This window comes from Mycobacterium heidelbergense, assembly GCF_010730745.1.
GTDB lineage: Bacteria > Actinomycetota > Actinomycetes > Mycobacteriales > Mycobacteriaceae > Mycobacterium > Mycobacterium heidelbergense.
Window position 1 is genome coordinate 4859135 of sequence record NZ_AP022615.1, and the last position, 115343, is coordinate 4974477.

The 115343-nt window shown below is 68.6% G+C and carries 91 protein-coding genes, 1 tRNA gene, 3 pseudogenes and 1 riboswitch (2 of these 96 running past the window's edge); of the genes and pseudogenes, 42 read left to right on the top strand and 53 right to left on the bottom strand.

Going from position 1 to position 115343, the window contains the following annotated elements; genetic code table 11:
• Positions 1–263, bottom strand: partial view of a DNA polymerase I gene (polA, locus tag G6N25_RS22605; protein ID WP_142272744.1) — the 5' portion only. The gene continues 2413 nt to the left of window position 1, outside the view; the window shows 263 of its 2676 coding nt (coding positions 1–263); it begins with the start codon at positions 261–263; the stop codon falls past the left edge of the window.
• A gap of 145 nt (positions 264–408) precedes the next feature.
• Here polA and G6N25_RS22610 point away from each other — a divergent pair, with 145 nt between their 5' ends.
• Positions 409–894 carry a Zn-ribbon domain-containing OB-fold protein gene (locus tag G6N25_RS22610; protein WP_083075277.1) on the top strand — a complete coding sequence of 162 codons (486 nt, stop codon included), beginning with the start codon at positions 409–411 and terminating at the stop codon, positions 892–894.
• A complete protein-coding gene (locus G6N25_RS22615; RefSeq protein WP_083075275.1) occupies positions 894–2102 on the top strand; it encodes a lipid-transfer protein in 1209 nt (402 codons plus the stop codon). The genes G6N25_RS22610 and G6N25_RS22615 overlap by 1 nt, the downstream gene beginning before the upstream one ends.
• A 115-nt stretch (positions 2103–2217) precedes the next feature.
• Here G6N25_RS22615 and G6N25_RS22620 read toward each other — a convergent pair whose 3' ends face one another.
• Entirely contained in the window at positions 2218–2835 is a 618-nt protein-coding gene (locus tag G6N25_RS22620) for an ANTAR domain-containing response regulator (protein ID WP_372506734.1), read from the bottom strand.
• Positions 2836–2928: 93 nt separating this feature from the next.
• On the opposite strand from G6N25_RS22620, the gene G6N25_RS22625 reads away from it, so the two are divergent.
• The 7 genes from G6N25_RS22625 (at position 2929) to cydC (ending at position 10965) form a co-directional block, all read left to right on the top strand.
• A tRNA-Leu gene (locus G6N25_RS22625) sits at positions 2929–3005 on the top strand.
• 26 nt (positions 3006–3031) lie between these two features.
• Complete coding sequence (locus tag G6N25_RS22630; RefSeq protein ID WP_083075271.1) at positions 3032–4360, top strand: adenylate/guanylate cyclase domain-containing protein; 1329 nt, start codon at positions 3032–3034, stop codon at positions 4358–4360.
• Between the two features lie 30 nt (positions 4361–4390).
• On the top strand, positions 4391–4993 hold the full coding sequence (locus tag G6N25_RS22635; RefSeq protein ID WP_142272740.1) for an HdeD family acid-resistance protein: 603 nt from the start codon (positions 4391–4393) through the stop codon (positions 4991–4993).
• Positions 4994–5071: 78 nt separating this feature from the next.
• Complete coding sequence (locus G6N25_RS22640) at positions 5072–6544, top strand: cytochrome ubiquinol oxidase subunit I (RefSeq protein WP_083075267.1); 1473 nt, start codon at positions 5072–5074, stop codon at positions 6542–6544.
• A 32-nt stretch (positions 6545–6576) separates the two neighbouring features.
• Positions 6577–7617, top strand: coding sequence for a cytochrome d ubiquinol oxidase subunit II (cydB, locus tag G6N25_RS22645; protein WP_083075265.1), 1041 nt, complete (start codon positions 6577–6579; stop codon positions 7615–7617).
• A gap of 80 nt (positions 7618–7697) precedes the next feature.
• Entirely contained in the window at positions 7698–9284 is a 1587-nt protein-coding gene (gene cydD / locus G6N25_RS22650) for a thiol reductant ABC exporter subunit CydD (RefSeq protein WP_232065987.1), read from the top strand.
• Entirely contained in the window at positions 9271–10965 is a 1695-nt protein-coding gene (cydC, locus tag G6N25_RS22655) for a thiol reductant ABC exporter subunit CydC (protein WP_083075263.1), read from the top strand. The genes cydD and cydC overlap by 14 nt, the downstream gene beginning before the upstream one ends.
• Positions 10966–10973: 8 nt before the next feature.
• Here the strand turns inward: cydC and G6N25_RS22660 are convergent, their stop codons facing one another.
• From G6N25_RS22660 to G6N25_RS22710, 11 genes are all read right to left on the bottom strand, one after another.
• The gene (locus tag G6N25_RS22660; protein WP_083075261.1) at positions 10974–12371 is read right to left on the bottom strand and encodes a bifunctional lysylphosphatidylglycerol flippase/synthetase MprF; all 1398 of its coding nucleotides are present in this window, start codon (positions 12369–12371) and stop codon (positions 10974–10976) included.
• 133 nt (positions 12372–12504) lie between these two features.
• Positions 12505–13404: an acyl-CoA thioesterase II gene (locus G6N25_RS22665; RefSeq protein ID WP_083075259.1), complete on the bottom strand. Its 900-nt coding sequence runs from the start codon at positions 13402–13404 to the stop codon at positions 12505–12507.
• A gap of 72 nt (positions 13405–13476) precedes the next feature.
• Entirely contained in the window at positions 13477–14895 is a 1419-nt protein-coding gene (pyk, locus tag G6N25_RS22670) for a pyruvate kinase (RefSeq protein ID WP_083075257.1), read from the bottom strand.
• A gap of 63 nt (positions 14896–14958) precedes the next feature.
• On the bottom strand, positions 14959–15387 hold the full coding sequence (locus G6N25_RS22675; RefSeq protein ID WP_083075255.1) for a DUF2752 domain-containing protein: 429 nt from the start codon (positions 15385–15387) through the stop codon (positions 14959–14961).
• A gap of 49 nt (positions 15388–15436) precedes the next feature.
• Complete coding sequence (locus tag G6N25_RS22680; protein ID WP_163672545.1) at positions 15437–16795, bottom strand: HNH endonuclease signature motif containing protein; 1359 nt, start codon at positions 16793–16795, stop codon at positions 15437–15439.
• A gap of 153 nt (positions 16796–16948) precedes the next feature.
• Positions 16949–18370 carry a prolipoprotein diacylglyceryl transferase gene (locus tag G6N25_RS22685; protein ID WP_083074750.1) on the bottom strand — a complete coding sequence of 474 codons (1422 nt, stop codon included), beginning with the start codon at positions 18368–18370 and terminating at the stop codon, positions 16949–16951.
• The gene (trpA, locus tag G6N25_RS22690) at positions 18367–19170 is read right to left on the bottom strand and encodes a tryptophan synthase subunit alpha (RefSeq protein ID WP_083074751.1); all 804 of its coding nucleotides are present in this window, start codon (positions 19168–19170) and stop codon (positions 18367–18369) included. Before trpA ends, G6N25_RS22685 begins: the two co-directional genes overlap by 4 nt.
• Positions 19167–20432: a tryptophan synthase subunit beta gene (gene trpB, locus G6N25_RS22695; protein ID WP_179961691.1), complete on the bottom strand. Its 1266-nt coding sequence runs from the start codon at positions 20430–20432 to the stop codon at positions 19167–19169. Before trpB ends, trpA begins: the two co-directional genes overlap by 4 nt.
• A gap of 32 nt (positions 20433–20464) precedes the next feature.
• Positions 20465–21283, bottom strand: coding sequence for an indole-3-glycerol phosphate synthase TrpC (trpC, locus tag G6N25_RS22700; RefSeq protein ID WP_083074754.1), 819 nt, complete (start codon positions 21281–21283; stop codon positions 20465–20467).
• Between the two features lie 97 nt (positions 21284–21380).
• Positions 21381–22049 carry a TIGR02234 family membrane protein gene (locus G6N25_RS22705; protein WP_083074756.1) on the bottom strand — a complete coding sequence of 223 codons (669 nt, stop codon included), beginning with the start codon at positions 22047–22049 and terminating at the stop codon, positions 21381–21383.
• Positions 22042–23580 (bottom strand): anthranilate synthase component I, encoded by a 1539-nt coding sequence (locus G6N25_RS22710; RefSeq protein ID WP_083074758.1) that lies wholly within the window; start codon positions 23578–23580, stop codon positions 22042–22044. Before G6N25_RS22710 ends, G6N25_RS22705 begins: the two co-directional genes overlap by 8 nt.
• 132 nt (positions 23581–23712) lie before the next feature.
• Between G6N25_RS22710 and G6N25_RS22715 the strand changes: the two genes are divergently transcribed.
• Positions 23713–24177: a peroxiredoxin gene (locus tag G6N25_RS22715; RefSeq protein WP_083074759.1), complete on the top strand. Its 465-nt coding sequence runs from the start codon at positions 23713–23715 to the stop codon at positions 24175–24177.
• A gap of 102 nt (positions 24178–24279) precedes the next feature.
• On the opposite strand, the gene G6N25_RS22720 is transcribed toward G6N25_RS22715, so the two are convergent.
• On the bottom strand, positions 24280–25374 hold the full coding sequence (locus G6N25_RS22720; RefSeq protein ID WP_083074761.1) for a calcium:proton antiporter: 1095 nt from the start codon (positions 25372–25374) through the stop codon (positions 24280–24282).
• A gap of 87 nt (positions 25375–25461) precedes the next feature.
• Between G6N25_RS22720 and G6N25_RS22725 the strand changes: the two genes are divergently transcribed.
• Complete coding sequence (locus G6N25_RS22725; protein WP_083074763.1) at positions 25462–27000, top strand: serine/threonine-protein kinase; 1539 nt, start codon at positions 25462–25464, stop codon at positions 26998–27000.
• On the opposite strand, the gene hisI is transcribed toward G6N25_RS22725, so the two are convergent.
• The 8 genes from hisI to hisD all read right to left on the bottom strand — a co-directional run bounded on the left by hisI (position 26997) and on the right by hisD (position 33528).
• On the bottom strand, positions 26997–27344 hold the full coding sequence (hisI, locus tag G6N25_RS22730) for a phosphoribosyl-AMP cyclohydrolase (protein WP_083074764.1): 348 nt from the start codon (positions 27342–27344) through the stop codon (positions 26997–26999). The two genes, G6N25_RS22725 and hisI, sit on opposite strands and share 4 nt — an antisense overlap.
• Positions 27341–28135, bottom strand: a complete 795-nt coding sequence (gene hisF, locus G6N25_RS22735) for an imidazole glycerol phosphate synthase subunit HisF (RefSeq protein WP_083074766.1) — start codon at positions 28133–28135, stop codon at positions 27341–27343. Before hisF ends, hisI begins: the two co-directional genes overlap by 4 nt.
• Position 28136: 1 nt before the next feature.
• Positions 28137–28949 (bottom strand): inositol monophosphatase family protein, encoded by an 813-nt coding sequence (locus tag G6N25_RS22740; protein WP_083074768.1) that lies wholly within the window; start codon positions 28947–28949, stop codon positions 28137–28139.
• Positions 28950–28955: 6 nt separating this feature from the next.
• Positions 28956–29708, bottom strand: coding sequence for a bifunctional 1-(5-phosphoribosyl)-5-((5-phosphoribosylamino)methylideneamino)imidazole-4-carboxamide isomerase/phosphoribosylanthranilate isomerase PriA (gene priA, locus G6N25_RS22745; RefSeq protein WP_083074769.1), 753 nt, complete (start codon positions 29706–29708; stop codon positions 28956–28958).
• Between the two features lie 82 nt (positions 29709–29790).
• The gene (gene hisH, locus G6N25_RS22750) at positions 29791–30417 is read right to left on the bottom strand and encodes an imidazole glycerol phosphate synthase subunit HisH (protein WP_083074771.1); all 627 of its coding nucleotides are present in this window, start codon (positions 30415–30417) and stop codon (positions 29791–29793) included.
• Positions 30414–31028, bottom strand: a complete 615-nt coding sequence (gene hisB / locus G6N25_RS22755) for an imidazoleglycerol-phosphate dehydratase HisB (protein ID WP_083074772.1) — start codon at positions 31026–31028, stop codon at positions 30414–30416. Before hisB ends, hisH begins: the two co-directional genes overlap by 4 nt.
• Positions 31025–32158, bottom strand: a complete 1134-nt coding sequence (locus tag G6N25_RS22760; RefSeq protein ID WP_083074774.1) for a histidinol-phosphate transaminase — start codon at positions 32156–32158, stop codon at positions 31025–31027. The genes hisB and G6N25_RS22760 overlap by 4 nt, the downstream gene beginning before the upstream one ends.
• Positions 32155–33528 carry a histidinol dehydrogenase gene (gene hisD / locus G6N25_RS22765; RefSeq protein WP_163672642.1) on the bottom strand — a complete coding sequence of 458 codons (1374 nt, stop codon included), beginning with the start codon at positions 33526–33528 and terminating at the stop codon, positions 32155–32157. The genes G6N25_RS22760 and hisD overlap by 4 nt, the downstream gene beginning before the upstream one ends.
• Positions 33529–33604: 76 nt before the next feature.
• Here hisD and G6N25_RS22770 point away from each other — a divergent pair, with 76 nt between their 5' ends.
• On the top strand, positions 33605–34015 hold the full coding sequence (locus G6N25_RS22770) for a nitroreductase family deazaflavin-dependent oxidoreductase (RefSeq protein ID WP_083074845.1): 411 nt from the start codon (positions 33605–33607) through the stop codon (positions 34013–34015).
• A gap of 119 nt (positions 34016–34134) precedes the next feature.
• Here the strand turns inward: G6N25_RS22770 and nadC are convergent, their stop codons facing one another.
• The 3 genes from nadC to nadA are packed head-to-tail and all read right to left on the bottom strand — an operon-like array spanning position 34135 to position 37624.
• Positions 34135–34989, bottom strand: a complete 855-nt coding sequence (nadC, locus tag G6N25_RS22775; protein WP_142272704.1) for a carboxylating nicotinate-nucleotide diphosphorylase — start codon at positions 34987–34989, stop codon at positions 34135–34137.
• A 2-nt stretch (positions 34990–34991) separates the two neighbouring features.
• Complete coding sequence (locus G6N25_RS22780) at positions 34992–36575, bottom strand: L-aspartate oxidase (protein ID WP_408632425.1); 1584 nt, start codon at positions 36573–36575, stop codon at positions 34992–34994.
• On the bottom strand, positions 36575–37624 hold the full coding sequence (gene nadA, locus G6N25_RS22785) for a quinolinate synthase NadA (RefSeq protein ID WP_083074847.1): 1050 nt from the start codon (positions 37622–37624) through the stop codon (positions 36575–36577). Before nadA ends, G6N25_RS22780 begins: the two co-directional genes overlap by 1 nt.
• Positions 37625–37672: 48 nt before the next feature.
• On the opposite strand from nadA, the gene G6N25_RS22790 reads away from it, so the two are divergent.
• Positions 37673–38395, top strand: a complete 723-nt coding sequence (locus tag G6N25_RS22790) for an NUDIX hydrolase (protein WP_083074780.1) — start codon at positions 37673–37675, stop codon at positions 38393–38395.
• Between the two features lie 160 nt (positions 38396–38555).
• On the top strand, positions 38556–39908 hold the full coding sequence (locus G6N25_RS22795; protein WP_083074848.1) for a lipase family protein: 1353 nt from the start codon (positions 38556–38558) through the stop codon (positions 39906–39908).
• A gap of 5 nt (positions 39909–39913) precedes the next feature.
• Here G6N25_RS22795 and G6N25_RS22800 read toward each other — a convergent pair whose 3' ends face one another.
• The 7 genes from G6N25_RS22800 to G6N25_RS22830 form a co-directional block, all read right to left on the bottom strand.
• Positions 39914–40558, bottom strand: a complete 645-nt coding sequence (locus tag G6N25_RS22800) for a DUF2567 domain-containing protein (protein WP_372506913.1) — start codon at positions 40556–40558, stop codon at positions 39914–39916.
• Complete coding sequence (bsaP, locus tag G6N25_RS22805; protein WP_142272705.1) at positions 40555–40821, bottom strand: biotin synthase auxiliary protein BsaP; 267 nt, start codon at positions 40819–40821, stop codon at positions 40555–40557. The genes G6N25_RS22800 and bsaP overlap by 4 nt, the downstream gene beginning before the upstream one ends.
• Positions 40808–41848, bottom strand: a complete 1041-nt coding sequence (bioB, locus tag G6N25_RS22810) for a biotin synthase BioB (RefSeq protein WP_083074784.1) — start codon at positions 41846–41848, stop codon at positions 40808–40810. Before bioB ends, bsaP begins: the two co-directional genes overlap by 14 nt.
• A gap of 133 nt (positions 41849–41981) precedes the next feature.
• Positions 41982–42503 carry a 2'-5' RNA ligase family protein gene (locus G6N25_RS22815; RefSeq protein WP_083074786.1) on the bottom strand — a complete coding sequence of 174 codons (522 nt, stop codon included), beginning with the start codon at positions 42501–42503 and terminating at the stop codon, positions 41982–41984.
• Positions 42503–43183: a dethiobiotin synthase gene (gene bioD, locus G6N25_RS22820; protein WP_083074788.1), complete on the bottom strand. Its 681-nt coding sequence runs from the start codon at positions 43181–43183 to the stop codon at positions 42503–42505. The genes G6N25_RS22815 and bioD overlap by 1 nt, the downstream gene beginning before the upstream one ends.
• Positions 43180–44328, bottom strand: a complete 1149-nt coding sequence (locus G6N25_RS22825) for an 8-amino-7-oxononanoate synthase (protein ID WP_083074790.1) — start codon at positions 44326–44328, stop codon at positions 43180–43182. The genes bioD and G6N25_RS22825 overlap by 4 nt, the downstream gene beginning before the upstream one ends.
• A gap of 6 nt (positions 44329–44334) precedes the next feature.
• Complete coding sequence (locus G6N25_RS22830) at positions 44335–45639, bottom strand: adenosylmethionine--8-amino-7-oxononanoate transaminase (protein WP_083074791.1); 1305 nt, start codon at positions 45637–45639, stop codon at positions 44335–44337.
• Between the two features lie 62 nt (positions 45640–45701).
• On the opposite strand from G6N25_RS22830, the gene G6N25_RS22835 reads away from it, so the two are divergent.
• The 9 genes and pseudogenes from G6N25_RS22835 to G6N25_RS22875 all read left to right on the top strand — a co-directional run bounded on the left by G6N25_RS22835 (position 45702) and on the right by G6N25_RS22875 (position 59357).
• Positions 45702–46112, top strand: coding sequence for a hypothetical protein (locus G6N25_RS22835; RefSeq protein WP_083074793.1), 411 nt, complete (start codon positions 45702–45704; stop codon positions 46110–46112).
• A gap of 298 nt (positions 46113–46410) precedes the next feature.
• On the top strand, positions 46411–47187 hold the full coding sequence (ripD, locus tag G6N25_RS22840; protein WP_083074794.1) for an NlpC/P60 family peptidoglycan-binding protein RipD: 777 nt from the start codon (positions 46411–46413) through the stop codon (positions 47185–47187).
• A 115-nt stretch (positions 47188–47302) separates the two neighbouring features.
• Complete coding sequence (locus tag G6N25_RS22845) at positions 47303–49450, top strand: acyltransferase family protein (RefSeq protein ID WP_083074796.1); 2148 nt, start codon at positions 47303–47305, stop codon at positions 49448–49450.
• A 70-nt stretch (positions 49451–49520) separates the two neighbouring features.
• Positions 49521–51737: a glycogen debranching protein GlgX gene (gene glgX, locus G6N25_RS22850; protein WP_083074797.1), complete on the top strand. Its 2217-nt coding sequence runs from the start codon at positions 49521–49523 to the stop codon at positions 51735–51737.
• Between the two features lie 3 nt (positions 51738–51740).
• Entirely contained in the window at positions 51741–54032 is a 2292-nt protein-coding gene (gene treY, locus G6N25_RS22855) for a malto-oligosyltrehalose synthase (protein WP_083074799.1), read from the top strand.
• The gene (treZ, locus tag G6N25_RS22860) at positions 54025–55761 is read left to right on the top strand and encodes a malto-oligosyltrehalose trehalohydrolase (RefSeq protein WP_083074800.1); all 1737 of its coding nucleotides are present in this window, start codon (positions 54025–54027) and stop codon (positions 55759–55761) included. Before treY ends, treZ begins: the two co-directional genes overlap by 8 nt.
• 1484 nt (positions 55762–57245) lie before the next feature.
• Positions 57246–58457: a hypothetical protein gene (locus tag G6N25_RS22865; protein WP_142272706.1), complete on the top strand. Its 1212-nt coding sequence runs from the start codon at positions 57246–57248 to the stop codon at positions 58455–58457.
• A 156-nt stretch (positions 58458–58613) separates the two neighbouring features.
• Positions 58614–58754, top strand: a pseudogene (locus tag G6N25_RS24055) (EstA family serine hydrolase); the annotation flags it as partial.
• Between the two features lie 33 nt (positions 58755–58787).
• A complete protein-coding gene (locus G6N25_RS22875) occupies positions 58788–59357 on the top strand; it encodes a mismatch-specific DNA-glycosylase (RefSeq protein ID WP_083074850.1) in 570 nt (189 codons plus the stop codon).
• Here G6N25_RS22875 and G6N25_RS22880 read toward each other — a convergent pair.
• Positions 59347–60666, bottom strand: coding sequence for an aminotransferase class I/II-fold pyridoxal phosphate-dependent enzyme (locus tag G6N25_RS22880; protein WP_083074805.1), 1320 nt, complete (start codon positions 60664–60666; stop codon positions 59347–59349). The genes G6N25_RS22875 and G6N25_RS22880 overlap by 11 nt on opposite strands.
• A 44-nt stretch (positions 60667–60710) precedes the next feature.
• Between G6N25_RS22880 and G6N25_RS22885 the strand changes: the two genes are divergently transcribed.
• The gene (locus G6N25_RS22885; protein ID WP_163672547.1) at positions 60711–61370 is read left to right on the top strand and encodes a pyridoxamine 5'-phosphate oxidase family protein; all 660 of its coding nucleotides are present in this window, start codon (positions 60711–60713) and stop codon (positions 61368–61370) included.
• Positions 61371–61442: 72 nt separating this feature from the next.
• On the opposite strand, the gene ilvA is transcribed toward G6N25_RS22885, so the two are convergent.
• The 4 genes and pseudogenes from ilvA to fadD11 form a co-directional block, all read right to left on the bottom strand.
• Positions 61443–62732 carry a threonine ammonia-lyase gene (gene ilvA / locus G6N25_RS22890; RefSeq protein ID WP_083074808.1) on the bottom strand — a complete coding sequence of 430 codons (1290 nt, stop codon included), beginning with the start codon at positions 62730–62732 and terminating at the stop codon, positions 61443–61445.
• 33 nt (positions 62733–62765) lie between these two features.
• Positions 62766–63203, bottom strand: a complete 438-nt coding sequence (locus G6N25_RS22895; RefSeq protein ID WP_083074810.1) for a nitroreductase family deazaflavin-dependent oxidoreductase — start codon at positions 63201–63203, stop codon at positions 62766–62768.
• A gap of 187 nt (positions 63204–63390) precedes the next feature.
• A pseudogene (locus tag G6N25_RS22900) lies at positions 63391–65300 on the bottom strand (lysophospholipid acyltransferase).
• Entirely contained in the window at positions 65297–67123 is a 1827-nt protein-coding gene (fadD11, locus tag G6N25_RS22905; RefSeq protein ID WP_083074811.1) for a fatty acid--CoA ligase FadD11, read from the bottom strand. Before fadD11 ends, G6N25_RS22900 begins: the two are co-directional and overlap by 4 nt.
• Positions 67124–67293: 170 nt before the next feature.
• Between fadD11 and G6N25_RS22910 the strand changes: the two genes are divergently transcribed.
• A complete protein-coding gene (locus tag G6N25_RS22910) occupies positions 67294–68544 on the top strand; it encodes a metal-dependent hydrolase family protein (RefSeq protein WP_083074813.1) in 1251 nt (416 codons plus the stop codon).
• Between the two features lie 10 nt (positions 68545–68554).
• On the opposite strand, the gene dnaE is transcribed toward G6N25_RS22910, so the two are convergent.
• On the bottom strand, positions 68555–72133 hold the full coding sequence (gene dnaE, locus G6N25_RS22915) for a DNA polymerase III subunit alpha (RefSeq protein ID WP_083074814.1): 3579 nt from the start codon (positions 72131–72133) through the stop codon (positions 68555–68557).
• Positions 72134–72234: 101 nt separating this feature from the next.
• Between dnaE and G6N25_RS22920 the strand changes: the two genes are divergently transcribed.
• The 4 genes from G6N25_RS22920 to G6N25_RS23595 all read left to right on the top strand — a co-directional run bounded on the left by G6N25_RS22920 (position 72235) and on the right by G6N25_RS23595 (position 76774).
• Positions 72235–72843, top strand: a complete 609-nt coding sequence (locus G6N25_RS22920) for a TetR/AcrR family transcriptional regulator (protein ID WP_083074816.1) — start codon at positions 72235–72237, stop codon at positions 72841–72843.
• Positions 72844–72985: 142 nt separating this feature from the next.
• Complete coding sequence (locus tag G6N25_RS22925) at positions 72986–73417, top strand: MmpS family transport accessory protein (RefSeq protein ID WP_179961692.1); 432 nt, start codon at positions 72986–72988, stop codon at positions 73415–73417.
• Positions 73414–76323: an MMPL/RND family transporter gene (locus tag G6N25_RS22930; RefSeq protein WP_083074819.1), complete on the top strand. Its 2910-nt coding sequence runs from the start codon at positions 73414–73416 to the stop codon at positions 76321–76323. Before G6N25_RS22925 ends, G6N25_RS22930 begins: the two co-directional genes overlap by 4 nt.
• 37 nt (positions 76324–76360) lie before the next feature.
• A complete protein-coding gene (locus tag G6N25_RS23595; protein ID WP_083074820.1) occupies positions 76361–76774 on the top strand; it encodes a hypothetical protein in 414 nt (137 codons plus the stop codon).
• Between the two features lie 171 nt (positions 76775–76945).
• Here G6N25_RS23595 and G6N25_RS22935 read toward each other — a convergent pair whose 3' ends face one another.
• Both G6N25_RS22935 and G6N25_RS22940 read right to left on the bottom strand, forming a co-directional pair.
• Positions 76946–77749 (bottom strand): SDR family NAD(P)-dependent oxidoreductase, encoded by an 804-nt coding sequence (locus G6N25_RS22935; RefSeq protein WP_083074822.1) that lies wholly within the window; start codon positions 77747–77749, stop codon positions 76946–76948.
• A 4-nt stretch (positions 77750–77753) separates the two neighbouring features.
• Positions 77754–78770 carry an SDR family NAD(P)-dependent oxidoreductase gene (locus tag G6N25_RS22940; RefSeq protein ID WP_083074851.1) on the bottom strand — a complete coding sequence of 339 codons (1017 nt, stop codon included), beginning with the start codon at positions 78768–78770 and terminating at the stop codon, positions 77754–77756.
• Positions 78771–78946: 176 nt separating this feature from the next.
• On the opposite strand from G6N25_RS22940, the pseudogene G6N25_RS24535 reads away from it, so the two are divergent.
• Positions 78947–79033 (top strand): annotated as a pseudogene (locus tag G6N25_RS24535) (group 1 truncated hemoglobin); the annotation flags it as partial.
• A 55-nt stretch (positions 79034–79088) separates the two neighbouring features.
• Positions 79089–79847, top strand: coding sequence for a methyltransferase domain-containing protein (locus G6N25_RS22950; protein WP_083074853.1), 759 nt, complete (start codon positions 79089–79091; stop codon positions 79845–79847).
• Here the strand turns inward: G6N25_RS22950 and G6N25_RS22955 are convergent, their stop codons facing one another.
• Together G6N25_RS22955 and lspA are read right to left on the bottom strand one after the other, a co-directional pair.
• Positions 79848–80774: an RluA family pseudouridine synthase gene (locus tag G6N25_RS22955; RefSeq protein WP_083074823.1), complete on the bottom strand. Its 927-nt coding sequence runs from the start codon at positions 80772–80774 to the stop codon at positions 79848–79850.
• Positions 80771–81379, bottom strand: coding sequence for a signal peptidase II (gene lspA / locus G6N25_RS22960; RefSeq protein WP_083074825.1), 609 nt, complete (start codon positions 81377–81379; stop codon positions 80771–80773). Before lspA ends, G6N25_RS22955 begins: the two co-directional genes overlap by 4 nt.
• A 39-nt stretch (positions 81380–81418) precedes the next feature.
• On the opposite strand from lspA, the gene G6N25_RS22965 reads away from it, so the two are divergent.
• Complete coding sequence (locus G6N25_RS22965) at positions 81419–82357, top strand: asparaginase (protein ID WP_083074826.1); 939 nt, start codon at positions 81419–81421, stop codon at positions 82355–82357.
• On the opposite strand, the gene G6N25_RS22970 is transcribed toward G6N25_RS22965, so the two are convergent.
• Positions 82322–83710, bottom strand: a complete 1389-nt coding sequence (locus G6N25_RS22970; protein ID WP_083074828.1) for a DNA polymerase IV — start codon at positions 83708–83710, stop codon at positions 82322–82324. The two genes, G6N25_RS22965 and G6N25_RS22970, sit on opposite strands and share 36 nt — an antisense overlap.
• Before the next feature lie 34 nt (positions 83711–83744).
• Between G6N25_RS22970 and G6N25_RS22975 the strand changes: the two genes are divergently transcribed.
• A complete protein-coding gene (locus G6N25_RS22975; protein WP_083074829.1) occupies positions 83745–84311 on the top strand; it encodes a class I SAM-dependent methyltransferase in 567 nt (188 codons plus the stop codon).
• A gap of 63 nt (positions 84312–84374) precedes the next feature.
• Here G6N25_RS22975 and G6N25_RS22980 read toward each other — a convergent pair whose 3' ends face one another.
• The 6 genes from G6N25_RS22980 to G6N25_RS23005 form a co-directional block, all read right to left on the bottom strand.
• Positions 84375–85238, bottom strand: coding sequence for a DUF559 domain-containing protein (locus tag G6N25_RS22980; protein ID WP_083074831.1), 864 nt, complete (start codon positions 85236–85238; stop codon positions 84375–84377).
• A 100-nt stretch (positions 85239–85338) separates the two neighbouring features.
• Positions 85339–88479: an isoleucine--tRNA ligase gene (gene ileS / locus G6N25_RS22985; RefSeq protein WP_083074832.1), complete on the bottom strand. Its 3141-nt coding sequence runs from the start codon at positions 88477–88479 to the stop codon at positions 85339–85341.
• 264 nt (positions 88480–88743) lie between these two features.
• Positions 88744–89001, bottom strand: a complete 258-nt coding sequence (locus G6N25_RS22990) for an Rv1535 family protein (RefSeq protein WP_083074834.1) — start codon at positions 88999–89001, stop codon at positions 88744–88746.
• A gap of 290 nt (positions 89002–89291) precedes the next feature.
• Positions 89292–89460, bottom strand: a riboswitch (M-box (ykoK) riboswitch).
• 93 nt (positions 89461–89553) lie between these two features.
• Positions 89554–90210: a TetR/AcrR family transcriptional regulator gene (locus tag G6N25_RS22995; protein ID WP_232065889.1), complete on the bottom strand. Its 657-nt coding sequence runs from the start codon at positions 90208–90210 to the stop codon at positions 89554–89556.
• Entirely contained in the window at positions 90207–91331 is a 1125-nt protein-coding gene (locus tag G6N25_RS23000) for an NAD(P)H-dependent flavin oxidoreductase (RefSeq protein ID WP_083074836.1), read from the bottom strand. The genes G6N25_RS22995 and G6N25_RS23000 overlap by 4 nt, the downstream gene beginning before the upstream one ends.
• A gap of 49 nt (positions 91332–91380) precedes the next feature.
• Positions 91381–91956 carry a carboxymuconolactone decarboxylase family protein gene (locus tag G6N25_RS23005; protein ID WP_083074837.1) on the bottom strand — a complete coding sequence of 192 codons (576 nt, stop codon included), beginning with the start codon at positions 91954–91956 and terminating at the stop codon, positions 91381–91383.
• 710 nt (positions 91957–92666) lie between these two features.
• Here G6N25_RS23005 and pks2 point away from each other — a divergent pair.
• The 5 genes from pks2 (at position 92667) to G6N25_RS23030 (ending at position 106602) form a co-directional block, all read left to right on the top strand.
• Positions 92667–98942: a sulfolipid-1 biosynthesis phthioceranic/hydroxyphthioceranic acid synthase gene (gene pks2, locus G6N25_RS23010; RefSeq protein ID WP_083074839.1), complete on the top strand. Its 6276-nt coding sequence runs from the start codon at positions 92667–92669 to the stop codon at positions 98940–98942.
• Between the two features lie 61 nt (positions 98943–99003).
• A complete protein-coding gene (locus tag G6N25_RS23015) occupies positions 99004–100449 on the top strand; it encodes a condensation domain-containing protein (protein WP_142272707.1) in 1446 nt (481 codons plus the stop codon).
• Between the two features lie 46 nt (positions 100450–100495).
• Positions 100496–101746 carry a glycosyltransferase gene (locus tag G6N25_RS23020; protein WP_083074842.1) on the top strand — a complete coding sequence of 417 codons (1251 nt, stop codon included), beginning with the start codon at positions 100496–100498 and terminating at the stop codon, positions 101744–101746.
• A 129-nt stretch (positions 101747–101875) separates the two neighbouring features.
• Positions 101876–105568: an MMPL/RND family transporter gene (locus tag G6N25_RS23025; protein WP_142272708.1), complete on the top strand. Its 3693-nt coding sequence runs from the start codon at positions 101876–101878 to the stop codon at positions 105566–105568.
• A 119-nt stretch (positions 105569–105687) separates the two neighbouring features.
• Positions 105688–106602, top strand: a complete 915-nt coding sequence (locus G6N25_RS23030; RefSeq protein ID WP_083077667.1) for an IS982 family transposase — start codon at positions 105688–105690, stop codon at positions 106600–106602.
• A gap of 35 nt (positions 106603–106637) precedes the next feature.
• On the opposite strand, the gene G6N25_RS23035 is transcribed toward G6N25_RS23030, so the two are convergent.
• From G6N25_RS23035 to G6N25_RS23045, 3 genes are all read right to left on the bottom strand, one after another.
• Entirely contained in the window at positions 106638–108395 is a 1758-nt protein-coding gene (locus G6N25_RS23035) for an AMP-binding protein (protein ID WP_083075236.1), read from the bottom strand.
• Positions 108396–108461: 66 nt separating this feature from the next.
• Positions 108462–109331, bottom strand: coding sequence for a MurR/RpiR family transcriptional regulator (locus tag G6N25_RS23040; RefSeq protein WP_083075129.1), 870 nt, complete (start codon positions 109329–109331; stop codon positions 108462–108464).
• Between the two features lie 8 nt (positions 109332–109339).
• The gene (locus G6N25_RS23045) at positions 109340–110773 is read right to left on the bottom strand and encodes an MFS transporter (protein WP_158084900.1); all 1434 of its coding nucleotides are present in this window, start codon (positions 110771–110773) and stop codon (positions 109340–109342) included.
• Between the two features lie 139 nt (positions 110774–110912).
• Between G6N25_RS23045 and G6N25_RS23050 the strand changes: the two genes are divergently transcribed.
• From G6N25_RS23050 to G6N25_RS23060, 3 genes are read left to right on the top strand one after another with little or no spacing between them, the layout of a single operon-like run.
• Positions 110913–111734: a phytanoyl-CoA dioxygenase family protein gene (locus G6N25_RS23050; protein ID WP_083075133.1), complete on the top strand. Its 822-nt coding sequence runs from the start codon at positions 110913–110915 to the stop codon at positions 111732–111734.
• Positions 111731–112363 (top strand): HD domain-containing protein, encoded by a 633-nt coding sequence (locus G6N25_RS23055; RefSeq protein WP_232065890.1) that lies wholly within the window; start codon positions 111731–111733, stop codon positions 112361–112363. Before G6N25_RS23050 ends, G6N25_RS23055 begins: the two co-directional genes overlap by 4 nt.
• A 15-nt stretch (positions 112364–112378) precedes the next feature.
• Positions 112379–113713, top strand: coding sequence for a hypothetical protein (locus G6N25_RS23060; protein WP_232065891.1), 1335 nt, complete (start codon positions 112379–112381; stop codon positions 113711–113713).
• Between the two features lie 45 nt (positions 113714–113758).
• Here G6N25_RS23060 and G6N25_RS23065 read toward each other — a convergent pair whose 3' ends face one another.
• Positions 113759–114523: a GAP family protein gene (locus tag G6N25_RS23065; protein ID WP_083075135.1), complete on the bottom strand. Its 765-nt coding sequence runs from the start codon at positions 114521–114523 to the stop codon at positions 113759–113761.
• A gap of 221 nt (positions 114524–114744) precedes the next feature.
• On the opposite strand from G6N25_RS23065, the gene G6N25_RS23070 reads away from it, so the two are divergent.
• A protein-coding gene (locus G6N25_RS23070) for a glycosyltransferase family 2 protein (RefSeq protein ID WP_083075137.1) crosses the window boundary here: on the top strand, positions 114745–115343 show its 5' portion. 352 nt of this gene lie beyond the right edge of the window; the window shows 599 of its 951 coding nt (coding positions 1–599); the start codon lies at positions 114745–114747; its stop codon lies beyond the right edge, outside the window.

Genomic DNA, 115343 nt, shown 5'->3' on the forward strand with positions numbered 1-115343 from the left:
GTGATGTCGATCTGGCCGTGGAACTCGTCGGGGGTCGCCGAGCGGTTGGCCTTGTATTCCGGGTAGCGCTCGGAGCGGAAGGTTTGCCGCGACACGTCGAATGCGGCGGCGATGTGCGTCGGGGCCTCGTCGCGCAGCAGGTTGATCAGCATGGCGGTGAAGCCGTACACCGCGTTGGTGGTCAGGCCGCCGCGGGTCTTGAAGTTCTCCGCGGGCAGCGCGTAGAACGCCCGGAACGCCAGCGAATTGCCGTCCAGCAGCATCAGCGTCGGCTTGGTTTGTTCCTCTGTCTTTTGAGGGGTAGCGACGGGCACGGCTTTCACTCTAGGCACCGCGTCCGACGCGTTCCGAGCCCGGCGGAACTGCAACACGTTTCAGTTTTGTCTACGGGCTGGGTACGCTGGCCCGGTGCCAGAAGTGACCAGCCAAGAGCCGGCCGTCGACGGATGGTTCGCCACCGACGAGGCCGGCAACCCGCACCTGATCGGCAGCAAGTGCCCCCAGTGCGGCACCTATGTCTTTCCGCCCCGCGACAACAACTGCCCCAATCCGGCCTGCTCCAGCGACACGCTGGAGTCGGTCGCGCTGTCGACGCGGGGAACGCTGTGGAGCTACACGGAAAACCGTTACGCGCCGCCGCCGCCCTACCCCGCCCCGGACCCCTTTGAGCCGTTCGCCGTCGCCGCGGTGGAGCTGGCCCAAGAGGGGCTGATCGTGCTGGGCAAGGTGGTCGAGGGCACGCTGGCCGCCGACCTGAAGGTGGGCATGCAGATGGAGCTGACCACCATGCCGCTGTTCACCGACGACGACGGCGTCGAGCGCGTGGTGCACGCGTGGAGGATCGCATCCGCCGGCGACGATGCAGAGCGAAGCGATGAGGAGGAGCGGCGCTGATGACGACGAACGCACCGGAGCCGCTGTACATCCTCGGCGCCGGCATGCACCCCTGGGGCAAGTGGGGCCGCGACTTCACCGAATACGGTGTGGTGGCCGCGCGCGCCGCGCTGGCCGAGGCCGGCCTGGACTGGCGACAGATCCAGCTGGTCGCCGGCGCGGACACCATCCGCAACGGCTACCCCGGCTTCATCGCCGGGTCGACGTTCGCGCAGAAACTCGGCTGGAACGGCGTGCCGGTCAGTTCCAGCTACGCCGCGTGTGCCAGCGGTTCGCAGGCGTTGCAGAGCGCGCGCGCCCACATCCTGGCCGGGTTCTGCGACGTCGCGCTGGTGATCGGTGCCGACACCACCCCGAAGGGGGCGTTCGCCCCCGTCGGCGGAGAGCGCAAGAACGACCCCGACTGGCAGCGGTTCCACCTGATCGGTGCCAGCAACCCGGTCTACTTCGCGCTGCTGGCGCGGCGCCGGATGGACCTGTACGGCGCCACCCTCGAGGATTTCGCCCAGGTGAAGGTCAAGAACTCCCGGCACGGTTTGCAGAACCCGAATGCCCGCTACCGCAAGGAGGCGTCCGTCGAGGACGTGCTGGCCAGCGCGGTGGTGGCCGATCCGCTGCGTCTGCTGGACATCTGCGCCACGTCCGACGGCGCGGCGGCGCTGGTCGTCGCCAGCGCCGACTTCGCCCGCAAGCACCTGGGCTCACTCGACGGCGTACCGTCGGTGCGCGCGGTCAGCACCGTGACCCCGCGCTATCCCCAGCACCTGCCCGAATTGCCCGACATCGCAACGGATTCCACCGCCGTGGTGCCCGCGCCGGACCGGGTGTTCAAGGACCAGATCCTGGACGCGGCCTACGCCGAAGCGGGCATCGGGCCCTCAGACGTGAGCCTGGCCGAGGTCTACGACCTGTCCACCGCGCTGGAACTCGACTGGTACGAGCACCTGGGGTTGTGCCCCAAGGGTGAGGCCGAGGCGCTGCTGCGCAGCGGAGCCACCACCATCGGCGGCAAGGTTCCGGTCAACCCGTCGGGCGGGCTGGCGTGTTTCGGCGAGGCGATTCCCGCCCAGGCGATCGCCCAGGTCTGCGAGCTGACCTGGCAGCTGCGGGGCCAGGCCACCGGCCGGCAGGTGGAGGGGGCGACCGTCGGCGTCACCGCCAATCAGGGCCTCTTCGGCCACGGCTCGTCGGTGATCGTCGCGCGCTAGGCTGGCCGGCTGCCGGCTGGCGCGAGCGTGCGCAGTTGTACGGGTTTAGCGGCGTGTCGCCGTACAGACACGCACGCTCACGACAGGGCGGCCGCACGCTCACGGCAAGACAGGCTCATTCGGCTGGGGTGTCGAGGGTTTCCAGGACGACCTCGGCCACCCGCTTCATGGTGGTCCGCCGGTCCATGGCGGCGCGCTGGATCCACTTGAACGCTTCGGGCTCGGTCATGCCCTGCTTGGTCTGCAGCAGGCCCTTGGCGCGTTCGACCAGCTTGCGGGTCTCCAACCGGTCGGACAACGTCGCCACCTCGCGCTCCAGCGCGGTGACCTCGCTGAACCGGCTGACGGCCAACTCGATGGCCGGGATCAGGTCGCTGATGGTGAAGGGTTTCACCAGGTAGGCCATGGCCCCGGCATCGCGGGCGCGTTCGACCAGGTCGCGCTGGCTGAACGCGGTCAGCACCACGATGGGCGCGATGCGCTTGCTGGCGATCTCCGACGCCGCGTCGATCCCGTCGCGGCGCGGCATCTTCACGTCCATGATCACCAGGTCGGGCTTATGCCGCTCGGCGAGTTCGACGGCCTCCTGGCCGTCGCCGGCCTCGCCGACGATCTCGTAACCCTCCTCGCGCAGCATCTCGGCCAGGTCCAGCCGGATGAGGGCTTCGTCTTCTGCGATCAGGACCCGGCGCCGCGCGGCGGCGGCTCCGGTGTCGGTCATGGGGCCTGCCATGACCGACATTGTCTCGTGCGCCGCCGCGACCAGCGACGTCGGGGGCGGTGAGAATCGACGACCACACCGATCCTCTATGGTGGGAGGCTCGAAGCCCTCGTATCCCAACTGGCAGAGGAAACGGATTCAAAACCCGTCCAGTGTGAGTTCGAATCTCACCGAGGGCACCACAGCGATCAGCGGTTACGCTCTTGGTGTGGCGGCTAAGAAATGCGGCGCCCCACCCAGGTCGGCCGGCTCGTCGAGGTCCCCGGACTGCGTAGCGGCGGTGCGGGCGCAAACCCGTGACCGCAATCAGCACTACGCCGACAGCGCCGCGCGCCGGGCCCGTATCCTCGCGATCACCGCGTGGCTGGCCGTGGTGGTGAGCGCGAGCTTCGTACTCGTGCAGATCGTCAGCGGATCGTGGCTGTGGCAGGTCAGCTCGATCAACGTCGTCGGCGCGATGGTCTTCGCGATGGTTCCGTGGCTGCAGCGATTCGGGGAATTGGTTGCGCCGCTTACCTTTCTCGGCGCGGCGTATGTCTCGGTCTTCGCCAGCTGCCTGGACGTGGGCACCGGCGCGGGGGCCCAGTTCTTCTTCCTGGTGGGCGCCTGCATAGTCGTGCTGTTGTTGGGCGTCGAACACATCGTGTTGGCGTCCGCGCTGGCGGCGGTCGCCGCCGGCCTGATCGTCGCCGTCGAGTTTCTGGTCCCCCGCGACACCGGGCTCCAGCCGCCCTGGGTCCAGTCGGTGGGCTTCGTCGTCACCGCCATCTCCGCGGTCGTGATGGTGGTGGTCACGGTGTGGTTCGCCCTGCGCGACACCGCGCGCGCCGAGGCCGTGATGGAGGCGCAGTACGAGCGCTCGGAAACCCTGTTGGCCAACATGTTGCCGGCCAGCATCGCCGAGCGGCTCAAGGAGCCCGAGCGAGGCGTCATCGCCGACAAGTACGACGACGCCTCGGTGTTGTTCGCCGACATCGTGGGGTTCACCGAACGCGCCAGCAGCGCCGCGCCGGCGGACCTGGTTCGCTTCCTCGACCGCTTGTACAGCGCGTTCGACGCGCTCGTGGACAAGCACGGACTGGAGAAAATCAAAGTCAGCGGCGACTCCTACATGGTGGTCAGCGGGGTGCCGCGCCCGCGGCCCGACCACGCCCAGGCGCTCGCGGATTTCGCGCTCGACATGGCCAATGTCGCAGCGGCGCTGAAGGATCCGCAGGGTCACCCGGTCCGGCTGCGGGTGGGCATGGCCTGCGGACCGGTGGTCGGGGGCGTCGTGGGTTCTCGCCGGTTCTTCTACGACGTGTGGGGGGACGCGGTCAATGTCGCGTCCCGGATGGAATCCACCGATTCGGTGGGACGCATCCAGGTGCCCGAGGCGATGCACGCGCGCCTCAAAGACGATTTCGTGCTGCAGGAGCGGGGCCGCATCGACGTCAAGGGCAAGGGCCCCATGCGCACCTGGTATCTGATCGCCCGCAAGGCGGCCGAGGAATCCGGCGACCTGCTTGCCGGGGAGGCGCGCACCGCACGCGTCTGAGCCGAAAAGCCCCTATACCGGGGCCGGGGTTTGTGTCAGACTGCGGCCATGCAAACCACTCCTGGAACCGCTCCAGTCCCAAGCTTGTTGCCGCACTTGTGGAAATCCGCGCTGGTATCGGGAATTCTGTCGCTGATCGTCGGCGTCCTGGTGCTGGCGTGGCCGGGAATATCCGTCCTGGCCGCCGCCGTCGCGTTCGGCGTCTATCTGCTGATCACCGGTGTCGCACAGGTGATCTTCGCCTTCGCGCTGCACGTTTCGGCGGGCAGCCGGGTCCTGTTGTTCATCAGCGGCGCCGCGTCACTCATTCTGGCCGTCTTGGCGTTTCGTCATTTCGGTCACGACCCGTCGCTCGCAGTCCTGTTGCTGGCCATCTGGATTGGCATCGGGTTCATCTTCCGCGGGGTGGCCACGACGGTCTCGGCCATCAGCGACCCGGCGCTGCCGGGGCGAGGGTGGTCGATCTTCGTCGGCGTGATCAGCCTGCTCGCCGGCATCGTCGTCCTGGCGTCACCGTTCGCGTCGATCATCACCCTGGCGATCGTGGCCGGCGTCTGGTTCGTCATCATCGGCGTGTTCGAGATCGTGCAGTCGTTCGGCATCCGCAGGGCGTCCAGAACGCACGGCGCGTAAACCGGCCCGACAGAACCGGTAGCGTCGGCCCAGCTTTTCTACTACACTTCGTAGTAGCCGTTCTACGGGAGATGGCAAATGAATGTCGTCGACATATCGCGGTGGCAGTTCGGTATCACTACCGTCTACCACTTCATCTTCGTGCCGCTCACCATCGGTCTGGCCCCGCTGATCGCCGTCATGCAGACGGTGTGGGTGCTGACCGGTAACGCCGCGTGGTACCGCCTGACCAAGTTCTTCGGCAAGTTGTTCCTGATCAACTTCGCCATCGGCGTGGCGACCGGGATCGTCCAGGAATTCCAGTTCGGCATGAACTGGAGCGAGTACTCCCGGTTCGTCGGCGACATCTTCGGCGCGCCGCTGGCGATGGAGGGCCTGGCCGCCTTCTTCTTCGAATCCACCTTCATCGGGCTGTGGATCTTCGGCTGGAGCCGGCTGCCGCGGCTGATACACCTGGCGTGCATCTGGATCGTCGCGATCGGTGTGAACGTGTCCGCGTTCTTCATCATCGCGGCGAACTCGTTCATGCAGCACCCGGTCGGCGCGCATTACAACCCGGCGACGCACCGTGCCGAGTTGAACAGCATCGGCGCGTTGCTGTCCAATAACACCGCGCTGGCGGCGTTTTCGCACACGGTGGCCGGATCCCTATTGACCGCCGGGACATTCGTCGCCGCCGTCAGCGCCTGGTGGCTGGTGCGTTCGCGCAATGCGGCAACCGCCACCCCCGCCGCCGAATCGAACGCCCGCACCATGTTTCGCCCGGCAACCATCCTGGGATGTTGGGTGGTGCTGATCGCCGCGGTCGGTTTGTTCTTCACCGGTGACCGCCAGGGCAAGCTGATGTTCGTCCAGCAGCCGATGAAAATGGCGTCGGCGGAATCGTTGTGCAGCACCGAAACCGATCCGAACTTCTCGATCCTGACCGTCGGCACCCACAACAACTGCGACAGCATCACACGTGTGATCGAGGTGCCCTACGTCCTGTCGTTCCTCGCCGAGGGTCGGGCCAGCGACGTCACGCTGCAGGGCGTGCGCAACATGCAGCAGGACTACGAACACCGGTTCGGGCCAAACGACTACCGGCCCAACCTGTTCGTCACCTACTGGTCGTTCCGCGCCATGATCGGGCTGCTGGCGATTCCGGTGCTGTTCGCGCTGACCGCGTTGTGGCTCACCCGCGGTGGCCGGATTCCCAACCAGCGATGGTTCTCCTGGTTCGCCCTGCTGACCATTCCGGCGCCGTTCCTCTCCAACATCTCCGGGTGGGTGTTCACCGAGATGGGCCGCCAGCCCTGGATCGTCGTCCCCAACCCGACCGGCGACCAGGAGGTCCGGCTCACCGTCCGCGAAGCCGTCTCCAACCACGCTCCCGGCATGGTCGTCACCTCGCTGGTCACGTTCACCCTGGTTTACGCGGTGCTCGCGGTCATCTGGTTCTTCCTGCTCAAGCGCTACATCGCCGAGGGGCCACAGGAGCACGACGCGGAACCGGCCGCGCCCCACGCACCCGGCGACGACGAGGTGGCACCGCTGTCTTTCGCCTACTGACAAGGCACACCGACCCGGAAAGGAGCTGACCGGTGGGACTGCAGCAGTTGTGGTTCGGCATCATCGGGATGCTGTTCCTCGGTTTCTTCATCCTGGAGGGCTTCGACTTCGGCGTGGGCATGCTGATGGAGCCGTTCGCCCGCATCGGCACCGACCAACCGGAACAGCACCGCCGCACGGTGCTCAACACCATCGGGCCGGTGTGGGACGGCAACGAGGTCTGGCTGATCACCGGCGGCGCGGCGATGTTCGCCGCGTTTCCCGGGTGGTACGCCACCGTGTTCTCCACGCTCTACCTGCCGCTGCTGGCGATCCTGTTCGGCATGATCCTGCGCGCCGTGGCGATCGAGTGGCGCGGCAAGATCGACGACACGAAGTGGCGCGGCTGGGCCGATTTCGGCATCGCCGCCGGGTCGTGGCTGCCCGCCGTGTTGTGGGGAGTGGCGTTCGCCATCCTGGTCCGCGGGCTGCCGGTGGACGCCGGTGGCCACGTCCACTTGTCGATCACCGACGTGCTCAACGCCTACACGCTGCTGGGCGGTTTGGCCACCGCCGGGCTGTTCTTACTCTACGGCGCGGTGTTCGTCGCCCTAAAGACCTCGGGCCCGATCCGCGACGACGCGCATCGATTCGCGGTGTGGTTGTCGCTCCCGGTGACCGGGCTGGTTGCGGCCTTTGGGCTTTGGACGCAGCTGGCGCACGGCAAGGGCTGGACCTGGCTGGTCCTGGGGGTCGCGGTGGTCGCGCAGCTGGCGGTGGTGCTGTTGGTGTGGCGGCGCGCATCCGATGGGTGGGCGTTCGCGTGCACCGCCCTGGTCGTCGCGGCCGTGGTGATCCTGTTGTTCGGCGCGCTGTACCCGAACCTGGTCCCCTCGACGCTGAACACGCAGTGGAGCGTGACGATCTACAACGCTTCGTCGACCCCCTACACGCTCAAGATCATGACCTGGGTGACGGGGATCATGGCTCCGGTGACGGTGGTATACCAGGCGTGGACGTATTGGGTGTTCCGGCAACGGATCTCGTCCGACCGGATACCGCCGCCGATCGGCCTGGCGAGGCGCGCGCCCTGAGCGTGACGGCGTCGCGGGCGCCCGTGGACCCGCGGCTGTGGCGGGCGTCGGCCGCGTTGCGACGCTACCTGGCCGCCACGGTGGGCTGCGGTGTGGTGATCTCCGGTTGTGCGATCGGTTCGGCGATCGTGCTGGCGACCGTCGTCGCCCGCGTCGTCGGCGATGTCCAGCTGAGTCCGCGGGCCTGGCTTGTACCCGTGTCAATCCTATTGGCACTGTGGGTTGTCCGCACGGTGACGCACTGGCTTCAGGCGCGCCTGGGTCAACGCGGGGCCAGCGCGGTCATCGCCGACCTCAACGGCCAGGTACTGGCGGCGGTGACCGCGCGGCAGCCCCGCGAACTGGCGGCTCAGAGTGATGCCGCCGCGGTGGTGGTCACCCGGGGCCTGGACGGGTTGCGTCCCTACTTCACCGGATACCTGCCCACGCTGCTGCTCGCCGCGATCCTGACCCCGGCGACCGTCGCGGTGATCGCCCTCTACGACCTCAAATCGGTGGTCATCGTGGTGGTCACCCTGCCGCTGATACCGGTCTTCATGGTGCTGATCGGGCTGGCGACGGCCGACCGATCCGCGGCGGCGCTGGACGCGATGACGACGCTGCAGGCGCGATTGCTGGACCTGATCGCCGGTATCCCGACGCTGCGGGCGCTGGGCCGCGGCCGCGGCCCGGAACACCGCATCGCCGAACTCGCTGCCGCCCATCGACGTTCGGCGATGGCGACGCTGCGGATCGCATTCCTGTCGGCGCTGGTGCTCGAATTGCTGGCCACGCTGGGCGTGGCGCTGATCGCGGTGGGGATCGGTCTTCGCCTGGTGTTCGGCGAGATGACCCTGACGACCGGCCTGACGGTGCTGCTGCTGGCGCCGGATGTGTACTGGCCGCTGCGTCGGATCGGCGTCGAATTCCATGCCGCCCAAGACGGCCGGACCGCCGCCGACAAGGCGTTCGCCCTCATCGGCGAGCCGGCCGTCCCGAGGGTCCGAAACCGGACGGTGGCCGCGCGCGGCGCGGAGATCCGCCTCGACGGGCTCAGCGTGGCGGGCCGCGACGGCCGAGCGCCACGCGAGCTCACCGCGGTGATCCAGCCCGGTCAGGTGACGGTGCTGACCGGGTGCAACGGCGCCGGCAAGAGCACCACGCTGCAGGCGATCGCCGGGCTCGCCGAGCCGTCGTCGGGCCGGGTCACCGTGGCCGGAGTCGACGTCGCCGACCTCGATCCGGCCGCGTGGTGGCGGCAGGTGTCCTGGCTGCCGCAACGCCCCGTGCTGGTCCCGGGCACCGTGCGCGACAACCTCGCGTTGCTGGGCGATCCGCCGAACCTTGAAACAGCTTGTGCCGCATCCGGTTTCGACACGGTGCTAGCCGAGCTGCCCGATGGGGTGGATACCGCGCTCGGGCGCGGCGGCGTCGGGTTGTCGCTCGGGCAACGACAACGCCTGGGCCTTGCCCGGGCGCTCGGCTCGGCGGCCGCCGTCCTGCTGCTCGACGAGCCCACCGCGCACCTGGACGCCCGCACCGAGGCGCGGGTGTTGCGGGCCATCGTCGAGCGCGCACGCGGCGGGGCGACCGTGGTCGTCGTCGGCCACCGCGAGCCCGTCATCGCGATCGGCGACCGGGTGGTCGAGGTGACCGCGGAGGCCGGGGTGCATCATGCCGCGGTCTGACAACGCCGCAGCGGCGATCGCAAGCGCGGCGAAGCCGGGCGAAGCGGGTCGCCGCCAAAACGCCGCAGCCGTCGCAAGCCTGCTGCGCCCACGGCTACCACGGCTCCTGGCGGCCATCGCGCTGGGGGTGCTGTCGCTGGGCAGCGCGCTGGCGCTGGCCGGTTTCTCGGCGTGGCTGATCACGCGGGCCTGGCAGATGCCGCCCGTACTGGACCTGTCGGTCGCGGTCGTCGCCGTGCGCACGTTCGCGATTTCGCGGGGCGTGTTGCACTACTGCGAGCGGCTGGCCACCCACGACACCGCCCTGCGCGCGGCCGGCACCGCCCGCTCGGAGATCTACCGTCGGCTGGCCCACGGATCGGCGTCGGCCGCCGTCCGGCTGCACAGCGGCGAGCTGGTGGCACGCGTCGGCGCCGACGTCGACGAGCTGGCCAACGTGTTGGTGCGCGCCGTGGTGCCGATCGGCGTCGCGGCGGTGCTCGGGCTGGCGGCGACCGCGGTGGTCGCGGCCATTTCGCTGCCGGCCGCCACGGTGCTGGCGATCTGCCTGTTGATCGCCGGCCTCGTCGCTCCCCGGCTGGCCGGCAGGGCCGCCGCCACGCAGGAGGCGGTTGCCCGCCAACACCATTCCGACCGGGACACCGCGGCGATGATCGCCCTCGAACACGCGCCGGAGCTTCGCGTCGCCGGCGCACTGCCCAATGTCATCGCCGAATCGCAACGCCGCCACCATGGTTGGGGCGACGCCCTGGACGCCGCCGCCAGGCCAGCCGCCATCGCCGAGGCGATGCCGACGGCGGCGATCGGGGCCAGCGTGCTCGGCGCGGTGGCGGCCGGGATCGGGTTGGCGCACACGGTCGCGCCCACCACGCTGGCCATCCTGATGTTGTTGCCGCTGTCCGCGTTCGAGGCAACGACGCCCCTGCCGGCCGCCGCCGTCCAGCTGACGCGGTCGCGGATCGCCGCGCGTCGCCTGCTGGAGCTGGTTCCGCCCGACCGCGCGACCGAACCCCACAAGCCGGCGAGACCCGTTGGCCGCGGGCGCCTATCCGTCGATGTCCGTTCGGGTCACGCGGGCGCGGCGCGGCCGATCCGGGTTGAACTCGACCTGCCGCCGGGCGCCCGGCTGGCCGTCACCGGGGCCAGCGGTTCGGGTAAGACGACGCTGCTGATGACGCTCGCCGGGCTGATGCCCCCGCTCGACGGGCGGGTGCTGCTGGACGGAACCGACCTGGCCCGGTTCGACGAGGACGAATTACACCGCGCCGTCAGCTTTTTCGCGGAGGACGCGCACGTCTTCGCCACCACCGTCCGCGACAACATGCTGGTGGCCCGCGGGGACTGCGGCGACGGCGAGGTGACGGCGGCGCTGCGTGCCGTCGGCCTCGGCGGGTGGCTCGAGAGCCTGCCCGAAGGCCTGTCGACGGTGTTGACCGGTGGCGCGCAAGCGCTTTCGGCGGGCCAGCGCAGGAGGTTGCTGCTGGCTCGGGCCATGATCTCCCCCGCCCGGATCGTGCTGCTCGACGAGCCGACCGAACACCTCGACGCGGCCGATGCCGAACGGATCCTCCGCGATCTGCTGGGGCAGGACTCGCGGCTGATGCCCGAGCAGAGAACCGTTGTGGTGGCGACCCACCACCTGCCCGAAGGGGTTGGCTGTCGCCAACTGCACGTCGGATAGGCGTTCGCTCAGAGGTGTCGCCGGCGCGGCAGGAACTCCAGCGTCAACAGCACGAACACCAGGGGAAGCAGCTGGGTCATCGAGATCAGCGCGTAGCGCCGCCCGTCCATCGCGTGGAACTTGCGCACGTATCGGTACAACGACTCCAGCGCGATCAGCGGGTCGAGGATATGGATCGAGCGGTAGAAGACGCGCTGCAGCCGGCCGCGGTCCTTGTCCTCGAAGATCTCCGGGAACGCCGCGAACGAGAGCGACACCCGTTGCGCCCCAGCCTCTTTGGCGGCCATGATCATGTCGACGCTGAGTCGCTCGTCGATCCCGTTGGGCGCCCCGCGGCGACGCCACGGGACGTCGAGGGTGATGTCGGCGCCGCCACCGGCGGTCGCATACCGGTGGAAACCCTGCACCCGTCCCGTGGCGTCCCTCGCGATGATCAGCCGTATTCCGGGAAATCGGCCCTCCAGCACGCCGTCGAGATTCATGTAGAAGCCGCGATCGGTGTGCGCGCCGCTGGGCGACGCCCGCACCACGTCGGCCAGCTCCGCGAGCCGGCGATCGTCGAGTCCCTGCTCCGCCACGATCTCGGTGGTGATGCCGGAGTTGTGGGTGCGCTTGACCGCCTGGCGCAGGTTGCGGAACTTGCGGCCCACCATCTCAAAGCCGGACACGTCGACGACGACGTCGCGGCCGATCGGTATCGCCCGCAGCGATTGGCCGAGCACCGCCGGGTCGCTCCACAGCTCGAGTCGCCGCTCGCCGCAACCCACCACCGCGATTCGCCAGCCATGGGTGTGACATGTGGCGGCGAAGTCGGCGACCAACTCGGGGAACTCACCTTCGTCGCCGACGGGATCCCCGCCGACCACGGCGTATCCCAACCGTGTCCGATACGCCAGCGCGGCACGGCCGTCCGCGGTGAAGTGGTAGCACTTGCCCGTCTGCATGGCGAACGGCGCCAACGGGTCGTCGCTGGTGGCATTGATCAACGCCCACATCCGGGGCAGGTCCTCGGGTCGCGGATGCGCCGACGTCGGCCACATCAGCGCCATCCCCGAGCCGACGATCAGCCCGTCGGCCAGCAGGTCGAAGGACAACACGTGGGAGCCGAAGCCCGCCAGCACGAAAAAGGCGGCGGCCGCTGCGTGCATCGCCGTCACCGGGCGGCCCAGGAAGATACCGCGAGCGATGAACGCCACCGCACCCAGAATCGTCAGCGACCAGCCCAGCCGGCCGGTGTATTGCCATTCCGGCTGGTGGTGGTGGCGGGCAAGCACGACGATGAGCCAACCCGCCGCGCAAATCAAGGCCAACGCCCCGATCCACCGCGCCGCGAGCGAATCGACGTGCACGACAACGCGTTCGCGCGCGCGGGACTTCGCTACGACGTCGACCGGCGGCCCGTTCACTCTCACCTCCCGATGCGCTGGCAAGCAGCGGGGCGGCCGTCTGCCGCCTCTGCATCGAATACCCGGCTGATAGGAACTTACGCCTGATCGCGGCCGTGCCGGGCCGAAATCCTGCGGGTATCCCGTCCACTGTCTATCGGCGAGGCGGCGGAAAGTATTTCAGCAGGCCTTCTTGCACCACCGTGGCGATGACGTGCCCGGAGCGATCGAAGAAATGCCCGGTGCCGAGCCCACGCGAATCGGCGGCCACCGGCGACGACGTCGAATACAGCACCCAGTCGTCGAAGTTGACCTGCCGGTGAAACCACACGGAATGGTTGGCGGACGCGGCAAAGATGCGGTCGAACCCCCACGACAGCCCATGGGTGGTGATGACCGAGTCCAGCACCGTGGTATCGGAGGAATACACCATGGTCGCGGTGTGCAGCACCGGATCGTCGGGCATCGAGCCCAGCGCCTTGACCCAGACCCTGTTGTGGGCAAGCCGCTCACCCTTGTCCCGCATCACCCAGGCCGGGTCGTTGGTGTAGCGCCACTCGATCGGCTGCAGGGCGTTGACGAAGTGCGGGACGGTTTCCTCGTAGCCGCGCAACAACTCGCCGATCGATGGCCGCGTATCAGGCTGCGGCACCGGCGGCGGCTCGACGGCGTGCTCGAGGCCGGCGCCGCCGGACATGTACGAGATCATCGCCGAGGACAACAGCACGCCGCCCTGCACCGCGTCGACGCGCCGATTGGCGAAGCGCCGCTCGTCGCGCAGCCGCACCACGTGGAATTCGATGTCCTTGGCGGTGTCGCCACCGTTGATGAAGTGCACCGACAGCGCGCTGGGCGGCAGGTCGTCCCTCTTCAGCGTGCGGCTGCTGGCCACGAACGATTGCGCCATGAGCTGCCCGCCGAAGGTCCGCATCGGGTTCTTGCTGGGATGGGTTCCGATGAACAGGTCGTCGGCGGCGCGGTTGAGGTCGAGTATCGCCAGCAGTTCGTCGAAATCTCGGGCGTTCGGCTCCTGGGCCTCACAGCCGACCGGCACAAGCTCTCCTCTGGGCTGGTTAAATCGCCCGACTCCGCCTCAGGCCGCTGCGCGGCCCGCATCGTCGCCGGGCTAGACGTCGTCCTCGCCGATCCGGTGCACATGGATCAGGTTGGTCGAGCCTACTGTGCCAGGCGGTGCGCCGGCGACGATGACCACCAGGTCGCCGCGCTTGTAGCGACCCAGTTCGAGCAGCGACTTGTCGACCTGGCGGATCATGCCGTCGGTCGAGGTCATCATCGGGACGATGAACGTCTCGGTGCCCCACGTCATGGCGAGCTGGCTGCGCACCTCGGGCCACGCGGTGAAGGCGAGCAGCGGCAGCGGGGTGTGCAGGCGCGCCAGTCGCTTCACGGTGTCGCCGGATTGGGTGAACGCGACCAGGGCCTTGGCGTCGAGCCGCTCGCCGATGTCGCGGGCGGCGTAGGAGATGACCCCGCGCTTGGTGCGCGGCACGTGGGCCAACGGCGGGGCCGCGGTGGAGTTCTCCTCGACCGCGCACACGATCCGCGACATCGTCCGCACGGCCGCCAGCGGATGTTTCCCCACCGAGGTCTCCCCCGACAGCATCAGCGCGTCGGCGCCGTCGAGCACGGCATTGGCCACATCGGAGGCCTCGGCCCGCGTCGGCCGCGAGTTTTCGATCATCGAGTCGAGCATCTGGGTCGCCACGATGACGGGTTTGGCGTTCTCCCTGGCCATCTGGATGGCCCGCTTCTGCACCAGCGGAACCTCTTCCAGCGGCAGCTCGACACCCAGGTCGCCACGCGCCACCATGATGCCGTCAAAGGCCAGCACGATCGCTTCGAGATTGTCGACGGCTTCTGGCTTCTCCAGCTTGGCGATCACCGGCACCCGCCGCCCGATCCGATCCATCACCTCGTGCACCAGCTCAACGTCGGACGGCGACCGCACGAAGGACAGCGCGACCAGGTCGACACCAAGGTCGAGCGCGAAGTTGAGATCGTCGATGTCCTTGTCCGACAAGGCCGGTGCGGACACGTTCATGCCCGGCAGCGACATGCCCTTGTTGTTGCTGACCGGACCGCCCTCGACGACGGTGCAGATCACGTCGTCGCCGTCGATGTCGTCGACCACCAGCCCGACCTTGCCGTCGTCGACCAGGACCCGGTCGCCGACCGCGGCGTCCCTGGCCAGCCTTTTGTACGTGGTCGACACCCGGTCATGGCTGCCTTCGCAGTCGGCGGCGGTGATCCGGATGGTTTCACCGTCGGCCCAGAACGTGGGCCCCGTGGCGAAGCGCCCCAGCCGGATCTTGGGACCCTGCAGGTCGGCGAGCACCCCGACCGCACGGCCCGTCGCGTCCGACGCCGCCCGCACCCGGTCGTAGGCGGCCTTGTGATCGGCGTGGTCGCCGTGACTGAAGTTCATTCGAGCGACGTCCATTCCGGCCTCTACCAGCGCCAGAATCAGCTCGTCGGAATTAGTTGCAGGGCCAAGGGTGCAGACGATCTTCCCGCGTCTACTCACGCCGAACCAGCATAGTCGTGCGGGATCACGGCAGCCCGAGTTCACCGATTCGACGCACCCCGGCTACCCGCCGAGAACGGTCGGCACCAACGGAAAGCCAGGAAGATTGCGCAGCACCGTCCACGCTGCCGCCACGATGACGAGCGTCACAGTCGCCGGTATCGGCAGCGACGAGTGACCGTGGCGGCGGCGAATCAGGATCCATCCGGCCAGCATCGGGATGCCCAGCAGCAGGAAGACGTTGTCGTTGATGCTGGCCGCCAGGTCACCGTGCAGCAGGTCATGGGTCATCCGAAGCCCACCGCAGAAGGGGCAGTTCCAGCCGGTGAGCCATTTGAACGGGCACAGCGGGTACACCGAATTCGTGTTGTGCGGGTCGACCAGACCGACATAGCCGAGCGCGCCGGCCAGCGCCACGCCGGTGGCCGCCGCGGTGTAGCGGTGATGACGATGCGCACCGAGCCGGGGCTGGTTGGTCACGTTTTTCAGCATGCCAGATCCACGAAGCTTCCACCGAAGGTCGGTCTGGCTATCTTGCGGGCTACGGGTCTTCGTCGTTGTGGTGGTGGAATCGTTCTGGGTGGTGGAAGGGGTTGGTTCGTGGTTGTCCGTGGTCGAGGTGGGGTGGGGGGATCCATTCGGTGTCGCCGTGGGCGTTGGTGCGGGTGGTCCAGCCCTCTTCGGCGAGGCGGTTATCGGGGCCGCAGGCCAGGGCGAGGTCGTTGATGTGGGTGCGCCGGGTGTTCTGCCAGCCGCGCACGTGGTGGACTTGGCTGTGGTAGGCCGGTGCGGTACAGCCCGGCTTGGTGCATCCTCTGTCTTTGGCGTAGAGCATGATGCGCTGGGCGGGGGAGGCGAATCGTTTGGTGTGATACAGCGCCAGCGGTTTGGCGTTGTCGAAAAGGGCCAGGTAGTGATGCGCGTGGCTGGCCATGCGAATCACATCACTGAGGGGCAGCAGCGAGCCGCCCCCGGTGTGGGCCTTGCCCGCCCCGGCTTCCAGGTCCTTGAGCGTGGTGGTCACGACGATCGACACGGGCAACCCGTTGTGCTGGCCCAGCTTGCCGGAGGCCAGCAGGGCGCGCAGCCCGGCCAACAGACCGTCATGGTTGCGCTGAGCCTGGGAGCGGGTGTCGCGGCGCACCGCCTCCTCCCCCGGTGTCGCATCAACGACCGGGGTGTCATCCTCGGGGTTGCACGCGCCGGGGGCGGCCAGCTTGGCCAACACCGCCTCCATGGTGGCTCGGGCCTCGGGGGTCAAATAGCCGCTCAGCCGTGACATCCCGTCGAATTCCTGCTTACCGACCGTGAGGGCGCGTCTGCGGGCGCGTTCGGCATCGTTGAATTCCCCGTCGGGATGAAGCCAGTCCATGACCCGCCGGGCATATGTGGCCAACTCATCAGGGCGATAATGGCTAGCTTTGTCGGCCAGATCGGCCTCGGCGGCCTCCCGAGTGAACAGGTCCACCTCGGCGGGCAGGTGCGCGAAGAAGCTGCGGATCACCGTGATATGCCCCTGGCCGATGAGCCCCTGGCGTTGGGCGGTCGCGGTGGCGCCCAGTTGCGGCGCCAAAGACTCTCCGGTTAGGGCGCGACGCTCCCCCAAATCTTTAGCTTCCCCGATCCGCCGACCGGCCTCGGCCCTGGTGATGTGTAGCCGGTCGGCCAGCGCCGAACGCAACGTGCCCCCCAACTCCTCATCACCGGCTTGGGCGTCGAGTTGATTGATCAACTGATGCCCCGGCACACGCAGCCGGCGGGTTTCCTGTTCGAGGCGCTCCAGCAACGCCAGCCGCTCGGGAGTCGTCAACGCGTCATAGGAATGCTCGATAACACGCGACACCGCCGCACGCAGCACATCAAAGTCCTCCCGGACCTCCTCGCGCGTGCTCGAACCCATACCCCAAACTCTACGAAGCACCACTGACAAGAATCACCGCAATGTGACCACTGAAACCAAAGTGACACAAGGGATCACAACATCCACCTGGGGCCGCCACCAGTCGTGTGAAAAGCGCGCCTTTCGCGCCACAACCCAACGCTGGACGGGTTACTAGCGGACCCCTCGGTTCCTCAGTCGGAAGCCGAATCGCCGCCGGGTTGAGCCGCCAGTGTCCGATGTCGTCGCGTCATCGACGGGGGTTTCGTCGGCTACCTCTTCCGTGTCGGAGCCCGATTCGCTTGCCGCGTCGTCTTGCGCGGCCTCTTCGGCCACGCCTTCCGGTCCCGATGACTCTGAATCAGCCTCGGGCTCTTCGACTTCAGGCTCTGGGGCTTGAAGCTCCGGTTCCTCCGTCTTGGCCACTTCGGACTCTTCGGCTTCGGCTTCGGCCTCCTGGACTTCGGTTTTGGCCTCGTCGACTTGCTCCTCCGACGCCTCGATCTCGGTCTCCGATTCTGCGGCTTCGGCTTCTGGTCCTTCGGCCTTGGCCGCTTCGGTCTCGTCGGCTTCAGCCTCAGCCACGGCGGCTTCCGCCTCCGTGACATCGGGCTCTTCGGCCTCGGCCTCGTCGCCACCTTCGCCGCCGCCAAACGCGGCCGCCCCGGCCGTCGCCGCGGCCGAAGCGACGATCGCCGGCTCGGGCTCTGGTGTTTCGTCGGCAACGTGATCGGTGCCGCGCAGACTCTCGGGATCCTCGCGGCCCTTCGGCGCCAAAATGATGTACACCACGGCCCCGATGAACACGAACGTCGATGTGAACACGTTGATCCGGATTCCGGCGATGTGTGTGGCGGCGTCGTTGCGCAGCAGCTCGACGCCGAAGCGCCCGATGCAGTAGCCGGCCACATAGAGCGCGAACAGCCGCCCGTGGCCCAGCCTGAAGCGTCGGTCCACATAGATCAATGCGACAAAAACCAGGACGTTCCAAATCAATTCGTAGAGGAACGTGGGTTGCACGACGAACGCGACCTGCCCCGTCGAGACGCCGTCGAGCGAATGTGGGTCGACGTAGCCGGACGGGTCTCGCCGGTAGAAGACCTCCAAGCCCCACGGCATCGTTGTTTCCCTGCCGTAGAGTTCCTGGTTGAAATAGTTGCCGAGCCGACCGATGGCCTGCGCCAGGATGATTCCCGGCGCGATCGCGTCGGCGAAGGCCGGCAGCGGGATCCCGCGGCGCCGAACGCCGATCCACGCGCCGACACCCCCGAGGGCTACCGCGCCCCAGATGCCCAGGCCGCCGTCCCAGATCCGCAGCGCCGCACCGAGCCCGGCGCCGCCCGGCCCCCAGTAGGTCCGCCAGTCGGTGGCCAGGTGATAGAGCCGGCCGCCCACCAGCCCGAACGGCACGGCCCACAACGCGATGTCGTAGATCACGCCGCGCTGGCCACCGCGGGCCTCCCACCGCCGGTCGCCGATCACCAGGCAGACCACGATGCCGGTGATGATGAACAGCGCGTAGGCGCGAATAGGCAACGGCCCCAGGTGCCATACGCCCTGTGGCGGGCTGGGGAAATAGACCGGCGGCATCGTCATGAGGCGGCCGCCCTTTGCCGCACGCCGACGGCCAGTTCCCCGGTCAGCGCGCGCAATGCGGGCAAACCACCGTCGCCCAGCGCCGACACCAGCGCCGATCCGACGATGACGCCGTCGGCGTAGCTGCCGATCTGCGCGGCCTGTTCCCGCGACCGCACCCCAAGCCCGACGCCGACGGGTATGTCGGACACCGCCCTCACCCTGCTCACCAATGCGGGTGCCGCCTGCGACACCGCGTCACGCGCCCCGGTGACACCCATCGTCGATGCCGCGTAGACGAATCCGCGCGATGCCTCGACCGTGGCCACCAGGCGCTGCGGCGTCGAGGACGGCGCCACCAGGAATATGCGATCCAATCGATGCTCCTCCGATGCCGCCAGCCACTGTTCCGCTTCGTCGGGGATGAGGTCGGGAGTGATCAGGCCGTGCCCGCCGGCCGCCGCGAGGTCCCGCGCGAACGCGTCAACACCGTAGCGCAGCACCGGATTCCAGTAGGTCATCACCACGGCGCGTCCGCCTGCCAGGCCGATCGCCTCGACGGCGGCCAGCGTGTCCCGGACGCGCACTCCCCCGCGCAGCGCGGCCTCGGTCGCCCTGGCGATGGTCGGGCCGTCCATGCCCGGATCCGAATAGGGGACCCCGACTTCGATGATGTCGCAACCGGATTCGACGAGCGCGGTCATCGCGTCCACGGAGGTGGGCACGTCGGGGTATCCGGTTGGCAGGTAGCCGATGAGCGCCGCGCGATTGTCCTTGCGGCACGCGGCGAAGATTGGGCCCAGCCGACTTGCTGCGGTCATTGCTTGCCCCGGTCCAGGAGCCCGAACCACTTCGCGGCCGTCTCGACGTCCTTGTCGCCGCGGCCCGACAGGTTCACCACGATGATCGCGTCCCGTCCCAGCTCGACACCCAGCTTGAGGGCACCGGCGACCGCGTGCGCGGATTCGATGGCCGGGATGATGCCTTCGGTGCGGCATAGCAGGCCGAACGCGTCCATCGCCTCGGCGTCGGTGATCGGCCGGTATTCGGCGCGTCCGGTTTCCCTGAGCCAGGCGTGTTCGGGGCCCACCCCCGGGTAATCCAAACCCGCCGAGATCGAATGGGATTCGATGGTCTGACCGTCCTCGTCCTGCAGCAGGTAGGAGAACGATCCCTGGAAAGCCCCGGGTGAGCCGCCGGTGAATGTCGCGGCGTGCCGGCCGGTTTCGACGCCGTCGCCGGCGGCCTCGAATCCGACCAGCCGCACGCCGGGGTCATCGATAAACGCGTGGAAGATCCCGATGGCGTTGGACCCGCCGCCGACGCACGCCGTGACCGCGTCGGGCAACCGGCCCGCCTGTGCCCGGATCTGAACCCGGGTCTCCAGGCCGATGATGCGCTGAAAATCGCGCACCATGGTCGGAAACGGGTGGGGCCCGGCCGCGGTGCCGAAGCAGTAATACGTGTTGTCGGCGTTGGTGACCCAATCCCGGAAGGCCTCGTTGATCGCGTCCTTGAGCGTTTTCGAGCCGCTCTCGACGGAGACGACCTCGGCGCCCAGCAGCCGCATCCGGGCCACGTTGAGCGCCTGGCGCTCGGTGTCGACGGCGCCCATGTAGATCACGCAATCCAGGCCGAGCAGGGCGCACGCGGTGGCCGTGGCGACGCCGTGCTGACCGGCTCCGGTCTCGGCGATCACCCGGGTCTTGCCCATCCTCTGAGCCAGCAACGCCTGGCCAAGGACGTTGTTGATCTTGTGAGAGCCGGTGTGGTTCAGGTCTTCTCGCTTGAGGAAGATGCGCGCGCCGCCGGCGTGCTCGCCCAGCCGGGCGGCCTCATACAGCGGCGAGGGCCGGCCCGCGTAGTTGGCCTGCAGGTTATCCAGCGTGTCCAGAAAATCCGGGTTGACGCGTTCCTTGTCGTAGGCGGCGGTGACCTCCTCGATCACCGCCATCAGCGCCTCGGCGACGTAGCGGCCACCGTAAACGCCGAAATGACCACCCGGATCGGGGTCGTGGCGGGTGGGTTCGGCGATGGCCGCACTCGAAAGCGGAAGCTCCGGGCGGGACAGATCCACCATCACCAATGCTCAACGCGCGGGCGGCTCATCGGCGGCTAGCGAGCCGGTTTCGGGCAGGACGGATGGGTGCCCGCGGTGACCAGGTCGGCAACCGCCGCGCGCGGGTCACCGCTTTTGACCAGACCCTCACCGACCAATACGGCGTCGGCACCCGCGCCGGCATACGCCAGTAGGTCGCCGGTGCCACGGACCCCGGACTCGGCGACCCTGATCACGTTGCTGGGCAGCCCGGGAGCGATGCGCGCGAAGCAATCCCGGTCCACCTCGAGCGTCGTGAGATCGCGGGCGTTGACGCCGATCACGTTGGCCCCCGCCCTCAGCGCCCGGTCGGCCTCTTGCTCGGTGTGCACTTCGACGAGGGCCGTCATACCGAGCGATTCCGTGCGGTCCAGCATCGACACCAGCGCCGACTGGTCCAGCGCGGCGACGATGAGCAACAACATGTCGGCGCCGTGCGCGCGTGCCTCGTGGATCTGGTAGGGCTGCACCACAAAGTCCTTGCGCAACAACGGAATTGAGACGGAAGCACGCACCGCGTCGAGGTCGTCGAGCGAGCCGCGGAAACGTCGTTCCTCGGTCAGGACGCTGATGATCCGGGCGCCGCCCTCTTCGTAGGCGCGGGCCAGCTTCGCCGGATCGGCAATGGGCGCCAACGAACCCGCCGACGGACTGGCGCGCTTGACCTCGGCGATGACGCCGATGCCGGGCTCGCGCAGGGCGGCCATCACGTCCAGCGGTGGCGGCGCCGCGGCGGCGGCCGCTTTGATCTCGGGCAGGCTGATAACGGCTTCGCGCGCGGCAACGTCGGCCCGGACTCCCTCGAGGATGGAGTCAAGCACGGACGCCGGACTCATGCCTGTCGTTCCTCCCACTCCCAACCCACTGCCACGCCGTCACTCGGGCGGTTTCGATGACGTCCATGAAGGGTAGCGACCGTCGGCTCGCGGCCCGTCACCGACCCTCGGTGTCAGACCCGCGGGGCCGATCGGTCGGGTCGCGTCCCTCGTCAAGCGCATCCCATATCATCCGCTCCGACATCTCCGGCGTTTCCGGTCGCTCCAGCATCGCGCCGTCGGCGCCTTCGCGTAGCACATTGGACCGACGGGTCGCCGGCGCGGCGTATTTCGTGGCGCTTTCGCGGGCCGACCTGGAGTCCGAGGCCGACCGCATCAGCAGGACGGCCGCGATCAGGGTGCACACCGACGCGGCGACCGCCAGCCCCGCCCCCCAGTACCGCCGCTCGGTTCCCACCAGCGACATCACCGAGACGTGCGCCAGGTCGGCGCCGCGCATCGCCACGTCCGGAATCACCCACAGGCTGACCCCCAGATAGCCGACCGCGAGGCTGGCCGCCGCCAGCAGGCCCGCCAGCGCCCGCAGCGGCCGGCCGCGCACCGCGAGCGCCGCGACGGCGGCGGCCAGCATGAGCAGCGCCAACGGCAGCAGCGCCGTCGACCAGGACGCGCCCGACAGGGTCACCTCCTTGGGCTGGCCCAGCCCGTCGAACGAGCGGATGACGACCCACGGCAGCCTCGACGCCGCCCACAGCGCGCCGGCGGCGACCGCCAGCAGCAGCTGGGCTATCCGAATCGCCAGCCGGCCCCGGCGGGTCTCAGCCACGGGGGCCCGCGTCCGGCGGGGTCAGCGTCTCGGCGGCGGCGATCGCGTTGAGCACCGCCCGCGCCTTGTTGGTGGCCTCGGTGTATTCGTAGGGGCCGTTGGAGTCGGCCACCACCCCGCCGCCGGCCTGCACGTAGGCGGTGCCGTCGCGCATCAACGCGGTGCGGATGGCGATCGCGAAGTCGGCGTTGCCGGCGAAGTCGAGGTAGCCGACGACGCCGCCGTAGAGGCCGCGGCGCGTCTTTTCCACCTCTTCGATCAGCTCCATCGCGCGCACCTTGGGCGCGCCCGACAGCGTGCCGGCCGGGAAGCAGGCCGTCACCGCGTCCAGCGCGGTGCGGCCCTCGGCGAGCATCCCGGTCACCGTGGATACCAGGTGCATCACGTGGCTGTAGCGCTCGATGTGGCTGTAGTCCTCGACGCGCACGGTGCCCGGCGCGCAGACCCGGCCCAGGTCGTTGCGGCCCAGGTCGACCAGCATCAGGTGCTCGGCGCGTTCCTTGTCGTCGGCGAGCAGTTCCTTTTCCAGCAGCTGGTCCTCTTCATCGGTTTGCCCGCGCCAGCGGGTCCCGGCGATCGGATGCGTCGTCGCCCAGCCGTCGGCGACGGTGACCAACGCTTCGGGGCTGGATCCGACGATCGAAAAGTCCGTTGCCCCAGCATCATTCGGCACGTGCAGCAGGTACATGTACGGGCTGGGATTGGTCGCCCGCAGCATCCGGTACACGTCGATCGGGTCGACGTCGGTGTCCATCTCGAAGCGCTGCGACGGCACCACCTGAAAGGCTTCGCCGGCCGCGATCTGCTCGACAAGGTAGTCGACGATCTTGCCGTATTCCTCGACGGTGCGCTGGGCCCGGTTCCGGGGCTCGGGCCTGCTGAACGTGGCCACCGTCGACGGCAGCGGCTGACCCAGCGCGGCGGTCATCACGTCCAGGCGGGCGACCGCATCGTCGTAGGCCTCGTCGACCCGCTCGTCGGTGCCGTTCCAGTTCACGGCGTTGGCGATCAGCGTGATGGTGCCCTCGTGGTGGTCGACGGCCGCGACGTCGGTGGCCAGCAACAGCAACATGTCCGGCAGGCGAAGGTCGTCGATGGCCAGTGCGGGCAGGCGTTCCAGGCGCCGCACCAGGTCGTAAGCGAAGAAGCCGACCATGCCGCCCGACAGCGGCGGCAGCCCATGCAACGGGCCGGTGGCCAGCAGCCCGAGGGTCGCCCGCAGGGCGTGCAGCGGGTCGCCGCCGGTGGGCGCATCCCACGGCACCGCGCCCAGCCACACCGCCTCGCCGTCGCGCACGGTCAGTGCCGACGGCGCCCCCGCCCCGATGAAGGACCACCGCGACCAGGACCGGCCGTTCTCGGCGGACTCGAGCAGAAACGTGCCCGGCCGGTTGGCCGCGAGCTTGCGGTAAGCCGACAGCGGCGTCTCGCTGTCGGCCAAGACCTTGCGGGTCACCGGAACCACACGGTGCTCCGCCGCCAGCTGGCGGAAGTCCTCCCGTGAGGTGGTGGCGGCGAGGTGGTCATGCACCGAACCATCCTCGCAGACGTGGTGCCTCACTCCGGGGCCAGCGTGAGCGTGCGCAGAATGCCGGGCCGCGCGGCGTGTCGCCGCACCGACACGCACGTTCGCGGGAATCGGCCCCGGCGTAGCCTGGCGGCCATGAAGACTGGTGACACCGTGGCCGACTTCGAACTTCCCGATCAGACGGGAACGTCCCGCAAGCTCAGCGCCCTGCTTGCCGACGGGCCGGTGGTCCTGTTCTTCTACCCGGCGGCGATGACCCCCGGCTGCACCAAGGAGGCCTGTCACTTCCGCGACCTGGCGGCGGAATTCGCCGCGGTCGGCGCCAACCGCGTCGGCATCAGCGCGGACCCCGTGGAGAAGCAGGCCAAGTTCGCCGACCTGCGGAAGTTCGACTACCCGCTGCTGTCGGACACCGAGGGCACCGTCGCCACCCAGTTCGGTGTCAAGCGCGGCCTGCTCGGGAGACTGATGCCGGTCAAGCGCACGACCTTTGTCATCGACACCGATCGCACGGTGCTCGACGTGATCTCCAGCGAATTCAACATGGACACCCACGCCGACAGGGCGTTGGCGACGCTGCGGGCCCGGTCGTCGGCCTAGCCACCGCTCCCCCCGCGGGGCTACCCCTCCGCCCGCGAGCAGACGCAGAATCGCACTGCGCGGCCGCGCATCGTGCGATTCTGCGTCTGCTCGCCACGCCCGTCAGGGGACGATCGCGAGGAACACGTAGGCGGCAAGCAGCACCAGATGCACCTCGCCCTGCAACCGGGTGGCCCGGCCGGGCACCACGGTCAGCATGCTGATCACGACCGTCAGCGCGAACAGCACCAGTTGCGTGGGTTCCAGACCGAGCACCAGCGGCACTTTCAGCCAGGTGCTCGCCAGCGCGATGGCCGGGATGGTCAGGCCAATGCTGGCCATCGCCGACCCGTAGGCCAGGTTCAGGCTGGTCTGGATGCGGCCCCGCCGCGCCGCACGCACCGCCGCGAGCGTCTCGGGCAGCAGCACCAGCGTCGCGATCACCACCCCGACGAAAGTCTGCGGGAAGCCGGCCGCCGTGACCAGACGTTCGACCGCCGGGGATTCCTGTTCGGCCAGACCCACCACGGCAACCAACGCGACGAACAGCAGCGCGAGGCTGACCAGCGCCGACCGGGTGCTCGGGGGATCGGCGTGGCTTTCGTCCTCCGCGAACAGCCGCTTTTGGCCCTTCTGGGCGATCGGCAGAAAAAAATCGCGATGCCGAACGGTCTGGGTGAAGACGAACAGCAGGTACAGCAGCAGCGAGGCGACCGCGGCGAAGGCGAGCTGACCGGGCGAGAACTCCTTGCCGCGGTGGCTGGTGGTGAACGCCGGCAACGCCAGGCTCAGCGTCGCCAGCGTCGTGAGCGTGGCCAGCGCCGCGCCGCTGCCTTCGGCGTTGAACAGCGTCACGCCGTAGCGGCGCGAACCCCACGACAGCGACAGACCCGCGATCCCATTGGTGGTGATCATCAGGGCGGCGAAGGCGGTGTCCCTGGCCAGCGTGGCCGCCTCGTTGCCCCCGGACGCCATCAGCTCGACGATGAGGGCCACCTCGATGACCGTCACCGCGGCCGCCAGCACCAACGACCCGAACGGCTCGCCGACGCGGTGGGCGACCACCTCGGCGTGATGGACCGCGCCCAGCGCCGCGCCGATCAGCACCGCCGCTTCGACCGTGACCAGGACGGGCCCGAGGTGCTCGCCCCACGTCGCCGCCAGCAGGACGACGGCAAGCACCGGCACCACCGCGGTCCAGGACACCCGTTTCACCATCGCCCGCCATTCTCATCGAAGGCATCCCAGCGGCCGCTGTCCGCCGAAACTCGGTTGCCGCAGTGACAGCCTCAGTAGCATGCTCACATGCCGAAAACCGATGCGCGCGCCGAAGGCCCGGGCGAAGGCCTCCGCGAGGGACAGGTGTTCGCCGGGTACACCGTCATTCGGCGCCTGGGAACCGGCGGCATGGGGCAGGTGTATCTGGCCCAGCACCCGCGGCTGCCCCGCCGCGACGCGCTCAAAATCTTGCCCGGCGAGCTCACCGCGAACGACGAATTTCGCCAGCGCTTCAACAGGGAGGCCGATCTGGCCGCGAGCCTGTACCACGAGCACATCGTCGGCATCCACGACCGCGGCGAATACGAAGGGCAACTGTGGATCTCGATGGACTACGTGGAGGGAACCGACGCCGCGAAATTGCTGCGCGACCGGTACCCGTCCGGGATGCCGAAAAGCGATGTCGTCGAGATCATTTCGGCCGTCGCCGACGCGCTCGACTACGCTCATTCGCGCGGACTGCTGCATCGCGACGTCAAGCCGGCCAACATCCTGCTGAGCTCGGTTTCTCAAGCCAGCCCGCGACGACGGATCCTGCTCGCCGACTTCGGCATCGCGCGCGAGCTGGGTGACATCAGCGGGCTCACAGCGACCAACATGCTGGTGGGCACCACCGCGTACTGCGCGCCCGAACAATTGCAGGGTTCGGACATCGACGGGCGCGCCGACCAATACGCGCTCGGCTGCACCGCGTTTGACCTGTTGGCCGGGTCGGCCCCGTTCCGGCACTCCAACCCGGCGGTGGTCATCACCCAGCATCTGTCCGCGCCGCCACCGCACATCAGCGAGCGCCGACCCGAACTGGCCGACCTCGACGGTGCCCTCGCCAAGGCTCTCGCCAAAAAGCCCGACGACCGTTACCCGACGTGCGCGGATTTCGCGGCGGCCCTCGGTGACCAGCTCGACACCGCCGCGTCCGCGGTGGCAGCGGCCCCGACGGAAGTCATCGCGCAGCGCCCGAGCCCACCGCCGGCGCCCACACCGAAAGCGCGCAACGGTTGGCGAGGACCGGCGCTGGCGATCGGGGCGCTGGTCGGCGTCGCCCTGGTCGCGGTGGGCGCCTACGCCGGCGTCCGAATGTTCGGCACCCACACCAATCAGCACAGCGCCGCCGCCGCCCCGTCGCAGTCGGAGGCGCCGCCGCCGCGCAACACCGCCCCACAGCCGTCGGCGCCGGCGATCACGCTGTCCAGTCAGATCACCGACCAATCCGGGGTGCTCGGCCCCCTCGAGTCCGACGCGGTGAACCGCGCGCTCACCAAGCTCAGCAACGGGCGCGGCACCCGACTCTGGGTGGTCTACGTCAAGGACTTCGGCGGCCTCAGGCCGCTCAGGTGGGCCGAGAACACCATGCGCGCCAACAACTTCACCGACAGCGACGCCCTCTTGGCCATCGCCACCGACGAGCCGGCCTTCTCCTTCCGGGTGCCCAACGCGCTGATCACCGGACAGGCCATCGATCTCGAGATCATTCGCCGCGACCGCATCCAGCCGGCCGTGTCCCGCCACGAATGGGCCCGCGCGGCGATAGCCGCGGCCAACGGGCTGGACGTGACCCCCGGTTAGGCTTCGGGTTTCAGCAGCACGTCGGCGTCGAAGCAGCTGTGGTCGCCGGTGTGGCAGGCGCCGCCGACCTGGTCGACCGTCAGCAGCACGGTGTCGCCGTCGCAGTCCAGTCGCACCGAGTGCACGCGCTGGGTGTGCCCCGACGTCGCTCCCTTGACCCACTGCTCGCCGCGGGATCGCGAATAGTACGTGGCCTCACGGGTTTCCAGCGTGCGGGCCAGCGCGTCGTCGTCCATCCAGGCGACCATGAGCACGTCGCCGCTGCCGCGCTCCTGCACGACGGCGGTAAACAGCCCGTCGGCGTTGCGCTTCAGGCGCGCGGCGATCTTGGGGTCCAGCGTCATCGCGCCGTCCTCACAGCGATCCCCGCTTCGGCCATCGCGGCCTTCACCTGACCGATCGTCAGCTCGCGGAAGTGAAAGACGCTGGCCGCCAATACCGCATCGGCACCGGCGGCGACGGCGGGCGCGAAATGTGAGACCGCCCCGGCGCCGCCGCTGGCGATCACCGGCACGCTGACCGCCGCGCGCACCGCGCGCAGCATCGGCAGGTCGAACCCGGCCTTGGTGCCGTCGGCGTCCATCGAGTTGAGCAGGATCTCCCCCACCCCAAGTTCGGCGCCGCGGGCCGCCCACTCGACGGCGTCGATGCCGGTGCCGCGGCGGCCGCCGTGGGTGGTGACCTCCCAGCCCGACGGCGTCGGTGCCGATCCGGTGGGCACCGTGCGGGCGTCGACGGACAGCACGATGCACTGGGAGCCGAACTGGGTTGCCATCTCGGCCAATAGATCCGGCCGGGCGATGGCGGCGGTGTTGACCGAAACCTTGTCGGCTCCCGCGCGCAGCAGGGTGTCGACGTCGGCGACCGTGCGCACCCCGCCACCGACGGTCAGCGGGATGAACACCTGCTCGGCGGTGCGGCGCACCACCTCCAGCATCGTCGCCCTGCCCGACGACGACGCGGTGACGTCCAGGAAGGTCAGCTCGTCGGCGCCCTCGGCGTCGTAGGCCGCCGCGAGCTCCACCGGGTCGCCGGCGTCACGGAGGTTTTCGAAATTGACCCCCTTGACCACCCGCCCGGCGTCGACGTCCAGGCACGGGATCACGCGCACGGCAAGGCCGGTGCCCGAGTACATGTCAGTAGTCCTCCGGATCGCCCACGCCGCGCAGGATCTCGAGGACCTCGCCGTGCGCACCGGGCGCCGCGGCCAGCACCGACCGCGACGCGGGGGTCCACGGTTTACCGGCCAGGTCGGTGACGACGCCGCCGGCCGAGCGCACCTGCGCGACCCCGGCGGCGTGGTCCCAGACGTGACCACCGAAACTTACTGCGGCGCCGAGTATTCCGTCGGCGACGTAGACCAGGTCGATCCCGGTGGACCCGTGCATCCGCAGCCGTGAGGACACCCGGCTGAGGTTCTCCAGGACCGCGAGCCGGTACCGTCCCGGGAACCGGCCCCGCGAGTCGGCGCTGAACGTTCCCACCGCGACGAGGCTGTCGGCCAGTTCCGTGGCATCCAGCGCAGGTTGCGGTTCACCGTTTTTGATCAGCGGGCCTCCCGCGACGGCGGTGTAGCGCTCGTTAATGAACGGCAACCAGGTCAGGCCCGCCACCGGATCGCCGTCGTGCAGCAGGGCCAGCAGGATCGCGGCCATCGGCGATCCGGCGGCGTAGTTGAAGGTGCCGTCGACGGGATCGAGCACCCACACCCACGGCGAGCCCACGTCCGTGCCGCCGTACTCCTCGCCGTGCACGCCGATGCCGGTGGTGGCGACCAGCGCGGAGACGACCTGCCGCTCGATCGCCAGGTCGATTTCGGTGGCGAAGTCGTTGCCCTTCTTGGAAACCGCCGAATCGGCGCGGTGGCCCGCGAGGAATCGCGGCACGGCGGCGTCGAGGATCGCCGATGCCTTGTCAACCAAGGGGGACACCAGCGCGTTCAAATCCATTGTGCCCTACACCTTCACCGCGGCAAGGGCCTCCGGCAGGGTGAACCGGCCGGCGTAGAGGGCCTTGCCGACGATGGCGCCTTCGACCCCGCGGCCGGTGAGGGTCGCTAGGTTGTTCAGGGCGCGCAGGTCGTCCAGGCTGGACACTCCGCCGGACGCGATCACCGGGGCCTCGGTGCGATCGGCCACGGCGGCCAGCAGGTCGAGATTGGGGCCGCCCAGCGTGCCGTCCTTGGTGACGTCGGTGACGACGAACCGCGAACACCCTTGACCGTCAAGGCGTTCCAGCACGTCCCACAGGTCGCCGCCGTCGGTTTCCCAGCCCCGTCCGCGCAGCCGGTGCTCGCCGCCTGGATTTCCCGGGTCGATCTGGACGTCTAGGCCCACGGCGACCTTGTCGCCGTGCTCGGCGATCGCCCGCGCGCACCATTGCGGGTTCTCCAGCGCCGCGGTGCCGAGGTTGACGCGGGCGCAGCCGGTGGCCAGCGCCGCGGTCAGGGAGTCGTCGTCGCGGATTCCGCCGGACAGCTCCACCCGCACGTCGAGCTTGCCCACCAGCTCGGCGAGCAGTTCGCGGTTGGAGCCGCGGCCGAACGCGGCATCCAGGTCGACCAGGTGGATCCACTCGGCGCCGTCGCGCTGCCAGCCGAGCGCGGCGTCCAGCGCCGAGCCGTACTCGGTCTCGCTGCCGGCCTTGCCCTGCACGAGTCGCACGGCGCGTCCGTCGACCACGTCGACGGCGGGTAACAGTATTAACAAAATTCCTCCTGGTCGCCGAGACTGCAACTGGCGACGCGTCCTCTCGACGTTTGCGTGGTGGAATGCAGTTTCGCGGAAGTCGTCACAGTCCCTCGACCCAGTTGCTCAGCACGGCCGCGCCGGCGTCGCCGCTCTTTTCCGGGTGGAATTGGGTGGCGGCCAGCGGCCCGTCCTCGACCGCGGCCAGAAACGGCACCCGATGGGTGGCCCACGTCAGCACCGCCGCCGGGGAGCCGTCCCAGCGCTGGGCGGCGTAGGAGTGCACGAAGTAGAACCGGGCCGGGGGATCCAGGCCGTCCAGCCCCTTGAACAGCGCGCTGCCCGGCCCGGAATTCACCACGTTCCAGCCCATGTGCGGGATCACCGGGGCGTCCAGCCGGGTGACGGCCCCCGGCCATTGGCCGCAGCCTTTGGTCTCCACCCCGAATTCGACCCCGCGGGCGAACAGGATCTGCATGCCCACGCAGACGCCCAGCACCGGGCGTCCGGCGGCCACCCGCTCGGCGATGATCCGCTCCCCCGCGATCTTGCGCAGGCCCGTCATGCACGCCTCGAACGCGCCCACCCCGGGCACCACCAGCCCGTCGGCGGCCGCCGCGGCGCCCGGGTCGGCGGTCACCTCGACCGACGCGCCGACCCGCTGCAGCGCGCGCTGGGCCGACCGCAGATTGCCCGAGCCGTAATCCAGGACAACAACCGACCTTGTCACAGAACGCCTTTGGTGGACGGCACGCCCGACACCCGGGGATCGGGCTCGACCGCCTGGCGCAGCGCGCGGGCGACGGCCTTGTACTGCGCCTCGGTGATGTGGTGTGGGTCGCGCCCGTACAGGACGCGCACGTGCAGCGCGATGCGGGCGTTGGCGGCCAGCGACTCGAACACGTGCCGGTTGATGACGGTGTGGTAGGGCACCGAGCTGCCGGCAATGGTGGTGTGCTGCAGGTGATCCGGCTCCCCGGTGTGCACGCAGTAGGGCCGCCCGGACACGTCGACCGCGGCGTGGGCCAGCGCCTCGTCCATCGGGACGAAGGCGTCCCCGAACCGGCGGATGCCCTTCTTGTCGCCGAGGGCCTGCCCGAGCGCCTGACCGAGCGCGATCGCGGTGTCCTCGATGGTGTGGTGCCCCTCGATCTCCAGGTCGCCCTCGGTGCGCACGGTCAGGTCGAAGCTGGCGTGGCTGCCCAGCGCCGTCAGCATGTGGTCGTAGAACGGCACACCGGTGTCGATGTGGACCTGCCCGGTGCCGTCGAGGTCGAGCTCGATGATGATGTCGGATTCCTTGGTGCGGCGCTCGATGCGCGCGCGGCGGGTGGCGGTCACGGGGCTCCTATGGGGGTGACTGGGGCCAGTTCGGTGGCCGCGATCTGGGCGCTGGCGCGTAGGAACGCGTCGTTCTCGTCGGCCAGGCCCGTGGTGGCGCGCAGGTAGCCGGGGATTCCGACGTCGCGGATCAGGATGCCGGCGTCCAGGTAGCGCTGCCAGGCGGCCGGCGCGTCGGCGAACTCGCCGAACAGCACGAAGTTGGCGTCGCTGGGGATAACCCGAAAGCCCATGCCGCTCAAGGCCGTCGTGACGCGTTCGCGTTCGGCGATCAACGTGGCCACGCTGGCCAACGTGTCGTCGGCGTGCCGCAGCGCCGCCCGGGCCGCGGCCTGGGTGACCGACGACAGGTGATACGGCAGCCGCACCAGCAGCATCGCGTCGATCACCGCTGGCGTGGCGACCAGATACCCGAGCCGGCCGCCGGCGAAGGCGAACGCCTTGCTCATGGTGCGGGTGACGACGAGCTTGGCCGGGTATTCCTCGACGAGCGCCACCGCGCTGGGCTGCGACGAGAACTCGCCGTAGGCCTCGTCGACGATCAGGATGCCCGGAACCACGTCGAGCAGCCGCCGCAGATCCGGCAGCGAAACGCTCTGCCCCGACGGGTTGTTGGGGCTGGCGATGAACACCACGTCGGGTCGCCCGTCGGCGACGGCGGCGACGGCGGCATCGGCGTCGAGGCCGAAGTCGTCGGCGCGGGGGGCCTCGAGCCATTCCGTGCGGGTGCCGTCGGCGATGATCGGGTGCATCGAGTAGGACGGGACGAACCCGATCGCGCTGCGGCCCGGCCCGCCGAACGCCTGCAGCAGCTGCTGCAGGATCTCGTTGGAACCATTGGCGGCCCAAAGGTTTTCGATACCGAGCGGGACGCCGGTCTGCGCCGTGAGGTAGCCCGCCAGGTCACGGCGCAGGGCCACCGCGTCGCGGTCGGGGTAGCGGTGCAGGTCCGCGGCGGCCTCGCCCACCGAGCGCACGACGTCGTCGACGAGCGCCTTGGTGGGCGGGTGCGGGTTCTCGTTGGTGTTCAGCCGCACAGGGACCGCCAATTGCGGTGCGCCATAAGGAGATTTGCCGCGCAGGTCGTCGCGCAGCGGCAGGTCGTCCAGCGTGGGCCTCTGGGCCGTCATCGCTCGAACCTCCGCCGTATCGCCTCGCCGTGCGCCGGCAGGTCCTCGGCCTCGGCCAGCGTGATCACATGCCCGGACACGTCTTTGAGCGCCGCCTCGGTGTAGTCGACGACGTGGATGCCACGTAGGAACGTCTGCACCGACAGGCCGCTGGAGTGGCGGGCGCAGCCCGCGGTCGGCAGCACGTGGTTGGATCCGGCGCAATAGTCACCGAGGCTCACGGGCGCCCACGGGCCGACGAAAATTGCTCCGGCCGAACGTATTCGGTCCGCGATCCGCCCCGCGTCGACGGTCTGGATCTCCAGGTGTTCGGGCGCGTAGGCGTTGACGACCTTGATGCCGGCGTCCAGGTCGTCGACCAGGATGATCGCCGACTGGCGCCCACCCAGCGCGGCGGTCACCCGCTCACGGTGCACCGTCGTGCGCAGCTGGGCGGCCAGCTCGCGCTCGGCGGCGGCGGCCAGGTCCTCGCTCGGGGTCACCAGCACGCTGGCCGCCATCTCGTCGTGCTCGGCCTGGCTGATCAGGTCGGCGGCCACGTGCGCCGGGTCGGCGGTGTGGTCGGCGAGGACGGCGATCTCCGTCGGCCCGGCCTCGGCGTCGATGCCCACCCGGGAGCGGCACAGCCGCTTGGCGGCGGTGACGTAGATGTTGCCGGGGCCGGTGATCATGTCGACGGGCACGAGTTCGGCCGCTGCGTCCGGCGACGATGCGGACCGTGTTCGGTCCGCTGAGAAGCCGGGCCATTCGACCCCGGTGTCGGTGCCGCCGTAGGCCAGCAGCGCCACCGCCTGCGCCCCGCCCACGGCCCACACCTCGTCGACGCCCAGCAGCCGGGCCGCGGCCAGGATCGTGGGGTGCGGCAACCCGCCGAACTCCGCCTGCGGCGGGCTGGCCACCACCAGCGAGCCGACCCCGGCGGCCTGCGCCGGCACCACGTTCATCACCACGCTGGACGGGTACACGGCGTTGCCGCCGGGCACATACAGGCCGACGCGCTCGACGGGAACCCAGCGCTCGGTGACCGTCGCACCGGGCCCGAGGGCGGTGGTGACGTCGGCGCGCCGCTGGTCGGCGTGCACGGCGCGGGTGCGATCGATCATCACCCGCAGCGCCTCGGCCACGTCGGCGTCCAGATCCGCTAGCGCTTTTTCGAGCGCGGCGGCCGGCACCCGCACGGCCGGGGGCCGAACGCCGTCGAACGACGCCCCGAACTCCAACGCCGCCTCGGCCCCGCGCTCGGCGACGGCCTCGACGATCGGCCGCACCCGGGGCAGCACGCTGTCCACGTCGGCGCCACCGCGCGGCAGCGCCGCCCGCAGCCGGGCGGCCGTCAGCTGCGCGCCGCGCAAGTCGATGCGGGCGATCACGGGTGCTGCGGTGGTGTTCATCGCCTCCATTGTCCCAGAGCAACTCAAGTGGATATCCGACCGGTACAGTGCGGTCATGTCCAAAAAGGATCATCCCAACAACGCGCCGGGCGTCCCGATGGTCTTTCCGGTCTGGTTTGAGAACCTTCAGGTCAAATACCTCAACAAGGCGCTCAAGCCGATCGCGCGCTATCTGCCCGGAACCGGGACCATCGAGCATCGCGGTCGCAAGTCCGGTGCGCCGTACAAAACCATCGTGACGGCCTATCGCAAGGGGAACGTGCTGGCGATCGCGCTGGCTCACGGGAAGACCGACTGGGTGAAGAACGTGCTGGCCGCGGGCCAGGCGGACGTGCGCTTTGCCCGCCGCACGGTGCACCTCACCAATCCGCGGATCCTGCCGGCCGGTTCCGACGGCGAGGGCCTGCCGTTTCTGGCGAAGATGCAGGCTCCCCGGATGGCGGTTTTCGTCGCCGACATCGCCTGACGCGGCGCCCCACCCGCATCGAGTGTGCGCTGAGGGCTTTGAGCGTGAACCCGCGGCGGCGACACGCCGGGCGGTTCCGCCCAGGAATCACGCTGAAAGCCCGGCGGCGAGGGAAAGAGTTACATGTCCAGGCCGATGTCGAGCGCGCGCACGGAGTGGGTCAGCGCGCCGACGGCCAGGTAGTCGACGCCGGTCGCGGCGTAGGTCGCCGCGGTCTGCAGGCTGAGCCCGCCCGACGATTCGAGCAGCACGGCGGGCGCCCGGGCGTCGCGGCGCTGCACCGCCGTCTGCGTCTGCCACACCGGAAAGTTGTCCAGCAGGATCAGCTCGGGCTTTTCGGCCAGCACCGCGTCGAGCTGCTCGAGCGAGTCCACCTCCACCTCGCACGGCAGGTCGGGGGCGGCCTCGCGGACCGCGCGCAGCGCCTCGACCACCGACCCCGCGGCCGCGACGTGGTTGTCCTTGATCAGCGCCGCGTCACCCAGCCCCAGGCGGTGGTTGACGCCCCCGCCGAGCCGCACCGCGTATTTCTGCAGCACCCGCAGGCCGGGCAGGGTCTTGCGGGTGTCGCGGACCTTGGCCTTGGTGCCCCGCACCGCGTCGACCCAGGCCGCCGTCGCGGTGGCGATCCCCGACAGGTGGCAGATCAGGTTCAGCGCGGTCCGCTCCGCGGTCAACAGGCCGCGGGTCTCGGCCCGCACCGTCAACAGCGACTCGCCGGGCTGCACCCGGGCACCGTCCTCGACGCGGTCGAGCACCTGGTAGCCGCCCGCGCCGAGCACCTCGTCGAGCGCCAACAGCGCGACGTCCACCCCGGCTATCACGCCCGGCTCGCGGGGCACCATCGACGCCGTGGCCGTCGCGCCGGCGGGCACCGTGGCCAGCGTGGTGACGTCGGGCCCGTAGCGCAGGTCCTCCTGCAGGCCGCGCCGGATGGCGTCTCGCGCGGCGTCGAGTTCGGGGCCGGCCAGCATCGTCAACCCACCGCCGCCAGCGCCTCCACCAGCACGGAGCTTTGGTCGTCGGCCAGCCGGAGGACGCCGCCGCGGGCTTGTTCCGGCGCCGCGTCCGCGTACTCGGCGCGGTGGTGGCAACCCCGGCTTTCGGTGCGCGCCAAGGCCGCCGCGGTCACGGCCCGCGCGGTCAGGGTCAACGCGACGTCCTCGAAGTCGCGGCGGCCGGCCTGGGCGCGGGCCCGCGCCCAGGAAAGCTTGTCGGACAACCGGTTTAGCCCGGCGGCGTCGCGCACCACCGAGGCGTCGCGGCTCATCGCGCGTTGCAGTTCGGCGCGCTCCAGCGCGGTGTGGGCGATCGGCTCGGGCGCCACGGCGCGCGCACGCCCGGCGGCCGCCGCGTGTTCGGCGGCGGCCTCGCCGGCGCGGCCGCCGACCACCAGGCCCTCCAGCAGGCTGTTGGACGCCAGGCGGTTGGCGCCGTGCATCCCGGTGCGGGCCACCTCGCCCGCGGCGAACAGCCCGGGCAGCTCGGTGCGGCCGTAGACATCGGTGACGACGCCGCCGCAGCTGTAGTGCGCGCCCGGAACGACCGGGATGGGTTGGCGGACGGGGTCGATGCCGGCGCCCCGGCAGGCGGCGGTGACGGTGGGAAACCGCGCCGCGAAGCCCTCGATGCCGCGCGCGTCGAGGAAGGCACACGGATCGCCGGTGGCCCTCAGCCGGGCGTCGATGGCGGCCGCGACGACGTCGCGCGGCGCCAGGTCACCCATCGGGTGAAGGCCGTCGGTGATCGAATTGCCCTGCCGGTCAAGCAATATCGCGCCCTCGCCGCGGATGGCCTCGGTGATCAGTGGGCGCCGCCCGCCGGTCTCGCCGGAGAACAACATCGTGGGATGGAACTGGATGAACTCCAGATCGCTGACCGCGACGCCGGCCCACAGCGCCAACGCGATGCCGTCGCCGGTGGAGCCTTCCGGGTTCGTGGTCGCGGCGTAGAGGTGCCCGAGCCCGCCGGAGGCCAGGATCACCGAGGGCGCGCTGACGATCCCGCAGCCGTCCGGGTTGCCCACCCACACGCCGGTCACGGCGCTGCCGTCGTGCAGCACCCGCAGGGCCACGTGGCCGGTGCGAATGTCCAGCACCCGAGCGGCATGGTCGAGCGCGCGCTGGACCTCGGCGCCGGTGGCGTCGCCACCGGCGTGCACGATGCGTCGCCGCGAGTGCCCGCCTTCGCGGGTCAAATCCCAACGGCCGGGGACGGATTCGTCGAATCGCGCCCCGTCACAGACCAATTCGGAGACCGCGCGGTAGCCGTCGGCGACGATCGAGGACACCGCCTCGGGGTCGCACAGGCCCGCGCCCGCGGCCAGGGTGTCGGCGACGTGGGCATCCACGGAGTCTTGATTATCCGGGTTGTCGGGCAGGACCACCGCGATGCCGCCCTGCGCGTAGTGGGTCGCCGTCACTCCCCGCGCGCGGTCCGCCTTGGACAGGACGACGACGCTGCGGCCGGCGCGATGGGCGGCCAGCGCCGCGGCCAATCCCGCGACGCCGGTGCCGATGACGACGACGTCGGCGTTATGGGTCCATTCGGGACGGGCCATCATTCGCCGCCGCCCGGCTGCCCGATTTCGATCATCCGCTGCACGCTGCGCCGGCCCGCCGCCGCGATGTCCGGGTCGACGTGAACCTCGTCGGCGCCCTCGACCAGGCAGCGCAGCAGCGCCGCGGGGGTGATCATCTTCATGAACTTGCACGAGGCGCGGTCGTTGACCGCGCGGAAGTCGACGTGCGGTGCGGCCCTGCGCAATTGGTAGAGCATGCCGACCTCGGTGGCGACCAGCACCTTGCGGGCATGGGTCTCGTGAGCGGCGTCGAGCATGCCGCCGGTGGACAGGATCCGCACCCGATCGGCCGGGAAGGCGCCCTCGCCCGCGAGGTATAAAGCCGAAGTGGCACAACCGCATTCGGGGTGCACGAAGAGTTCGGCGTCGGGATTCGCCGCGGCCTGGTCGCTGAGCTCGTCACCGTTGATGCCGGCGTGCACGTGGCACTCACCGGCCCACACGTGCAGGTTGGTGCGGCCCGTCACCCGGCGCACGTGGGCGCCGAGGAACTGGTCCGGGCAGAACAGCACCTCGCGGTCCGGGTCGATGGACTCGACCACCTCCACCGCGTTGGACGAGGTGCAGCAGATGTCGGTGAGCGCCTTCACGGCGGCCGTGGTGTTGACGTAGGAGACGACGACGGCGCCGGGGTGTTCGTCCTTCCAGGCGCGCAGGTCGTCGGCGGTGATCGAGTCGGCCAGCGAGCAGCCCGCCCGCTGATCGGGAATGAGCACGGTCTTGGCCGGACTCAGGATCTTGGCGGTCTCGGCCATGAAATGCACGCCACAGAACACGATGGTGTCCTCGGGCGCGTCGGCGGCGATCCGCGACAGCGCCAGCGAGTCGCCCACGTGGTCGGCGACGTCCTGGATGGCGGGCAGCTGGTAGTTGTGCGCGAGCAGGGTGGCGCCGCGCAGCGTCGCCAGCCGCCGGACCTCGGCCGCCCACTGCTCGTCGCCGTCCAGACCGGCGTAGCCGGTGGGCGTGTTGGTGATACGGGCAGCCATGTCGTCCGCGAGCGTGTCCATGCGAGTCAAAACCGTCACGGAGTGCTCCTTTCGCATCCGGGAGGTTTTCGACTTACAATCGAAAACATGGCCCATAGTAGCACCGCCCACGAAGTGCTTGCGGTCGTGTTCCAGGTTCGCCAGGCCACCGAGCAGGTTACGAAGGCCCCCCGAACGGAAAAACCCCAGCTGAACGTGCTGTTATGGCAGCGTGCCCGGGATCCGCAAAGGGGCGCGTGGTCGCTGCCCGGCGGGCGGCTGCGCAACCACGAGGACCTGACCACCTCGGTGCGCCGCCAGCTGGCCGAAAAAGTCGACCTGCGAGAGCTGGCTCACTTGGAGCAGCTCGCTGTGTTCTCCGACCCACACCGGGTGCCCGGCACCCGGGTGATCGCGTCGACCTTCCTGGGCCTGGTGCCCTCCCCCGCCACCCCCGAGCTGCCGCCGGACACCCGCTGGCATCCGGTGAATTCGCTGCCGCCGATGGCGTTCGATCACGGCCCGATGGTGGCCCACGCCCGCGCCCGGCTGGTCGCCAAGATGTCGTATACCAACATCGGATTTGCTTTGGCACCAAGGGAATTCGCGCTTTCCACGCTGCGCGACATCTACGGCGCAGCGCTGGGGTACCAGGTCGACGCCACGAACCTGCAGCGGGTCCTGGTCCGGCGCGGGGTCATCAGCCAGACCGGCACCATCGCGCAGTCCGGCCGCAGCGGCGGGCGTCCGGCGGCGCTGTATCACTTCACCGACTCGTCGCTGCGGGTGACCGACGAGTTCGCCGCGTTCCGGCCGCCAGGCCAGCTTTGAGTTACCGTTGAGGGCCACGCCGCGCCGGTAGGTTGGGCGGGAACACCGGGTCCGTGGGGGCGCGTGACGCCGACGAGAACTGGCGCACAACGCGGCGATGACGTTTTGGCCACTGCCCCGTTCCCGGGCGAGAATGCCGGATGGCCAAGAAGGGATCCTGATGGTTGAGCTCGGCAATCTGGCGGGGACGCACGGCGCGCAATGGATCGGACGGCCGCCGCACGAGGAACTGCAGCGCAAGGTGCGCCCGCTGCTGCCCTGCGACGACCCGTTCTACCAGCCGCCGCCCGGCTACCAGCACGCCGAGCCGGGGACGGTCTTGCGCTCCCGCGAGGTGGAGCTGGCGTTTCTGGGCCTGGTACCCCAGCCCGTCACGGCCGTCCAGCTGCTCTACCGGACGATGGACATGAACGGTGAGCCCGAGGCGACGGTGACCACCGTGATCGTCCCGGCCGAGCGCGCCCCGGGGGCCACGTGCCCGCTGCTGTCGTATCAGTGCGCGATCGACGCCATGACGTCCCGCTGCTTCCCGTCCTATGCGCTGCGGCGCAGGGCGAAGGCCCTCGGGTCGTTGAGCCAGTTCGAGTTCCTGCTGATCACCGCCGCGGTCGCCGAGGGCTGGGCCGTCTCGGTGCCCGACCACGAAGGCCTCTACGGTTCGTGGGGCGCGCCGTATGAGCCCGGGTACCGGGTCCTGGACGGGATCCGGGCCGCGCTGGGTTCGGAACGGCTCGGCTTGTCGGCGGAAGCCTCCCCACAGGCGCCGATCGGGCTGTGGGGGTACTCCGGCGGCGGGCTGGCCAGCGCGTGGGCCGCCGAGATGTGCGGGGACTACGCGCCCGAGCTGGACATCGTGGGGGCGGTGCTGGGCTCACCCGTCGGCGACCTCGGCCACACCTTCCGCAGGCTCAACGGGAGCTTCCTGGCCGGCCTGCCCGCGCTGGTGGTGGCGGCTCTCTCCCACATCTACCCCGACCTCGACCGGGTGATCAAGGAACACACCAGTGACGAGGGCCGCGCCCTGCTCGACGCGCTGGAGGACATGACGACCGTCCAGGCCGTGCTGCGGATGGCGGGCAAAGACATGGGCGACTACCTGGACGAGCCGCTCGAAAAGATCCTGTCGACGCCCGAGGTGACGCAGGTCTTCGACAGCATCAAGCTGGGCGCCACGGTGCCGACGCCGCCCGTGCTGATCGTGCAGGCCGTGCACGACTACCTCATCGACGTGCACGACATCGACGAACTCGCGCACGCCTATTCGGCCGGCGGCGCCAGCGTCACCTACCACCGGGACGCGTTCAACGAACACATTTGCCTGCACCCGCTGTCGGCGCCCATGACGCTTCGCTGGCTCACGGACCGGTTCGCCGGTCGACCGCTGACCGAACACCTCGTCCGGACCGCGTGGCCGACGGCGTTCAATCCGATGACCTACGTCGGCATGGCGCGGCTGATCAAGATCGCGGCCAAGGTCATCACCGGCAGGAAGGTGCCGCGCCGCCCGTTGTAAGCCCGCTAGGAGACGGCGGCCTCCGGGGACTCCGGCTCCATCGGCCTGGCGTGCGACGGTTGATCGGCCGCCGGGAGCACCCCCAGGTCGTCGCGGGCGTCGGCCGCCGCGAGCAGGGCATAGACCAGCGCGGCGATCCCGGCCGGCCACAGCAGGGTCACCGCGACCTGCAGCGGGCCATGGGAAAAGAACACCGGCGGCGCCTCGATGACGTAGGCCACCGACGGGTGTCCCGACAGCGGCACCGCGTCGAAGTTCAGGGCGCCGTAGCTCAGCCGAACGAGCGCCGCCCCGATCGCCGACGCGGCGGCGGCGGCGATCACCATGCCGATCGACAGCCCGGCGACCATCGCCGGTCCGCGGCGCCCGCGCCATTGCCACGCCAGCACCGGGCCCACCACCGCCAGCACCGTCAGCAGGCCCAGCATCAGGCACGGCGCGTTGAAGAAGTGTTCGGATTCGGTGCCCAGATAGTCGTGGACCCGCTCACCCGCGCGGGTGATGGCCACCACCGCGTGGATCGGCGGCGCAATCCATGCCCACAGCCCGCCGAGCACGGCGCCGGTCGCCGTCACCCCCGCCGCGGCGGCGACGATCGCGCGCACCCGGGACCTGCGGGGCTCGCCGGCCGGCCGCGCGTGCTTGGTCACCGCTGGGCCTCCAGGTCGGCCGAGTCCACCTCGCCGTGTCGCGAGCACCGCACCCGCCACCCGTCGGGGCGAACCTGGACCACCATCCGGCGTCCGCATTCCGCGCAGAACCGGGGCGGTTCGAGGCCCAGCCGGGCCGCCGTCGGCACGGCGGTGCCGCCCAATTCGCCGGTGTAGACGTTGTAGACGCCGGCGCCGACCGGAGCGCCCAGATCCCGAACCACAGCCTCCAGTCTCTTACAAACTGGCCTACAAACTGGCATTGAGCGCCTTGATCGGCATCTGGAGATCGTCGAGGAGCTCCAGATCCGCTTCGGCGGGGCGGCCGAGGGTGGTCAGGTAGTTCCCGACGATCACCGCGTTGATGCCGCCCAGGATGCCCTGCTTGGCGCCGAGGTCACCCAGGGTGATCTCGCGGCCCCCGGCGAACCGCAGCATGGTGCGCGGCAACGCCAGCCGGAAGGCGGCCACCGACTTCAACGCCTCGCTGACGGGCATGACCTCCAGGTCGCCGAACGGGGTGCCCGGCCGCGGGTTGAGGAAGTTCAGCGGCACCTCGTCGGGGCCAAGCTCGGCCAGCTCGGCGGCGAACTCGGCGCGCTGCTCCAGGGTCTCGCCCATGCCGAGGATGCCGCCGCAGCACACCTCCATGCCGGCGTCGCGCACCATCGACAGCGTCTGCCAGCGCTCCTCCCAGGTATGGGTGGTGACGACGTTGGTGAAGAACGACCGGGCGGTCTCCAGGTTGTGGTTGTAGCGGTGCACTCCCATCGCCGAGAGCCGCTCCACCTGCTCGGCGGTCAGCATCCCCAGCGAGCAGGCGATGTTGATCTCCACCTCGTCGCGGATCGCCTCGATGCCGGCGGCGACCTGCGCCATCAGCCGCTCGTCGGGTCCGCGCACCGCGGCCACGATGCAGAACTCGGTGGCGCCGGACTTCGCGGTCTGTTTGGCCGCCTCGACCAGGCTGGGGATGTCGAGGCGGGCGCTGCGCACCGGCGACGAGAAAAGCCCCGATTGCGAGCAGAAGTGGCAGTCCTCCGGGCAGCCGCCGGTCTTCAGGCTGATGATGCCCTCGACCTCGACCTCGGGGCCGCACCAGCGCATCCGGACCTCGTGGGCCAACGCGAGCAGCTCGTCGAGCCGGTCGTCGGGCAGCCGCAGCACCCGCAGCACCTGGTCGCGGCTCAGCCCCTCGCCGTTCTCCAGCACCTGTTCGCGCGCGGTGGCCAGGATGTCGAAGCCGTCCCGGTCGATGTCGCTCGTTGGCCTGGTTGGCGCCTCAGTCAACAGGTACTCCCTTGTCTCAAATGCGTGTGTCAAATGCCCGTGTCGAAATGCCCGCCCCGGGTGAATCTACCGAACGGCTTCGCACGCGTACGTAACGCCAGTGCGGAAATCGGCCGCCGGAATCGCCGTGACGTCACGCTCGCGGACCCGCGATCGGGTGCTCGACCCGCTTGTCGCCGTCCCAGCGGCGCAGGCCGGCGAACCGGCCGTCGATCTGCGCCGGCCGGCCCGCGATGCGCAGCGCCCGGCCGAGCTGGGCGCCGTCGACGCGGCGCGCCAGCGTGACGTGCGCGGTCCACTGCCCGGGCAGGCTGTTGGGCGTCGGAGCGGGCAGCAGATGCGGGCCGCACAGCCGGTGCACCTCGGCGTGCAGTGCCAGCAGCTCGCCCGTCGGCACCACCAGCCGCGCGAAAACGACGTTCGCCCGGCCGAACAACACCGGCGCGCCGACGGAACAGCCCAGCGGCAGCCGTCGGCCGACGGGGGCCAGCAACTCGTCGACGTCGGGGGCGATGACCTCGGCGACGGCCAGCGTCACGTGCGGCCGGCTGGCCGGGGCCTGGCTGGGGATCCCGGCGCCGGCCAGCGCCTCCCAGATGCCGCGGATCGCCGACTCGGTGTCGGGATCGAAGACCAGCTCGATCGAATGCACCATCAGCGGACCAACGCGGTGACCCAGTCGCGGTCGAACGCGCCGGCGCACGCCGCCGCGAAGTCGGCGGGGCCCATCGATCCGGCGCCGGCGGTCAGGGCCGCGCGCACGGGGGCCAGGCGGGCCAGCGCGGACCGGTTCGAGGTCTGCACCGGCCCGGGGTGCGCCGGCCAGCTTCCGATCGCCAGTCCGGTGCATGGAACACGGTGTGCGGCAAGGGCTTCCAGTGTCAGCGCGGTGTGATTGAGGGTGCCCAGCTCCGCGGTGACCACGACCAGCGCCGCGGCGCCCAGCTCGACGGCCAGGTCGCGCAGCGTGACGCCGGCGCCGCCGAGTTCGACCAGCAGCCCGCCGGCGCCCTCGACCAACGTCAGCCGCCCCGGTCGGTCCAGGCCGGCGATCAGCCGCAGCAGCTGGTCGGCGGTGGGCAGCGCCATGCCCGCCTGCTCGGCCGCGGCGGCCGGCGCCAGCGGCTGCGGATACCGGGCCAGCCCGGCGAGTTCGGTGACGCCCGAGAGCCGGCCCACCTCGGCGAGGTCGTCGTCGCCGGAGTCGGTGCCGGTCTGGACCGGTTTGCACACGGCCACGTCGAGGCCGGCCCGGCGGGCGTCACACGCCAGCGCCGCGGTGACGACCGTCTTGCCGACCCCCGTGCCGGTGCCGGTGACGACCAGGACGGTCAACGGCGCGACACGGCGAGCACGTCGGTCAGCACGCGGCGGGCGACGTCGAGGTCGGCGGCGTCCAGCGACGCGCGCGCGCTCAGCCGCAGCCGCGACGTCCCGGCGGGCACCGTCGGCGGCCGGAAGCAGCCCACCCGCACGCCGGCGTCCAGGCAGGCGGTCGCGGCGGCCAGCGCCACCTCCGGCTCGCCCAGGATCACCGACACCACGGCCGACTGTGGCTTTTCGGCGACGCCGCAGGCCCCGGCCAGGAAGCGGGCGTGCGCCAGCACGGCCTCCGGCCGCCACGACTCGGCCCGCAGGACACCCAGCGCGGCCCGCGCGGCGCCCACCGCCGCCGGCGCCAGGCCGGTGTCGAAGATGAACGGCCGGGCCGCGTCGATCAGGTGGGCACGCACCGGCGCCGGCCCCAGGACCACGCCGCCCTGGCTGCCCAGCGCCTTGGACAACGTCGTGGTCATCACCACGTCGGGCGCGCCCGCGAGCCCGAGCTCGTGCAGCAGCCCGCGCCCGCCGCCGCGCACGCCGAGGGCGTGCGCCTCGTCGACGATGAGCAGCGCGCGGTGCCGGCGGCACACGTCGTGCAATTCCCGCACGGGGGCCAGCGAGCCGTCGGCGCTGAACACCGAATCGGTGACGACGACGGCGCGCTCCTCGTCGCGTGCCGCCAGCGCGGCGTCCACCGCGCCGACGTCGCGGTGCGGCGTGACTACCACCCGGGCGCGCGACAGCCGGCAGGCGTCCACCAGCGACGCGTGCGAATGGGCGTCGGAGACCAGCAGCGAGCCGGGTCCCGACAGGCCGACGACGGCCCCCAGGTTGGCCGTGTATCCCGAGGAGAACAGCAGGCCCGAGGCGGCGCCGACGAACTCGGCGAGCTCGGACTCGAATTGCTGGTGCAGCTCGGTGTCGCCGGTGACCAGGCGGGAACCGGTGGCCCCGGCGCCCCACATGCGCAGCGCCGCGACGCCGCCCTCGATCACGTCGGGGTGTTGGGACAGGCCGAGGTAGTCGTTGGACGCCAGGTCCAGCTCGGTGGCGACGGCGGGGCGCGGCCGCAGCGAGCGGCGCAGCCCGGCGTCGCGGCGCTGCCGCTCGGCCGCCTCCAGCCAGGCCAGCGGGGAAGTCTCGATCGGTGCCCTCATCGAGGCTCAGCCTACGAGGCGCGCGACCTCGACCATCGCCGAGGTGATCTGGGATATTTCGGCGGGCCCGCAGATGAACGGCGGCATCGCGTAGACCAGGTTGCGGAACGGGCGCAGCCAGACGCCGTGGTCGAGCGCCGCGGGGGTGGCGACGGCCAGGTCGACGGGCCGGTGGCATTCGATGACGCCGATGGCGCCGCACACCCGTACGTCGGCCACGCCGGGCAGTGCGCGGGCCGGTTCGAGCCCGGCGGCCAGCCCGGCGGAGATCTCGGCGACCCGCGACCGCCAGTCCTGGTCCAGCAGTAGCTCGACGCTGGCCACCGACACCGCGCAGGCCAGCGGGTTGGCCATGAACGTGGGCCCGTGCATGAGCGCGCCCGCCTCGCCGGAGCTGATGGTGCGCGCGATGCCGGTCGTGCACAAGGTGGCGGCCAGGCTGAGGTATCCGCCGGTCAGCGCCTTGCCGACGCACATGATGTCCGGGCTCACCCCGGCGTGGTCGGCGGCGAACAGCTCACCGGTGCGGCCGAAGCCGGTCGCGATCTCGTCGAAGACCAGCAGCACGTCGTGCCGCCGGCAGGCCTCCCGCAGGTCGCGCAGGTAGCGCGGGTCGTGGAAGCGCATCCCGCCGGCGCCCTGGACGACGGGCTCGACGACCACGGCCGCCAGTTCGGCGGCGTGGCGCTCCAGTTGCTTTTCGAACGCCGCGCTGTAGGCCGGGTCGTACTCCCGCGGCACTTGGGGGGCGAACACCTGCGGCGCCAGGACGTCGGTCCACAGCGAGTGCATGCCGCCGTCGGGATCGCAGATGCTCATCGGCGTGAAGGTGTCGCCGTGGTAGCCGCCCCGCCAGGTCATCAGCCGCCGCTTGCCGGGCTCGCCGAGGCTGCGCCAGTACTGCAGCGCCATCTTCACCGCGACCTCCACCGACACCGAGCCGGAGTCGCTGAAGAACACCGTCTCCAGGCCCGCCGGGGTGATCTCCACCAGCAACCGCGCCAGCCGGGCCGCGGGCTCGTGGGTCAGCCCGCCGAACATGACGTGGTTCATCGTGCCCAGCTGGGTGGCCAGCGCGGCGTCCAGTTCGGGGTGGCCGTGCCCGTGGATCGCGGTCCACCAGGAGCTCATCGCGTCGAGCGCCTCGGTGGGCCTGCCGTCACGGATCAGCGTCAGCCGGGCGCCGCGGGCGGCGACGGCCACCAGCGGCCCTATCGATTCGTTGCCGATGGTGCCGTAGGGGTGCCACAGGTGCGCGGCGTCGATCGCGCTGATTTGCTCGGGCGTCAACCCGGCCCTCGCCGCAGGCATAGAGATCGAGGGTAAAGCAGTCGGGTCGCACAAATCTCGGCCATCGGGGAGCATCTATCGGCATGGCTTCGCCGCATCGGCTCGACGACTCCGACCAGCCCGATCACCAGCCACCCCGGGTGCTTCGGCTGCGGATAGTCCCCTGGGACGTCGTCTGCACCGTCGTCCTCCTGGCGTTGCTGCTCTACCTGGCCACGGCGACGAACTGGCCGACACGGTTGTTCGGCTTCCTCTCCGACGTGTGCGAGGGCGACACGTGCGGACCGGTGCCGTTCGGTGTCGACTACTACATCCATCCCGTGGTGTGGGGCGGCATCGGCGCCGCGATCGCCGCGGCGGGAATCGGCCCGTTCATCTCGCTCCTGAAGGGCTGGTACATGTGCTTCTGGCCCGTCCTGGCCCTCGCCGTCATCATGGTCAGCTCCGTGGCCGGCGACATCCTGACCACCTTCAGCGAGCGTTATTGGCTCTGACCGGCTGAGACTGAAGTCACAACCGCGCATGCGGGATTGGGCCCCGCCAGTCACCGCGCGGTCACGGTACGACAAAAAATCCTCTGTGGAGGCCACCAGGTGTTTTCCGCCGCCAACTTCTGTTGTAGAAGTGTCTGTAGTGACTGGTGTGATTCGGGCGGTCAGTCGACCGGGTTCACGCCACGCGTCATGCGGCGGCGTTCGGCCCCGACGGGGAGGCCTCGCGTCGTCACGCAAGAGCGGCCGATGCGCGAAGTCACCGCGACTGAGGCCCAGGACCCCGAGGAGTGGGAATCCGATGAAACGCATCTACGCTTTCGCGATCGGTCTCGCGATGCTGGTGGCTCCGCTGGCCGCCACCGGCATCGCGACCGCCGACCCGACCACCAAGCCGATGGACTACCAGCAGGCCACCGACGTCGTGATCATGCGCGGCCTTTCGCAGCGCGGCGTGCCGTTCTCCTGGGCCGGCGGCGGCGTCAATGGCCCCTCCCGCGGCAAGGGGGCGGGCATCGCCACCGTCGGGTTCGACGCGTCGGGCCTGATGCAGTACGCGTACGCCGGCGCCGGGATCAAGCTCCCGCGTTCCTCCGCCGAGATGTACCGGCTCGGCCAGAAGGTCCTGCCGCAGCAAGCGCGCCGCGGCGACCTGATCTTCTACGGCCCCAACGGCACGCAAAGCGTCGCGATGTACCTCGGGAACAACCAGATGCTGGAGGTGGGCGACGTCGTCCAGGTCTCGCCCGTGCGGGCCAACGGGATGGCGCCCTACCTGGTCCGGGTCCTGGGGACCCAGGCGCCGCTGCAGCAGGCCCCGGTCCAGCAGGCCCCGGTCCAGCAGGCGCCGACACAGCAGGCACCGACGCAGCAGGCACCGGTCCAGCAAGTACCGACGCAGCAGGCACCGCTGCAGCAACTGCCCACGCAACAGGCGCCGGTCCAGCAAGTACCCACGCAACAAGCGCCGCTGCAGCAAGTGCCCACGCAACAGGCGCCGCTGCAGCAACTGCCGTTACTGCAGCCGTCAACGCAGCAAGCGCCCGTGCAGCAGGCTCCGTTCGGCGTCACGCGGTAGGCCGTCGCGGCACTTTCGGGCGCCTCCCGGACGCCGCCATCCGCTCCCCCGCCGACAGGCCGGGACGCCAGCGATCCGGAGCCGGTGGCGGTTTTCGGTAAATTGGCGGTCGACCATGCAGACCCTGTCCCCGCCTCGTCCACCGGTCGCCGCCGCGAATCCGGTCGCTGCGGGGACGGCCGCATCGCGGTTCTATCGCTACGATCTCGACGGCTTGCGTGGCATCGCGATCGCCCTGGTCGCCATGTTCCACGTCTGGTTCGGCCGGGTTTCCGGCGGCGTGGACGTGTTCCTGGCGCTGTCCGGCTTCTTCTTCGGCGGCAAGATCCTGCGCGCCGCCCTCAACCCGGCCGTTCCGCTGTCGCCGATGGCCGAGGTCATCCGGCTGGTCCGCCGCCTGCTTCCCGCCCTGGTCGTGGTCCTGGCCGGCTGCGGCCTCCTCACCATCCTGGTGCAGCCGGAGACCCGCTGGGAGACGTTCGCCGACCAGAGCCTGGCCAGCCTGGGCTACTACCAGAACTGGGAGCTGGCCAACACCGCGTCGGACTACCTGCGGGCGGGTGAGGCCGTCACGCCGCTGCAGCACATCTGGTCCATGTCGGTGCAGGGCCAGTTCTACATCGGCTTCCTGCTGCTGGTGGCCGCGTGCGCCTACCTGTTCAGGCGGCCGCTGGGCGCCCACCTGCGGACCCTGTTCCTGGTGCTGCTCAGCGCGCTGACGGTGGCGTCGTTCGTCTACGCGATCGTCGTCCATCGGGACGACCAAGCGATCGCCTACTACGACAGCTTCGCCCGGGCGTGGGAGCTGCTGTTGGGCGCGCTGGTCGGGGCGCTGGTCCCCCACATCCGCTGGCCGATGTGGCTGCGCACCGCGGTCGCCACCACCGCGCTGGCGGCCATCGTGTCGTGCGGGGCGCTGATCGACGGCGTCAGGGAATTCCCCGGCCCGTGGGCCCTGGTCCCCGTCGGGGCCACCATGCTGATGATCCTCGCCGGGGCCGGCGGCCGCCTGCCGCTGCCGAACCGACTGCTGGCGGCCGGACCGCTGGTGGCGCTGGGCGCGATGGCCTACTCGCTGTACCTGTGGCACTGGCCGCTGCTCATCTTCTGGCTGTCCTACTCCGGCCACCGGCACGCGGGCTTCTTCGAAGGCGCGGCGGTGCTGCTGGTGTCGGGATTGCTGGCCTACCTGACGACCCGGCTGATCGAGGACCCGCTGCGCTACCGGGCAGGCGCCACAGCCCCGGCGCCCGTCCCGATGACCCCCGCGGTCCCCTGGTGGGTGCGGCTGCGCAGGCCGACGATGGCGCTGGGGTCGATGGTGGTGCTGCTCGGTGTCACGCTGACCGCGACCTCGTTCACCTGGCGCCAGCACGTCACGGTGTTGCGCGCCGCGGGCAAGGAGCTCAGCGTGCTCAACCCGCAGGACTACCCCGGCGCGCGCGCCCTCACCGAACACGTGCGGGTGCCCGCGCTGCCGATGCGGCCCTCGGTGTTGGAGGTCAAGCAAGACCTCCCGGCCTCGACCCGTGACGGCTGCATCGCCGACTTCGTCAACCCGGCCGTGGTCAACTGCACCTACGGCGACATGGCCGCCACCCGGACCATCGCGCTGGCCGGCGGATCGCACGCCGAACACTGGCTGCCCGCGCTGGACCTGCTCGGTCAGGTGCACCACTTCAAGGTCGTCACGTACCTCAAGATGGGCTGCCCGCTGTCCACCGAGCAGGTCCCGCTGATCATGGGCAACAACGCCCCGTACATGCAGTGCCGCGAGTGGGTGCAACGGACGATGGCCAAGCTGGTCGCCGACCGTCCCGACTACGTGTTCACCACGACGACCCGGCCGTGGAACATCAAGGCCGGCGACGTCATGCCGGCCACCTACATCGGCATCTGGCAGACGTTGTCCGACAACAACATTCCGATCCTCGGCATGCGCGACACGCCGTGGCTGGTCAAGAACGGCAAACCGTTCGACCCCGCGGACTGCCTGGCCAAGAAGGGCGGCAGCCCCCAGTCGTGCGCGGTCAAGCGCTCCGACGTGCTGTCCGATCGCAACCAGACCCTCGACTTCGTCGACCAGTTCCCGCTGCTGAAGGTCCTCGACATGTCGGACGCGATCTGCCGCGCCGACGTCTGCCGCCCGGTCGAGGGAAACATCCTGATCTACCACGGCGCTCACCACCTGGACCCCACCTACGTGCGGAGCATGACCGACGAGCTGGGCCGCCAGATCGGGGCCAACACCGGTTGGTGGTGACCCGACTCGCGCGCCACCCGGGCGCGGATAAGGTCGTGGAGTGATGGCGACCAACCACCCAGGCTCGGAAATGGGCCCCGAAACTGGCTCCGTGACTGGATCTGCCACGCCCGATGCCGCCAGGCCCCAGCCCCGGCTGGCCACCGTGTGGCCGGGGAACCCCTACCCGCTCGGTGCCAGCTATGACGGCGCGGGCACTAACTTTTCGCTGTTCTCCGAGATCGCCGAGACGGTCGAGTTGTGTCTGATCGACGACGACGGCAGCGAATCGCGGATCCCCCTGGAAGAGGTCGACGGATACGTCTGGCATGCCTATCTGCCGAACATCACCCCGGGGCAGCGCTACGGGTTTCGCGTCCACGGTCCCTTCGATCCGGCGGCCGGCCACCGGTGCGACCCGAGCAAGCTGCTGCTGGATCCGTACGGGAAGGCCTTCCACGGCGACTTCGACTTCGGCCAGGCGCTGTACTCCTACGACCTCGAGGCCGTGATGGGACGGGACCCGAACGGCCCCAACGCCAATGGGGCCGACCCCGGGATCCCGCCACTGGTGGACTCGCTCGGTCACACCATGACCAGCGTGGTGAGCAACCCGTTCTTCGACTGGGGTTCCGACCGCGCGCCGCTCACCCCGTACCACGAGACCGTCATCTACGAGGCTCACGTCAAGGGCATGACGCGGACCCATCCCGGCATCCCCGCGGAGCTTCGGGGCACCTACGCCGGGCTGGCCCACCCGGTGGTCGTCGATCACCTCAAGTCGCTCGGCGTGACCGCCATCGAACTCATGCCGGTTCACCAGTTCATGCACGACGCCCGGCTGCTCGACCTTGGGCTGCGAAATTACTGGGGCTACAACACCTTTGGTTTCTTCGCCCCGCACAACCAGTACGCGGCCAACCGCAAGGCCAGCGTCGCCGAGTTCAAATCCATGGTGCGCAGCTTCCACGAGGCCGGCATCGAGGTCATCCTCGACGTGGTGTACAACCACACCGCCGAGGGCAACCACCTCGGGCCGACGATCAACTTCCGCGGCATCGACAACGCCGCCTACTACCGGCTCGTCGACGACGATCTGCGGCTATACAAGGATTTCACCGGCACCGGTAACAGCCTCAACGCCCGCCACCCGCACGTGCTGCAGCTGATCATGGACTCGCTGCGCTACTGGGTGACCGAGATGCACGTCGACGGGTTCCGCTTCGATCTGGCCGCCACGCTGGCGCGCGAGCTGCACGACGTCGACCGGCTGAGCGCGTTTTTCGACCTGGTGCAGCAGGACCCGGTGGTCAGCCAGGTCAAGCTGATCGCCGAGCCGTGGGACGTCGGCGAGGGCGGCTACCAGGTCGGCAATTTCCCGGGTTTGTGGACCGAATGGAACGGGAAGTACCGCGATACCGTGCGTGACTACTGGCGGGGCGAGCCCGCGACCCTGGGCGAGTTCGCGTCCCGGCTGACCGGGTCGTCGGACCTGTACGAGGCGACCGGCCGCCGGCCCAGCGCCAGCATCAACTTCGTCACGGCGCACGACGGGTTCACGCTCAACGACCTGGTGTCCTACAACGAAAAACACAACGAGGCCAACGGCGAAGACAATCGGGACGGGGAAAGCCACAACCGATCGTGGAACTGTGGCGTCGAGGGCCCCACCGACGACCCCGACATCCTGGCGCTGCGGTATCGCCAAATGCGCAACTTCTGGGCCACCCTGATGCTCAGCCAGGGCACGCCGATGATCGCCCACGGCGACGAGATCGGGCGCACCCAGAACGGCAACAACAACGTCTACTGCCAGGACTCCGAATTGTCTTGGATGGACTGGTCATTGGTCGACAAGAATTCGGACCTGCTGGCGTTCGCCCGCAAGGCGTCGACCTTGCGCAAGAACCATCCGGCGTTTCGCCGCCGCCGGTTCTTCGACGGCGAGCCGATCCGAAGCGGCGACGAGGTGCGCGATATCGCCTGGTTGACGCCCGGCGGCCGGGAGATGACGCACGACGACTGGGGCAAAAGCTTTCACAAGTGTGTGGCGGTGTTTCTCAACGGCGACGCGATCACCGCACCCAATGCCCGCGGTGAGCGGGTGGTCGACGACTCGTTCCTGTTGTGCTTCAACGCCCACGAGCACGACATGGAGTTCGTCATGCCGTCCGGCGACTATGCCCGGGAGTGGACCGTGGAGCTGGACACCAACCATCCCGCCGGTGACGCCGACCGGGTGGTGAACGCCGACGAGACGGTTTCGCTGCCCTCGCGTTCGCTACTGGTGCTGCGCAAGACCTTGTGACGCATGGCCTTACCCGTCCTCTCCACTTACCGGCTGCAGCTGCGCGGTGAGTCGAGCGGATTCGGCTTCACCTTCGCCGACGCGGAGAACCTGCTGGACTACCTCGACGGCCTCGGGGTGACGCACCTTTACCTCTCGCCGGTCATGACCGCGGCCTCCGGGTCCGCCCACGGGTACGACGTCACCGACCCGACGACGGTCGCGCCGGAGCTGGGCGGTGCCGAAGGCCTGGCGCGATTGTCCGCGGCGGCCCGCGAGCGCGGCATGGGCCTGGTCGTCGACGTCGTTCCCAACCACGTCGGCATCGACAAGCCGGAGCAGAACCCGTGGTGGTGGGAGGTACTGCGGCACGGCCGGGCCTCGCCGTACGCGGCATTCTTCGACATCGACTGGGACCTTGACGCCGACGGCCGAATCGTACTGCCCGTCTTGGACTCCGACGAGGACGTGGCCGACCTGAAAGTCGACGGCGACCGGCTGCGGCTGGGCGGTCTGGCGCTGCCCATCGCTTCGGGCACCGGCGAGGGCACCGGCCCGGAGGTGCACGATCGCCAGCACTACCGGCTGGTGGGCTGGCGCAACGGGGCCTGCGGGTATCGCCGCTTCTTCTCGATCACGTCGCTGGCCGGGCTGCGCCAGGAAGACCCCGCGGTCTTCGACGCCAGCCACGCCGTCCTCGCCCGCTGGTTTCGCGAGGGACTCGTCGACGGCGTACGCATCGACCACCCCGACGGATTGTCCGATCCCTGCGGCTATTTGGCGCGGCTGCGGGAATTGGTCGGCCCGGAGGCGTGGATCGTCATCGAGAAGATCCTGGCCGTCGACGAGGCGCTGGAACCCACGCTGCCGGTGGCCGGCAGCACCGGATACGACGCGCTCCGCCAGGTGGGCGGGGTCTTCGTCGACCCGGCCGGCGAACCGGCGCTGACCGCGCTCGCCGGGTCCGCGGGAGCCGACTATCAGGTAATGCTGGCCGACCTCAAGGTCCGCGCGGCCACCCGAACCCTGGCCAGCGAGCTGGCCAGGCTGCGGCGGGCCGTCGCCGCGGCGGCCGGCACCGATCACCCGCTGCTGCCCGAGGCGATCGCCGCGCTGCTCACCCATGTCGGCGTCTACCGCTGCGACTACCCCGGCCTTTCCGCGACGCTGCCGACCACGTTCGCCGAAACCCAGGCGGCCGCACCGCAACTGGGGCCCGCGCTGCAGGTGCTCGCCGCCGCGCTGGCCCGCGGGGGCGAGCCGGCGACGCGGCTGCAGCAGCTGTGCGGTGCCGTGACCGCCAAGGCCGTCGAGGACTGCCTGTTCTACCGCGACGCCCGGCTGGTCTCGCTCAACGAGGTGGGGGGCGACCCGCGGCGTTTCGGTGTCGGCCTCGCGGAGTTTCACCACAGCGCCGCCACCCGCGCCCGGCGCTGGCCGCACACCATGACAACGCTGACCACCCACGACACCAAGCGCGGCGAGGACGTGCGGGCCCGGATCGGCGTGCTGTCCCAGGTGCCGTCGCTGTGGACCGAGTTCCTCGCCCGCTGGGAGGCCCGGGCCCCCTCCCCCGACCCCGCGACCGGACGGTTCCTGTGGCAGAACATCTTCGGTGTGTGGCCGGTGGGCGGTCAGGTCACCGGCGAGCTGCGCGACCGGCTGCATGCCTACGCCGAAAAGGCCATCCGGGAGGCGGAGTGGCACACCTCGTGGCGCGACCCGGACGCCGCGTTCGAGGGCGCGGTGCACCGCTGGCTGGACACCGTGCTCGACGGCCCGGTCGCCGGCCAGCTGACCGAGCTGGTGGCCCAGCTCAACCCGCACGCCGCGAGCGACGCGCTGGGCCAGAAGCTGCTGGCGCTGACCGTCCCCGGCATACCGGACGTCTACCAGGGCACCGAGCTGTGGGACGACAGCCTGGTGGACCCGGACAACCGCCGCGCCGTCGACTACCCCGCCCGCCGGGCCGCCCTGAAAGAGTTGCAGCACACCAAGATTCGCGTCGTCACCACCGCGCTTCGGGTACGCCGCTCCCATCCGGAGACGTTCCTGCGCGGCGGCTACATCCCGGTGCTCGCCGACGGCGATGCCAGCGACCATGTCGTGGCGTTTCGCCGGGGTGAGGACATCCTGGTCGCGGTGACCCGCTGGACCGTGCGGCTGGCCGACACCGGGTGGGGCAACACCGTGGTGCCGCTGCCCGAGGGCTCCTGGACCGACGCGCTGTCCGGCGCGATGGCGAGCGGGCCGACGTCGGCCGCCGAATTGTTCGCCGACCTGCCCGTGGTGCTGCTGGAGCGCCAGCGTGACTGAATTCCGGGTCTGGGCGCCCACACCCGCGCAAGTGCGGCTCTACCTAGACGGCACAGACGGCGTCGCGCACGCAATGACGCGCTCGAACGACGGCTGGTGGCACGCGGACGTCGCGGCGGCGCCGGGCGCCCGGTACGGATTTCTGCTCGACGACGACCCCACCGTGCTGCCCGACCCGCGCTCGCCGCGCCAGCCCGACGGGGTGCACGCCCGCTCGCAGCTGTGGGACCCGGCCGCCGCGGCCTGGACCGACGACGCTTGGCGGGGCCGGTCGGTGGCAGGCGCGGTGATCTACGAGCTGCACGTCGGCACCTTCACCGCGGCGGGCACGTTCGACTCGGCCATCGAAAAGCTGGACTATTTGGTCGAACTCGGCATCGACTTCGTCGAGCTGATGCCGGTCAACTCGTTCGCCGGCACCCACGGCTGGGGATACGACGGCGTGCTGTGGTACAGCGTGCACGAGCCCTACGGCGGCCCCGACGGCCTGGTCCGGTTCGTCGACGCCTGCCACGCGCGCGGCCTGGGGGTGCTGATCGACGCGGTGTTCAACCACCTCGGCCCGTCGGGCAACTACCTGCCGCGGTTCGGCCCCTACCTGTCGTCGGCGAGCAACCCGTGGGGCGAGGGCATCAACATCGCCGGCGCCGACTCCGACGAGGTGCGGCGCTACATCATCGGGTGCGCGCTGCGCTGGATGCGCGACTTCCACGCCGACGGCCTGCGCCTGGATGCCGTGCACGCGCTGGTGGATACCACGGCCATCCACATCCTGGAGGAGCTCGCCGCCGAAACCGACTGGTTGTCAATGCAGTTGGGTCGACCCCTGTCGCTGGTCGCCGAGAGCGACCTCAACGATCCCCGGTTGATCACCCCGCGCGATCGGGGCGGCTACGGGCTGACCGCGCAGTGGGCCGACGACATCCATCACGCCATCCACACCGCGGTGTCCGGCGAGCGGCAGGGCTATTACGCCGATTTCGGATCGCTGGCCACGCTCGCCGAGACGCTGCGGCGCGGCTTCTTTCACGCCGGCACCTACTCGTCGTTCCGGCGCCGCCGGCACGGGCGACCGCTGGACACCGGCATAATCCCGGCCAGCAGGCTGGTCGCCTATACCTGCACGCATGACCAGGTCGGCAACCGCGCCCTCGGGGATCGCCCGTCGCAGAACCTGGCCGGCGGCCAGCTCGCGGTCAAGGCCGCCCTTGCGCTCGGATCGCCCTATACCGCAATGCTTTTCATGGGCGAGGAATGGGGGGCGTCGACCCCGTTCCAGTTCTTCAGCTCGCACCCCGAGCCGGAGCTGGCGCGGGCCACCGCGGAGGGGCGCAGGGCCGAGTTCGCCGAGCATGGCTGGGACGCCTCAAAGAAAGGGGACATCCCCGACCCGCAGGACCCGCGCACCTTCCGGCGCTCGAAACTGGATTGGGGCGAGATCGACTCCGGCGAACACGCCCGCCTGCGCCGGCTCTATCGGGACCTGATCGTCCTGCGGCGCACCGAGCCCGACCTGGCCGATCCCTGGCTGGAGCGCCTCACCGTCGACTACGACGAGGCCGAGCGCTGGATCGCCGTTCAGCGCGGCCGGTTGCGCATCGTGTGCAACCTGGGCGCCGAACCGGTGACGGTGCCCGTCACCGGCGACGTGGTGCTGGCGTGGGGCGAGCCGACCGTGGGCGCCCACGGCACCGTGCTGGAGGGCCATTCGTTCGCGATCCTGCGCTGAGCGCCTCTCGGGGTGTTGTCATCACTGGTCTTTCGTCAGGTGCCACTCCCACGAAACCACGCTTGGCTGGTACGAAGGCGAGCTGATCCGCAGGGTCGACCAGTGGGGCGGTGCGGACCCCTGAGACCGCTGTCAGCTAGGGCATGCCTGGTGGTCGTGGCCGTTCTGCTGGCGAGTGAGGCGAGTTCGTTCCGTGCGCCAGCGAACATATAGTGGAGATGCCGACCCGCGAGAGCGGATGAGGGGTGGGTGGTGCTGGGCCGTTGAATCTGCGGTGATGTCACTCGCGGCTACCGGAGCGACCCTAGCCGTAACGTGGGGGCGAGGCTGCGAGCAAACGCTATCGCCTTATTTGTTATCGGTCCTTACAGGCCGGCGAGCTGCACGTACTCGTGAAGAACTTGGGCCCGTGGCGTTTTCGGGTGGCTTTGGGTGATCGCTTCAGAAACGCGTAGCTCCGCAACCATCATAGAGATGAGAAGCTTGTGGTAGTCACGCTTTCCACGTGTCATAGCAAACTTTGCCCGCCACTAAAATAGTTAAATATGATATTACCTATCGGTAGTGCACCGAGACGCATTCACTCCCGCACTTACCGATAGCTATTGCCACGGCACTACGATTGTTCGCCAGGGTTTATGGCGCGCTCTGGTATTTGCTGAGGACACTGCTTGACCGCCGACATTGACGCGGTCAGACGGCGCTCGTCGCCGAGGCGCTGGGCTCTGTTGTGGCAGGCAGCGCACGAGGGCGTCGCGAGGCGCCTCAATCTCCGACCCACGTGATCTGCGACAGCCCGGTGTCGGCCAGCGAGGAAGACCTTCCCGCACCCGCCGGGGCCACCGCTGTTTCCGAGGTAGCCGACCACCCCGGCGATCACCCCGCCATCACTGCCGGGACCACCTGCGTGCGCACTGTCTCACAGTCCACCCAAGAGGTTGGTGGGCGTGGTGCGCCCGCCTTGTCCCGGGTGAGCGCTGGTGGTGGATCGTCGGGCTGTGCGGTATTAGCTTGTGCCACAAGCCCGCCGGCGCCGCCTGGTCCGGTGTGCGCTGACCCTTCGCTTGCTGTCGCTGACTTCCACCTATGGTGATCTCCTCGTGCCGTAGCGGTACAGGACAAGCCGCACGACTGTTTTCACCAACCGCTCGCATCAGCATGCTGTGCACCGCTCGGTGGAATCCGGCACGTTGAGGAGAAGTGACCTGCCGGGTTGTGAGCGGATCGAGACGCTCACGGCAAGGCCTTGTGGACGCCCGGCAACGACGCTCCGTCGAGATACCCCAATGCTGCCAATAAATTGTTTTCCTCAACGCCGTCCATTGGCTTAATTCGGGTAATAGTTTCTGGGATTCCTCAGGCAGCGTTTGCTGCTAATTCATATCGTCGCAGTTAATTGCCTATTTTGTTCTCATGATTCGTCCAACGTATTTCACGACTATGTTGAACCCGTCGTTATCCGGAATTGTATAAAGGAGATGGTCGTGGACCTCGCAGCCCGCCCCCACATCACCGCCGCAGTCGCTTTGGCCAGCGCCGCCGTCCTCGCCGCCGGCCCCATAGCCCAGCACCTACCCGACCTTCACGTCGCCCAAGAACTACGCCACGTGAGCATGTCCGAGATCAACCTTACCGACGCCGCCAGTGGCACGATGGATCTGTTCTCCGGCGTAGAGAACGAACTTGCCTCACTCGTCGGCGGTGCGGCCGCGACCGCAGTACCGGCGGACACTCTTACCAGCATCGAATCGTGGCTTCCCATCCAAACCTGGAACGCCGTCGCCGTCGGGGCGAACACCAACATTGCGTCACTCGTCCAGCAATTCGAAGCTGAACCCTTCCCGCTGTTGCAGCAGGTCGCCGCCAACTGGCTGCAGTACGGAGTCGAATATGTGACGCCGTTCAAAACCTCTTCAAAAAATCTCCTTTTACTCACCACCTCGGCTAAACCAGGGTCCGGTTTCGTGGCTGGGCTGCAAAATGCATGGGCGCTGATCAACGCGGGCAACATTTCGGGTGCGGTCTCCCAGCTAGAAGCCACGCTGTTCCAAAATTTGGCGGTCTCGGTAGGTCAGCCGCTCGAAGAAACGCTGACATTCCCGGGGCAGATCTTGCAGAACCTCACCAACGCGTATAACTACCTCACTGGCCCCATTTTGGCGGGTATCGGTACTCAGCTCCTACTTAATGTCCCAGCCAAGTTCACGACCTCACTTGGCAACGGCCTTCAAGCTATTTACAATTCCTGGGTAGCCGCAGATCCGTCAGGGCTCGCAACCAACATTCTTAACCTCCCTGGCGCGGTCACCAATGCGACCCTCAACGGACTTATAAACAAAAACGGGCTCTACAATGGCGGCATACTCAGCGAATACAATGGTTTAGTGCAAGCTCTTTTCGTGGGGACCGGCCAGAATCTTGCGACCCAGATCGTCGCTCCCGGCTCCCAGAACATATCGACGGGCGGAAGCCTCCAGGTAGCGGCCCAGACCTTCATCAACACACTGACCCAAGGGTGGCCGGCATGGGGTACTTACCTCAATTCGCAGCTCGCCAACATCCCTGGTGAATTGACTGCGGCGCTGCAAAATCTCCCATCAACTCTCCCGCAACTGTTGAGCGGTTTCGCGGGAGCCGCCGGAGCATTCGCAAGCCAGCTGGGCACCTTGCTCATCAACCTGCTCAAGCTGCTCTGACTCCGTTGGTAGGTCGCCGATGCGAGCCGGCGACCTACCAACGGCGATTGGCCCCCTTCGGCGAGAAGGGGGCCAATTCGCTGGATGGCCACTCGTCAGGTTCGTGTGCGCCCAGCATGGGCATTCGCTAGGACGTGTGAGTCCTCTGAAGGCGAAGGTGGTTTAACTCCGGACACCGGTATCGGATACGGCTACGTGATGAACAAGTTGGGTTTTCACCTGGTGAGCGACCCGAGGGAACTCGCCCTCCGTAACGCTCTGTTTCACGAGGTCCTCGGGACCAGGCCACAAGCCTGAAACGGGCCCGGGCAATACTGCGCTATGGACGAGATCCGGTTCACGCGCGACGAACTGAAACGGTTCCACGGTAAGACCCTGCCGGACCTGATGTCCGACCACGTCCGACTACTGTTCGTGGGAATCAATCCTGGGTTGAGAACCGTTGCGGTTCAGGCTCATTTCGCCCCTCGCGGCAACCGGTTCTGGCCGGCGCTCTACCGCGCGGGCATCACCGATCGTCTGATCGACGCCTCGTCGGGGTTTGCGCCGGACGACCGAGAATACCTGCTGGATCGCGGGATTGGCATCACGAACCTCGTCGAGAGGGCGACCGCGAACGCGGCCGAACTCACGGCGGACGAGCTCGTCAAGGGCGGGCAGAAACTGCACCGAACGATTCGGCGATTCTCGCCCCGGGTCGTCGCCGTCCTGGGGATCACCGCCTACCGCGAAGCCTTCGACGACCGTCGGGCGACGGCGGGCAGGCAGGCGTCGCCGTACCCGGCAACCGAGCTGTGGGTAGTCCCCAATCCGAGCGGCCGCAACGCCCACGCGTCGCTGCCCGGCCTCGCGGCCGCCTACGGCGAAGTCGCCCGCGCCGCGGGCATCCCTACACGCTAGAACGCCCGGTCCCGCGCACGGCGTCGGCGATGGCGTCGGCGAGGGGATCGATCTCGTCGGCACTCAAGTCGGCGACCGTGACGCGCATGCCCGGCGCCGTGCGGATCCGGAACCGGGAGCCCGGCGCCGCGGCCCAGCCCGCGCCGATCAGCCGGGTGATCGCGACCGTCTCGTCGGGCACCGGAACCCACACGTTGAGCCCGGACCGGCCGTGGGCGGCAACGCCGCGCTTCCCCAGCGCGGCGCGTAACCCCGTGCGGTTGTTGGTGTATCGCCCCTCGGCCTCGACGACGCGGCGCGTGGCCGCCCCGTCCGACCACAAGCCGACCGCGAGGCCCTGCAGGAGGTGGCTCACCCAGCCCGGCCCGAGCCGCAGCCGCCCGCGCACGCGCTCGACGGTGCGGCGATCCCCGGCGAGCACGGCGACGCGCAGGTCGGGTCCGTAGGCCTTGGACGCCGACCGCACGAACGCCCAGTGGCCGGTCGCCCCGGCCAGCGCGTGCAGCGGCACGCCCGCGATGCCCGCGCAGTGGTCGTCCTCGACGAGCAACACCTCGTGGCCAACCAGCAAGGCGCGCAGCGCTTCCGCACGGTCCGCGGACAGCGCCGCGCCGGTCGGGTTTTGCGCGCGATTGGTGATCACCACCGCCCGCACCCCGCGATCCAGCGCCCGAGCCAGGTCGGCGGCCAGCGGGCCGTCGTCGTCGACCCGCACCGGCTCGGCCGAAAGGCCAAGCGCAGCAAGGAGATCGAGCAGGTTCGCCCAGCCGGGGTCCTCGACGGCCACCCGGTCACCCGGACGCAGGTGCGCGGTGAGTACACGCTCGATGCCGTCCAGCGCACCGCTGGTGACGGCCAGGTGTTCGGCCGGAATGCCCTCCCCCGCCAGCGCGGAACGGGTGTGCTCGACCAGCTCGGGCGTCATCGCCGGCTCCCCGTACAGCAACGGGGTCGCGCGGGCTGGCACCAACCGCGCCCCCGCGATGGGCAACAGGGCCGGATCCGGGTTGCCGGTCGACAGGTCGCGCACGCCCGCGGGGACGTCGAGTCCCAGCAGCGAGCGGGGGGTGGTCGCCGGGCGGTGCCGCACCCGGGTGCCGCGCCGCCCGCCGGTCTCGACGGCCCCGCGATCGCGCAGCAGGCGGTACGCCGCGGCCACGGTGTTGGCGTTCACGCCGAGCTGGCCGGCCAAGTCGCGGATCGGCGGCAGCGCGTCGCCGGGCGCCAGGGCGCCGCGGGAGATGGCCTCTTCGACGTTGGCGGCTATGGACTCGGCGCCCGTTCCCGCTATGCTGCTTTGTACTGGCATGCAACACATTATGTACTAGTACAATTGTCGAGGGCAATCCGTTGATGACCGCATACCGCCCCACCCCGCGAACGACGCCCACCCGCTACCGGGAACGCGCCCGCTACGACCGCAAGACGGTTCACGACATCCTGGACGAGGCCCTGGTCTGTCACCTGGGCTACCTCGGCGCCGGTGGGCCGGTGGTGTTGCCGACGACGCACGCCCGCCACGGCGAAACCCTCTACCTGCACGGTTCCACCGGCGGCGGCCCGATGCTGGCCGCCAGGGCGGCCAAAGCATCGGGGTCGGGCCTGCCCGTCTGCGTCACCGCGACCCTGGTGGACGCCCTGGTGCTGGCCCGGGCGGCCATGCACCATTCGGTGAACTTCCGCTCGGTCGTCGTGCGCGGTGACGCGCGCGTGGTCGACGACCCCGCGGAGAAATCGCGGGCCCTGCGCTGCCTGCTGGATCACATCCGGCCGGGGCGCGCCGCCGACTGCCGGGCCCCGAATGAACGCGAACTCGCCGCGACCGGGGTGCTCGCCCTCGATCTCGTCGAGGTCTCCGCGAAGGTGCGCACCGGCGCGCCCGTCGACGACCCGGAGGACGTCGCGCTGCCGCACTGGGCGGGCGTCGTGCCGCTGAGCCTGACGGCCGGGACTCCCGTCCCGGCCGTCGACCTCGACCCCGCCACCCCGGTGCCGAGCTACCTCCACCCGTGAGCGTGCGTGTCTGTACAGCATCGACCGGCGTGTTGCGTACAACTGCGCACGCTCGCCGCGAAAAAGCCGGGGCTACAACAGATAACGGTAGGCCGGCGAACCGGGCTCGAGGGCCTCGACATGGATGTCGGTGGCCCGCATCCGCGCCAGCAGGCCATCCAGGTCCGCGGCCGAACCCAACTCGATACCGACCAGCGCCTCACCGGTGTCGCGGTTGTTGCGCTTGACGTACTCGAACAGGGTGATGTCGTCGTTGGGCCCGAGCACGTCGTCGAGGAACCGCCGCAGCGCGCCCGGCTCCTGCGGAAAGTCCACCAGGAAGTAGTGCTTGAGGCCGAGGTGGACCAGCGAGCGCTCCAGCACCTCGCCGTAGCGCGACACGTCGTTGTTGCCGCCCGAGATGAGGCACACCACCGTGGACCCGGGCTCGATGTCGGCCTCCAGGAGGCCCGCCACCGACAGGGCGCCCGCCGGCTCGGCGACGATGCCCTCGTTCTGATACAGGTCCAGCATCGCGGTGCACACGGCGCCCTCGTCGACCGCGGTGATCGACACCATGTCGCCGGCGGCGGCCAGCGCCGCATAGGTCAGCGTCCCGGCCCGCCGCACCGCGGCGCCGTCGACGAACTGGTCGACGTCATCCAGCGTGACCGGCCCGCCGGCGGCCAGCGCGGCCATCATCGCCGCGGCGCCGGCCGGCTCGACGCCCAGCACCGCCGTGTTCGACGTCCGCTCGGCCAGGTAGGTGGTGATGCCCGCGATGCAGCCGCCGCCGCCCACCGGGACCACCACCAGGTCGGGCTCCGCGTCGAGCTGAGCGAGCAGCTCCACGGCGACGGTGCCCTGGCCGGCGATGGTGCGCAGGTCGTCGTACGGCGGCACGAGCGTGGCGCCGGTGCGTTCGACGTCGGCCAACGCCGCCTCGGCGGCCAGGTCGTAGGTCGACCCCCCCACGATCAGCTCGATGAAATCCCCGCCGTGGTAGCGGATCCGGTCGCGCTTTTGCTTGGGCGTCTTGGCGGGCACATACACGCGGCCGTGCACGCCCAGCGTCCGGCACGCGAAGGCGAAGCCCTGCGCGTGGTTGCCGGCCGACGAACACACGACGCCCGCGGCCAGCTCCGCGTCGGACAGCTGCACCAGCAGGTTGTAGGCGCCGCGCAGCTTGTACGAGCGCACCACCTGCAGGTCCTCGCGCTTGAGGTAGACCCGCGCGCCCGCGATCGCCGACAGCCGATCGCTCAGCTGCAACGGCGTGGGCGTGACCACCGGCGCGATCCGCCGCGCCGCGGCGTCGATGTCAGCCGCGCACAACGGCTGAGTCCCCGGGGCGCTCGGGCTCTGGCTCAGGTCAGCGGACACCGATCAATGGTGCCATGCCACCCAACTGGGAATTCAGCTCACCGGTGTCAACACGAACACCGGGATCTGGCGTTCGGTCTTTTTCTGGTATTCGGCGTAGTCGGGCCAGGCCTCGACGGCGCGCTCCCACCAGGCGGCCTTCTCGTCGCCGAACACCTCGCGTGCCTCGTAGTCGCGCGTGACGGCGCCGTCCTGCAGCTCGACGCGGGGGTTCGCCGTGACGTTGTGGTACCAGACCGGGTTCTTCGGCGCGCCGCCGAGCGAGGCGACGATCGCGTACTCGCCGTCGTGCTCGACGCGCATCAGCGGGGTCTTGCGGAGCTTGCCGGTCCTGGCCCCGACGGTGGTCAGCAGGATGATCGGCTTGCCCTTCATGTCCGCGGCTTCGGCGCCTCCCGATTCGGCGTACTTGTCGGCCTGTTCACGGGACCAATCCAGCGGGCTGGGTGCGTATTCACCTGAAAGCGGCATGCCTCCAACTCTAGGCCAGACTCAATCCGGCTTCAGCGGGATTGGCCCGCGCTTCATCCGGCTCAGGATTCCCCACTGCCGCAGAAAGTTTGGGATATACCGATGCGCCCCTGGCGGCGACGCGGCGCCAGTCGCCGGGAGCCGGGCACGGGCACGGGCTCGGGCACGCGACGACGGGGAGTGTCCCCTATTGCGTGCCCCCGACGCCAACCGCTGGCCTGGCCAGCTCCGCGATGGTGTTGACCCGCCGGATGGCCGTGGCGATCTCGTCGGCGAATCGGCGCCGCCGTCCGGCGATGTCGGGATCCCCGGAGCCGTCCACCAGCTCACGGTGCCGGGCCAACCGCAGCGCGGTCTTGAACAGCTCCATCGACCGCGACTCGGCGCTGGCGATCCTGCGCTGCAGCTCCCACTGCTTGCCCACCTCGAGGCACTCGGCGAGGAAGGCTTCCTCCTCGAAGCATTCGTCCTCGAGGGCGGCCAGCCGGTCCGCGACGATGTGGTAGGCGTCCAGGAACGGACGCAACACCAGATGCGCCAGCAGCAGGTCGGCGCGCTCCAGCAGCCGCCGCACGTCGGCCGCGCCGGCGGCCTTGGTGGTGTCTACCGGGTCGTCCGCCGGCCCGATCAGCCGCACCTCGTCGGCGAGGTCCTTTTCGAACTGCGCGCGTGCGGAGAACAGGAACTCGAACTTCAGCAGCTCGCGCAGGCTCAACGCCTCGTCGCGCACGGTCGCCGGCAAGACGGAGCCGTCGACGCAGGTCTCCGCGGCGGCCAGCAACGCCGTCTCGGCGATGGCGCGATCGACCAGGATGTGGATGGCGGTGTTGCGGTAGAACGCCGCGACCAGGTGCCGTTCCGCCCCGATGCCCCACACCGGCTCGGTGCCGGCGTCGTAGACGCTGACCACGCCGGACGCGACGAGCTGATGCAACGTCCACCGGATCGTCGAGCGATTGGTCAGGTCCGCGGCACCGGCCACCACCCAGTTCCGCGCCGCGATGTAGCTGGCCAGCGGGCGCACGGTGGCCAGCACCTCGCTGATCGACAACGACCGGTCCGCGCCCAGCAGCGCGAGGCTGACCACCGCGGTGGGCGTAACGGGGGTGGCGCGGTTGATCCTGTGCTCGACGTCCAGCGCGATGCGTTCGATTTCGGTCCCGGTCCCGGATGCCGAGGTATCCAGGGCGCGCAGCTCCTCGAGGCGCTTGCGCAGCGGCAGCGGTTCGCCGAAGTCCAGGTACGCGCGGCCCAGCCGCTCGCCCTGCTGGCGCGCCAGCCGGACCAGAAACCGAAGGTCCTCGGGCCGTTTCACCGCGCCGTAGGCCTCGGTGGTCATCGCCTCCACCTCGTGCAGCTGGTCGTACACGATGGAGGTCGGCACCAAATAGACCTCGGGACCGTCGATTTCGTCGACGGCGTCGCTGATGTAGCGCAGGATCCCGAACACCGGGGGCCGCAGCTTGCCAGTCCTGGTCCGGCCGCCCTCGATCGACCAAGTGAGGTTGGCATGGCTTTGCACCAGCTGCGCGGCGTAGGCCCGCAGCGCGAACCGGTAGACGGGAATGTCCCTGGTCTGACGCCGGATGAAGATCGCCCCGGTACGTTTGGCCCAGGCGCCCATCGGAAAGAAGTTCAGGTTCGCGCCGCCGAACGTCAGCGCGGGCGAGAGCCGGTTCGCCTGGATCACCTCGGGCAGCAGCATGCCGTCCAAGTAGGAGCGATGCGAAAAGGCAAACGCCAGCGTCGCTTTGCGGTCCAGCCTGCGCAGCTGCGCGACCTGATCCTCGTCGACCAGCACGTCGTAGGCCCGCATCAGCCAGCGGCTGAACCCGCGCCAGGCCCGCACCGCCCGCTCGTCCAGCGAGGCCGCCATCTCGCGCAGGTAGCCCGCGGCCTCGGCGCGCACGCCGTCCGGGTCGCGGCCCAGCTCCCGGCCAGCCGTTCGAGCCGCCGGTCGTACCACGGCGCCGCCAACAGCCGGACCACCTCGGCCGGGTCGGTCGGCAACGGCGCCGTCGATTCGTCGACGATTCCGGTGCGCTGCAGCAGCTTTCGCATCCCGACGCGACCGGCCTCGCGCGCTCCCCCGCTCATGCCGGCCGCACCGTTGCGGCGTCGGAGGGCTCGTGGACCTCCGGATGCAGATCGGAGAAATAGAGCTCCTCGATCTCGCCCGCATACTTCGTCATGATGGGCTTGCGCTTGAGTTTCATCGTCAGCGTGATCTCGTCCCCGCCGGGCTCCCACAGCGTCGGCAACACCCGGAAGCGCTTGATCTGTTCCACCCGTGACAGGTTGGCGTTGCCCTTGGCCACACCGGCGGCGATCCGCGCGATGACCTCCGGGTGGGCCGCCAACGCCGCGGGAGACGCGTCGGACAGCCCGTGCCGGGCCGCGTACGGTCCGACCGACTCGGCGTCGAAGACCATGAGCGCGGTGTTGTACGGTCGTCCGTCGCCGATCGTGATCATCACGCCGACCATCGGGCAGGCCGCCAGGATGGCGTTCTCGATGTTGGCCGGCGACATGTTCTTTCCGGCCGCGTTGATGATCAGCTCCTTCTTGCGGTCGACCACCCGCAGGTAGCCCTCGGCGTCGACCTCGATGATGTCGCCGGTGTGCAGCCAGCCGTCTTCGTCGATCGCCTCCGCGGTCTTCGCCGGCTCCTTGCGGTAGCCCTTCATCACCAGCGGGCCGCGGACCAGGTACTCGCCGTCCTCGGCGACCCTGCCCTCCAGGCCGGGGAGCAGCCTGCCGACGCTGCCCAGCCGCATGTCGTCCGGATGTGACACGCTGGCAGCGCAACTCAGCTCCGACATGCCCCACACCTCGCTGATCGGGATTCCGATCCCGGCAAAGAACGCCAGCGTCTCGTTCGGGATCGGCGCCGCCCCGGACACCGCCCACCGCAATTCGGAGAAGCCCAGCCGCTCCCGCAGCCTCGAGAGCACCATGTCGTCGGCGGTCCGCCATTCCGCGGCGACGTCGTCGGGCACCGCGGCGCCGGCGAGCAGCGCGGCCGCGCGCTTGGCGGCCACCGACAGGCCCCACTGCAAGGCTTGGCGCTTCGTCTCGTCCGGCTCGTTGGCGGCGGCGAAATCTATTGCGGCCTTGAGCTTCTCCCACACCCGCGGCACCGCCGCCCAGACGGTGGGCCGCACGTCGGGCAGCGCGGCGGCGATGGCGCGCGGGTCGGGCACCACGGTGACCTGTGTGCCGGACACCTCCAGGGAATACAGGGCCATCATCCGGTCGGCGATGTGGGCCGACGGCAGGTACGACGTCGTCCGATCACCGAACCGGCTGCCGAGCACCGCGTCGAGCCCGAACGCCTCGAACAGCAGGTTGGCATGCGTCATCTCCACGCCCTTGGGGTTTCCGGTGGTCCCGGACGTGTAGATAAGCGTGACGATGTCGTCGGGGCGCACCGCCCGCCACGTCGATTCGAAGTCGAAATCCGGTCGCGCGGCGGCATACAGGTCGTCCACCGACAGGGTGCCGGCCGGTGAACCGTCGATGCAGACGATGTGCTCGACGGGCGCGCCGCTGGCGCGGATGCGGTCCACGTACTGCTCCTCGCACACCACGACCCTGGTGCCGGCGTTGTCGAACAGGTAGGTCAGCTGCTCGGCGGGCAGCGTGTTGTACACCGAAAACGACGTGGCACCGAGGTGTTGGGCGCCCACCTCGAGCGGATAGAACTCGATCCGGTTGGCCATCATCAGCGACACCGTGTCGCCGCGCCCGATCCCCAAACCGGCCAGGCCGGCGGCGACCTGTCGCACCTGCGCCGCGAGCTCCCGCCATGTCAGCGTCCGGGTGCCGCCGGGCGTCCGGAGCGCGACGGTGTCGGGATCGATCGACGCGGTGCGCTGGAACGCCTCGCACAGGGTGGCCGGCCGCTGGTTTGTCGTCATGTCGGGTGCTCCTCGGCGCCGGATCGGCTACTGCTCACACATCGGTGAGCGTACGTCCGCGATCAGGGGCGCGGAATACATTGCGCGCATCGGCGGTACGTTCGGACCATGCGGGCGGCATCCGCCCGCGAGGCCGGGTCCCGCCGGCCACGACACGAGAGGTTGCGACGATGGCAGCGACGCTGATCACGGGTGCGGCCGTGTGGGACGGGGTCTCCGACCGGGCGGTGCCGCAACAGCTGCTGGTCGTCGACGATCGCATCCAGCGGTTGGCCGAGGCGGTCGAGGCGCCGGCCGGCGCGGAGGTGATCGACCTGTCCGGCCACACCCTGACTCCAGGGTTCATCGACTGCCACACCCACGTGACGTTGACGCCGCAGGTCGGTCCCGCCATGGCGGCCGACTCGAGCGTCGCGAGGGCGCTGAAGTCGCTGCCGGTGTTGCGGGCGTTGCTGGGAAACGGGTTCACCACGATCCGCGATCTGGCCTGCGGGGATTCCGACTACCCGACGATCGCCCTGCGTGACGCGGTGGCGGCCGGCACCATTGACGGCCCCCGGATGCTGGTTGCCCCGCACATGATTTCCGCGCGCGGCGGCCACGGCGACTTCAGCGGAATGGTCGCCGACCAATACCAGGGCCCGTCGCGGCCGCTGGAGTTGGCGGCGGCCGACGGTGACGACGAGATCCGCACCAGGGTCCGGCAGGAGATCCGCGCCGGCGCCGACTGGATCAAGTTTGCGGCCACCGGCGGCTTCGCCTCGCCGTCGGACGATCCCGGCCACGCCACCTATAGCCAGCACGAGATGGACGTCCTGGTGGCGACGGCCGCCGACCTCGATGTCCCAGCCACCCCGCACAGTTACGGCGACGAAGGCATCCGGCGCGCCATTCGCGCCGGCGTTCGCAGCATCGAACACGGAAACCTCGCGTCGGCCGAGACGCTGCGAATGATGCAGGACGCCGGGGTGTTTTTGGTGCCCACCCAGTACGTCGTCCTGTCCAGCGCCCGGCGGGAGGAAAACGACCCCTATTGGGACACCGTCTCGCCTTCCCTGCGCCGCAAATTCCGGAGGTACCGCGGGGCCCTGGTGGACGCCGCGGAGCGGCTGGCCGCGAGCACGGTCCGGATCGCGTTCGGGACCGACGCCGGAATGTTTCCCCACCAGGACAATTGGCGCGAATTCCCGATGATGGTGTCCACCGGCATCGCCCCCGTGCGCGCCCTGCGGGCGGCCACCAGCGTGGCGGCCGAACTACTCCGCCTCGACGACCTGGGCGTGATCGCCGAGGGCAAGATCGCCGACCTGGTCGCCATGCCCGGGGATCCCTTCACCGACATCGCGGTCACCGGCCTCGTCGACTTCGTCATGAAAGGCGGTGTGGTCCACAAACATCCGGCGGGGTGTCGGGGAGCGTAACCGGCCCGGTTCAGACGCCCAGGCACCCCGGGCCGAGCAGCTCCTTGAGGTCGCCCATCAGCGCCGGGGAGGGCGTCACCCGCAGCGACTGGTCGAGCTCGAGCGTGGTGATCCGGTCCCCGCTGACCAGCCGCAGGTGGACCTGGGAGGTGCCGGGGTGGCGCGCCAACACCTGCTTGAGCGCGCTCACCTTGTCGAGGGTGCACTGTCGCGTCGGCATGCTGACCGCCAGCGGCCGGTCCGCCTGCGCGTGGGAAAAGTCGGGCACCACAAGCTCGTTGGCGATCAACGCGATCCGGTCATCGCGGATGGCCACCTTCGCGTTGACCAGCACCACCGCGTCGTCGACGATGTCGGCGCCGAACGTGGAGTACGCGTGCGGGAAGAACATCACCTCGATGCCGCCGGTGAGGTCTTCCAATTGCGCCGAGGCCCAGGGCATCCCGTTCTTGTTGACCCGCCGGTTCACCGAGGCCAGTATGCCGCCCACCCGAACCTGGCTGTCGTTGGCGACGTCGCCGTCCAGGATCGCCGGGATCGCGGTGTCGACCTGCGCCGCCAGCAGGTGTGCCACCCGGTTGAGCGGATGCCCGGACACGTACAGCCCCAGCATTTCTCGCTCCAGGGCCAGCTTGTGCTTGTCCTCCCACTCGTCGTCGGGCACCTTGATGGTGAACACCGCGTCGGTGCCGGCGTCCTGCCCATCACCCCAGTCGCCGAACAGGTCGAACTGCCCCATCGCCTCGGCCTTCTTGGTGCCCAGCACGGAGTCGACGGCGTCGGTGTGCACCAGGAACAGGCCCTTGCGGGCATGGCCCAGCGAATCGAAGGCGCCCGCCTTGATCAGCGATTCGGTGACCTTCTTGTTGCACGCCGAGATGTCGATCTTGTTGAGGTAGTCCGAGAAGTCGGTGAACTTGCCCTTCTCGCCGCGGGTGCCGATCAACGAGCCGACGACGTTGGCGCCGACGTTGCGCACCGCGCCCAACCCGTAGCGGATGTCGGTGCCCACCGACGCGAAGTTCAGGCCGGACTCGTTGACGTCCGGCGGCAGCACCGTGATGCCCAGCTTGCGGCAGTCGGCGAGGTAGACGGCCGCCTTGTCCTTGTCGTCGCCGACCGAGGTCAGCAGGCCGGCCATGTATTCCGCGGGATAGTTCGCCTTGAGGTAGGCGGTCCAGTAGGAGACCATGCCGTAGCCCGCGGCGTGGGACTTGTTGAACGCGTAGTCGGCGAACGGAAGGATGGTGTCCCACAACGCTTTGATCGCCGCCGGCGAGAACCCGTTGCCCTTCATGCCGTCGGAGAATCCCTCGAACTCCTTCTCCAGCACCTCGCGCTTCTTCTTGCCCATGGCCTTGCGCAGAATGTCGGCTCGGGCCAGCGAGTAGCCGGCCACCTTCTGCGCGATGCGCATGATCTGCTCCTGATACACGATCAGGCCGTAGGTCTCGGCGAGGATCTCGCGCAGCGGTTCCTCGAGCTCCGGGTGGATGGGCCGGATCGCCTGCCGGTTGTTCTTGCGGTCGGCGTAGTCGTTGTGCGCGTTCATGCCCATCGGCCCGGGCCGGTAGAGCGCGATGACGGCGACCACGTCCTCGAACCCGGTCGGCTGCATCCGGCGCAGCAGGTCGCGCATCGGCCCGCCGTCGAGCTGGAACACCCCCAGGGTGTCGCCGCGGCCCAGCAGCTCGTAGGTGGCCTTGTCGTCGAGCGGCACGGATTCCAGGTCGAGGTCAATTCCCCTGTTGGCCTTGATGTTCTCGATCGCGTCGCCGATGATCGTCAGGTTGCGCAGCCCCAGGAAGTCCATCTTCAGCAGGCCGATGGCCTCGCACGACGGGTAATCCCAGCCGGTGATGATGGCCCCGTCCTGCGGGCGCTTCCACAGCGGGATGGCCTCGGTCAGCGGCTCGCTGCTCATGATCACCGCGCAGGCGTGCACGCCGGCGTTGCGGATCAGGCCCTCCAGGCCGCGCGCGGTCTGGTAGATGGTGCGCACGTCGGGGTCGGTCTCGATCAGGCCGCGCACCTCGGCGGCCTCCTTGTAGCGCTCGTGGTTGGGGTCGGTGATCCCCGCGAGCGGGATGTCCTTGGCCATGATCGCCGGCGGCAGCGCCTTGGTGATCCGGTCGGCGATGGCGAAGCCCGGCTGGCCGTAGTGGATCCGCGCCGAATCCTTCAGCGCCGCTTTGGTTTTGATGGTGCCGAAGGTGATGACCTGGGCCACCCGGTCGGAGCCCCACTTGTCGGCGGCGTAGCGCACCATCTCGCCGCGGCGGCGGTCGTCGAAGTCGATGTCGATGTCGGGCATCGAGGTGCGTTCGGGGTTGAGGAACCGCTCGAACAGCAGGCCGTGCGGGATCGGGTCGATGTCGGTGATGCCCAGGGCGTAGGCGACGAGCGAGCCGGCGGCCGAGCCGCGGCCGGGGCCGACCCGGATGCCCACCGACCGCGCGTGGTTGATCAGGTCGGCGACGATCAGGAAGTAGGACGGGAAGCCCTTGCCGCAGATGACGTCGATCTCGTAGGCCGCCCGCGCGGCGTACCCGTCCGGGGGGCCGTCGGGGAACCGTCGGCGCAGCCCGGCCTCCACCTCGTGCCGCAGCCAGGACGCCTGATCGTGCCCCTCGGGCACCGGGAAGACCGGCATCCGGTCGCGCGGCGCCCACACCTCGTCGTAGGGCTGCACCCGCTCGGCGATCAACAAGGTCGAGTCGCAGGCGCCGGGCACCTCGTCGTCCCAGATCTGGCGCATCTCGGCGGCCGACTTGAGGTAGTAGCCGTCGCCGTCGAACTTGAACCGGTTCGGGTCGGAGAGGGTCTTGCCGGTCTGCACGCACAGCAGCGCCTCGTGGTTGTGCGCGGCGTCGCGGGTGACGTAGTGGCAGTCGTTGGTGGCCAGCGGCCGAATCCCCAGCGTGCGGCCGATCGTGAGCAGGCCCTCCCGGACCCGGCGCTCGATCGACAGCCCGTGGTCCATCAGCTCGAGGAAATAGTTGTCGGGGCCGACGATCTCGCGCCACCTGGCGGCCGCCTCCAGCGCCTCCCGGTCGTGTCCCAGCCGCAGCCGGGTCTGCACCTCCCCGGACGGGCAGCCGGTGGTGATGACGATGCCCTCGGCGTGTTCGGCGATGAGCTCGGCATCCATGCGCGACCACTTGCTCAGCTGGCCCTCGAAGGAGGCCAGCGAGGACAGCTTGAACAGGTTCCGCAGGCCGGCGGCGTTCTCGGCCAGCATCGTCAGGTGCGTGTAGGAGCCGCTGCCGGAGACGTCGTCGGCCTTCTGGCCGGGGTCACCCCAGGTGACGCGCCGGGTGTCGAACCGCGAGCCGGGCGCGATGTACGCCTCGACCCCGATGATCGGTTTGATCCCGGCCTTGGTCGCCGCGTTGTAGAACTCGCTGGCCCCAAACATGTTGCCGTGGTCGGTCATCCCGATCGCCGGCATCTCCAGCCGCTCGGCCTCGGCGAGCATCGGGTCGATCTTCGCGGCACCGTCCAGCATCGAGTACTCGGTGTGATTGTGCAGGTGCACGAAGGACGACTCGCGACGAACGCTCGCGTGAGGAGGCAACGAACCGGTCATAGGGACGCCAGTCTATGACCGACCACCGACGCATCCTCGGCGTGTCGCCTCGTGTGTCTCTTGACTCCGGAAGTAGGCGCGACGGATTTAAGGTGGGCGCTATGACCCAGACTGCCGGCGGGTGCGCGGGGTCGTCGCCGTGGTCGCCGCGCGAGGCCGAGTTGCTCGCGGTGACCTTGCGGCTGTTGCAGGAGCACGGTTACGACGGGTTGACGGTGGACGCCGTGGTCGGCGAGGCCCGGGCCAGCAAGGCCACGGTGTACCGGCGCTGGCCCTCGAAAGCCGAACTGGTGCTGGCCGCCTTCATCGAAGGCATCCGCCAGGTGGCCGTCCCGCCGGAAACCGGCACGTTGCGGGGCGATTTGCTGCAGCTCGGGGAGACCATCTGCCGGCAGGGCCAGCAGCACGCCAGCACCATCCGGGCGGTGCTGGTCGAGGTGTCGCGCCGCCCGGCCCTCAACGACGCCCTGCAACACCAATTCCTCGATCAGCGCAAAGCCCTGTTCCAGCACATCCTGCAACGGGCGGTCGACCGGGGTGAGATCGCCGAGGTCGCGATCGCCGACGAACTCTGGGACCTGCTGCCCGGATACCTCATCTTTCGCTCCATCATTCCCGGCCAGGCGCCCACCCGGCGCACCGTGCAAGCCCTTGTCGACGACTTCATCGTCCCCGGCCTCACCCGGTCCCGTAGGTATCAGGACCGTTGATGGTTGTGGAGGAAAGTGTACGGCCTCGTCTCTTGTGCAGTACTGGTCAGTACCGTAGGGTCGTATCCAACGATCGCGGGCACAGCGCCAGCGTGACCGTGTCGCCCGAGCATCGAAAGGCCAACGGGTGAAGGGGATTTCGATGATGTCCCTCGTCAGGCGAGGGTGGGTGGCGCTGGTCGTCGTCGTGGTCGTGACCGTCGCGGGGTTCTGCGTCTATCGACTGCACGGGATCTTCGGATCCCACAACAATACGTCGGCCGGCGGCGGGATCTCGGAACAGACCGAACCGTTCAACCCGAAGCGCATCACCCTTGAGGTCTTTGGTGACCCCGGAGCGGTGGCAACCATCAATTACGTGGACATCAATGTCCAGCCGCGGCAAGTCCTGAACGCGACCCTGCCGTGGTCGTTGACCATGGTCACGACGCAGCCCGGGGCCTTCAGCAACCTTGTGGCGCAAGGCAACAGCGCTTCCCTCGGCTGTCGCATCACCGTCGACGGGGAACTCAAGGACGAGAGGATCGTCAACCAAGTGAACGCCTACACCTTCTGCCTGGTGAAGTCCGCATGAGCGACCAGCACGCCCCGAGGTCTGCGTTGGCGCGCACCATCCGCCGGCTTTCGGTGCCGATCCTGCTGGTGTGGGTGGGCGTGGCCGCCGTCAGCAATATTGCGGTACCGAATCTGGAGGACGTGGCCAAAGCGCACAACGTGTCGCTGAATTCGCCGGATGCGCCGTCGTTTCAAGCGATGAAGCACATGGGCAAAGTGTTCCGCGAGTTCGATTCTGACAGTGCGGCCATGATCGTCCTCGAAGGCGATAAGCCGCTGGGCGACGACGCCCACCGGTTCTACGACGTCCTGGTCCGCAAGCTCGAGCACGACACCAAGCATGTGGAGCACGTCCAGGATTTCTGGGGGGATCCGTTGACGGCGGCGGGCTCGCAAAGCAAGGACGGCAAGGCCGCCTACGTTCAGGTCTACCTTGCCGGCAATCAGGGCGATGCGCTGGCCAACGAGTCCGTCGACACTATCCGCGACCTGGTGGCTCAGACGCCGGCGCCGCCCGGGGTCAAGGCTTATGTGACCGGAGCTGCGCCACTGGTGGCGGATCAGTTCGAAGTGGGCAGCAAAGGTATCTTCAAGGTCACCGTGATCACCGTGTTGGTGATCCTGGTGATGTTGTTTTGGGTCTACCGTTCCCTGGTTACCGCGCTCGTCGTGCTGTTCACGGTCATTATTGAAATGGCCGCGGCCAGGGGCATTGTCGCCTTTCTGGGAAGCGTCGGGTTGATCGGGCTGTCAACGTATTCGACGAATCTGCTCACGCTGCTGGTCATCGCGGCCGGCACGGACTACGCGATATTCTTCCTCGGCCGGTATCACGAGGCGCGGCACGCCGGCGAGGATCGGGAAACCGCTTTCCACACCATGTATCGCGGGACCGCCCATGTGGTCTTGGGCTCGGGCCTGACCGTTGCCGGAGCGGTGTTCTGTCTGCGCTTTACGCGGCTGAATTATTTTCAAAGCCTGGGCATTCCCGCCGCAATCGGCATCATGGTCGCGCTGGCCGCCGCGCTCACGTTGGCCCCGGCCGTGCTTACCGTGGGCAGTCTTTTCGGGCTCTTCGACCCCAAACGCGAGGTGGCGACTCGAGGATGGCGGCGCATCGGCACCGCCATCGTCCGCTGGCCCGGGCCCATCCTGGTGGTGGCTACCGCGGTCGCGCTCATCGGTTTGCTTGCCCTGCCCGGATACAAGACGAGTTACGACGCGCGCCCCTACATGCCGGCCAGCGCCCCGGCCAATCTCGGATATGCGGCCGCGGAGCGGCACTTTTCACAGGCCCGGCTCAATCCCGAACTGCTGATGATCGAAACCGATCACGATATGCGCAATCCGGCCGACATGATCAACTTGGAACGGGTGGCAAAAGCCGTCGCCCACCTGCCCGGCATCGCGCAGGTCCAGTCCATGACCAGGCCGTTGGGAACGCCGATCGAGCACACCTCCTTGGCTTTTCAGATCAGCGCGGGCGCCATCGGCAACATCGAGAACCTGCAATACCAAAAAGACCGCGCGGAGGACATCCTGAAGCAGGCCAACACGCTGAAAGATACGATCAGCATTTTGAATCGACAGTATGCTCTGCAACAACAGCTCGCCGCCTCCACGCACGACGAGACTCAAAGCTTTCACGAGACGATCACCATCATCAATGACCTGCGCGATAAGATCGCGAATTTCGACGACTTCTTCAGGCCGATTCGCAGTTACTTCTACTGGGAGAGGCATTGCTACGATATTCCCGCATGCTTTGCGCTCAGATCCGTTTTCGACGCCATCGACGGTATTGACCAGCTCAGTGCGCAGTTCGAAAAGCTCACCGCGAGCCTGGACAAATTGGACGCCGGGCAGCAGAAATTGGTGACACTGTTGCCGCCCCAGATCGCCGACCAGGAGAAGAATCTCGGACTGACCCTGTCCAACTACGCCACGAACTTCGGGATCAACGCCCAGACGCGCGCGAACACCGACACCGCAACCGCCCTGGGACAGGCGTATGACGCCGCCAAGAACGACGACTCCTTCTACCTGCCTCCCGAGGCTTTCAACAACCCCGAGTTCAAGAGGGGTCTGAAACTGTTCCTCTCGCCGGACGGCAAGGCCGCACGCATGATCATCTCCCACGAAGGCGATCCGGCGACCCCCGAGGGCATCTCCCATATCGACCCCATCAGGAACGCGGCCAAACAGGCCGTGAAAAACACTCCCTTAGGGGACTCCAACATCTATCTCGCCGGCACCGCGGCGACCTATAAGGACATAGCCGACGGCGCCAAATACGATCTCATGATCGCCGGAATAGCCGCGCTGAGCCTGATTTTGATCATCATGTTGATCATCACCCGAAGCCTGGTCGCCGCGATCGTCATCGTCGGGACGGTAGCGCTTTCGCTGGGCGCCTCTTTCGGGCTATCCGTGCTGGTCTGGCAGGATATTTTCGGCATCAAGCTGTACTGGATTTGCCTCGCCCTGTCCGTCATCATCCTCTTGGCGGTGGGATCCGACTACAACCTGTTGCTGATCTCCCGGTTCAGGGAGGAAATTCACGCCGGCTTAAAGACGGGCATTATCCGCGCCATGGCCGGCAGTGGGGCGGTCGTGACCGCCGCCGGCCTGGTGTTCGCCTTCACCATGTCTTCGTTCGTGTTCGCCGCTTTATTGGTGCTGGGTCAGATCGGGACCACCATCGGCCTGGGGCTGCTGTTCGACACGCTGATCGTGCGCTCCTTCATGACGCCGTCCGTCGCCACGCTCCTCGGGCGGTGGTTCTGGTGGCCGCAACGCGTGCGCCCCCGCCCGGCCAGCACGATGCTTCGCCCGTACGGGCCGCGTCCCGCGGTTCGCCAACTGCTGCTCTGGGAAGACGGAGACCCCGCGGTGGCTTCCGACTCACCGTCACGCATTCGGTGACACAGACAGGCCTTGCCCCACGAGGGAGTGAACGAAGTTGAGCCTGTTCGGTTATCTGACGGTACTCGCGGGCGTGGCCGAATTAGTGTTCGCTACTTTTGTCTTTATGTTCGTAAAACGGCTGCTGGGGCGCTCCCCCAGTCCGATAGGCGAAGAAATCGGGGGCTCCAAAAAGGTCCTAGATAAGTTGCGTAGGGGCGAGCCTATGTCGAAGGAAGAGTTGGATTTTGCGAGGCAAACCGTCGCCGATCGTGGATCCTTGTTGGCCTTCTCCCTGCCCGCCGCCGTTTTCGCCATCGGATGTTTCTATGTGTTCGGCAGCCTTGAGCTGCATGGAACCAGGTCCCTGCGGACCCTTATCGGGTTGGGCCCCTTGTTTGGGTCCATAAACATAACCATTCGGCTGCTCAGGGTCGCAGCCCTGAAACGGCGTCTGCGGGACGTCCCTTGAAAAAGCTCACGTGTGGAGCGGTTGCGTCGATGCGCTTTGCATGTGAGCTCAGGGCTTTGCGTGTGAGCCCACGGCGTCGATTTCGGCGATTTTTCCGCCGTGGACTCACGCTCAACGCCCAGGACTCACACTCGCCGGCACGGCCGCGGCGGATAAAGCCGCGAAAGGCCGTCAGCGACTGGGCCCGCCGCGGAACCGGTTGCCGAGCCGGATCCCGGGCAGCAGCAGGCTGCGCGGCACGAACCTGCCGCCGGTGCTGACGACCTTGGGCACGATGCCGGGCACCACGCTGCGCCTGCCGGCCAGCATCCCGCCAATGGCGGCTTCGGCCACGTCGCGCGGCGAGACCTGAGCGATCGGAATGCTGAACCGCTCGGCGTTGGCGATCTCGGCCCACTCGGTCGGCACCGGGCCCGGGCACAGCACCGTGACCGACACCCCCGTCCCGTGCAGTTCCTCGTGCACGGCTTCGGAGAACGTCTGCACGAAGGCCTTGGTGGCCGAATACACCGCCATGTAGGGCATCGGCTGAAACCCGGCGATCGAGGCGATGTTCATCACCGCGCCGGCGCCGCGCTCGACCATGCCGGGCAGGACCGCGTGCGTGAGTTCCATCAACGCCAGGGCGTTGAGGGTCACCTCCTCGCTCTCGCGTTCCAGCGGCAGCGTGTGGAAGACCCCGCTGGTGCCGAAACCCGCGCTGTTGCACAGGCCGGCGATCGGTTCGGCGCGAAGCCGGTCCGCCAGCCTCGCGCGGCCTTTGGCGTCGCCGAGGTCCAGCGGCATCACCTCGACCGCGACGGAGTGTTCCTCGCCCACCTCGTTGGCGAGTTCGTCGAGGCGTTCGCGGCGGCGCGCGACCAGCAGCAGCGGGAAGCCGCGCCGGGCCAGGCCGCGGGTCAGTTCGGCCCCGATGCCGGATGAGGCGCCGGTGATGACGACGGTCGTGTCGGTGTCGGGCTTCGGAAGGCTCATGGCGTCACCAATGGGTCCCGCGGGTCGCCCGCACGAAGGTCTCGCTTCGTTTGTCGAAAGGCTGTGTATCGCTGTCGGATTCGCGGCCCTTGGCCGCATCGGAGTCTGCGAACATGGCGAACGCGCGGTTGCGCACGCGGTCCATGACCGCCGGGTTGACGGCGTCGGCGACGGCGGCGAACTGCCCGAACGGCGAGCTCGCGCGCCGGGGCCGGTGCACGATCGCGTCCGTGATCACCCCGGCCGCCTGATCGGGCGTCAGCGCGGGGAACTTGTCGTACATCGTGGTCGGGCTGATCATCGGCGTGCGCACCAGCGCCATGTGCACGGTGGTGAACTTGACGTCGTCGTTGACGACCTCGGCCTGCAGCGCGTCGCACAGGCTGTCCAGCGCGGCCTTGCTGGCGATGTAGGCGCCGAAGCGCGGCGCGCGGGTCTGCACGCCGACCGAGGACACGTTGACGATCTGCCCGAACCCGCGTTCCCGCATGCCGGGGATGAACTTGAGGATGAGCTGGACCGCCCCCAGGTAGTTCAGTTGCATGGTCCGCTGATAGTCGTGAATCCGGTCGTAGGACAGCTTCAGCGAGCGCCGAATCGACCGCCCCGCGTTGTTGATCAGGATGTCGACGCCGCCGAGGTCGTCCAGCACCTGGTCGGCCATCGCGGCGATGGCGTCCATGTCGGACAGGTCGCACGGGTACACGTGGGCGGTCCCGCCGTCGCCGCGGATCTGGTCGGCGACCTTCTCGAGGTTCTCCCGGGTGCGGGCCACCAGCGCCACCTCACCGCCGGCCGCCGCGATCTTCTTGGCCGCGGCCTCGCCGATGCCCGACGATCCCCCGGTGATGAGGACGGTCCTGCCCTCCACCGCGTCGCCAAGCGTGCGTCCCTGCACCGCATCCAGCAGATTGCGTAGGTAGAACGGTCGATACCGCCCAGCCGAGTTGGGGGTGTTGATGATGTTGGAGACCGCCGCGAAGGGCTTTTCCACCAGGCTCGTCAGGTCACCAAGGTTCATCGGTGTGCGCTCCTGCTGGCGCTCGCCCCCCGACCGCGGGCGCCCGGCGCGGGTGATGTGACGTGAGTCATAGACCCAACCTAGGGCATCGGTCGGCCACCCGATGCGGATTGCGATCATGTGAACGGGATCGGGCGCAGGGTAATCCCTGCGTGATCGCGCGCTAACCGACTGGGGTGCCCTCCGCGACGGTCACCGAAATCCTCGGCGCCATCGCGCCGCTGGCCCCCGAGATCGCGTCGGCCGAGCCCACCAAGGTCTGAGCGGCTCCGGGCGCGCCGCCGCGCCCGATCGACATTTGGGCGCACAATGCAGGCCATGGCCCGCACATTCGAAGATCTGGTGGCCGAAGCCGATTCGGTGTCCGTGGACGGCTGGGACTTCTCCTGGCTCGACGGCCGGGCGACGGAGGAAAGACCGTCCTGGGGCTACCAGCGGATGTTGAGCCGCCGTCTGGCGGCGTCCTCGGCGGCGCTGGACATCCACACCGGCGGCGGGGAGGTGCTGGCCGGCGCGGGGCCGTTCCCGCCCGCCATGGCCGCCGTCGAGACATGGCCGCCGAACGCGGCGCTGGCAACCAGACGCCTGCATCCGCTCGGCGTGCTGGTCGTCCGGATACGCGACGAGCCGCCGTTGCCGTTCGCCGATGAGGCGTTCGACCTGGTGACCACCCGTCATCCCATCTCCGTGTGGTGGACCGAGATCCTTCGGGTGCTCCGGCCCGGCGGCGGTTACTTTGCGCAGCACATCGGGCCCGCCACGATGGGCGAACTCGTCGAGCACTTCATCGGGCCGCAACCGGAGAAATGGGCCGAGTTCGACCCGGACGCCGTGCGCGCGCAGGCGGAGGCCGCGGGCCTGGAGATCCGGGATCTGCGCATGGAGCGGCTGCGGGCCGAGTTCTTCGACATCGGCGCCGTCGTCTACTTCCTGCGCAAGGTGATCTGGACGGTGCCCGACTTCACGGTGCACCGCTACCGCGACCGATTGCGGGAACTGCACGAGCGCATCGAGGCCGAGGGGCCGTTCGTCGCGCACGCGACGCGGGTCCTCGTCGACGCCCGCAAGCCGGGCTGATCATCCCTCGTCGCGCAGCACGTCCAGCGCGTGCTGCAGGTCGGGCGGGTAGGGGCTGACGATCTCCATCCGCCTGCCGTCGGCCGGATGGGCGAAGGCCAGCGACCGCGCGTGCAGCCATTGGCGTTGCAGCCCAAGCCTTTTCGCCAGTTTCGGGTCGGCACCGTAGACCAGGTCGCCGCAGCACGGGTGGTGCAGCGCGGAGAAGTGCACCCGGATCTGGTGGGTGCGGCCGGTTTCCAGGTGCACGTCGAGCAGGCTGGCGGCGACGAAGGCTTCCAGGGTGTCGTAGTGGGTGAGGCTGTGCCGGCCGTCCTTGATGACCGCGAACTTCCACTCGCCGCCGCGGTGCCGCCCGATCGGCGCGTCGATCGTCCCGCTGGACGGATCCGGATGCCCCTGCACCAGCGCGTGATAGCGCTTGTCGACGGTGCGCGCCTTGAACGCCCGCTTGAGCACGGTGTACGCGCGCTCGGAGAGCGCCACCACCATCACCCCGGAGGTGCCGACGTCGAGGCGGTGCACGATGCCCTGCCGCTCGGGCACGCCGGACGTGGTGATCCGGTAGCCGGCGGCGGTCAGGCCGCCGAGCACCGTCGGCCCGGTCCAGCCCACCGACGCGTGCGCGGCCACCGCCGCAGGCTTGTCGACCGCGACGATGTCGTCGTCGGAATACAGGATCTTCATGCCCTCGATGTCGACGGGCGTGTTTTCCGGCGGGGCAGGCGCCTCGGGCAACCGCACCTGCAGCCACGCGCCGCTTGTCAGCCGGTCGGACTTGCCGGCCTGCACGCCGTCGAGCTCGACGCCGCCGTCCTCGGCCAGCGCCGCCGCCGCGCTGCGCGACAGCCCCAGCAGGCGCGCCAGCCCGGCGTCGACGCGCATGCCGGCCAGCCCCTCGGGGACGGGCATCGAGCGGTCGGTCACCGGCGCCGGCCGCCGTTGCCGCCCGGCCGGCGCCGGCCCACGCTGTCGAAGTCGTAGCCGAAGATCGACAGCACCACCAGCAGGATGGCCCCGCCGACCACCGACGGATCGGCGACGTTGAACACCGGCCACCAGCCGACCGACAGAAAGTCCACGACGTGGCCGCGCAGCGGCCCGGGCGCGCGGAAGAACCGGTCGACCAGGTTGCCCATGGCGCCGCCGAGGATCATCCCGAGGCCCACCGCCCACCACGGCGACACCAGCCGCCGCCCCATCCAGAAGATGCCGACCACCACACCGGTCGCGATCAGCGTCAGCACCCAGGTGTATCCGGTGGCCATCGAGAAGGCCGCGCCCGAATTGCGCACCAGGGTCCAGGTCACCGTGTCGCCGATGATCGACACCGGCTGGCCGGGCGGCAGCAGCCGGACCGCGAGCACCTTGGTCACGATGTCGAGGATCAGCACCACCGCGGCGACCGACAGCAGCAGGCGCAGCCGCCGGGGAGGAGGCGCCGGCGGCTCGGCGGCCGCGGGTTCGGCGGCCCCCTCGGCCTTTTCGGCGGAGGTCACCGGCTCGGCCGGTCCTGTGGGTTCCTCGGGCACCCTCCCATCATTCCTTAGGGGGTGCGCGATGATTCCACTATGGCCCGCCTCACCGTCATCGCCACCGGAGGGACGATATCGACCGGCAGGGACGCCGATGGGGTGCGCCGGCCCGCCTACCGCGGGGCGGATCTGCTAGCGCCCCTTGGCAAGGGCCTCGACGTCGACGTCGTTGACCTGTTGGCGCTCGACAGCTCCCAGCTGACGCCGGCCGACTGGGACTCGATGCGCGGTGCCGTGCGGGCCGCGATCGACGGCGGCGCCGACGGCGTGGTCATCGCCCACGGCACCGACACCATGGAAGAGACCGCCCTGTGGCTCGATCTGACCCACGCGGGCACGGTGCCGGTCGTCCTCACCGGCGCCATGCGCAGCGCCGACTCCCCCGACGCCGACGGTCCGGCCAATCTGCGCGACGCGTTGGCGGTGGCGGCCAGCCCGGCCGCGCGTGACCTGGGTGTGTTGGTGTGCTTCGCCGGCCGGGTGCTGCAGCCGTTGGGCATGCACAAGAGTGCCACCGAGGACTTGAGCGGCTTCGCGGGCGAGCTGCTCGGCACGGTGGCCGGCGGCGTCACGCTGACGGGCGCCAAGACGCGGCCGTACCTCGGCGATCTCGGCGCCGCCCGCGCGCCGCGGGTCGACATCGTCGCGGCGTATCTGGGGAGCGACTCGGTGGCGCTGGACGCCTGCGTGGCCGCCGGGGCACGGGCCGTGGTGCTGGAGGCGCTGGGTTCGGGCAACGCCGGGGACGCGGTGGTCGACGGGGTGCGCCGCCACTGCCGCAACGGGGTGGTCGTCGCGGTGTCCACGCGGGTCCCCGGCGGGCGGGTCAGCGCGGGCTACGGCCCCGGCCACGAGATGGCGGCCGCCGGCGCGGTGGTGGTGCCGCGGCTGCGGCCGTCCCAGGCCCGGGTGCTGCTGATGGCCGCGCTGGCGGCGGGGCTACCCGTCGCCGACGTCATCGACCGCTGGGGCTGACAGGGCGTCGGCCCGCAGCCCGCCGACGTAGTCCGGCCAGTCCAGGGAGTCGACCGGGTCGGCGCGGGTGAGGTCGCCGGTGTCGGCGGGAAACGTGCGGGCCTGGCCCGGGCCCGAACTGCGGGTCTCGAACCGCACGGTCACCACCCCGTGGCCCGCGCCCTGCACCCAGCCGTGGCCGATGTCGGGGTGCGTCAGGTCGTCGCCCACCCGCCACGGCGAGACCTCGGGCGCCGGCGCGGACACGGCCTCGGTCGCGGTCTCGACGGGTTGTTCCTCCGATGACTCCAGGTCCGGGAACAGCGACTCCTGGCGGACGTCGCTCAACCCCGAAAACCCCACGCCGAGAAGGCGAATGGGCCCGATCTCGCGCGGGTCCAGCAGCAGCCGGCGGGCCACCGCGGCCAGCGCGCCGGGCTCGGTCGTCGCGTAGGGCAGCGTCGCCGAGCGGGTCAGCGTGCTCATGTCGGACTTCTTCAGCTTCACCGTGACGGTGCGGGCGCCGCGGCCGTCGCGCAGCAGGCGTTGATGCGCGTGTTCGGCGATCGGGTCGATCGCCTCGCGCAGCTGCTCGAGGCTGGTCAGGTCGACGGCGAAGGTGGACTCGGAGCTGATCTGCTTGGCTTCGGCGCGCTCGGCGACGGGCCGGTCGTCGACGCCGCGGGCCAGGCGGTGCAGCGCGGGCCCCACCGTCGCGCCCAGGACGTTGGCCACCTCGGCGTCGGTCAGCGCGGCCAGCTGCCCGATCGTCTCGATGCCGAGCCGATTCAGCTTCTCCTCGGCGACCGGGCCGATGCCCCACAGCCGCCGCACCGGCAGGCCGTCGAGCAGCGACCGTTCCTCGGCGCGCCGCACCACCCGAACGCCGTCCGGTTTGGCCAGGCCGGACGCGATCTTGGCGATCTGCTTGCCCGAGCCCGCGCCGACGGACGCGACGAGGCCGGTCTCCTCGCGCACCCGTCGCCGCAGGCCCTCGCAGAACGCCTCGACGTCCTCCGCCGACGCCCCGGCCAGCTGCGGCGGCTCCCCGAACGCTTCGTCGAAGGACAGCTGTTCGACGACGGGCACCACGCCGCGCACGGCGTCGAAGACGCGCCGGCTGGCCACCCCGTACACCACCCCGCGCGGCGGCAACACCACCGCCGTCACGCCGACCAGCCGGCGGGCCTGGTGCATCGGCATGGCCGACCGCGCGCCGAACGTCCGCGCCTCGTAGCTGGCGCCGGCCACCACGCCGCGGCCACCCAGGCCGCCGACCAGCACCGGCCGCCCCCGCAGGGTCGGCCGGGTGAGCTGTTCGACGGAGGCGAAGAACGCGTCCATGTCCAGGTGCAGCACCCAGCGGGACTCCACACTTGTCGATGGTATTGGTCTACCGTCGTTGATCATGGCGATGAACCTGTGTCACAGGCTGTGCTGCAACTCGAATCGCTGGGCGAGGGAAGTGGAGAACCACGTGTTGCCGACGGTCCTGGCCGACGTGGACCTGGGTGACAACGCCCTGGAGATCGGGCCCGGATACGGCGCGTTTCTGCGGGTGTTGGTCGATAAGACGCCGAAGCTCACGGCGGTCGAGATCGATGCCCCCATGGCGGAGCGGCTGCAGCGGCTCTACGGGGATCGGGCGCGCATCATCAACGGCGACGGCACCGATACCGGTTTGCCGTCGGGAGAGTTCAGCTCGGTGGTGTCGTTCACCATGCTGCACCACGTCCCGACCGCGGAACTGCAAGACCGGCTGTTCGCCGAGGCGTTCCGGGTGCTTCGGCCCGGGGGCGTCTTCGCCGGCAGCGACGGCGTGCCGTCGTTGATGTTCCGGATCCTGCATTTCCGTGACACCTGCAATCCGATTCCGCCGGAGGCGCTGCCGGATCGCTTGCGCGCGGCGGGGTTTCGCGACGTGGACGTTCACGTTGGCGCGGGCAGGCAGCGCTGGCGCGCTCGCAAACCCTAGCCGCGAGAGTGCTGTTATCGATGACCTCACTCGGGAAACGCATCGGTAACTGCACTTTCGCGGTCAGAATGGGCCGCCGGCGGCCTGCAGTGCGCGGCGGGCGCGGTCCACAATCACGTCCGGCCGATGCCGCAGCAGGTCGGCGCTGACCCGGACCAGGCGCCACCCCCGACTCTCCAGCTCGGCCGTGCGTTCGATGTCCTTGGCGCGGATGCGCGGGTCTGTCCAGTGTTGGGGACCGTCGTATTCGACGCCGACGAGCCACCGCTCCCACCCCATGTCGATGCGGGCCAGCACCGCGCCCCACATATTGCGCACCACGATCTGCGTCTGCGGCCTGGCCAGACCCCCGCGGATCAGGACGAGCCTGGTCCTCGTCTCCTGGGGTGATTCGGCCCCGGCATCGACGAGGGGCAATACCCGTCGCAGCTGCTTCGCGCCCCGGGCGCCGGGGTGCGCATCGATCAGCGGTTCAACGTCATCGACCACGAGCCCGGTCGCCCTCGCCAGAGCATCAATCCGGATGACAGCGGCCGTCAACCCAGGTTGCCGGCCGAGGTCGAAGGCTGTGCGGGCGGGCGACGTGACCGGCACGCCATCGACGTTCGCGATCTCGCCGGCCAGCAAGGTGTCGTTGCGGGTGATGATCAACGGCGGCGGACGTTTGCGATCGCTGATGAGCTCCGCCGGTGCATGGGGATCGACCCACTCCGCACCAAGCAGCGCAGCCGCGGAGTTCCCGGCGACGACGGCCTTCTTTCCGGACCACAGCCAGGCAGCCACAGCCCGATCCTTCGCGGTCAGTCCGCTGCCGCGCCGTTGGTAGACATTGCGGTAGATCCTTATGCACGAGCGCCGTAGCTCGTGTTCGGTCAGCGTGCCGGCGTCAACCGCCTCCGTACCGACGAATGGTGTCCCCTTCCCCATGGCCGCAGACTGCCATGGCCCACCGACAGCCGCGAGAGTGCAGTTATCGATGGCCTCACTCGGGAAACGCATCGGTAACTGCACTTTCGCGGCGAACCGGCTACGTTTTGGCGATGCGCACCCGGACGCCGTCGCCGATCGCGACGGCGTGCGGACCCGGCTCGCCGAATTCGAAACTGGTGGCGAGTATCTCCCCCGCGATCAGGTCGCGGCGGGTGCGCGCCCAGTCGGCCCGCCCCGCGGGCACCGACATCACCACGCTGATGCGATCGGAGACGTCCAGGCCCGTCGACTTGCGCAACTCCTGCAGCTCGCGGATCCGGTCCTTGGCCCAGCCCTCGGCTTCGAGTTCTGGAGTGACCGTGCCGTCCAGCACCACCACGCCGGACCCGTCGGGCAGCGCCGCGGTGTAGTCCGGGTCGGCGGCCACCAGCCGCGAGCTGTACTCCTCGGGCCGCAGCACCGCCGGACCGGCGGTCAGGGTGCCGTCCGGGTTGACGACGCCCTCGCCGGCCTTGACCGCCCTGATGGCGGCCTGCACGTCCTTGCCCAGCCGCGGCCCGGCCACCCGGGCGTTGACGGTGAGCTCGAAGCGGCCGTAGGTGTCGATCGCGTCGGTCAGTTCGACGGCCTTGACGTTGAGTTCGTCGGCGACCAGGTCGACGAACGGCGCCAAGCGCCGCGGGTTCTCCACCGCCACAGTCAGTTTCGGCAGCGGCAGCCGCACCCGCAGCCCTTTGGCCTTGCGCAGCGACGACGCGGCCGAGCACACCTCGCGGACCTGATCCATCGCGGCGACCAGGCCTGGGTCCGCGGGCAGGTCGCCCGACGCGGGCCAGTCGGTCAGGTGCACCGACCGCCCGAAGGTCAGGCCGCGCCAGATGATCTCGGTCACCGACGGCAGCAGCGGGGCGGCCAGCCGAGCGGTCACCTCCAGCACGGTGTGCAGGGTGTCGATGGCGTCGGCGTCTTCCTCCCAGAACCGCGAACGCGACCGCCGCACATACCAATTCGTCAGCGCCTCGGTGAACTGGCGCAGCTGCTCGCAGGCCCCGGAGATGTCGCAGACCTCCATCGCCGCGGTGAGGTCGTCACGCAGCACCGCCAGCTTGGCCAGGATGTAGCGGTCCAGCACGTGCGGCGAATCAACCCGCCAGGCACCGACTTTCGGCGCGTAGAGGGCCAGGAAGCTGTAGGCGTTCCACAGCGGCAGCAGCACCTGGCGCACGCCCTCGCGGATCCCCTGCTCGGTGACGATCAGGTTGCCGCCACGCAGGATGGGCGACGCCATCAGGAACCACCGCATGGCATCGGAGCCGTCGCGGTCGAACACCTCGGAGACGTCGGGATAGTTGCGCAGCGACTTGCTCATCTTCTGGCCGTCGGAGCCCAGCACGATCCCGTGCGCCACACAGGTTTTGAACGCCGGCCGGTCAAACAGCGCGGTGGCCAGCACGTGCAGGGTGTAGAACCAGCCGCGGGTCTGGCCGATGTATTCGACGATGAAGTCGCCGGGATAGTGCCCGTCGAACCAATCGGAATTCTCGAACGGGTAGTGCACCTGCGCGTACGGCATCGAGCCCGAGTCGAACCACACGTCGAGCACGTCGGGGATGCGCCGCATCGTGCTGCGGCCGGTGGGGTCGTCGGGGTTGGGCCTCACCAGCTCGTCGATGTAGGGGCGGTGCAAATTGGTGGGCCGCACCCCGAAGTCACGCTCCAGCTCGTCGAGGCTGCCATACACGTCGATGCGCGGGTAGGCGGGATCATCCGACTTCCAGACCGGAATTGGCGTGCCCCAGTAGCGGTTTCGCGAGATGGACCAGTCGCGGGCGCCCTGCAGCCACTTGCCGAACTGGCCGTCCTTGACGTGGTCGGGGTACCAGGTGATCTGCTGGTTGAGTTCCACCATGCGGTCCCGGAATTCGGTGACCGCGACGAACCACGACGACACCGCCCGGTAGATCAGCGGGTTGCGGCACCGCCAGCAGTGCGGGTAGGGGTGCTCGTAGGTTTCGTGCCGCAGCACCACCGCGCCGTTGACCGCCGCCGGGCCGCCGCCGTTCTTCAGGTCGCGGATGATCTGGGCGTTGGCGTCAAAGACATGCTGCCCCTGGTAATCCGGGACGGTGGCGTCGAAGCGGCCCTTGGAATCGACCGGGGTGACCGGCGCGATGCCGGCCGCCTCCGAGACCGCCATGTCGTCCTCGCCGTAGGCCGGCGCCATGTGCACGATCCCGGTGCCGTCCTCGGTGGTCACGAAGTCGCCCGGCAGCACCCGAAAAGCGTTGGCCGAGCCCAGGAAATACGGGAACGGCGGCAGATAGCGCGTGCCCAGCAGGTCGGCGCCGCGACAGGCGCCCAGTATCTCCGGCTCGTCGCCCAGCTCGCGGGCGTAGGCGGCCAACCGGGCCTGCGCCAGCACGAAACGACGGTCGCCAGCCCGCACCACGACGTAGGTCACCTCCGGGTTGACGGCGACCGCGAGGTTCGACGGCAGCGTCCACGGCGTCGTCGTCCACACCAGCAGGTAGGCGCCGTCCAAATCGCCGCCCACCGCTTGGAAGCCGACCGTCAGAGCCGGGTCCTGGCGGCTCTGGTAGACGTCGTCGTCCATCCGCAATTCGTGGTTGGACAACGGGGTTTCGTCGCGCCAGCAGTACGGCAGCACCCGGTAGCCCTCGTAGGCCAGGCCCTTGTCCCACAGCTGCTTGAACGCCCAGATCACCGACTCCATGTAGGGCAGGTCCAGCGTCTTGTAGTCGTTGTCGAAGTCGACCCAGCGGGCCTGGCGGGTGACATACGCCCGCCATTCGTCGGTGTAGCGCAACACCGATTCCCGGCAGGCCTCGTTGAACGCGGCGATCCCCATGTCGTCGATCTGGGACTTGTCGGTGATGCCGAGCTGGCGCTCGACTTCCAGCTCGGCGGGCAACCCGTGGGTGTCCCAGCCGAAGCGGCGCTCCACCTTGTTGCCGCGCATGGTGCGGTAGCGCGGGACGATGTCCTTGACGTAGCCCGTGAGCAGGTGCCCGTAGTGGGGCAGCCCGTTGGCGAACGGCGGCCCGTCGTAGAACACGTATTCCGGGGCGCCGTCGCGGCGGGCGATGCTGGCGCGGAAGGTGTCGTCGCGGGCCCAGTAGTCGAGGACCTCGAGCTCGAGCGCCGGGAAGTCCGGCGCGCCGCCGGCCGGCTTCGGATAGGCCCGGGGGCCGGCCTTGCCGGTGAATGACTCGGTCACGATGTTCGTCGTCTCCTGTGGCCGTCATGCTCAGGCCGGGGACGACGACGCGCAACGTGCGCGAGCGCCGCGGTACCACCCCGCTTGCCGCGCTTGCGCGCGACCGCTCATTGACGGGCTGTGACGGGCCTACCCGTTCGGTTCTACTGAGCCACGCCGGCCGTTCTTCCGAAGGCTCCCCGGTGATGGCCGGATCGACGCCAGTGCACCGATTCTACGGAACACCGCAAAATCAAACGCGGCGCCCCGCGGGACCACCCGACCTCAGGGGAAAACCCGCGGCCGGACGTCGAGCAGACCCACCCGCCACAGCGCCGCGTACGCGTGGCGCAGCGGAATGCTCAGCAAGCGTGCGGCGCCGTCGACCAGCGGGTCCCCGCCCGCGCCGAAGGGCCGGGCGTCGACCACCCTCTTGGGCGCCGGCGCCGGCGCCGGGGTCGGGGTCGTGGCCGCATCGCGCACCACCGTCAGCTTGCGGGCGGGCGCTACGGTTACCACTTCGTCGTGCAGAACCGCGGTCATGGTCGCCTCCTAGGACGGAATCGAAAACGAGCACTGGCTGGATTGACGTGTCCCGTCCCGTGCTGGTTCCGATCCCAGAACGCTTGGCGGCTAGGCCAATTAGCGTATCGACGACTCAGCGGAGAACGTCGTGCCGGAGACCGGATCGGGACGCGACAAAGTTCGGACTTCGGTCCGGACTGTCGCTGGAACTCATTCGTCCCTCACCTCCTCAACGGTCACGACGCGCGCGGTCACCCGCACCGTCCACGCGCACTGAAGGGAGTACAGAAACCGACGACCGTCGGAGATCCGCACCCCTCTCGTCAGAGCTTTGGCACTACACGACGTGTCCGATGTCCGGAAGCCACCTGGGCTCAACCCTTAAGCCGGGAGGAGCTGTCCTGACCCGGGGCGTCTTTGGACGTTCGGGGTCAGTGGCCTATATTCGTGTAGACGCCTCACCTAACGAGGTGCATACCGTGCCGATAATGCACGACCGCCCTGGCCGGGTCAACGTGATCCGAGCCGATTCCCGAATCTTTATGCACTCATTACGCGCGCGCATAGCCTTTAGCCAGCTTCGGGGGCGACGCGCGGGCGCAGCCCGTCAAGCACCAGCGCGACGACGAAGTCGGCCAGCTGGGCCGCGGTGACGTCGTCGTCGGTGTTCAGCCGCCGGTGCGCCAACTGCCCGACCAGCGCCGCCAGCGTGTACGCCACCATCCGGGCCGGGGCGCCCACCACCTCGCCGCGCTCCTGGGCGGCGACGACGAAGGCCTCGATGTCGTCGACGAACCGCTCGTAGATGCCGCCGAGGTGCCTTTCGAATCGCTCGCCGAGCGCATCCGGGTCGCAGAGCAGCAGCTTGACGGTGGCCCTGTCGGCCTCGAAGAACTCCAGCGTCGCCCGCACGGAGCCGTGCAGGAAGGCCCGCAGCGTCGCCTCCCGTCCGGGCGCTTTCGCCCGACCGCCCAGCGCCGCCGCGACATGACGTCGCAGCGCGCCCTCCTCGACGGCCATCAGCGCGTGGAACAGATCGTCCTTGGAGTCGAAGTACCAGTAGACCGAGCCGTAGGCCAGGCCGGCCTCCTTGGCGATGTCGGCGATCGTCGTCGCGTGAAAACCCTTGCGCGCGAACACTTTCTTGGCGGCCGCCATGATCTCGTCGCGCCGCCGCGACTTGTCCTCGTCGCTGACCGCGCGGCGCCGGCGGGTCGGGCTGGTCACTTATCGACCAGGCTTTCGAGCCGCCCGATCGTGTCGATGAACTCCTCGACCATGTCGAGCACCACCGCGCGGGCCGGCCGCACCCGGTCCAGCGAGCCGACGACCTGCCCGACGAAGTAGGTCGCGAGCTCGCGGGCCGCGGCCCCGGGATGGGTGGCGGCTTGGTTGATGCGCACCTGCGAATCGGTGATCAGCGCCGTCTGTAGCGGCATGCCGAGGGGATCGGGGGTGTCAGGCCGCTCCCACTCGTCGGTCCACGCCGTGCGCAGCATCCGGGCCGGCTTGCCGGTCATCGACCGCGACCGCACCGTGTCCGAGGAGCTGGCGGCGAGGAACTTCTCCTTCACCACGGGGACCGTCTCGGCCTCTTCGGTGGTCAGCCACACCGACCCGCACCACACGCCCTCGGCCCCCAGGGCCAGGGCCGCGGCGACTTGGCGGCCGCGGGCGATCCCCCCGGCGGCGAGAACGGGAACCGGCGACACGGCATCGACCACCTCGGGGACCAGGACCATGGTCGCCACCTCGCCCGTGTGGCCGCCGGCCTCGGTGCCCTGCGCGACGATCAGGTCGACGCCCGCGGCCGCGTGCCGCCGCGCGTGCCGCGTGGTGCCGGCGAGCGCGGCCACCAGCACGCCGCGGTCGTGAGCGCGCTCGACGAGGTCGGCCGGCGGCGGCCCCAGCGCGCTGGCGATCAGCCGGATGCCGTGGCCGAACGCCACGTCGAGCAGCGGCTCGTAGCCCTTGGGCGAGACGTTGAGGCCGCCGGACGGCGCGCGCGGCTCGCCGGTGGGCGCCGCGACGCCGTAGCGGGCCAGCAGGTCGTCGACGAACGCGCGGTGCTCCTCGGGCAGCAGCTCCCGGGCCTGCGTGGCGTCGATCCCGCCCTGCTCGGCGCCGACGTACTTGGGCGGCAACAGCAGGTCCACCCCGTAGGGTTTGCCGCCGGTTTGCTCCTCGATCCAGGTCAGCTCGCTTTCCAGCCGTTGGGGGCTGTGCGCGACGGCGCCGAGGATCCCGAAGCCGCCCGCGTTGGTCACGGCGGCCACCACGTCGCGGCAGTGGCTGAAAGCGCAGATCGGGAACTCGACGCCGAGCAGTTCGGCAACTCTGGTTCGCATCGTCCGACGCTAAAGAGTTATTGACTGATATGTCAATCGGTTGTGCGAGCTAGGGCGAGCGGCCGTCCGGCGGCCAGCCGGCCACCCCCTCTTCCAACGGCACATCGAGGCTGCGCACCACCGACGCGACCATCCGCCACGCGCCGATGGCGGTGACGAGCTCGATGAGAACCGTTGTGTCGCCTTGTAATTCGCGCGCGCAGGCGGCCCAGCTCGCGGCGCTTACCGCGCCGTCACGCACCACGTCGTCGGTGGCCGCCAGCACCGCCCGCTCGGTGGGCCCGAACCCGTCATATCCCTGCCAATCGCGCACGGCCAGCAGATCCTCGGCGCTCACACCCAGCCGTGACGCGACCCGCCAGTGCTGCGTCCACTCGTAGTCGCACGCTGTGAGCCAGCCGATCCGCATGATCACCAACTCGCGCAAGCGCGGGTCGAGTGAACCGTGCCACAGCATGGTGGCCAGCAGGTCGTTGACGGCGCGCGCCAGCGCCGGATGGTTCAGCAGCACTTGGAAGATGCTGAGCTCGGCCATGTAGTCGGGCACCGCGGCCTCGTCGGCGGCGGCCTTGGCCTCGTCGAGCGGCAGCCGGGGGACCCGGGCTTGCCCAAGAGGTGGGGTCATGGCGTGAGCACTCCGTGTACTGGCGAGACACCTCGCGTTCACCAGCCATGGTAGCCAGCAATTCCCAAAGGCCCGGAACGCCGGCCCGTCCCGCACGCCGCCATCGCCCCGACTTCCATTTCATTGTGATTTAGCTTGCAATCTTTGTGATTTCAGCGATTTTCCAGCGCGCTTTTGCAATAACCCCTAGCATGACCTGATTGCGCATCACCGATGGAACGCATCGGCGCGCCCAATTGGCCTTTGCCCGCACCCTTCCGGGGTAGGGCCAGTTGGTGATGTGCCACTTGCCTGATGGTGGACAACGTCGGTGGTCAACTCGAGATTGGAGGCCCCATGATGACGGACAACGTGGGGCGAATAGCGCTCTAGCAGCGACTCCAGCACCACCGCCACACGGCTGTACCGTCCCGAAAGTATGTGATCGGCCCGTGATCCGGGCGCTGGGCGAGACCTGGACTCCGGTTCGCGCCTTGTTAAATCTCTGTACGTTTACACGATTTTTCCACGCGTGCCGGGCGGAACCGCTACGCTGCTGATCGCGCCAGGTTCTTAGGGCGAGCTTCGATCGCGGGGGTCGGTGGGGTGTTCGTGCGTTGTGGGGGAGTTGTCAGCTCGCACAAAAATATTCGGTGAGATTTCCCGAAGCTCTGATAAGAGCGTGCTGCAGTGATAGGAACTTGTGGATAGGCAGGGAGAGGTGAAGGACCGTGGATAAGGCAGGCGTCACTCCGGTCGCCGTCATTGGGATGGCATGCCGGCTGCCCGGGGGAATCGACTCCCCTGACCTCTTTTGGGAAGCGTTGCTCCGCGGCGACGACCTTGTCAAGGAGATTCCCGCCGACCGCTGGGACGTCGACTACTACTACGACCCCGAACCGGGTGTGCCCGGCCGGTCGGTGTGCAAGTGGGGCTCCTTCCTCGACAACGTCGGCGACTTCGACCCCGAGTTCTTCGGCATCACCGAAAAAGAAGCGACGGCGATGGACCCGCAGCACCGGTTGCTGATGGAAACCGCTTGGGAAGCCATGGAACACGCCGGTCTCACCAAGGAGACCATCGCCGAGGAAACGGGCGTTTTCATCGGATTGAACTACGGCGACTACCAATTCGTGCACGCCGCCACCGATGCCTTCGACGGACCGTACGGAAACCCCGGGACCATCTCCTGCATGGCGTCCGGTCGGGTCTCCTACGCGCTCGGGCTGCACGGTCCCGCGGTCACCGTAGACACCGCCTGCTCGTCCGGCCTGTTCGCGATCCACCAGGCCTGCCGCAGCCTCAGCCAGGGTGAGAGCAAGCTCGCGTTCGCCGGCGGCGTCAACGTGATGATGGAACCGCGCAGGTCCGCCTCGGCCTCGGCGGGGGGGATGCTGTCGGGCACCGGGCACTGCCATGCGTTCGACGTCAAAGCGGACGGCTTCGTATCCGGCGAGGGCTGCGTGGTGCTGTTGCTCAAGCGCCTGACCGATGCCCAGCGGGACGGCGACCGGATCCTGGCCGTCGTGCGCGGCACGGCCGCCAACCAGGACGGCCACACCATGAACATCGCGATGCCGTCGGGCGAGGCGCAGGCCGCGGTCTACCGCGCCGCGCTCGTCGCGGCGGGCGTGGATGCCGGCACCGTCGGCATGGTCGAGGCGCACGGCACGGGCACCCCGGTCGGTGACCCGATCGAATACGCCAGTCTCGCCGAGGTATACGGCATCGACAACCCGTGCGTGCTCGGCGCCTCGAAGACCAACTTTGGACACACCCAGGCGGCCGCCGGTGCGCTGGGGTTGATGAAAGCCGTCCTCTCCGTCCAGCACGGCGTGGTCCCCAAGAACCTGCACTTCGAAACCCTGCCCGACGAGATGGCCCGGATTGACACCGGATTGTTTGTGCCGCAGGAGATTACGCCCTGGCCGCTGAGCGGCGGGCAACCGCGGCGCGCGGCGGTGTCGGCGTACGGAATATCCGGGACGAACGTCCACGCCATCGTCGAGCAGGCCCCCAAGCCCCTCTCCCCCAACGGCGCGGCCACCAGGCCGGACCGCGACGGCACGCTGCTGTTCCCGCTGTCGTCCTCGTCTGCAGACGGCCTGCGGGACACCGCCGGACGGCTGGCCGACTGGGTCGAGGCACGTTCCTCGGAACTGGCGACGCCGGATCTGGCCTACACGCTCGCCCGCCGGCGCGGGCACCGTTCCGTGCGGACCGCCGTGTTGGCCGCCAGCAACGCCGAACTCGTGGAGGCACTGCGCGAGGTCGCCGACGGCGACGCCATCTACCAGGAAGTGGTGGGCCAGGAGGAACGCGCTCCGGTCTGGGTGTTCTCCGGACAGGGTTCGCAGTGGGCCGAGATGGGCGCGGACCTGCTGGCGAACGAGCCCGCGTTCGCGGCGACCATCGCCGAGATCGAGCCGCTGATCGCCGCCGAATCCGGCTTCTCGGTGACCGAGGCGCTGACCGCGCCCGAGAAGGTGGCCGGCATCGACCGGGTGCAGCCGACGCTGTTCGCCATGCAGGTCGCGCTGGCGGCCACGATGAAGTCCTACGGGGTCCGCCCCGGCGCGGTCATCGGCCATTCGATGGGCGAGTCCGCGGCGGCCGTCGTCGCCGGGGCGCTGTCCCTCGAGGACGGGGCGCGGGTCATCTGCCGCCGCTCGCGGCTGATGACCAAGATCGCCGGCGCCGGCGCGATGGCATCGGTGGAACTGCCTGCCCAGCAAGTGCTTTCGGAGCTGATGGCGCGCGGCGTCAACGACGCCGTGGTCGCGGTGGTGGCCTCCCCGCAATCCACCGTGATCGGCGGAGCCACCGAGACGGTCCGCGAATTGGTGGCGGCGTGGGAGCAGCGCGAGGTGCTGGCCCGCGAGGTGGCCGTCGACGTGGCATCGCACTCGCCGCAGGTCGATCCGATCCTCGACGAGCTGTACGACGTGCTGGCGGAGATCGAGCCGCTGACCCCGGAGGTGCCGTACTACTCGGCCACCTCGTTCGACCCGCGCGAGGAGCCGTACTGCGACGCCAACTACTGGGTCGACAACCTGCGCCACACGGTGCGGTTCTCGGCGGCCGTGCAGGCGGCGCTGGAAGACGGCTACCGCGTCTTCGCGGAGCTGTCACCGCACCCGCTGCTGACCCACGCCGTCGACCAGACCGCCCGAAGCCTCGACATGACGGTGGCGGCCCTCGCCGCCATGCGCCGCGAGCAACCGCTGCCGCACGGGCTGCGCGACCTGTTGAGGGACCTGTACGCCACGGGCGCCACGGTCGACTTCTCCGTGCTGTTCCCGGGCGGCCACCTGCTCGACGCCCCGCTGCCCGCCTGGACCCACCGGACATTGCTGCTGAGCCGCGACGGTCACAGCTCCCGCGCGCTGCGCTCCAGCGTCGCGGTGCACCCGCTGATGGGTCAGCACGTGCGCCTGCCCGAGGAGCCCGAGCGCCACGTGTGGCAGGCCGAGATCGGCACCGCGACGCTGCCCTGGCTGGCCGACCACCAGGTGCACGGCACGGCCACCCTGCCGGGCGCAGCCTACTGCGAGATGGCGCTGGCCGCGGCCCGCACCGTCTTCGGCGAGGCATCCGGCGTGCGCGACGTCCGCTTCGAGCAGATGCTGATGCTCGATGACGAAACCCAAATCAGCCTCACCGCAACCGCGGAGACGCCCGGTTCCCTCGCATTCGCGGTGGAAACCAACGAGGACGGCGTGCAGGCGCGCCGCGCGGCCGCGGTGTTGCATGCCGTGACCGACGAGGAGCACCCGACCGCGCAGGACATCGAGGGCCTGCTGGCCGCGCACCCGAGCCGTCTGGAGGGCGCCGACCTTCGCGACGCCCTGGACCTGTGCGGCATTCAGTACGGTCCCGCGTTCACCGGCCTGGCCGCCGCGCACACCGCCGAAGGGACCGGCACCACGGTGCTGGCCGAGATCGGGCTGCCCAGCGTGATCCGCACGCAACAAACCAGCTACGGCGTGCATCCTGCGCTGCTCGACGCCTGCTTCCAGTCCGTTGCCGCTCATCCCAGTGTGGCCAACGCCAGCCTCGGCGGCCTGCTGCTGCCGCTGGGCGTCCGCGAGCTGCTCGTCCACGGCCCCGTCCACACGGCCCGCTACTGCTACTCGCGGGTGACCGCGGCGACCGGTGGCGCCGTCGACGCCGACCTCGACGTCCTGGACAAGCACGGCACCGTCCTGCTGACCGTCCGCGGCCTGCAGATGGGCACCGGCATCTCGCCGAGCGGCGAGCGGGCCCGCGTGATGGCCGAGCGGCTGCTGACCGTCGAATGGCAGCAACGGCAGCTGCCCGACGTGGCCGCCGCCGAGGCCGGGGCGTGGCTACTGGTCAGCACCTCCGACGCCGCCGATCTGGTGGCGGCCGCGTTCACCGACGCGATGAAGCTGCACGAGGCGGAATGCACCACGCTGTCCTGGCCCGCGCGGGCCGACCATTCGGCCGTCGCCGGGCGACTGCGCGGCGAGATCGAAAAGGGCGGGTACGCCGGCGTGGTGGTGCTCACCGAGCCGAAGAACGGCAACCCGGACGACGAAAGTGCCGTTCGCGGCGGCGATTACGTCCACCACCTGGTCCGCATCGCGCGCGAACTGCCGGAGATCGAGGGCAAGTCGCCCCGGCTTTACCTGGTGACGCGGAACGCCCAGAAGGTGTTGTCGGAGGACGTTCCGAACCTCGATCAGGGCGGGCTGCGTGGGTTGCTGCGGGTGATCGGCTCGGAGCATCCGCACCTGCACACCACTCACATCGACGTGGACGAGCAGACCGGCGCCGAGCAGGTGGTGCGCCAGCTGGTGTCGGCGGGTCCGGGAGAAGACGAGACGGCGTGGCGCAACGACGAGTGGTACACGGCGCGCTTGTGCCCGTCACCGCTGCGTCCCGAGGAGCGGCACAACACCGTCGCGGTCCACGACAGCGATGGCATGCGCATGCAGATCCGCACGCCGGGTGACCTGCAGACGATGGAGTTCGCCGCGTTCGACCGCGTCCCGCCCGGTCCGGGGCAGATCGAGGTGGCGGTCACCGCGTCGAGCATCAACTTCGCCGACGTGCTCAACGCGTTCGGCCGCTACCAGAGCCTGGACAACATCCTGCCGCAGCTGGGCACCGATTTCGCCGGCGTGGTCACGGCCGTCGGCCCCGACGTCACCAACCACAAGGTCGGCGATCGCGTCGGCGGGATGTCCCCCAACGGGTGCTGGGCCACGTTCGTCACCTGCGATGCGCGCCTGGCCACCACGCTGCCCGACGGGCTGACCGAGGCCCAGGCCGCGGCGGTGACCACCGCGCACGCCACCGCCTGGTACGGACTCAACGACCTGGCCCGCATCGGGGCCGGCGACAAGGTGCTGATCCACTCCGGCACCGGCGGTGTCGGGCAGGCCGCGATCGCGATCGCCCGCGCCGCGGGGGCGGAGATCTTCGCCACCGCGGGGAGCGAGCAGCGCCGACAGTTGTTGCGCGACATGGGCGTTGAGCACGTCTACGACTCGCGCAGCGTGGCGTTCGCGGACCAGATCCGCGCCGACACCGACGGCTACGGCGTCGACGTCGTGCTGAACTCGGTGACCGGGGCCGCCCAGTTGGCCGGGCTCAAGCTGCTGGCGCTCGGTGGGCGGTTTGTCGAGATCGGCAAGCGCGACATCTACGGCGACACCAAGCTGGGCCTGTTCCCGTTCCGGCGCAACCTCGCCTTCTGGGGCGTGGACTTGGGCTTGATGTCGGTCAGCCACCCCCAGCAGGTCAGCGAAATCCTGGCCACGGTGTACCGGTTGACCGCCGACGGCGCGCTGCCGATGCCGGAGAGCACCCACTACCCACTGGCCGAGGCGGCCACGGCGATTCGGGTGATGAGCGCGGCCGAGCACACCGGCAAGCTCATCCTCGACATCCCCCAGGCCGGTCGCAGCAGCGTGGTGTTGCCCCCCGAGCAGGCGCCGGTGTTCCGCCGCGACGGCTCCTACGTCATCACCGGCGGCCTCGGCGGCCTCGGGCTGTTCCTGGCCGAGAAGATGGCCGCCGCCGGCGCGGGCCGCATCGTGTTGACCTCGCGCTCGGAGCCGACGCTCAAGGCCCTCGAGACCATCGAACTGGTCCGCTCGATCGGCTCGGACGTGGTGGTCGAATGCGGTGACATCGCCACGGCCGAGGCCGCGGAACGGTTGGTGGCCACCGCGACCGCGACCGGGTTGCCGCTGCGCGGTGTGCTGCACGCCGCCGCGGTGGTCGAGGACGCCACCGTGACCAACATCACCGACGAGCTCATCGACCGCGACTGGGCCCCCAAGGTGTATGGCGCGTGGAACCTGCACCAGGCCACCGCGGATCAACCGCTGGACTGGTTCTGCTTGTTCTCCTCGGCGGCCGCCCTGCTGGGCTCGCCCGGCCAGGGCGCCTACGCCGCGGCCAACAGCTGGCTGGACGCCTTCGCCCACTGGCGACGCGCCCAGGGCCTACCCGCCACCGCCATCGCGTGGGGCGCCTGGGGCGAGATCGGCCGCGGCGCCGGGTTTGCCGAAGGCAGCGGCGCGGCGATCACCCCCGACGAGGGCGCCTACGCGTTCGAGGCGCTGCTGCGCCACGACCGCGCGTACACGGGCTACAGCCCGCTCATCGGGACACCGTGGATCGCGTCCTTCGCGGAACGCAGCAAGTTCCTCGAGATGTTCAAGTCCGCCGGTGAAAAGCGTTCGGGTTCAAGCAAACTGCGCGCCGAGTTGGCCGAGCTGCCGCTCGACGAGTGGCCGACCCGGCTCCGGCGCCTGCTCTCCGAGCAGATCGGTCTGATCCTGCGTCGCAACATCGATCCGGACCATCCGCTTTCCGAGTACGGCCTCGACTCGCTCGGCAACCTGGAATTGCGCACTCACATCGAGGCGCAGACGGGGGTACGCATCACCTCTGCGGACATCACCACCGTGCGGGGTTTGGCGGATCACCTCTTCGACAAGCTGGCGCCCAAAGAGGAGGCTCCGGCGTAACGAAAATGGTGACCAGAGCGAAATGACCTGTATTGCAGGGGTTGGAAAAGAGGAGGGAAACGTGTTCATAGGTGGAGGCTCTGAGCACGACAGCCTGCGCGTCGGCAACGCCTACGACTGGGATCCGGGTCCGGGGTCGGTCGTGACGTGGCAGCCGACGCCCGGGTGCGCGGCGAAGGCTCGCCAGGCGCCCGTAAGCCCGGTGCCGCCCAGCTCCATGCAGATGGGCCACCTTCGGGGGTTTGTCGAGTTTCGCCAGCGGGGGCTGGACTATTCACGGGCGGTCATGGGTTCCTGGGATGTGCCCGGCCGGTGCGACATCCGCGCCATGACCTACGTCATCAACGCGCACCTTCGCCGGCACGCGACCTACCACAGCTGGTTCGAGTACAAGGACGACAAGAACATCGTCCGGCACACCCTCAAGAACCCCCGCGACATTCAGTTCGTCGCGAAGGAGTACGGCGTGCTGACGCAGCAGGAGTGGCAGGACCACGTGTTGGCCACGCCCGATCCGCTGCAGTGGGATTGCTTCAGGTTCGGCATCATCCAGTACGACGACCGCTTCGCGTTGTATGCGGTCGTCGACCACCTGCACTGCGACCCGATGTTGATCGCGGGCCTGTATGTGGAGATCCTGATGAACTACAACGCCCTGCTGGAGGGCAAGGCGCCCGTGTCGCTGCCGCCGGCGGCCAGCTACGACGATTTCTGCATGCGCGAAAGCCAATGCGTGTCGGGGATGACCCTGGCGTCCCCAGAGGTGCGCAAGTGGATCGAATTCGCCGAAGCCAACGGCGGAACCCTGCCGGACTTCCCACTGCCACTTGGTGATCAATCGATCCCCTGCGGCGGGGACGTCCACGTGGAACGGCTGTTGGGGCCGGAGCAGACCGCTCAGTTCGAGGCCCTGTGCCAGCAGTCGGGTGCCCGGTTCAGCGGTGGGTTGTTCGCGTGCGCGGCTCTGGCCCAGTACGAATTGACCGGCGCGGAAACGTATTACGGGCTCACCCCCACCGACAAGCGCAAGAGCCCGGCGGACTTCATGACGGTGGGCTGGTTCACCGGTGTGGTGCCGTTCACCGTCCCCGTCGACCCGAGCTCGTTCGCCGAAACCGCCCGCGCCGCTCAGGCGTCGTTCGACGAGAACATGGACCTCGCGAACGTGCCGTTCGACCGCGTGCTGGAGCTGGCGCCCTGGCTCAAGAGGCACGGACCGCAGTTCACCATGATGAGCTACATGGACGCGGGCCTTCCTCCCCTGTCGGCGATCGTGGCGACCGCGCTCGACGGCGTCAACGCGACCGCGTTCACCGACGGCAGGAGCCCGGCGTACATGTATTCGACGGTGTTCCGGCTGTTCGACGAGGTCTCGATCATGGTGTCCTACCCGAACAACCCGATCGCCCGGGAGTCCGTGACCCGCTACACCGAAGCGATGAAGTCGGTGTTCGATCGGGTGGTCGCAGGCACCTTCGCGAGCGTGCCCGTCCGCGTAGCCAGGTAAGCACCGGAGCGCTTTCCCGCGCGGACAGCGTCTGAAAGTTGCGCCGATGAAGTTCGTCTTGGCAGCGCATGGGACTCGCGGCGACGTCGAGCCGTGCGCCACGGTTGGTGTGGAGCTTCGGCGCCGGGGACACGAAGTCCGAATGGCGGTGCCGCCCAACCTGGTTGACTTCGTCGAGTCGGCCGGGGTGTCCGCCGTCGCCTACGGGCCGGATACCCGAGAGCAGATCGTCGCGGTCGCGGACTTCACGCACAACGCCTTCAAAGTCCAGAACCCGATCAACTTCGTGCGCGCCGGCAGGGAGCTTTTCGTGGAGGGCTGGGCGGAGATGAGCCGGACGCTCACCGCGCTAGCCGACGGGGCCGACCTGCTGTTGACGGGCCAGACCTACCACGGGGTCGTGGCGAATGTCGCGGAGTACCACGACATTCCGGTGGCCGGGCTGCATCACTTCCCGGTGCGGGTCAACGGCCAGATCGGCCTTCCGTTCCTGCCGTCGCCGGCACCGGTGGTCCGCACAACGTTGAAGGCGGGCTGGCGCCTGTATTCACAGATCACCAAGTCCGAAGAGGACGCGCAACGCCGCGAACTGGGTCTGCCCCGGGCCACGGTCCCCGCGGCGCAACGGATGGCCGACGGCGGCATACTCGAGATCCAGGCCTACGACCAAGCGGTGTTTCCGGGGCTGGCGACCGAATGGAATGGCCGGCGCCCGTTCGTCGGCGCGCTGTCGTTGGAGTTGGCCGCGCACGGCGACGATGATGTCGCCTCCTGGATCGCCGCGGGAAAACCCCCGATTTACTTCGGTTTTGGCAGCACGCCGGTCAAGTCCCCCGCCGAGACGGTGGCCATGATCGCCGACGCCTGCGCGGAGCTGGGCGAACGGGCGTTGATCTATTCCGGCGCCGACGGCTCGGGGCCCGTTCCGCATGCCGACCACGTGCGGCTGGTCGGCCAGGTCAACTACGCGACGATCCTGCCCACTTGCCAGGCGGCCGTCCACCATGGTGGCGCGGGCACCACCGCCGCGGGCCTGCGAGCGGGGCTCCCGACGTTGATCCTGTGGGACGTGGCCGATCAGTTCATCTGGGCGACCCAGGTCAAGCGGCTGAAGGTCGGTTCGGCCAAGCGTCTTTCGACCATAACCCGGAGATCGTTGGTCGCGAAGCTCCGCGAGATCCTCGCCCCCGAGTGCGTGGCCCGGGCGCGCGACATTGCCCCGCGGATGACCAAACCCGCCGTCGGAGTCGCCACCGCCGCCGACCTCTTGGAGCGGGCCGTCCGAGTGGGCGTGTGAGGCGGTAGGAAAGCCTCTGAACAGCGGATTTACTGTCAAGATCACGGGAGGATCACGGTCACCATCGGGATCTTGATTAGCCCACGCGAGTAGAGCCTTGATTGTAGGGTGGGTTGGGTGTCGAGCCGGATAGGCACAGGCGAGGCAGCCAAGCCTGGGGGAATCTTCGACCGCATCGGTGATGTCGTCGTGCGGTGGCCGCTGCTCGTCATCGCCTGCTGGATCGCGTTCGCGGCCACCCTGGCGCTGGCCTTTCCCCCGCTGATGGAAGAGGCCAGCAAGCGCGAACAGAAGCCCCTGCCGGACGACGCCCCGACGATGATCGTCAATCAGGAAATGGCCAGGGCCTTCGCCACTCCGGGCAACGACTCCGCGGCGCACAAAGGCCCCGGCGACTCCAAAAAAGCCGGGGACCCCGACGCGGGCGGCGCCAACCCGCTGGGTGGTGGCGGCTCGCTCCTGATGATCCTGCTGACCGATGAGAACGGCATTTCACCCGCCGACGAGGACGTCTACCGCAAGCTGGTGGACAAGCTGCACCAGGACACGCAGGACAAGTTGACGGTGCAGGACTTCCTCAGCACCCCGCAGATGCGCGAAGTCCTGGCGAGCAAGGACGGCAAGGCCTTCATCCTGCCGGTCTCTTTCCCCGGTGCGGCCACCTCGCCCACGACGGTCGCGGGATACAAACACGTCAAGGAGGTCGCCAAAGAGGTCACCGCGGGGACCTCGCTGACCGCCAACGTCAGCGGACCGTTGGCGACCATCGCCGACGCCACCGAAATGGCGCAGGAAGACGCGCATTTCATTGAGATCGGCACCGTGCTCAGCGTCCTGATCATTCTCTTCATCATCTATCGCAACGTGGTCACCATGTTGGTGCCGCTGCTCAACATCGGCGCATCCATCGGAACGTCGCAGGGCGTGTTGTCCGGGCTGTCCCAGGTCGGCCTGCCGGTGAACTTGCAGAGCGTCGTCCTGATGAGTGCGGTCATGATCGGAGCGGGAACGGACTACGCCGTCTTCCTGATCAGCCGCTATCACGACTACGTGCGGCACGGCCAGGACTCCGACCGAGCGGTCAAGATGGCGTTGATGTCGATCGGCAAGGTCATTGGCGCATCGGCGGCCACCGTCGCGGTCACCTTCCTCGCGATGGTGTTCACCAAACTGGAAGTGTTCTCCGCCGTCGGCCCGGCGATTTCGATTTCGGTCGTGGTGGCGTTGCTGTCCGCGGTGACCCTGCTGCCGGCCCTGCTGGTACTCGCCGGACGGCGTGGCTGGATCAAGCCGCGACGCGACCTGACCACTCGGACGTGGCGGATTATGGGGACGCGCGTGGTGCGCCGGCCCCGCCTCCATTTAGCCGGAAGTCTGGTCGTGCTCATCGCTTTGGCCAGCTGCACCACCGTGATGCGCTTCAACTACGACGATCTCAAGACAATGCCGGCTTCTGTGGACAGCTCCAAGGGATATGATGCAATGAATCGCCATTTCCCGATGAACGCGTTGACCCCAATGGTGTTGTTCGTCAAGTCATCCCACGATTTGCGGTCACCGACGGCTCTTGCCGACCTCGAGCAGATGGCCAGCCGGGTCAGTCAGCTGCCCGATATCACGATGGTGCGCGGTTTGACCCGGCCCAACGGAGAACCGTTGGAACAGACCAAAATCTCGTTCCAAGCCGGCGAAGTGGGCAGTAAACTCGACGACGCATCCGGCCAAATCGCCAACCACGGGGGCGATCTGGACAAGCTGGTCAACGGCTCCAACCAGCTGGCCGACGCACTGGCCCAACTTCGCGACCAGGTCACCGGGGCCCTTTCCAGCCTCAGCGCCGTGGTCGGGCCGCTAACGGCCATGGAGCAAATGCTGGGCGGCGACAAGACGATCAACGCCCTCGACCAGGGTGCCCAGTTCACCGGACAGATGAAGTCGCTCGGCGACAACCTCAATACGTCCACTCTGAACGCTGAAACCATTGCCGCCTGGGCAGGTCCGATGCTGGCATCGCTCAACGACAGTCCGGAATGCAATGCCGATCCGGGCTGTGTGAATTCACGCACTGGGCTGGCGGCAATGGTGGCGGCAAACAATGACGGAACCCTGGATTCGATCAAGATTATGGCCCGTAACCTACAAGCGGCCCAGAAAACGCAGACCATCGGCCAGACGCTGGATAAAGTGCAGCAAACCATGGTCCAAGCCTCCGCCGCCATGAAGACCATCAAGAACCTGCAATCCACCATGACCCAAGCGCAACAAGGCGCCAATGCCCTCGCCGACGGCAGTCGAGCTATAGCCGGCGGCGTCAAAGAATTGGTCGATCAGACCAGAAACATTGGCAGCGGACTCGGGGAGGCGTCGCAGTTCCTGCTCAACATGAAGCACGACGCCGACAAGCCGTCAATGGCCGGCTTCAACATTCCGCCGCAGATCATGACCCGCGACGAGTTCAAGAAGGGCGCCGCGATCTTCATCTCGCCGGACGGGCACGCGGCGCGGTACCTCATCCAAAGCTCGCTGAGCCCCTTCACCACCGAGGCCATGGATCAGATCGCGAAGATCGTCAAGGCCGCGCAATCGGCGCAGCCCAACACCGAACTGTCCGACGCCACGGTGCAGGTGGCGGGAATTCCCAGCGGGCTTAAGGACACCCGCGACTACTACAACAACGACATCGGGTTCATCGTCTTCGCAACCATCATCATCGTCTTCCTGATCCTGGTCGTCCTGTTGCGGGCGGTCGTCGCACCGCTGTATCTCATTGGGTCGGTGCTGCTTTCGTACCTGTCGGCGATGGGCCTCGGCGTCCTGGTGTTCCAGATGATCCTCGGGCAGAACCTGCACTGGAGCCTGCCCGGGCTGTCGTTCATTCTGCTCGTCGCGGTCGGCGCGGATTACAACATGCTACTCATCTCGCGCATCCGCGACGAGTCGCCGCACGGCGTGCGCGTCGGCGTCATTCGCACCGTGGGTTCGACCGGCGGCGTAATCACCTCGGCGGGTTTGATTTTCGCCGCCTCCATGTTCGGTCTGATGACGGCCAGCATCTACACGATGGCCGAGGCCGGTTTCATCCTCGGGATGGGGATTTTGATCGACACCTTCCTGGTGCGCACGATCACGGTGCCGGCGCTGGCCGCCATGATCGGCCAGAAGAACTGGTGGCCCTCGCACCTGGGCAAGAGCGCGGCCCAGGTCTACGCGGCGCACCAAAAGAAGCAGCAACAACTCGATCAGTTGACTGAGCAACTGGTCCGGATGAAAGTGATTCCCAGCCGCGACACGTCGACTTCGGCGCGCCCTTCGCCGGCGGCCTACGAGGCCGGTCAGCAAAGGGAACGGCTGTGGCTTTCCGACGATCTGCTCGTCCGCCTCAAGCTCATCCCCAGCCACAAATCGCACCCCCCGTCTCCCCGCCAACGCGCGCATGATGCGCATACAGCGGCGCCCGGCTCGACGACCAACGGCAAGACGTCAACCGAACGCCTTCCCGAACACGCGCTTCCCCTCTTCGACCTCAGCGCACTGCCACATCACGTGACCCACGATCTCCAGGAATCGACGCTGGACTCGGCGACGCCCACCAACGGCAACGGCAGCCACCCGACGGACCATTACCTCGGGCACTCGCTGCCCCTGTTCGGGCAGGACTTCCTGCCGCGTCGGCCAATCACCGTTGGCACCAACGGTAATGGCCATGCCAACGGCAACGGCAACGGCAACGGCAACGGCAACGGCAACGGTGAACAGTCCACCGAGGACGACCTCGGCAACCCGCTTCCCCTGTTCGGCACGAACGTCGTGTCGCCCGACTAAAAACCTAGGGACACCTAGATGAGTAATTCCAAGGGGTGTGACTGGTGTGGCTGCTGTGATTTTAGGGTGAGGGTGTCCAGGATTGGCGTTGCTAACCCAACCTGGCACTGGAGGCCGAAGTGGACGCCGACCTGGACACCCTCGCAACCGCACTGTACGTGACGACGGACGATTTTCTCGCCGACAATCCACAACACCGGCCGTGGCGGCCGAAGGTGGGGCTCACACCGCGGCTCTCGGATGCCGAATTGGTCACGCTGATGGTGTTGCAGGCATTGCTCGGCTTCACTTCTGAGGCGCGGTGGTTGCGCTATGCGAATATCCACCTGAGCGGGATGTTTCCCGATCTGCCAACGCAATCGGGTTACAACAAGCGTGTCCGGGCGGCGACCGGGATGCTGCGCGCGGTGTTCGCACATCTGGTCGCGTGCACCTCCAGGTCCACCGATGACATGTGGATCGCCGATTCCACACCGGTGGAGTGTGGGCGATCACGCGAGACCGCCCAACGCTCGGATCTGGCTGGCTGGGCCGAATACGGATACTGCGCGTCGCACTCTCGGTACTTCTGGGGACTGCGGCTGCACCTGCTGTGCACCCCGGCGGGGCTGCCGGTCGCGTTCGCGCTTACCGGGGCCAAGGCCGACGAACGCGACACACTGCTGGGCATGCTCGATGCCGATCCTGGTCTGCTGACCACCCGCCTGCACCAACAACTGATGGCGGACAAAAACTACTACGGCAAGCAGTTCGAAACCGAGCTTGCCGGCAAGGGCATCACTCTACTGCGGCCCGCCCGCAAGGGCGAGAAACCTCGTGCGGGACAACGGTTCTTCAAACCGTTACGGCAAATCATCGAATCCATCAACAACACGCTCAAGGCCCAATTGGACCTCGAACGCCACGGCGGACGCACCATCGCCGGTGTCGCTGCCCGCGTCCTACAACGCGTCCTCGCCCTCACCGCCGCGATCTGGCACAACGACCACACCAGCCAACCCATCCTGCGATCCCTAACCGCCTACGACCACTGACCCCTTGGAATCAATCATCTAGGGCCGCGGCGGTCCTACGCGTCTAACCGGGTGAATTCGTCCTGGCGGTACAGCTCGACGCATTGCGACCGTCTGATCTTGCCGCTGGTGGTGATGGGAATCGAGCCGGGCGGCACGAGAACGAGGTCCGCCACACTCAGCCCATGAGACTTCGAAATCGCTGATGTCACTTCGCGTTTCACGCCCCGCAGCCTGTCGGCCGCCTCCTCGTCGTCCGGGTCGCCGCGCCTCTTGAGCTCGATGATCGCCACCAGCTTTTCCACGCCCTTGTCCGGAACCGCGATCGCCGCGCAGCGGCCCGCGGTGATCTCCTGGATCGTTGCCTCGATGTCGTCGGGAGAATGGTTGCGCCCGTAGACGATCAAGAGGTCCTTGATGCGGCCGATGATGAACAGCTCGCCGTCGGAGAAGAAGCCGGAGTCCCCGGTTCTCAGCCAGGGGCCTTCTGGTGTGCCCGGTGAAGGCTCGACAATCGTTGCACCGAACGTGCGTTCAGTCTCGTCGGGCTTCTGCCAGTAGCCGGAGGCGACGTTGGCGCCGTGCACCCAGATCTCGCCGACCGTGCCACCCGGGCGTTCGCGGCTCGTGTCCGGGTCGACGATGCGCACCAGCATCGACTTCGGGTCCCCGTAGCTGACCAGCGGTGTGCCGCTTCCGGATTCACACCGGTTCGCTTGGCCACCGGGCAGTGTCTCGGAGTCGAAGTGACCGATCTCGGGCGGATCGCCCACTTGGCGGGTGGCTATGTACACCGTCGCCTCCGCCATGCCGTACGAAGGCCGCAGCGCCCTGGGGTCAAAGTTGAAGGGGGCGAACCGGTCCGCGAATCGCTTCAGCGTCGCGGGCTGCACCCGCTCGCTGCCGTTGAGAATCGTGTGCACACCACCGAGATCGAGCCCGGCCAGGTCGTCGTCCGACGTCTTGCGCACCGCCAGCTCGTAGGCGAAGTTCGGGCCCGCCGAGATCGTGCAACCGCTGCGCGCCAACAATTGCATCCACCGGGCCGGCCGCTGCAGGAACCCCACCGGGCTCGTCAACAGCGTCGGCACGCCCGCCAACAGCGGCATGATGATTCCCAGCAGGAGACCCATGTCGTGGTAGAGCGGCAGCCACGACATCACGGTGATGTCCGGCGGGGCCACCCCGCCCTCGCGCGCAAAGAAGTCGCCCATGATCTGCTCGAAATTGGCGAAGACATTTTTGTTGGAGACCATCACACCGGCGGGCGTGCGGGTGGACCCGGATGTGTACTGCAAATAGATGAAATCCGACCCGTCACCAGCGCCGGCGCGGGGTCTCGGGCCCGTGGGCCGCTGCCGGGAATCGAGGTCCAGCAAATCAACTTCGACGATCGAGGGCGCGGATTGCGTCCGCTGCGACTGCACGGAGGCGCTGACGTTGTCGATGACCGCGGACGTCGTGAGGATGACGGCGGGCGAGGTGTCGGCCAGCACCGAGATGGTGCGCTCGTCGTGGGCGCCGCCGTAGGGAACCGACAGCGGAACCGCGACCAGTCCGGCCTGCAGCGCGCCGAGAAAGCCCAGGATGTAGTCAAGCCCCTGAGGTGCCAGTATGAGCGCCCGATCGCCGGTGGACCCGCGCGTTCTGAGCTGCTCGCCGAGGTTCAGCACCCGCCGATACAACTGCGACCACGTCAGGGTTTGTGCGACGCCGTCCCAATCCTGCTCGTAGTCAAGGAATGTGAACGCCGTGTCGTTGGGCTGCAGGCTGGCGCGCTCGCGCAGCACGGCAGGGATGGAAGACTGAACCACGGACAACAGACTACCTTCGTCGGGAACGTTTCCGTGGCCGGACGCGGCGTTCGGCGGCAGGAGCATTTAGATGCGGTGCCGTGTCAGGGCTTCCGCGGTCGCGCTTTGTGCCTCACGGGCTCGTTGGAGGGTCTTCAGGAAGACGGCCGCGTGCAGGGCATCGAACACCGCGATGTGCGCGATCCGGCTCGTCACCGCTTCGACGCGGAAGTCGGTCTCTTTGGCGCCGGCCACCAACACGATGTCGCAGAGTTCGCTCAGCGGCGAGCGGTAGAAGCTGGTGATCGCGATCGTGGTCGCGCCGGCGTCCTTGGCCGCTGCGACCGCCATCAGCGATTCGCTGGTTTGGCCGGTGTGGCTGAAGCACAGGCACACCGCGCCGGGCTTGAGCAGTCGTGCCGCGACGTGCTGAACGTGCCCGTCCGCGGGCGCTTCGGCGCTCAAACCGATTGTGCGCAGGCGATATCCGGCGTCCTGGGCCAACGGGGCGGACGTCCCGACGCCGACACAGAGCACATGAGATGCCTCGGAAACCGCGGTGACCGCGGATTCGAACCCGTCGCCATCGATGGTCTCGGCGGCCCCGGCGACGGCCGCCTGCGAGTCGGCCAGGACCTTTTTCAGCACGACGGAGGGGTCGTCGGTCGGGCAGATCCCCTCGTGCAACGTCTCGTCGGTGGGAATGGTGTCAGCGGCGAGCCGAATTTTCAGGTCGGCGTAACCGCGTAGCCCGATGTCCTGGCAGAATCGGACCACCGACGCCACCGAGGTGGCGGTGCGTTCGGCCAGGTCGCTGACGGTCAGGTGGATGATCGCGCGCGGGTCGTCGAGAACGGCCTGGCCGATTGTCTGGGCGCGCGGGGTCAGGTTGGGCAACGCCGCGCGGATATGCGCGACCACCGATCCCGTCGGGGGGTGGGGATCGGTGGCCGTCATAAGTTGAATCATGGCACGACGGGCATCTCCGGCCGAGGTACAAGCGGGCCGGGAGTCGCCGGGTGCCCGTCGCCCGTTCCGGTCGATGCGATGTCGTCAAGCGATCGGCCGCAGGGTTCGGACACGATCAACGAGAGCGCGACGGCCGCCAGACAGCAGGCCGCCGCGACGAGTTCGGTGCCCTGCAAACCCCAGGCCGCGAGCATGGGCGGAAAGCTGATCGCCCCCACGAACGCCCCGAGCTTGGCGGTGCCGGCGGCAAAGCCATGCGCGGTGGCCCGAATCGGTGTCGCGAAGAGCTCCCCGGCGAGCAGCATCGTCGTTACCCCGGGCCCGAACCACGTGAAGAAGCTGCTGACACCGTAGGCGGCGATGAACAGACCAACGCTGTTTCTGACTTGCGGCAGCAGCGCGATGGCCGCGAAGCCGGCCGCCATGCCGATCAAGCCCACCACCTGCAACCTGATGTGACCGATCTTGTCGATCGCCCAGATTGCCACTCCGAACGCCGGCACCGTGAAGGCCGCATACAACACGAGATTGACCGCGACCGTGGTCATTGTCGACGTGTGGGGAGCAACGCTTTTCACCAGCAACGGTGCGCTGATGGTGTTGCCGTAATAGGCGACGTCGAAGAGAAACCACACTCCAGCCGCCATCAGCACGGCCCGCCACACGCCGGGGGCAGCCAGGCATTGCCACATCGTCCGCCGTTGGCCCGGCGTGCCGATGGCAGCCGTTGTCGTTCCGGTGAACGCCGTCAAATCCGCCGCGGCCCGCTCCCCGTCGATCTCGACGAGGAATCGTGGCGACTCGGGCGTCTTGGAGCGCGCGTAGAGCACCAACAACGACGGGACTGCGCCCAGCCCGAGCAGCAACCGCCACGTCAACGAATGATCCAGCCCGAATGCGAGGAGGACCAGCGCGGCGGTGGGCCCGGCGATCGAGCCCAGGACGTAGCTGAAGAACATCAGCGCGATCATTCGGCCGCGATCGGCGACGTTGGCGAACTCGGTCATGATCACACCCGATACCGGATAGTCGCCACCGATCGCCAGTCCGAGAATGAACCGGAATACCAACAGCCACAAGAAGTTCGGCGACAATCCCGAGGCGATTGCGGCGAGGGTCATCACCAGGGCGGCCAGCCCGTACATGCGCTTGCGGCCCAGGAGATCGGCCAATCTCCCCCACACCACCGCCCCGATCGCCGAGGCGATGAGCGCAGTGCTACCCACCAGCGCCACTTGACCGGTCGTCAATCCCCATTGCGGCTTGATCAGCAGCAGGGCGGTACCGATCACCGTCAGGTCGTAGGCGTCGGTGAAAAAGCCCGCCCCCGAGACGACGATCGCTTTGTAGTGATAGCGCTGAAATCGCGATCCATCCAGGACCGCGATCACTCCGGGCGGGTCGCCCTGCTGACTCCGGGTCTGTGTCATGTGGCAGAAGCTACGTAACCGATGAAACGATCTGCCGAACTGTGAGTTAATAATGAATGGATATTTCATCCTCCTAACTAGTACTGATTGAAACTAAATTTCCAACCGTGCTACGGTCCCGGCAAAGATGAGGGAGAATATGTCGACAACCTGCCGAAACACCCAGCCGGCCGCCGCGCTCACACGCCGGCTCTCGCGAGGCGAGACGGACGCGTTCGCCCGCGATGGCCACGTGACGGTGCCCGATTTCCTGGCCGCCGAGGGCGTGAAGCGCATCAGGCGGTGGGTTTGCGATGTCGAGCGATGGCCGGACGACAGCGGGGCCGGCTGGTTGCAGCACGACGAGCAGACCGGCGCCGGGGTGCGCCGCACCCGCACGGAAAACTTCTCGCCCTTCCACGACGGCCTGCGCGCTCTGCTGACGTCCGGGGCCATTCCGGCGATGGCCGGCCAGCTCCTCGACGAACCCGCGGTCCTCTACAAGGAAAAGATCAACTACAAACACCCCGGCGGAGCGGGGTTCGCCGCGCACCAGGATGCGCCCGCCTATCCGCACGTGGCCGTGAGCGTGAGCTGCCTTCTCGCGGTGGATGATTCGACCATCATGAACGGTTGCCTGGAGTTCGCCAGCGGCATGCACCAAGAACTGCTGCCGACCGACGGGGACGGCTGCATTCGCCCCGACGTCGCCGAAACGCTGGCATGGCAACCCTTTCCGGTGCGCGCCGGTTCTTTGGTGTGGTTCCATAGCCACACACCACACCGCAGCGGTCCCAACACATCGCCCACCTCGCGGCGCGCTTTATACCTGACCTACAACGCGGCATCGCTGGGCGACCTGCACGAGGCCTACTATCGCGACAAACGCGCCGCCCTGTCCGCCGCCGACGCGGGTGCGACCCAACGAATCAGCCTCATCGGACACTTTCGCGGCATCGCGCCAACCGGGCGGCGCCAATGACCGCCCGATCTCGTTGGCCGCTCACCAGCCCCACCACCGCCGCCGAAGTGGCCGACATTATTTTTGCCCTCTTCACCGAACGCGGCGACACTTGCTATGACGAGTCAGTCACCCAGAGCCAGCATGCCGCCCAGTCCGCCGCACTCGCCGACGCCGAAAACGCCGGTGTCACAATGACGATCGCCGCGCTGCTGCACGACATCGGGCACCTCGTGGTCGACGAGCACAACGGCAACCACGGCTTCCTGGACGGCGACGAGAAGCATCAGCACGTCGGCGCAACCGTTCTCGGCCGCTGGTTCCCGCCGGCCGTGACCGCGCCCATCGCCCTCCATGTCGCCGCAAAGCGCTACCTGGTCGCGACCGATCCCGCCTATGCCCGCACGCTCTCCCGCGCCTCCGTGCAGAGCCTGCGGATACAAGGCGGACCGATGAATGCCGAGGAAATCATGGGGTTCCGCGCGCTCCGGCACGCCGAGGACGCCTGCCGTCTGCGCCGTTGGGACGACGCCGCCAAAGTCCCCGACCGACTCACCCCGCCGCTTGAACACTATCGCGAACGATTGGAGTCGCTCGTGGTACTCCGGCGGTCGCGGAACACAAACCGCTGCGCATCGCGCCGCAAATAAACTACCGTGTACGCGGTGGACAACCGACTCGCACACATGGACCAGGCGTCATTCCTGGGTTTGCGGGCGCTTGGCTATGGGGCGCTGGTGCAGTTCAACTGGATTTACAACCGCCCGGCGGACATTGACGGCTTGCGTCGCTTCCACCGAAATCTCAGCTACGGATTGTTGGGGCGGCGGGTCGAACGGTCCCCGTTGCCTTTCGCGCGCGATCGGTGGGTTGTCTTTCGGGGACCCGAAGACATCGAGATCGTCGAAACACCACGCCCGCGTGCGGATCTGGAGGCGTGGCTCCATGAACGCGCGCGCCTGCCCCTCGACCCGGAATACGGCCCCGGCTTTCACCTCGGGGTGCTTCCGCTCGAGGACGGCGGAACCGCGATCAGCCTGATGACCTCGCATACCCTCGTGGATGGGCTCGGGATCTTGCAGGCGATCGCCGACGCGGCCAGCGGCAATGCCCGCGATCTGGGCTATCCACCTCCCGGATCACGGACCCGCGGGCGGGCCCTGCTTCAGGACGGCTGGCAAACCGTCGCGTCGGCACCCGAACTGGCGCGGGCGGTGGCGGCGACGGTGCGCATCGCTCGGCACCGGCGCAAGGACGTCGCCGCATCGATGGCGTCGGCGCCGCCGTCGCCACGGGGTCCCGGCGACGATCGGCCCCTGGTGGTGCCCTCCCTGACCGCTTACGTCGACGCTGCGGAGTGGGATGCGTGCGCGAAAAGCATTGGCGGAAACAGCTTCACGCTTTTCGCGGGATTTGCGGGCAGACTCGGTGCGCGGATGGGGCGCGTTTGCCGCGGAACGGTCACCCTGTCGTTTCCGATCAGCGACCGCACCGAAGACGACACCCGCGGCAACGCATTGGTGTTTCCCGTGGTTTCCGTCGACCCGACACACTTGTCGTCGGACCTGGGGGAAGTTCGCCTCAAGTTCAAGCAGGCGTTTGCCGACCTGGCGGAGATCACCGAGGAGTTGCTGGGCCCGCTGCCACTGACCTCGTTGACCCCGAAGTGGGTCGCGCGGCGGGCGGCCGGAATGGGGCTGGGGGCCGCCGGCCTGCCCATCGGCTGCTCCAATGTTGGGGACATGCCCCCGGCGGTGAACCGACCCGACGGCACCGAGGCGGACTATACGTCCGGGCGTCTGATCGAACCCGGCATCAACAGGCGAGCCCTCGAACGCATGGGTGGCCAGCTGTTCGTGGTGTCCGGGCGCGTCCACGGAAAAGTCTTCATCGCGGTCAACGCCTACCTTGCCGGCCGGACAAACACTCAAGACGCGCTGCGGGAAGATGTCTCACGCACGTTCGACGAATTCGGTGTGGCCGTAGAGATCCACGGGTAGCCAGGCTACTGCCAAAGCCGGCCGAAACGCCACTGTAGGAAAGGCTTAGAGAGCAACGACGCCTTGGACCACACCGATGACACCCATGACGCCGAGTGTGTACTGAGTGAGCTTCCGACCGTACGCCTGCATCCAGTTTTTTAGCTGCAGCATTACTGCTTCAGTTTTCTGTGGCATCGCCAAGTAGCCGACCAGCGGGATCTCGATAACTGTAAGCACCAAAAGGATAAACACCAGAAATGCACTGAACTGGGCGCCGATATTAGCTCCAGAAGCCATAATGATGGTCAGGGCTGTGACGCTCTCGATGGGCGGTGCCGATGTTGCGAGGCCGACCACAAACGCGGGCCAAACGAAGCCTCCGCAGGTGAGCATGTTTTGGGTGCGGGCTCCCATCCGGGCAATCAGGCCCGGTCGCTCTGGCTGTAGCGCTGCCCCGGACACGCCACCAACGGGGACGCCGACACCTACCGGTGTCTTTTCGCGTGCTCGCTGACGGGCCGAGATGACTAACACGGACAGCAGGGCCAGGACGCCAAGGGTGATCTGAAGGCGCCCACCCGCAAGGATAACGATCGATGACCTAACTTCACTAAGCATTGACACACCGGCGCGAATTACCGGCAGCGCGACATCACGCCCCAATACCAGGACAGCTGTTGCTAAGAAAACACCCGACACCACGCCACCCAGCCAGAAGGCAAACAGGTTCAGCATGGGTCGGCGCCGCGTCACCAAGACCAGCGCGAGCCCGATCCGGATAGGGTCGGTCGCCATCACCAACCCGATATACAGAACCGCGGTCCACATCGCGGGTGACGTTACCCCGTTGCGGCGTATCTCGTGGCGTAACGGGCGAATTCGCATGTACGACCGCTGACCAACGTCACCGCTGGCGGTGTGGATTATGACACACGTCACCTATCTCACGAAAGCCGCGGGCCTCGGGGGCGTTGCGGGAATATCCGCAGCTCCAGGCTATGCTTAAGCGGCTTTGCCGGACGGCCAGGAAGGGCAGCTGCACGGTAGCGATGGGTCCGAACGAGGTTGACGACGTGTCGGCGAGCCCGACGGTCTCGGTATGTGTACCGATGTACAACAACGCCGCCACGATCGCACGCTGTCTCCGGAGCATTTTGGATCAGGAGGGTGTCGAGTTCGAGATAGTGGTCGTCGACGACGATTCGTCAGATGATGGTGCTGCCGTTGCCGCAACAATGCTCCGGCCCGGAGACCGACTGATACGTAATGAGTCTCGGCTCGGCCTCAACGGAAACCACAACAAATGCATAGAACTCGCACGGGGCTCTTGTGTCCAGTTCGTGCACGGTGACGATTGGTTGCTTCCGGAGTCCCTCAAGAAGCTGTCCCGATGTTTCGAGGACCCAACTGTGGGAATGGCTTTCGCCCCCCGGCGCCTCGTGAGCCACGACGTCCCGTGGTGGCGGCGACCGCCACGCAAGCCCCACAGCTACTTTTTTAAGCTCCGGAAATACAATCGCGGATCGTCGTTGGTCACGCAGCTGGCCGTGCTGAGCGCTGGCGGCAATTTGATCGGTGAGCCGACCTGCGTGATGTTTCGGCGTCGGCTGGCACTTGGGGTGGGGGGCTTTCGCGACGACGTATATCA

Coding starts and splice junctions, on each gene's coding strand:
- G6N25_RS22640 (WP_083075267.1), top strand. CDS start 5,072: ATGAATGTCGTCGACATATCGCGGTGGCAGTTCGGTATCACTACCGTC.
- G6N25_RS22715 (WP_083074759.1), top strand. CDS start 23,713: ATGAAGACTGGTGACACCGTGGCCGACTTCGAACTTCCCGATCAGACG.
- G6N25_RS22990 (WP_083074834.1), bottom strand. CDS start 89,001: ATGACCGCGGTTCTGCACGACGAAGTGGTAACCGTAGCGCCCGCCCGC.
- G6N25_RS22925 (WP_179961692.1), top strand. CDS start 72,986: ATGATGTCCCTCGTCAGGCGAGGGTGGGTGGCGCTGGTCGTCGTCGTG.
- G6N25_RS22725 (WP_083074763.1), top strand. CDS start 25,462: ATGCCGAAAACCGATGCGCGCGCCGAAGGCCCGGGCGAAGGCCTCCGC.
- hisI (WP_083074764.1), bottom strand. CDS start 27,344: ATGACGCTGGACCCCAAGATCGCCGCGCGCCTGAAGCGCAACGCCGAC.
- G6N25_RS22780 (WP_408632425.1), bottom strand. CDS start 36,575: ATGGCCCGTCCCGAATGGACCCATAACGCCGACGTCGTCGTCATCGGC.
- G6N25_RS23055 (WP_232065890.1), top strand. CDS start 111,731: ATGACCGCCCGATCTCGTTGGCCGCTCACCAGCCCCACCACCGCCGCC.
- G6N25_RS23065 (WP_083075135.1), bottom strand. CDS start 114,523: ATGTGGACCGCGGTTCTGTATATCGGGTTGGTGATGGCGACCGACCCT.
- G6N25_RS22880 (WP_083074805.1), bottom strand. CDS start 60,666: ATGCCAGTACAAAGCAGCATAGCGGGAACGGGCGCCGAGTCCATAGCC.
- G6N25_RS23000 (WP_083074836.1), bottom strand. CDS start 91,331: ATGCGAACCAGAGTTGCCGAACTGCTCGGCGTCGAGTTCCCGATCTGC.
- G6N25_RS22920 (WP_083074816.1), top strand. CDS start 72,235: ATGACCCAGACTGCCGGCGGGTGCGCGGGGTCGTCGCCGTGGTCGCCG.
- trpA (WP_083074751.1), bottom strand. CDS start 19,170: ATGACCGCAGCAAGTCGGCTGGGCCCAATCTTCGCCGCGTGCCGCAAG.
- G6N25_RS22830 (WP_083074791.1), bottom strand. CDS start 45,639: ATGCCTGCGGCGAGGGCCGGGTTGACGCCCGAGCAAATCAGCGCGATC.
- nadC (WP_142272704.1), bottom strand. CDS start 34,989: ATGCTGGCCGGCCCCGAACTCGACGCCGCGCGAGACGCCATCCGGCGC.
- treY (WP_083074799.1), top strand. CDS start 51,741: ATGGCCTTACCCGTCCTCTCCACTTACCGGCTGCAGCTGCGCGGTGAG.
- G6N25_RS22680 (WP_163672545.1), bottom strand. CDS start 16,795: ATGGGTTCGAGCACGCGCGAGGAGGTCCGGGAGGACTTTGATGTGCTG.
- G6N25_RS22980 (WP_083074831.1), bottom strand. CDS start 85,238: ATGGGGAAGGGGACACCATTCGTCGGTACGGAGGCGGTTGACGCCGGC.
- G6N25_RS22950 (WP_083074853.1), top strand. CDS start 79,089: ATGGCCCGCACATTCGAAGATCTGGTGGCCGAAGCCGATTCGGTGTCC.
- G6N25_RS23045 (WP_158084900.1), bottom strand. CDS start 110,773: ATGACACAGACCCGGAGTCAGCAGGGCGACCCGCCCGGAGTGATCGCG.
- G6N25_RS22685 (WP_083074750.1), bottom strand. CDS start 18,370: ATGACGATGCCGCCGGTCTATTTCCCCAGCCCGCCACAGGGCGTATGG.
- cydC (WP_083075263.1), top strand. CDS start 9,271: ATGCCGCGGTCTGACAACGCCGCAGCGGCGATCGCAAGCGCGGCGAAG.
- fadD11 (WP_083074811.1), bottom strand. CDS start 67,123: ATGACGACAAACCAGCGGCCGGCCACCCTGTGCGAGGCGTTCCAGCGC.
- G6N25_RS22940 (WP_083074851.1), bottom strand. CDS start 78,770: ATGAACCTTGGTGACCTGACGAGCCTGGTGGAAAAGCCCTTCGCGGCG.
- G6N25_RS22675 (WP_083075255.1), bottom strand. CDS start 15,387: ATGCTGAAAAACGTGACCAACCAGCCCCGGCTCGGTGCGCATCGTCAT.
- G6N25_RS22760 (WP_083074774.1), bottom strand. CDS start 32,158: ATGACGGCCCAGAGGCCCACGCTGGACGACCTGCCGCTGCGCGACGAC.
- G6N25_RS22795 (WP_083074848.1), top strand. CDS start 38,556: ATGGTTGAGCTCGGCAATCTGGCGGGGACGCACGGCGCGCAATGGATC.
- G6N25_RS23040 (WP_083075129.1), bottom strand. CDS start 109,331: ATGACGGCCACCGATCCCCACCCCCCGACGGGATCGGTGGTCGCGCAT.
- trpC (WP_083074754.1), bottom strand. CDS start 21,283: ATGAGTCCGGCGTCCGTGCTTGACTCCATCCTCGAGGGAGTCCGGGCC.
- G6N25_RS22935 (WP_083074822.1), bottom strand. CDS start 77,749: ATGAGCCTTCCGAAGCCCGACACCGACACGACCGTCGTCATCACCGGC.
- G6N25_RS23005 (WP_083074837.1), bottom strand. CDS start 91,956: ATGACCCCACCTCTTGGGCAAGCCCGGGTCCCCCGGCTGCCGCTCGAC.
- G6N25_RS22790 (WP_083074780.1), top strand. CDS start 37,673: ATGGCCCATAGTAGCACCGCCCACGAAGTGCTTGCGGTCGTGTTCCAG.
- G6N25_RS22835 (WP_083074793.1), top strand. CDS start 45,702: ATGGCTTCGCCGCATCGGCTCGACGACTCCGACCAGCCCGATCACCAG.
- glgX (WP_083074797.1), top strand. CDS start 49,521: ATGGGCCCCGAAACTGGCTCCGTGACTGGATCTGCCACGCCCGATGCC.
- G6N25_RS22910 (WP_083074813.1), top strand. CDS start 67,294: ATGGCAGCGACGCTGATCACGGGTGCGGCCGTGTGGGACGGGGTCTCC.
- G6N25_RS22615 (WP_083075275.1), top strand. CDS start 894: ATGACGACGAACGCACCGGAGCCGCTGTACATCCTCGGCGCCGGCATG.
- G6N25_RS22930 (WP_083074819.1), top strand. CDS start 73,414: ATGAGCGACCAGCACGCCCCGAGGTCTGCGTTGGCGCGCACCATCCGC.
- G6N25_RS22845 (WP_083074796.1), top strand. CDS start 47,303: ATGCAGACCCTGTCCCCGCCTCGTCCACCGGTCGCCGCCGCGAATCCG.
- G6N25_RS22895 (WP_083074810.1), bottom strand. CDS start 63,203: ATGCCGCTTTCAGGTGAATACGCACCCAGCCCGCTGGATTGGTCCCGT.
- G6N25_RS22885 (WP_163672547.1), top strand. CDS start 60,711: ATGACCGCATACCGCCCCACCCCGCGAACGACGCCCACCCGCTACCGG.
- G6N25_RS22620 (WP_372506734.1), bottom strand. CDS start 2,835: ATGGCAGGCCCCATGACCGACACCGGAGCCGCCGCCGCGCGGCGCCGG.
- bsaP (WP_142272705.1), bottom strand. CDS start 40,821: ATGCCAGTTTGTAGGCCAGTTTGTAAGAGACTGGAGGCTGTGGTTCGG.
- G6N25_RS22720 (WP_083074761.1), bottom strand. CDS start 25,374: ATGGTGAAACGGGTGTCCTGGACCGCGGTGGTGCCGGTGCTTGCCGTC.
- G6N25_RS22740 (WP_083074768.1), bottom strand. CDS start 28,949: ATGGATTTGAACGCGCTGGTGTCCCCCTTGGTTGACAAGGCATCGGCG.
- G6N25_RS22825 (WP_083074790.1), bottom strand. CDS start 44,328: ATGAGGGCACCGATCGAGACTTCCCCGCTGGCCTGGCTGGAGGCGGCC.
- G6N25_RS23020 (WP_083074842.1), top strand. CDS start 100,496: ATGAAGTTCGTCTTGGCAGCGCATGGGACTCGCGGCGACGTCGAGCCG.
- hisF (WP_083074766.1), bottom strand. CDS start 28,135: ATGTACTCGGGCACCGGCCTTGCCGTGCGCGTGATCCCGTGCCTGGAC.
- G6N25_RS22965 (WP_083074826.1), top strand. CDS start 81,419: ATGGCCCGCCTCACCGTCATCGCCACCGGAGGGACGATATCGACCGGC.
- G6N25_RS22770 (WP_083074845.1), top strand. CDS start 33,605: ATGTCCAAAAAGGATCATCCCAACAACGCGCCGGGCGTCCCGATGGTC.
- dnaE (WP_083074814.1), bottom strand. CDS start 72,133: ATGACCGGTTCGTTGCCTCCTCACGCGAGCGTTCGTCGCGAGTCGTCC.
- G6N25_RS22975 (WP_083074829.1), top strand. CDS start 83,745: ATGGCGATGAACCTGTGTCACAGGCTGTGCTGCAACTCGAATCGCTGG.
- ripD (WP_083074794.1), top strand. CDS start 46,411: ATGAAACGCATCTACGCTTTCGCGATCGGTCTCGCGATGCTGGTGGCT.
- G6N25_RS22815 (WP_083074786.1), bottom strand. CDS start 42,503: ATGGTGCATTCGATCGAGCTGGTCTTCGATCCCGACACCGAGTCGGCG.
- G6N25_RS23050 (WP_083075133.1), top strand. CDS start 110,913: ATGTCGACAACCTGCCGAAACACCCAGCCGGCCGCCGCGCTCACACGC.